The 88,824-nt window shown below is 63.7% G+C and carries 77 protein-coding genes, 1 tRNA gene and 2 pseudogenes; 44 read left to right on the top strand and 36 right to left on the bottom strand.

Features of this window, described 5'->3' with window-relative positions:
* Nucleotides 1-349: 349 nt before the first annotated feature.
* A complete protein-coding gene (locus tag QZ149_RS01780) occupies nt 350-1,258 on the bottom strand; it encodes a cytochrome C oxidase subunit IV (protein ID WP_291449222.1) in 909 nt (302 codons plus the stop codon).
* A gap of 99 nt (nt 1,259-1,357) precedes the next feature.
* Between QZ149_RS01780 and QZ149_RS01775 the strand changes: the two genes are divergently transcribed.
* Nucleotides 1,358-1,726: a sterol carrier family protein gene (locus QZ149_RS01775; protein ID WP_291449220.1), complete on the top strand. Its 369-nt coding sequence runs from the start codon at nt 1,358-1,360 to the stop codon at nt 1,724-1,726.
* Between the two features lie 45 nt (nt 1,727-1,771).
* Here QZ149_RS01775 and QZ149_RS01770 read toward each other — a convergent pair whose 3' ends face one another.
* The gene (locus tag QZ149_RS01770) at nt 1,772-2,050 is read right to left on the bottom strand and encodes a DUF4235 domain-containing protein (protein WP_291449217.1); all 279 of its coding nucleotides are present in this window, start codon (nt 2,048-2,050) and stop codon (nt 1,772-1,774) included.
* 139 nt (nt 2,051-2,189) lie between these two features.
* Here QZ149_RS01770 and QZ149_RS01765 point away from each other — a divergent pair, with 139 nt between their 5' ends.
* Complete coding sequence (locus QZ149_RS01765; protein WP_291449215.1) at nt 2,190-3,602, top strand: hypothetical protein; 1,413 nt, start codon at nt 2,190-2,192, stop codon at nt 3,600-3,602.
* Nucleotides 3,603-3,746: 144 nt separating this feature from the next.
* Here the strand turns inward: QZ149_RS01765 and QZ149_RS01760 are convergent, their stop codons facing one another.
* Both QZ149_RS01760 and QZ149_RS01755 read right to left on the bottom strand, forming a co-directional pair.
* Entirely contained in the window at nt 3,747-5,066 is a 1,320-nt protein-coding gene (locus tag QZ149_RS01760) for a DUF4921 family protein (protein WP_291449213.1), read from the bottom strand.
* 19 nt (nt 5,067-5,085) lie between these two features.
* Nucleotides 5,086-5,964, bottom strand: a complete 879-nt coding sequence (locus tag QZ149_RS01755) for an aldo/keto reductase (protein WP_291449210.1) — start codon at nt 5,962-5,964, stop codon at nt 5,086-5,088.
* A gap of 146 nt (nt 5,965-6,110) precedes the next feature.
* Between QZ149_RS01755 and QZ149_RS01750 the strand changes: the two genes are divergently transcribed.
* From QZ149_RS01750 to QZ149_RS01730, 5 genes are all read left to right on the top strand, one after another.
* Entirely contained in the window at nt 6,111-6,935 is an 825-nt protein-coding gene (locus QZ149_RS01750; RefSeq protein WP_291449208.1) for a hypothetical protein, read from the top strand.
* Nucleotides 6,936-7,326: 391 nt separating this feature from the next.
* Entirely contained in the window at nt 7,327-7,935 is a 609-nt protein-coding gene (locus tag QZ149_RS01745) for a PadR family transcriptional regulator (RefSeq protein ID WP_009649000.1), read from the top strand.
* Nucleotides 7,932-8,669, top strand: coding sequence for an ABC transporter ATP-binding protein (locus QZ149_RS01740; RefSeq protein ID WP_291449204.1), 738 nt, complete (start codon nt 7,932-7,934; stop codon nt 8,667-8,669). Before QZ149_RS01745 ends, QZ149_RS01740 begins: the two co-directional genes overlap by 4 nt.
* A 20-nt stretch (nt 8,670-8,689) precedes the next feature.
* Nucleotides 8,690-11,389, top strand: a complete 2,700-nt coding sequence (locus tag QZ149_RS01735; RefSeq protein ID WP_291449228.1) for an ABC transporter permease — start codon at nt 8,690-8,692, stop codon at nt 11,387-11,389.
* Nucleotides 11,390-11,397: 8 nt separating this feature from the next.
* A complete protein-coding gene (locus tag QZ149_RS01730) occupies nt 11,398-11,820 on the top strand; it encodes a S4 domain-containing protein (RefSeq protein WP_291449202.1) in 423 nt (140 codons plus the stop codon).
* Nucleotides 11,821-11,919: 99 nt separating this feature from the next.
* On the opposite strand, the gene QZ149_RS01725 is transcribed toward QZ149_RS01730, so the two are convergent.
* From QZ149_RS01725 to QZ149_RS01700, 6 genes are all read right to left on the bottom strand, one after another.
* Nucleotides 11,920-12,594, bottom strand: a complete 675-nt coding sequence (locus tag QZ149_RS01725) for a hypothetical protein (RefSeq protein ID WP_291449200.1) — start codon at nt 12,592-12,594, stop codon at nt 11,920-11,922.
* Nucleotides 12,591-13,205, bottom strand: coding sequence for a DUF2510 domain-containing protein (locus QZ149_RS01720; protein WP_291449198.1), 615 nt, complete (start codon nt 13,203-13,205; stop codon nt 12,591-12,593). The genes QZ149_RS01725 and QZ149_RS01720 overlap by 4 nt, the downstream gene beginning before the upstream one ends.
* 82 nt (nt 13,206-13,287) lie before the next feature.
* Entirely contained in the window at nt 13,288-13,983 is a 696-nt protein-coding gene (locus tag QZ149_RS01715) for a hypothetical protein (protein ID WP_291449197.1), read from the bottom strand.
* A complete protein-coding gene (locus tag QZ149_RS01710; RefSeq protein WP_291449194.1) occupies nt 13,980-14,597 on the bottom strand; it encodes a DUF2510 domain-containing protein in 618 nt (205 codons plus the stop codon). The genes QZ149_RS01715 and QZ149_RS01710 overlap by 4 nt, the downstream gene beginning before the upstream one ends.
* A gap of 83 nt (nt 14,598-14,680) precedes the next feature.
* Nucleotides 14,681-15,397, bottom strand: a complete 717-nt coding sequence (locus QZ149_RS01705; protein ID WP_291449192.1) for a hypothetical protein — start codon at nt 15,395-15,397, stop codon at nt 14,681-14,683.
* Nucleotides 15,394-15,984, bottom strand: a complete 591-nt coding sequence (locus QZ149_RS01700; protein ID WP_291449189.1) for a DUF2510 domain-containing protein — start codon at nt 15,982-15,984, stop codon at nt 15,394-15,396. The genes QZ149_RS01705 and QZ149_RS01700 overlap by 4 nt, the downstream gene beginning before the upstream one ends.
* Before the next feature lie 113 nt (nt 15,985-16,097).
* Here QZ149_RS01700 and QZ149_RS01695 point away from each other — a divergent pair, with 113 nt between their 5' ends.
* From QZ149_RS01695 to QZ149_RS01685, 3 genes are all read left to right on the top strand, one after another.
* Nucleotides 16,098-17,672 (top strand): TrkA C-terminal domain-containing protein, encoded by a 1,575-nt coding sequence (locus QZ149_RS01695; protein WP_291449187.1) that lies wholly within the window; start codon nt 16,098-16,100, stop codon nt 17,670-17,672.
* A gap of 18 nt (nt 17,673-17,690) precedes the next feature.
* The gene (locus QZ149_RS01690; protein WP_291449185.1) at nt 17,691-18,212 is read left to right on the top strand and encodes an NUDIX domain-containing protein; all 522 of its coding nucleotides are present in this window, start codon (nt 17,691-17,693) and stop codon (nt 18,210-18,212) included.
* 109 nt (nt 18,213-18,321) lie between these two features.
* Nucleotides 18,322-18,753 carry an Ohr family peroxiredoxin gene (locus QZ149_RS01685; RefSeq protein WP_291449183.1) on the top strand — a complete coding sequence of 144 codons (432 nt, stop codon included), beginning with the start codon at nt 18,322-18,324 and terminating at the stop codon, nt 18,751-18,753.
* A 232-nt stretch (nt 18,754-18,985) separates the two neighbouring features.
* On the opposite strand, the gene QZ149_RS01680 is transcribed toward QZ149_RS01685, so the two are convergent.
* Nucleotides 18,986-20,290, bottom strand: a complete 1,305-nt coding sequence (locus QZ149_RS01680) for a M18 family aminopeptidase (RefSeq protein WP_291449181.1) — start codon at nt 20,288-20,290, stop codon at nt 18,986-18,988.
* Nucleotides 20,291-20,337: 47 nt separating this feature from the next.
* On the opposite strand from QZ149_RS01680, the gene QZ149_RS01675 reads away from it, so the two are divergent.
* Nucleotides 20,338-21,177 carry an aldo/keto reductase gene (locus QZ149_RS01675; RefSeq protein WP_291449179.1) on the top strand — a complete coding sequence of 280 codons (840 nt, stop codon included), beginning with the start codon at nt 20,338-20,340 and terminating at the stop codon, nt 21,175-21,177.
* A 499-nt stretch (nt 21,178-21,676) separates the two neighbouring features.
* Here QZ149_RS01675 and QZ149_RS01670 read toward each other — a convergent pair whose 3' ends face one another.
* Nucleotides 21,677-22,132, bottom strand: a complete 456-nt coding sequence (locus tag QZ149_RS01670; RefSeq protein ID WP_291449177.1) for a GNAT family N-acetyltransferase — start codon at nt 22,130-22,132, stop codon at nt 21,677-21,679.
* A gap of 116 nt (nt 22,133-22,248) precedes the next feature.
* Between QZ149_RS01670 and QZ149_RS01665 the strand changes: the two genes are divergently transcribed.
* Entirely contained in the window at nt 22,249-23,250 is a 1,002-nt protein-coding gene (locus QZ149_RS01665; protein ID WP_291449174.1) for a zinc-binding dehydrogenase, read from the top strand.
* A 322-nt stretch (nt 23,251-23,572) separates the two neighbouring features.
* Here the strand turns inward: QZ149_RS01665 and QZ149_RS01660 are convergent, their stop codons facing one another.
* Nucleotides 23,573-24,166, bottom strand: a complete 594-nt coding sequence (locus tag QZ149_RS01660) for a TMEM175 family protein (RefSeq protein WP_291449172.1) — start codon at nt 24,164-24,166, stop codon at nt 23,573-23,575.
* Nucleotides 24,163-24,309, bottom strand: a complete 147-nt coding sequence (locus QZ149_RS01655) for a hypothetical protein (RefSeq protein ID WP_291449170.1) — start codon at nt 24,307-24,309, stop codon at nt 24,163-24,165. The genes QZ149_RS01660 and QZ149_RS01655 overlap by 4 nt, the downstream gene beginning before the upstream one ends.
* 1,063 nt (nt 24,310-25,372) lie before the next feature.
* Here QZ149_RS01655 and QZ149_RS01650 point away from each other — a divergent pair.
* From QZ149_RS01650 to QZ149_RS01635, 4 genes and pseudogenes are all read left to right on the top strand, one after another.
* Complete coding sequence (locus tag QZ149_RS01650; protein WP_291449167.1) at nt 25,373-26,089, top strand: flavodoxin; 717 nt, start codon at nt 25,373-25,375, stop codon at nt 26,087-26,089.
* Between the two features lie 145 nt (nt 26,090-26,234).
* Nucleotides 26,235-26,390, top strand: a pseudogene (locus tag QZ149_RS01645) (helix-turn-helix domain-containing protein); the annotation flags it as partial.
* A gap of 231 nt (nt 26,391-26,621) precedes the next feature.
* Nucleotides 26,622-27,494: an alpha/beta hydrolase gene (locus tag QZ149_RS01640; RefSeq protein ID WP_291449230.1), complete on the top strand. Its 873-nt coding sequence runs from the start codon at nt 26,622-26,624 to the stop codon at nt 27,492-27,494.
* Nucleotides 27,495-27,825: 331 nt separating this feature from the next.
* Nucleotides 27,826-28,185, top strand: coding sequence for a MerR family transcriptional regulator (locus tag QZ149_RS01635; RefSeq protein WP_366488062.1), 360 nt, complete (start codon nt 27,826-27,828; stop codon nt 28,183-28,185).
* A 369-nt stretch (nt 28,186-28,554) separates the two neighbouring features.
* Here the strand turns inward: QZ149_RS01635 and QZ149_RS01630 are convergent, their stop codons facing one another.
* From QZ149_RS01630 to QZ149_RS01590, 9 genes and pseudogenes are all read right to left on the bottom strand, one after another.
* Complete coding sequence (locus QZ149_RS01630) at nt 28,555-29,001, bottom strand: NAD(P)H-dependent oxidoreductase (protein ID WP_291449164.1); 447 nt, start codon at nt 28,999-29,001, stop codon at nt 28,555-28,557.
* Nucleotides 29,002-29,013: 12 nt separating this feature from the next.
* Nucleotides 29,014-30,036 carry an alpha/beta hydrolase gene (locus QZ149_RS01625; RefSeq protein WP_291449161.1) on the bottom strand — a complete coding sequence of 341 codons (1,023 nt, stop codon included), beginning with the start codon at nt 30,034-30,036 and terminating at the stop codon, nt 29,014-29,016.
* Nucleotides 30,037-30,130: 94 nt separating this feature from the next.
* A complete protein-coding gene (locus QZ149_RS01620) occupies nt 30,131-30,475 on the bottom strand; it encodes a hypothetical protein (protein WP_291449158.1) in 345 nt (114 codons plus the stop codon).
* A 206-nt stretch (nt 30,476-30,681) separates the two neighbouring features.
* A complete protein-coding gene (locus tag QZ149_RS01615) occupies nt 30,682-31,563 on the bottom strand; it encodes an alpha/beta hydrolase (protein WP_291449155.1) in 882 nt (293 codons plus the stop codon).
* Between the two features lie 271 nt (nt 31,564-31,834).
* On the bottom strand, nt 31,835-33,163 hold the full coding sequence (locus QZ149_RS01610) for an MFS transporter (RefSeq protein WP_291449153.1): 1,329 nt from the start codon (nt 33,161-33,163) through the stop codon (nt 31,835-31,837).
* 110 nt (nt 33,164-33,273) lie between these two features.
* On the bottom strand, nt 33,274-33,693 hold the full coding sequence (locus tag QZ149_RS01605; protein WP_291449150.1) for a MerR family transcriptional regulator: 420 nt from the start codon (nt 33,691-33,693) through the stop codon (nt 33,274-33,276).
* 7 nt (nt 33,694-33,700) lie between these two features.
* Entirely contained in the window at nt 33,701-34,564 is an 864-nt protein-coding gene (locus QZ149_RS01600) for an aldo/keto reductase (RefSeq protein WP_291449147.1), read from the bottom strand.
* Between the two features lie 400 nt (nt 34,565-34,964).
* Nucleotides 34,965-36,128 carry an SAM-dependent methyltransferase gene (locus QZ149_RS01595; RefSeq protein ID WP_291449144.1) on the bottom strand — a complete coding sequence of 388 codons (1,164 nt, stop codon included), beginning with the start codon at nt 36,126-36,128 and terminating at the stop codon, nt 34,965-34,967.
* Nucleotides 36,129-36,207: 79 nt separating this feature from the next.
* A pseudogene (locus QZ149_RS01590) lies at nt 36,208-38,629 on the bottom strand (alpha-L-fucosidase).
* Between the two features lie 473 nt (nt 38,630-39,102).
* Between QZ149_RS01590 and dnaK the strand changes: the two are divergent.
* From dnaK to QZ149_RS01525, 13 genes are all read left to right on the top strand, one after another.
* Nucleotides 39,103-40,938, top strand: a complete 1,836-nt coding sequence (gene dnaK / locus QZ149_RS01585) for a molecular chaperone DnaK (RefSeq protein ID WP_291449142.1) — start codon at nt 39,103-39,105, stop codon at nt 40,936-40,938.
* Entirely contained in the window at nt 40,935-41,600 is a 666-nt protein-coding gene (gene grpE, locus QZ149_RS01580; RefSeq protein ID WP_291449140.1) for a nucleotide exchange factor GrpE, read from the top strand. Before dnaK ends, grpE begins: the two co-directional genes overlap by 4 nt.
* Before the next feature lie 42 nt (nt 41,601-41,642).
* Entirely contained in the window at nt 41,643-42,692 is a 1,050-nt protein-coding gene (locus QZ149_RS01575; protein WP_291449138.1) for a DnaJ C-terminal domain-containing protein, read from the top strand.
* A gap of 3 nt (nt 42,693-42,695) precedes the next feature.
* Entirely contained in the window at nt 42,696-43,244 is a 549-nt protein-coding gene (locus QZ149_RS01570) for a helix-turn-helix transcriptional regulator (protein WP_291449135.1), read from the top strand.
* 875 nt (nt 43,245-44,119) lie between these two features.
* The gene (locus QZ149_RS01565; RefSeq protein WP_291449132.1) at nt 44,120-45,430 is read left to right on the top strand and encodes a MurT ligase domain-containing protein; all 1,311 of its coding nucleotides are present in this window, start codon (nt 44,120-44,122) and stop codon (nt 45,428-45,430) included.
* On the top strand, nt 45,427-46,167 hold the full coding sequence (locus tag QZ149_RS01560) for a glutamine amidotransferase (RefSeq protein WP_291449129.1): 741 nt from the start codon (nt 45,427-45,429) through the stop codon (nt 46,165-46,167). Before QZ149_RS01565 ends, QZ149_RS01560 begins: the two co-directional genes overlap by 4 nt.
* A 149-nt stretch (nt 46,168-46,316) precedes the next feature.
* On the top strand, nt 46,317-46,946 hold the full coding sequence (locus QZ149_RS01555) for a hypothetical protein (protein ID WP_291449126.1): 630 nt from the start codon (nt 46,317-46,319) through the stop codon (nt 46,944-46,946).
* A 188-nt stretch (nt 46,947-47,134) separates the two neighbouring features.
* Nucleotides 47,135-47,830 (top strand): hypothetical protein, encoded by a 696-nt coding sequence (locus QZ149_RS01550; RefSeq protein WP_291449124.1) that lies wholly within the window; start codon nt 47,135-47,137, stop codon nt 47,828-47,830.
* A 93-nt stretch (nt 47,831-47,923) separates the two neighbouring features.
* Complete coding sequence (locus QZ149_RS01545; RefSeq protein ID WP_291449121.1) at nt 47,924-49,390, top strand: DUF418 domain-containing protein; 1,467 nt, start codon at nt 47,924-47,926, stop codon at nt 49,388-49,390.
* Nucleotides 49,391-49,734: 344 nt separating this feature from the next.
* Complete coding sequence (locus QZ149_RS01540; protein WP_291449119.1) at nt 49,735-50,397, top strand: YbjN domain-containing protein; 663 nt, start codon at nt 49,735-49,737, stop codon at nt 50,395-50,397.
* Nucleotides 50,398-50,533: 136 nt separating this feature from the next.
* Nucleotides 50,534-53,146 carry an ATP-dependent chaperone ClpB gene (clpB, locus tag QZ149_RS01535; protein WP_291449116.1) on the top strand — a complete coding sequence of 871 codons (2,613 nt, stop codon included), beginning with the start codon at nt 50,534-50,536 and terminating at the stop codon, nt 53,144-53,146.
* Nucleotides 53,147-53,221: 75 nt separating this feature from the next.
* The gene (locus QZ149_RS01530; protein ID WP_291449113.1) at nt 53,222-54,016 is read left to right on the top strand and encodes a TetR/AcrR family transcriptional regulator; all 795 of its coding nucleotides are present in this window, start codon (nt 53,222-53,224) and stop codon (nt 54,014-54,016) included.
* Nucleotides 54,013-54,816 carry a serine hydrolase domain-containing protein gene (locus QZ149_RS01525; RefSeq protein ID WP_291449110.1) on the top strand — a complete coding sequence of 268 codons (804 nt, stop codon included), beginning with the start codon at nt 54,013-54,015 and terminating at the stop codon, nt 54,814-54,816. Before QZ149_RS01530 ends, QZ149_RS01525 begins: the two co-directional genes overlap by 4 nt.
* Before the next feature lie 80 nt (nt 54,817-54,896).
* Here QZ149_RS01525 and QZ149_RS01520 read toward each other — a convergent pair whose 3' ends face one another.
* Nucleotides 54,897-55,712 (bottom strand): exodeoxyribonuclease III, encoded by an 816-nt coding sequence (locus QZ149_RS01520; protein ID WP_291449107.1) that lies wholly within the window; start codon nt 55,710-55,712, stop codon nt 54,897-54,899.
* 147 nt (nt 55,713-55,859) lie between these two features.
* Between QZ149_RS01520 and QZ149_RS01515 the strand changes: the two genes are divergently transcribed.
* The gene (locus QZ149_RS01515) at nt 55,860-58,898 is read left to right on the top strand and encodes a choice-of-anchor M domain-containing protein (protein ID WP_291449104.1); all 3,039 of its coding nucleotides are present in this window, start codon (nt 55,860-55,862) and stop codon (nt 58,896-58,898) included.
* A gap of 86 nt (nt 58,899-58,984) precedes the next feature.
* Complete coding sequence (locus QZ149_RS01510; protein WP_291449101.1) at nt 58,985-59,773, top strand: SDR family oxidoreductase; 789 nt, start codon at nt 58,985-58,987, stop codon at nt 59,771-59,773.
* A gap of 77 nt (nt 59,774-59,850) precedes the next feature.
* On the opposite strand, the gene pyrE is transcribed toward QZ149_RS01510, so the two are convergent.
* Entirely contained in the window at nt 59,851-60,420 is a 570-nt protein-coding gene (gene pyrE / locus QZ149_RS01505; RefSeq protein WP_291449100.1) for an orotate phosphoribosyltransferase, read from the bottom strand.
* Between the two features lie 24 nt (nt 60,421-60,444).
* Nucleotides 60,445-61,266, bottom strand: coding sequence for an HAD-IIA family hydrolase (locus QZ149_RS01500; protein WP_291449097.1), 822 nt, complete (start codon nt 61,264-61,266; stop codon nt 60,445-60,447).
* Here QZ149_RS01500 and QZ149_RS01495 point away from each other — a divergent pair.
* From QZ149_RS01495 to QZ149_RS01480, 4 genes are all read left to right on the top strand, one after another.
* Complete coding sequence (locus QZ149_RS01495) at nt 61,265-62,008, top strand: TrmH family RNA methyltransferase (RefSeq protein ID WP_291449094.1); 744 nt, start codon at nt 61,265-61,267, stop codon at nt 62,006-62,008. The genes QZ149_RS01500 and QZ149_RS01495 overlap by 2 nt on opposite strands.
* Before the next feature lie 283 nt (nt 62,009-62,291).
* Nucleotides 62,292-65,231 carry a family 20 glycosylhydrolase gene (locus QZ149_RS01490; protein ID WP_291449092.1) on the top strand — a complete coding sequence of 980 codons (2,940 nt, stop codon included), beginning with the start codon at nt 62,292-62,294 and terminating at the stop codon, nt 65,229-65,231.
* A 147-nt stretch (nt 65,232-65,378) separates the two neighbouring features.
* Nucleotides 65,379-66,404 (top strand): class II fructose-bisphosphate aldolase, encoded by a 1,026-nt coding sequence (fbaA, locus tag QZ149_RS01485; RefSeq protein WP_291449088.1) that lies wholly within the window; start codon nt 65,379-65,381, stop codon nt 66,402-66,404.
* Nucleotides 66,405-67,073: 669 nt separating this feature from the next.
* Entirely contained in the window at nt 67,074-67,283 is a 210-nt protein-coding gene (locus QZ149_RS01480) for a transposase (RefSeq protein WP_291449085.1), read from the top strand.
* A gap of 432 nt (nt 67,284-67,715) precedes the next feature.
* Here QZ149_RS01480 and QZ149_RS01475 read toward each other — a convergent pair whose 3' ends face one another.
* Together QZ149_RS01475 and QZ149_RS01470 are read right to left on the bottom strand one after the other, a co-directional pair.
* Entirely contained in the window at nt 67,716-68,138 is a 423-nt protein-coding gene (locus tag QZ149_RS01475) for a hypothetical protein (RefSeq protein WP_291449083.1), read from the bottom strand.
* A 452-nt stretch (nt 68,139-68,590) separates the two neighbouring features.
* Nucleotides 68,591-70,057, bottom strand: a complete 1,467-nt coding sequence (locus QZ149_RS01470) for a flotillin family protein (protein ID WP_291449080.1) — start codon at nt 70,055-70,057, stop codon at nt 68,591-68,593.
* 251 nt (nt 70,058-70,308) lie between these two features.
* On the opposite strand from QZ149_RS01470, the gene QZ149_RS01465 reads away from it, so the two are divergent.
* Nucleotides 70,309-71,079: a hypothetical protein gene (locus QZ149_RS01465; protein ID WP_291449077.1), complete on the top strand. Its 771-nt coding sequence runs from the start codon at nt 70,309-70,311 to the stop codon at nt 71,077-71,079.
* Nucleotides 71,080-71,181: 102 nt separating this feature from the next.
* Nucleotides 71,182-72,387 carry a hypothetical protein gene (locus QZ149_RS01460; protein WP_291449074.1) on the top strand — a complete coding sequence of 402 codons (1,206 nt, stop codon included), beginning with the start codon at nt 71,182-71,184 and terminating at the stop codon, nt 72,385-72,387.
* 86 nt (nt 72,388-72,473) lie between these two features.
* On the opposite strand, the gene QZ149_RS01455 is transcribed toward QZ149_RS01460, so the two are convergent.
* The 3 genes from QZ149_RS01455 to ugpC form a co-directional block, all read right to left on the bottom strand.
* Nucleotides 72,474-73,217 (bottom strand): glycerophosphoryl diester phosphodiesterase, encoded by a 744-nt coding sequence (locus QZ149_RS01455; protein ID WP_291449072.1) that lies wholly within the window; start codon nt 73,215-73,217, stop codon nt 72,474-72,476.
* Between the two features lie 36 nt (nt 73,218-73,253).
* Nucleotides 73,254-74,516 carry a DUF4032 domain-containing protein gene (locus QZ149_RS01450; RefSeq protein WP_291449069.1) on the bottom strand — a complete coding sequence of 421 codons (1,263 nt, stop codon included), beginning with the start codon at nt 74,514-74,516 and terminating at the stop codon, nt 73,254-73,256.
* A 159-nt stretch (nt 74,517-74,675) separates the two neighbouring features.
* A complete protein-coding gene (ugpC, locus tag QZ149_RS01445; RefSeq protein WP_291449066.1) occupies nt 74,676-75,806 on the bottom strand; it encodes a sn-glycerol-3-phosphate ABC transporter ATP-binding protein UgpC in 1,131 nt (376 codons plus the stop codon).
* Nucleotides 75,807-76,076: 270 nt separating this feature from the next.
* Between ugpC and QZ149_RS01440 the strand changes: the two genes are divergently transcribed.
* The 3 genes from QZ149_RS01440 to QZ149_RS01430 all read left to right on the top strand — a co-directional run bounded on the left by QZ149_RS01440 (nt 76,077) and on the right by QZ149_RS01430 (nt 79,490).
* The gene (locus QZ149_RS01440) at nt 76,077-78,236 is read left to right on the top strand and encodes a protein kinase (protein WP_291449063.1); all 2,160 of its coding nucleotides are present in this window, start codon (nt 76,077-76,079) and stop codon (nt 78,234-78,236) included.
* A gap of 60 nt (nt 78,237-78,296) precedes the next feature.
* Nucleotides 78,297-79,232: a thioredoxin gene (locus tag QZ149_RS01435; RefSeq protein WP_291449060.1), complete on the top strand. Its 936-nt coding sequence runs from the start codon at nt 78,297-78,299 to the stop codon at nt 79,230-79,232.
* Nucleotides 79,233-79,414: 182 nt separating this feature from the next.
* A tRNA-Thr gene (locus tag QZ149_RS01430) sits at nt 79,415-79,490 on the top strand.
* A gap of 130 nt (nt 79,491-79,620) precedes the next feature.
* On the opposite strand, the gene QZ149_RS01425 is transcribed toward QZ149_RS01430, so the two are convergent.
* Complete coding sequence (locus QZ149_RS01425) at nt 79,621-80,322, bottom strand: uracil-DNA glycosylase (RefSeq protein ID WP_291449057.1); 702 nt, start codon at nt 80,320-80,322, stop codon at nt 79,621-79,623.
* A gap of 134 nt (nt 80,323-80,456) precedes the next feature.
* Between QZ149_RS01425 and QZ149_RS01420 the strand changes: the two genes are divergently transcribed.
* Together QZ149_RS01420 and groL are read left to right on the top strand one after the other, a co-directional pair.
* On the top strand, nt 80,457-81,008 hold the full coding sequence (locus QZ149_RS01420; RefSeq protein WP_291449224.1) for a LytR C-terminal domain-containing protein: 552 nt from the start codon (nt 80,457-80,459) through the stop codon (nt 81,006-81,008).
* 274 nt (nt 81,009-81,282) lie between these two features.
* Complete coding sequence (gene groL / locus QZ149_RS01415; RefSeq protein ID WP_291449054.1) at nt 81,283-82,911, top strand: chaperonin GroEL; 1,629 nt, start codon at nt 81,283-81,285, stop codon at nt 82,909-82,911.
* Between the two features lie 138 nt (nt 82,912-83,049).
* Here groL and QZ149_RS01410 read toward each other — a convergent pair whose 3' ends face one another.
* From QZ149_RS01410 to QZ149_RS01395, 4 genes are all read right to left on the bottom strand, one after another.
* The gene (locus QZ149_RS01410; RefSeq protein WP_009648554.1) at nt 83,050-83,337 is read right to left on the bottom strand and encodes a WXG100 family type VII secretion target; all 288 of its coding nucleotides are present in this window, start codon (nt 83,335-83,337) and stop codon (nt 83,050-83,052) included.
* 214 nt (nt 83,338-83,551) lie between these two features.
* Nucleotides 83,552-84,514, bottom strand: coding sequence for a hypothetical protein (locus QZ149_RS01405; protein ID WP_291449049.1), 963 nt, complete (start codon nt 84,512-84,514; stop codon nt 83,552-83,554).
* 175 nt (nt 84,515-84,689) lie between these two features.
* Complete coding sequence (locus QZ149_RS01400; RefSeq protein WP_291449046.1) at nt 84,690-86,156, bottom strand: HAMP domain-containing sensor histidine kinase; 1,467 nt, start codon at nt 86,154-86,156, stop codon at nt 84,690-84,692.
* 1 nt (nt 86,157) lies between these two features.
* The gene (locus tag QZ149_RS01395; protein WP_009648563.1) at nt 86,158-86,862 is read right to left on the bottom strand and encodes a response regulator transcription factor; all 705 of its coding nucleotides are present in this window, start codon (nt 86,860-86,862) and stop codon (nt 86,158-86,160) included.
* Between the two features lie 140 nt (nt 86,863-87,002).
* Between QZ149_RS01395 and QZ149_RS01390 the strand changes: the two genes are divergently transcribed.
* Together QZ149_RS01390 and QZ149_RS01385 are read left to right on the top strand one after the other, a co-directional pair.
* Complete coding sequence (locus tag QZ149_RS01390; RefSeq protein WP_291449039.1) at nt 87,003-87,503, top strand: PH domain-containing protein; 501 nt, start codon at nt 87,003-87,005, stop codon at nt 87,501-87,503.
* Nucleotides 87,500-88,824 (top strand): PH domain-containing protein (locus tag QZ149_RS01385; protein ID WP_291449036.1); only part of this gene is annotated, 1,325 nt, incomplete at its 3' end. The genes QZ149_RS01390 and QZ149_RS01385, both read left to right, overlap by 4 nt.

Genomic DNA, 88,824 nt, shown 5'->3' with positions numbered 1-88,824 from the left:
CAACGGACGCCTCGAACACCTACGCGGCATCGCCCAAGGATTCGTCAACCACCGAAACTACCGCCTACGCTGCCTCCTCCACTCCGGCGGATTCCAACACCTCCTACACCCTTAAATGCGAAGAGCCGGTTTAGTGGTGACTGTGCAGAGGTAGTGCCCGAGGGCGGCGGCAGGGCCTGGCCGGGCTTCGAGACGACGCGCCGAGCCGAAGGCTCGCGGCGCGGACGGCGAGCGGGCGGGCCGCCGCCCTCGGGCACGGAGAGTAGTTATGTGCGCGCGCTACGCAACCGCGACCGTTTCGCCGCTGCCCTCGGGCACGGAAAGCAGTCGGGGAGCGGGGGCGGTGTGGCTACAGGAGTCCCGCGAGGCCCTTCTTAACGGCACGGTCGCGCTGGTAGCGGAATACTTCGAGGAAGATGCCGCCGAAGAAAATGCAGGCGATTGCGACCCAGATGCTCGCGGGAGCGTGACGCCCGTACACGAGGAAATACACGTAGGGTGCCAGGAAGGTGACGGCGGCGGTGGCGGCACCGACGACGCGGTGCCAGAGCTTTTGCCCGGCGACCATCTCGATGAGGCCCCACGTGTAGGGGATGGCGGTGATGACATCGATGAGCCAGAGGACACGCCAGTCGCCCCGGAAGTGGGGGACGAACATGACGGGCACGGCGCGCGCCATGGAGTAGACGAAGACGACGACGTAGGCGATGAACTTAGGGTTGCGGCACAGCTTGAGGAAGGCCGTGCGCTCGATGATGGAGGCACCGACTGCTCGCGCGGCGCGGGTGGCGCGTGACGCGGTTGAGAGCGTATCGAGTCCGGCCATGGAAACGCGCATGAACTCGCGTTGTTCGTCTGTGCCGGCCGCCCAAGCTTCCAGCAGCGCCAGGGGGGAGAGCGCGATGGGCGTGCGTCCGCCGGAGGGTGCCCCGGCCTCGTGAATGAGATCGGCCCCCAGGGCGTCGCGTAGGCGTGGCAGTTGGTCGCTGGGGATGACGGCGAGCCATAGGCGCACCCGTCGTTGGATGGCGTCGTGGAGTTCGTGGGAGAGTGCGTGTCCGGCGGCCGAGTGGGGTGAGAAGCCTTCGGCGGCGATGTCGACGAGTGCCCCGGGGTGTTCGACGATGCGGGTTGTCAGGTCGCCGGCGCGATCAACGCCGGAGACGGTGATGATCGTCGCGGCATCCCACTGGTAGGTGCGTGCGATCTCGATGTCGAGGATCGAGCGCAGCGTCACGAGGGATGCGATGTCACTCACGGGTGGCCTCTCGGTAGGGGTTTATCCACTCAATTGTGCCTGACTGAGCGGTTGGAATGCACGCCCACGTGGGAAGCGTGCCGCACGTAGAATCGACGTATGGTGAAACGACGCATTGATCCGGCTTCGGGAATGGAGGCGCTGCGCGCTTGGCGTGGCTCGTGTGAGCGCGGCGAGGACGCGTCCCGCGCTGTCGTGCTGACGGCTGTGCGTTTCACCCTTGAGGAGTTGGGTGCCCTGCATCCGGGTCGTTCTGTCGAGGTGCGCGTGCCTCCTGCGGGTGCGGTGCAGATTCTTCCGGGGACCACGCATCGGCGTGGTACACCGCCCGCCGTCGTGGAGACGGACGCGCGCACGTGGCTGTCGCTGGCGTGCGGTCTGCTCACGTGGGACGAGGCCGTGGACGCTTCCCTGGTGAGCGCGTCGGGGGAGCGCACGGACCTGGGTCCCTTCCTGCCGCTCGTGTGAGAGGCAGGGGAGGGTGTTCCGGGTGGGGCGGAGTGTCGCCGGGTTTTAGGCCTCGATCTGCGGAGCGCCGAAGCGTGCGATGATCTTGGGGGCCAGGTATTTCTGGGAGCCCTTGTAGGCGTAGCGCTGGGCGACGGCGGCGACGGCCGCGGTGCTTGCGGCGAAGAGCACCAGCGAGGCTAGGGTGACATCATCTGAGTCTTCGGCGGGGATCGGGCGCTTCGTGACGGTCTTCCAGCCGAATTCGAAAATCTTGGAGGCCGCGAAGGCGGCTCCGGCGATGACGGCGGTCGTGGCGAGCTTGTTGATCGTGGCGGAATCCATGTGTGTCTCCTGGCGTGGGTTGGTTGTCCCTGCGCGGCAGCGCGTGCTTCCATGATGCCCCACACTGCGGTCTCGTGCGAGATTCAGGCGCTTACTGTTTTATGCTTATGGGCAAATGTTCTCGTCCGAAGGATTCCCTATGGCCCGCGCCCGTTCTGTATTCGCGTTGGTAACCCTTGTGGTTGCTGCTACGACCTTGGCTGCGTGTACGCCATCAGTGTCGTCGCGTGCACCCCAAGATCCTTTCGGTGCCCCCGTTGTTCCGGGGCAGGGGATCGAAGAAGAAGGGATTGCGGGCACGCTCGATGCTCCCAGCCCGAGGACGGGCACGGACACGGTGACGGTTGCCCTCGTGGGCGGTGCGCAGCTGCCCACTGAGATGGCGCAGGCCTTCACGGAGGAGACGGGCTTCTCGGTCGCGGTCGTTCCCATTGATGGGGTGGATTCGCTCCCCAGGGCGGGGGCGGATGTTGTGCTGGGCCTGGATGGTGCTGACGCACAGCAGGCGAGCCAGGCGGGCACGATTGCTCCGTCTGGCCCGCAGGACACTGTGACCTTGTCGGGTACTTCTATTTCGGGTGTGCCTGCGGCGGTGGCGTACGGTCGCGACGATGTGTGCGTGATCGCGGATAAGTCGTGGATGAGTGCGAATAAGCGCACGCTGCCCACGTCGTTTCAGGAGCTGAGTACTCCTCGTGTGCGCACACTCCTCGCGATTCCGGATCCTGTCTCGTCGTCGGTGGGGCGTGCCTTCCTGCAGGAGGCTGCCGCACAGACGGGTGAGGGCCTGGGTCCGTTCGTCCAGACGCTGAGTCCGCGTGTCGATCCCTCGCTGGGTGCGGCTATTGGCGCGTGGACGGCTGGAGGGCACGTGTCTGACGGCTACCTGTCCGAGATCGTGGGGTCCGCGTCGGGCAAGTCCGGCTCTTACCCGCTCGTGGTTGCGCCGCGTTCGCTGGCTGCGGCTGCCGCGACGAACACGGGTGCCGATTCGTACGGGACGGCGTTGCCGTCGACGTGTATCGCGCGCACCATGTACGTAGCGGCGACGAAGACACCCGCTTCGGACGGCGCTGAGTCCTTGATCGCTTGGTTGCAGAGCGCTGTTGCGCAGCATTCTCTGGCGACCACGGGGGCGGCCTATCCGATCGATGGTGTTCTCGCGTCAAACACGAAGGCCGAGTGGTTCTCGGGCATCACGGGCAGCCCCGTCGTGTCGGACGAAACCATGGGGTCGTTTAACGCGAAGAGCGCGTGGTTGGCGACGTGGACCGCGGCGCTCGATGAACCTGCTCCGGCTCAGACGCCCACGCAGCAGCCTTCGGGAAAGCCTTCGGGGAAGCCTTCGGGTCAGCCTTCGGGTCAGCCTTCGGGTCAGCCTTCGGGTCAGCCTTCGGGTCAGCCTTCGGGTCAGCCGAGTGTGAACCCGGGCGCGCCCGGGATCAGTAACAGCGACCTGGCTGACGATCCCGATGAGGATGAGGATGAGGATGAGGATGACGAACCTCGCACGAGGACCCATCACCCGATCGATGAGGACGACGAGGAGTAGTCAGTTCTCCCGTGAGTGAAGGGGGGATGCGGCGTACCGCGTCCCCCCTTCACTGTGTGCGGTGAGGATGAGTGGTCGCGCGGTGGCGAGGCCGTGGTGGGGCACGAACGTGGCACCGTTGGGGATGCGAGGGGTAGACGTTCCCTAGTCGCGCAGCATGGAGGGGCTGACGCGGCACTCGTCACCGATGCGCATGGGGGCGATGAGGCCCTTGTCGCGCAGCTCGCGCAGGCGTGGCACGGTTCGTTCGACGACCTTCCAGGGATCGATCGTGTTGAGGTAGATGCGGGTGCCGCCCTCGAATCCGGCCAGAGTGGAGATGCGCCACTTGAGCAGGATCCTCCAGCGCATGGGGGTCGAGACGGTGGGCGGGCGGTGGTACCACTCTTCGTTGGCGGGCACGTCTGCGCCGGTCGCCGCGTGCGCGGCGTGCAAGATGTCGGAGATCCCAGCCATTGCCTCGTCGCTGACCTCCCACGGGTTGCGCGGGGAGTGTAGCGGCCAGATCGCGATGCCGGGGAAGCGATGACCGAAGCCTGCCAGGGCGACGGCGTGCTCGTTTTGAGCGATGAGGAGTTTGCGGGTGGCGGCGACCGTGAAGATCTGGTCGTAGATGTCGGGCTGTGCGCGCAGGCGCTCGAGTTCTGCTTCTGTTTGAACGGCGAGGTCGTCGATGGCGACCAGCTGCTTGTGCAGGTGGTCGAATGAGGCGCCGGCAGGGCGCAGCCAGTTCTGGAAGGTGGCGACGTAGCGCACGGCGGGGTTGAGGCCGTACAGCTCGTGCATTGAGCGGGCCGTGTAGGCGGTGTACTGGGTGTGCTCTTCCGGGGTGAGGGTGCCCGACCCGGCAAGCTGGTGGGCTTCGGTTGCCCCGTCGATGAAGTGGCGCCTGCCAATAATCAGGTCGTGGCCGCCGGAGAAAAAGCCGTTGGCGGCCTGCAGGCGCGCGGTCTCGCTGGTGGCCGCGAACTCGCCCTCGCTCATGCCCGAGGCCAGCATCCGCGCGCGCACGACGTTCATGACGTGGTCGTAGCCCACGTCCGAGGCCAGGTATCGGGCCATGCGGTGGTGGTCGGCCTCGGAGGGCATGTGCCCGTGGTTGAGGTGCCAGTAGTTGTAGGAGACGATTTCGAACAGGTTAGGGATACGCCGAAATTCGGCGACCGTGTCGCTGAGCTTGTCGGCGGGCAGGGCGTCGAGCTGTTCCCACGTGCCGTCGTCTCGGCGTACGAGGCGCGACTTTTCGGGCGGCGTCTCCAGGTAGCGCTTGGAACAGAACGCGCAATAGTGCCCGTCAGCCTCGTGGTCGATGGGGGTGCAGTCGGTACGCGGGGCGGCGAGCGGCCGGTTTCCGCGGCCGGGGACGGTCCACACCTCTGTGCCGGTGAGCAGGTTCTGCTGTTTGACGGTGCCGTCGGCGAGTCGCACGATGGCGCGGTCGGCGCGGGTAAGCTTCGATGCCATGTCTTAATCGTACCTGTTGTCAGAGTCGGTTCATGGTGGCGGGGTGCGATCCGGTGCGCCCGGCCTCGCCTTCGTCGAGCGCGTCGATGCGGGCGCGCTGGTCGGGACTCAGGCTGAAGGAAAAGGTGTCAATGTTGGTGGCCATGCGCGCCGGACTCAGGGTCTTGGGGAAGACGACGTGGCCGCGGTCGATGGCCCAGCGCAGGGCGACTTGCGCGGCGCTGACTCCGAGTTCGTCGCCGATGGCGACGAGGGTTGGGTCGGTGATGGCGCGCCCGCGTGCCAGGGGTGACCATGCTTCGAAGACCATGCCGAGTTCGTGCGCGTAGGAGCGCAGCGCCTCGTTGGGGAGGAATGGGTGCGCCTCGACCTGGAGGACGTGGGGTGGTACGGAAGCGATGGAGCGGACGGCTTCGATGTGGTCGCGCTCGTAGTTCGACAGGCCGATGGCACGCGCGTTGCCCGCAGCGAAGGCGTCCTCGAGGGCTGGCCACGGCAGGGTGACGTCTCCGCCGTAGAGGGTGGGCAGCGGCCAGTGTACGAGGAGGAGGTCGACGTAGTCGGTGCGCAGATCTTCGAGTGATCGTGCGATGGATGCGGCAGCGCGCTCGGGTGCGTGGTTGGAGTTGTCGACCTTGGTGGTGAGGAAGATCTGCTCGCGTTCGATGCCAGACGCTTCGAGCGCGGCGCCGACCTCGGCCTCGTTGCCGTACATCTGCGCGGTATCGATGTGGCGGTAACCAATCTCGAGTGCGCGGCTCACGGCGTCGTAGGCGTCCTCGGGCGCGACCTTGTAGGTGCCGAAGCCTAGCACGGGGATGGGTGCGCCCGTCGGGAGCGTGAGCGTGGGAATGGGGGACGAGGCCGTGGCCGCGTCGCTCGGGAATGGGGCGTTCATCAGTGAATCCTCCTGGTTGCTTTCAGTGTAGCGTCCCGGGGAGGGGAGGGTCGCGTGCGTCCGCGCGCGAGCTCGATGCGTGCAGCGTAGTGTTGTCTTCGCTTCGGAGCCGCGCGTGGTGCCGGTTTGAGGGGACAGGAGGGCTCATGATCAGTGCATGCGAGACGGAGGATGGTGTCGTCTTCGATATGAGCGAGCTGGAGGCCGACGCGCTGCGCTCATATGCCGATGGGCTTGTTGCCGACCCCAAGCATCCTTTCGTTGAGCTGCTGCGCAGCCAGGGCCTCGTCGTCGGTGACACTCCCGTCCCACACCTTGCTGTGCTCCTTGAGGCGTTCTCGCAGGCGACGAAGGTGCTCACCGCCTGGGTCGTTGCCCCGGCTGGATGTCGCCGCGTCACCTTCTTTGTGGGTCCGCGCTCCGCCGTGGTGTCGCGGTGTGATGAGGGTGGACTGTACGCGGGCGAGGATGACCTGTTGTCGGTGTGGGCTATCGACTCCGCGCAGCTGCGCGAGACCTTTTTCGAACTTAGCGCCTTGGGGGAACCCTCCGGCGACGGGATTGTGTCGACGGCGGTACCGGAGGTGCTCTTTGATGTCCTCGAGCGGGGTGATGCCACGGAGATTCTTGTGGAGGTACCGAAAGTTGCCCGCGAGATTGCCGACGTGATTGATACTGATGTCGATGAGGTGACAGGGGCTTTCTGGGCGGATGTCGCGGATGATTCGTGGGTGGGACTCGCCGTACGGGTCATCGATGTGGTGTCGTACCCGGATCTGTCGGGTGACAGTTGGCGTTTGATTGGTACCAGCGAGGAGGTATGCGAGGTGCTGGCGGGCGTGGAGTTTACTGAGCTGTACCCCGATGAGGTGCCTCTGCTGGCGGATGAGGACGGTGAATTCTGGGCGGCAGTTGCTTCATCGTCGCCGGAGGTGCTCTGGGAAGATATCGAGGACGTACTCGCTGAATAGTCCACCTGTCGATCCGCAGGTCTCACAGTCTGAGATTGAAAGGTGTCAATTATTTACTACATCTCTGGTCAAATGATGCCCATGGGTCGGTTTTTCGCGTTTTACGTGTGTCGCTGCGCGGTTCGCCGAGTGTCTGACCGAATGACTTATAAAACATTGCAATACGGCTGAAAAACAGTCAGATGCTGTCTGCAACATGGTTGACACTTTTATTGGCATGTTGGTTAATTTCCCCTGTCTTCCCTGAAATGTCAAAGGCTTACATCTAACCAAACGGTAGGGTTTGTGTTAGGTAATCCACCGTTATTTGTCCTCACTAAGTAACGATTTGGCGTACGATAGATACTGTTCAACTACGAAGCCAACACGTCACGACAACGAACGGAGAGTTATGTCGGTTCGCAATGCACTGCTTGCACTCGTCGCGCAGCAGCCCGCGGGTGTCTATCGCCTCAAGCAGATGTTCGAGGAGCAGACGTGTGGGGCATGGCCGCTGAACATCGGCCAGGTCTACCAGACCATGCAGCGTCTTGAGCGTGACGGCCAGGTTGTGTCTCACGCTGAAACCAATGCCGGTCGAGACTCTGAGGTTTTCGAGCTGACCGACGCAGGTCGCGATGTCCTCACCGCCTGGTGGTCCACCCCTGTTCCGCGTGAGCACCCTGAGCGCGACGAGCTTGTGATGAAGCTCGCCGTGGCCGCCGCCGACCCGACGGTCGATGTCGAAGCCATGATCCAGACGCAGCGTCGTTCGACCCTGGGTTCCCTGCGTGACGTCACCCGCCTCAAGGCCTCGGCCGATGAGGGGGAACTCGCGTGGAAGCTCATTCTTGAGCGCCACATCTTCGACCTTGAGGCCGAGCTCAACTGGCTCGACCACATCGAGTCCGGTGCGGTCTCCGAGGCCGCGCGTCGCGCCGCCTTCGCTGCTGCGAAGGGGCGTTCGATGAACTGGGCTCAGGCCGAGGCCGGTATTTCGGAGCGTGCCGGGGTGCGATGAGTCAGCCTGCGCCGCTACCGATCAGGATGGCCGGCGTCGGACATGAGTTCGGCGCAAACGGCGTCCGAGTGAGAGCGCTCGACGGGATCGACCTTGAGGTTGGGCCCGGCGAGCTTCTCGCTGTTATGGGACCGTCTGGATCCGGCAAGTCGACGCTGCTGTCAATCGCTGGCGGCCTTGAGCGGCCGACACGCGGAAGCGTCTACGTCAACGGGATCGATTTGGCCTCGTTGGATAGCGTTCACCGCGCTGAAGTGCGTCGACGCTCGATTGGCTACGTCTTCCAAGATTACAATCTGATTCCGTCGCTGTCAGCCCTCGAAAACGTTGAGATGCCGCTGCAGCTGGACGGGGTGAGTCCTTCGAAGGTACGTGCGGCCGCGATGGCCGCTCTCGCCGAGGTTGGTGTCGCAGAACTCGCGGATCGCTTCCCCGAGAGGCTCTCCGGTGGCCAACGTCAACGTGTCGCCATCGCTCGCGGCCTCGTTGGTAACCGGTCGGTCATTCTTGCCGACGAGCCAACCGGCGCGTTAGATTCTCACACTGGCGAACAGATCATGTTGGTGTTGCGTGACCACATAGATGCTGGTGCAGCGGGTATTCTCGTGACTCATGAGGCCAGAATGGCCGCATGGGCAGACCGAACAGTGTTCCTGCGAGACGGTCGTATCGTTGATCGTTCGCGCGGGGATTCTCTGAGGGACCTGCTCGCCGACGCAGCACCAAGGACCTGATGAGCCGACTCAACACACGGATGAGGCGATGGGGAGTAGTACTCCGCATCGCCTCTCGTGATGCACGCCAAAGTCTTGGGCGCACCTTCACTGCCGTGATCCTTATCTCCCTGCCGATTATCATCGCGATCGGATCGCTGACGTTCTGGGATGTGACGACGTCCCAGCGCTACCAGGCCTCCTCCTGGCTGGGACACAACTCCGACTCCCAGGCCGTGACGCTGCGCCGTTCGACAACGGCTCTCGACCAGGACTTCACCGCGGACCGCCTCGCAAAGACGGCGTCGGATGACGATGTTGACGTCACTATGGAGACCCTCAGCGACTGGGCGCCGACCGGAGACCAGTTGGTCGCGGTTGACACGCTCTATCAGCTCCATATGACGGCACCGGATGGAACCGGGTACACGGTAGACAATGGCACGCAGACCGCCTCCTTGGACGCGCCGCGCGTCGAGGCAGGTAACAAGCACGGGTCTCTCCCCGCTCAGCATGCCGTGGTTTCCGACGACGTCGCCCGTGCCCTCGGCGTCGAGGCCGGAGACACGGTCGCGCTCTCCGTGACGGTGTCGAAACAACGCGCGGCGCAGTCCATCGAAGGCAGCGCTGTTATCGACGCGATCATCAAGGGTGAGGGGCGCGCAATCGTCGGCGACGGCACGCTCGACATTGATCGTTTAGCTGTCGCTGGACGCACGCAGACGGCCTGGTATGTGACGGGGCCTGTGCCCGTGACATGGGAGAAGATTCGCGAGCTCAATGCGTCCGGCTTCTCGGTCGTCTCGCGCCACGTACTCGCCAACCCGCCCGATGCCTCGGCGCTTCCTTCACAGATCGCCCAGTACGAGGTCCCTGAGGCCTTGCGCAACGCGAACCCGTGGCAATACCTGCTCCTGGTCGCGGGTGTTCTCCTGATCCTCACCGAGATGATCCTGCTCATCTCGCCGCTCTACACGGTCGCGCAACGCTCCGTGATGCGCACAGCTGCGATGATCGTTGCTAACGGCGGCGACCGCTCCGACGGGCGACGCCTCACAATCGCGCACGGTCTCATCATCGGCGCGTACTCAGCAGCCTTCTCAGTCGTGTTGTCTGCCTGCGCCATGCTGGGGATCGGACTGTGCTCCGGCCTTGGCCTCGGCATTGTGCCGCTGTGGCCGCTGGGCCTGTCCGCTCTCCTGCCCATTCTGCTGTCGCTGATGGCCTCGGTATCACCGGCGCATACCTCCTCCCACATCGACACCTCCGCGGTCATCGGCGGACGCTTCTGGGAGCCATCGCGTCTGGTGCGTCGCCGCATGATCTACCCGATTGCGCTGTTGACTGGCCTGCCGGTGCTGGGCGTCGCCGCATGGTACGGGTCGGTCCTTGCCCTCGTTGTCGGTATTGCTCTCCTCGAAATCGGCCTCATCGGCTCGATCCCCTACATCTTTACGTGTTGGCGGGTGCCCAAACGCCGCGCATCCATGAGTATGCGCCTGGCCCTGCGCGATGCTGTCCGCAACGGACACCGTACGTTCCCGGCCATGGCCTCGATCCTGACGACCGTGTTCGTCGCTTGTGCCCTCCTCATCACGCTTTCCTCGTCGAACGAGGCCGGCTGGAATTCGCGTCCGCACGTGGGCAAGCGTGGGCAGATCTTTGTGTCCACGGTCGACAAGACGGATTCGAATACCCGCTCGCGTGCGCTCATGAAGGCAGCGACGGAGGCCGTGAAGAACCAGCGCACCGTCACCTCATCCGCAGAACTCAGCGGCATGGCGTGGAACTCTGGTCCCGGTGGGCCGGTCACCATGGTTGAAGCGATTTCCCCGGACGGAAAGTCCACCTTCACGATGGCAGCCGACATGGGTACCATGGCGGAGCTGGACGTCGCCTACATCGTCGACGACGGTACCTACCTGCGCCAGGCCGGCTACCTGAACGAGAACGACATGGTGCGCGCGGTCGCGACGCTGAACTCGGGTGGCGTTCTCATTCCCGACAGGAAATACATTGACGGCGCGGGCCAGGTGAAGCTGCGCAGCCTCGATATGCAGGCGATTGCGGACGCAAAAGCCGCCGGCTTTTCTGACAACGAACTGCCGGACGCGCGCGTGATGGGCACGCAGATCTTCCCTGCATCACCGCTGACGCGCGTCAACGTCATGGTGCTCTCCCCGAGCGCCGCAGCATCCTTGGGCCTCAAGGCGGTGCCGCTCGGACAGCTCCTCTCGGTGGATGCGCCCGTGAGTACGGTGGATGCGCCCGCGTTCCAGGCGACCATCGCGCGTCAGGTTCCGGGCGCATCCGCCCAGGTCATCACGCCGACCATGCGTTCGCAGATCCTGCCCTACATTGCTGCCCTCATCGCTGTTGTCGCCGCGGCAGCGACGGTCGCCCTCGTCGTGGCTCTCTCGGCCTCGGACATGCGCCCTGACCTCGATACTCTCGATGCGATTGGCGCTGCCCCCGCGATGCGCCGTCACGTCACGACCTGGCAGGGCGTGGTCCTCGCGCTGAACGCGATTCCCACGGCGGTCCTCTCGGGTCTCGTCGTCGGTGTCCTCGCCGTCATCACGTTCGCCCGATCGGGCATCTTCCCGACTCTCACCACGCTGTGGCCGGTCGTGCCGTGGAGAGCACTGCTTGGCATGCTGATCGGCATGCCCTTGCTGTGTGCGCTCGTCGCCATCGTGCTCACGCCGCGCCACCAGAAGCGCATCCGCCGTATCAACTAGGCTCCGCGATGACTGACGCCCCCGAGACGGTTGTGATCCCGCCAGGTGCCTTGGCCTCGTCCTCCGTGCGCGTGGACACGTGGCTGTGGGCAACCCGCCAGCTCAAGTCGCGCTCCCAGGCCACGGCCGCCGTACGCGCCGGGCACGTGCGCGTTAACGGCGACCCCGTCAAGGCCGCCTACAAGCTGCACGTGGGCGACGAGGTGCGTCTGCGCATCGAGGGCTTTGATCGCGTCCTCGGCGTCGTGCTGCTGCTGGCCAAGCGCGTCTCCTACCCGCAGGCGCGCACCGCCTACGATGATCGCACGCCCGAGCGTCCGCGCGTTCACGTCCCCGTCGCCATGCGCGAGAAGGGCAGTGGGCGTCCGACGAAGAAGGAACGACGCGAACTCGACCGCCTGCGGGGCTACGACTCTCACGAGCACTACTGACCCTCTTTGACGAGGCCGTGGCTGAGCTGCGCGCGGTGGTTATGCATGAGGTCCCGCCGCCTGAGAGAGGCGACGGGACCGGGAACCAGTCGTATGAGTTCACTCGTCCGGGTAGAACGCGTCGGGGTACAGCTTGTAGTACGATCCCCATTTTTCGTCGTACGCGGTATCAAACTCGAAATCCGCCTTGCCTTCGCGGGGGACTGTGAACGTGTAGGCGTTAGGTTCGGTGTGGCCCACCTGAGTTGCGGCCGTGTCGTAGGTGACTGTGAAAACGAGGGTAACAGAGACGCTCGGATAGACGCTCAGGGCAGGCTTCTTATCTGCCAGAACCTCGATGGATCCGGTGCAGTGCGCCGCAGTCTTGTTGTCGTTCAGTGAGCACGTCTGATCGAATTTGAAGACATCTTCCGCGGTGTAGGTGGAGATCAGGTTCGCGATGGTGACCTTATTTGGGCACTCTGCGTCGATCGCTTGCCTGTACTCATCGGTGGCGGTGCGGTACTCGTTGTAGATCTCGCCCATGTCCGCGCGATTGTCAGCTCTCACGCTTGAACACCAGTTTGTGGTCTGCGTTGCCTTGGTCTGCGCTGCGATCTGCTTCGTCTGAGCTGTGAGGTCGCGTGCCTGATTGAGGCGAACACCTGACACAACACCGAGCGTGATTGTCGCACCCATGAGTGGGACGAGAAGGATGGCCATAGCGGCGTTGTAGATGGATAGCTTCTTGTTCTTGGGGGGTGTGCCCGAGGAGGTGGGCTGATTGTGACTCACTTCGCTGCCTCCTTCGCCTTCTCAAGATCACTGTTCGCATTGTCGAAGCTTTGTTGAGCCTGTTTGTACTCGCTGGTCGCGGACATGTACATCCGGCCCGTCAGGGCCAGGCCAGCGCTGAATCCGATGACGAGGAGCGTTGTGATGATCGCCGTGATGATCTGGTTCTTTGGGATCTGAATGGTTGGCCCGTCGGAGTACCTGGGCGACTTCTTGGGCGGCTGCACGGGCGCAACGGCGGGGTGAGTGGGGACATCGGGAGCAGGATGAAGTCCGTCGGGTTCTTCTCCCGGGCGTACGATACGACCGGTGACCGGATCGACAGTACCGGTGATGGACTGGGCGGCGGTGAAGGGATGGGCAGTGGTCCCCGTGACGGGGCGGGCAATAGAGCCTGTGAAGCGGTCAATGTGGCCGGTTGTAGCGTGTGCGATGGTGCCGGTAATGGGGTCGATGGGACCCGTGGTAGGCGGAGGTACCGAGCCGGTGACGGGACCGTTGCTGGCCCGCTCGTCTGCGATGTAGTTCTCTGTCCAGTCCGAACCGTTCCACCAGCGCAGCCGTGGGGTTCCGTCTGGGTCTGGGTACCAGCCTTCGATGGGGTTGTTCACAGGAGGCTCCTTTCGTGGTATCCCGCCATCGGTGAGGATGGCTGGAATGAGTCGGCGAGGCCGACGTCCGGACTCATCAGTGTTACATGTCCGAGGGCCACCATGCTGTCATCGTGGCCCCGCACTCTGTATTGCCTGTCATGTTGGGATCGTAGGGGACTGTCACGGAAAAGGTGAGCGGCGTTCCGGGTGTCAGCGTCGCTGTCGTGGTCCCCTGGTAGGGGGACGTTGGGTTGAAGCTCTTGTTTTTCTCCGTGGTGTAACCGATGATGGCCACGTTCAGGGGACCAAACATCGTAATGGTACTCGACTGCTTGACAGCGAGGGTGCCTTTGATCGTCGTGGTGACCTTATTGGCTGTGCACTCAGTCATGGTGATCGTAAAGTCGGCGTTGGACAGGGTGCGCTGCGCGTTTGCCAGTGCTTCTTTGTTTGAGCATTGAGAATGGATCGAGTCTTTGACGGCTTGTGTCGAGGAGTCGTACGTCTTGATGATGTCGCGCATCGATGAGACGTTTCCGCGCGTGACCGAATCGCACCAGGCGGCGGCGCTGGCGTCTACGTTCACGGAATCAAGGCGCGTTTTGGCGTCTTTGATGGCCCGGTTGATGGACGCCTTATCGGACTGGGCCTGTTCGGCCTGGGATGTGAAGGTCTCTGCCGCGTGTGTGCGCCACACGTTGATTCCGCCGACGGCGGCGGACAGGGCGATGAAGATGACGGCCAGGATGGCGCCTGCGACGGTTGTGGCGCGCAGGGGAGCGGGGGCGGTGCTCACTGCTGGGCCTCCTCGATCTGGCGGTTGATGTCGTCGAGCGTGGATTGAGCCCGGTCGCGTTCCTCTTGTGCGTGCCGTGCTTTCTCCTTGGCATCCTCGTAGATCGCGTTGGAGTCGCCCAGGTGGGACCACGTGAACACGAGGACGCCGATGAAAGCGATGACCAAGATCCAGGAGGCGGCGCAGGCCAGCGCCCAGTGAGCGGTGGTGTGCTTCTTGGGGGCGTCCTGGGTGCTGGTCGCGCTGGTGCTCTCCATCGACGAGGCCGGGGTGGCCTCGGCAGTTAGGGTGGGCCTGGGGGAGGGTGCTGAGTCAGTTTCCGTCGTGGGGGAGGGGGTGGCCCCTCGTTTGGCGGTGAGCGGGGGGTGAGCCTTGGTGTCCCGAGGAGCCGAGGCCTCGGCCCTGAGCGCGGGGGCGGCGGCGGTCCGCGCGCCCAGGCGTTGCCTGCCTCGGGGCGCTACGGCCTCGTTGTGGGCGGGAAAGCGAGGTTTACTGACCGACTGGTTCTGTATCGCGTAGGGCATGACGTAGTTGGTCCACGAATGGCCGTTCCACCAGCGCAAATGGGGGGTGCCGCTCGGGTCTGGATACCAGCCTTGCGCGGGCTCGCTCATCGTTGTTGCCTTCCCGTTACGAATAAAACTATTCCCTTGGTCAGGAAGTTTAGCCGTAGGAGGGATGGCGGGCAACTATCCGGTTAGATTCCCGTCGGCCAGAAACCTGTCGCAGCCGTGTAACAGTCAGCGCCCTCCAGGCCTGGGTTGGGGATGGTCACGCTGTAGGTGGTAGTTCCGCCCGACGGAATCGTGACGGTCGTCTGACCGAGTGCCTTATCTCTAATGGTAGGTTTGCCATTCTTCTTCATATAGACACTGACTGTCAGATCAATATCGCCCACGTCAGACAGGGGCTGATAGTCGAACCACACATCACCCGAAAACGTCACAGTGTCGTCGGAGATTTCGCAGGTATCCGTCGAGCCGACAAACTGGCGAGGAGCCGACGCGAGAGCGTCGACGAATTCCTTCTTCTTGGGGCAGTACTCGGTGATCGCGTCGAGCTGAGCCGTCGGCTTCATACTGAGTTCGCTTGCCTTCTCCTGCAGCAGAGAAACGCTCGAGTAGGCGGGGGTGAACTCGTCGCACCAAATCTGAGCCGCCTTGTCGGATTTCGCGTTGTTGATCTCGTTGCGTACGTTCGCGGTCTCGGTCTCGGCATCCTTCTTCTGCGTCCGCAGGTTATTGGCGTCGGTGCGTGTTTGCTCCGCCTTGGCACTCTGAGAGTAGCTGGCGTAGCCCAGGGCAGCGGTCGTCACGAGTAGACATGCGGCGAGGAATGCGCCGACGAGCGTCAGGATCCTGTAGGTGCCCGGCGAGGACTCTGCGGGCTTGTTCGTTGCGGCGGGCGTGGTCACTTCTGCGTCTCCTCAAGGTCCTTCTTCGCCTTGTCGAGGCCTGACTGCGCCTCGTTGTACTCACTTTGTGCACTGGCGTGCTCGGATTCCGCGTCGGCAAGCTCCTTGCTTGCGCGTGTGAAGGCCATGCCGGCGTACACGGCGGACGCGGCGAAGAGAACGACCGCGATCCATGCAGCGACCAAGCCGATGAACCAGCCACTCCCGGTTCGGGGATTGTTTTCCTGCTCGTCGTCTGCCTCGTTCGCTGAGTCCTCGGAGTTTGAGAAGACCGGCGTGATGCCGGTGTTCTGATAGGGATTGGAGTGAACCTTCGGTGCTTGCTGGGAGGAAGGAAAGCGGGGCGAACTCATGCCTTGCTGGGTGGGCGTTGCCTGGGGGCAGGATGCGCCCTGGGCCTGGGGGGCACCCTGCTGCATGGCGGCGTTGTACGGCAGAGGTACCCCACGCATGGGCGCGGGCGTGCCCTGCTGAGGCTGAGTGCCGGGCATGGGAAGGTACTGATCGGTCCAGATGCCGCCGTTCCACCAGCGCAGACGCGGGCTACCAGCGGGGTCTGGGTACCATCCGGGAACTGGTTGAGACATGACCATCCTTTCGGTTACTGAGTGCAGTCTATACCTAACGCGTGAGCCTTATAACGCGCGTATCGCACAGGTCGTGACGCCTGGTATTGCGCGTGACAGGTACCCTGAAAGGTATGGCTGCTCTCTTCTCGTCCTCACCCTTGCTCGCGCTTTTTCTCGTTGTCGCGTTGGGTGCGGCGATCGGAGCGATACGTATCGGCCCCCTGCGTTTTGGTGCGGCGGGAGCGCTCTTTGTTGGCCTCGCAGTCTCGGCTCTGCATCCCGAGGTTGTCAGTAACCACATGTCGATCGTCCAGCCGATGGGTCTGGCGTTCTTTGTCTATTGCGTCGGTATTTCCGCGGGCGCGACATTCTTCCAGAATTTGCGTAAGCAGACGAACCTCCTCGCCCTCACGACGATCGTGTGTGTCGTGGGCGTGCTCATTGCCCTCGTTGGTGGTCGCCTCCTCGGCCTGTCTTCGGGCCTGACCTCGGGCCTCTTCACGGGTGCGCTGACGGCCGCTCCCGCCCTCGATACGGCCACCCGCCTCACGGGGGACCCGAACGCGGCGGTCGGATACGCCTTCGGCTATCCGGTGGGTGTCATCGGCGGCATCCTCATCGTGACGATCACCGTGACGAGGAAGTGGGTCGGCCCCAAGGACACGCCTTCCCTCGCGGGGTCCTCCCTGGAGGCCGTGAGTATTCGCGTGTCCAAGCACATCAACACGCGCGACATCGACGCGTGGCGCGACCAGCGCGTGCGCCTGTCCTACCTGCGTCGTGACGGGCGCACCCGCGTCACCGCTCCCGGCGAGGACCTGTTGCCGGGCGATCACGTCGTCATGGTCGGGGACCCCGAGTCCATCAAGGAGACGGCGCCACTCGTCGGCGAGATCCTCGACCACAACCTCGAGGACGACCGTTCCGACCTCGCCTTCGAGCGCATCGTCGTGTCCAACCCCGACGTCGCCGGCCGCAGCGTCTGCGAACTCAATGTCACCAAGCGCTTCGGTGCCGTCATCACGCGCGTGCGCCGAGGCGACCTGGACCTCCTGGCCCGCGACGACCTCGACCTGCAGCTCGGCGACCACGTCGCCGTCGTCGTCCCCACGGACGAACTCGACGACATCGCCGAGTGGCTCGGTGACTCCGAGCGTCGCGTCGCCGAGGTCGACGGCATGGCATTCGGCATCGGCCTCGTTCTCGGTCTGCTCCTGGGCATTGTGTCCTTCCCCCTGCCGGGCGGCCAGGGGTTCCAACTCGGTGCCGCCGCGGGTCCGCTGATCGTCGGCATGCTCCTCGGTGCCCTGCGTCGCACCGGACCGCTCGTATGGACCCTGCCCGCCGCCGCGAACCTGACGATCCGCCAGATCGGCCTCATGCTCTTCCTCGCGGCTCTCGGACTGAATGCCGGCCCTCAGTTCGCGAGCCTGCTCGGTAGTCCCGACGGTTGGCGCGCCGCCCTTCTCGCCGCCGTCATGGTCGTTGTGTGCTGCGGTATCCAGGCCATCGGCGCGAAGTTCATCGGCCTGTCCTCCGCGCGCGCCGCCGGCGGCATCGCGGGCTTCCTCGGCCAGCCGGCAGTCCTGCAGGCCGCCGAGGCCCGCGTCACCGACGAGCGCATCGAGGCCGCCTACGCGACCCTCTTCGCGTTCGCGATTATCGTCAAGATCCTGCTCCTGCCGCTCATCACCTCCTTCCTGTGAGCGCCGTAGACTAGGGCCATGGCTACCCCCGACTTCGTCCTCGAGCTGCGCCGACACGTCGGCCATGCACCCCTGTGGATGCCCGGCACGACCGTCGTTATCGCACGCCCCGCTCCGGGATGTGCACCCATCGATTGGGAGCGACCCATCGCGCCCGAGGCCGTCGAAATCCTATGCGTGCGTCGCTCCGATAACGGCACTTGGACGCCGGTGACGGGTATCGTTGATCCGGGCGAGGAACCCGCCGTCGCAGCCGCCCGCGAGGCGTTGGAGGAAGCCGACGTGCGCATCGAGGTGCGCCGCCTCCTTTCCGTCGAAGTCGTCGGCCCCGTCACCTACGACAATGGCGACGTCACCACCTACCTGGACGTCGCCTTCGCCGCGCAGTGGGTGAGCGGCGAGCCCACCCCCGCCGACGGCGAAAATAGCGAGACCGCGTTCTTCCGCGGCGACCAGCTCCCGCCCATGAACGACCGCTTCCGCCGCGCCGTCGCCAAGGCGTTGAGCGCCCGCCCCGAGGCCGACTTTCTCACCGTTTGAGGCCGCGTGACCTGCGGGCGTGCCCCGGCCTCGTTCCTGCAGCCGCAAAACTTCTTGTCTTTGTGTCAAACCCCTTGCGGGACTGAAGTCCTAGTGGTGGAATGGGGGTATGGATACTCCTAGCAAGATTGCATACTCCGTCACCGCCGACTCCACGGGCGGCCGCGCCGGCACCTCCTCCGTCCCCGCGCTCGGCATCACCCACATCATGCGCGCCCCCAAGGAACTGGGCGGCCCCGGCGACGGAGCCAACCCCGAAGCCCTCTTCGCCATGGGCTACGGTGCCTGCTTCCAAGGCGCCATGGGCCTGGCCGCCAAGGAACTGGGCATCGACACCAAGGACTCTGTCGTGCGCACCACCATCGGCCTGGGCCCCGAGGGTGACTCCTTCGCCCTGACCGCCGACATCAAGGTCTTTATCCCCGGCGTCGAACTCGACCGTGCCCAGGCCCTCGTCGACCGCGCCCACCAGCTGTGCCCCTACTCCAAGGCCACGCGCGGCAACGTGCCCGTCACCGCCACCGCCGTCGCCACCCTCTGAGGACATCCGATAGACAAAAGAACCCCAGCCTCGCCAATTGATGGACGAGGCTGGGGTTTCTTCATGCGCTCAGGCGTGCCCGTGCGTCAGACACGACCGGGGCTTGCCGCGCGCACGGCGTCGCCCTTCGGGTTTGCCGAGCGCGGGCGATCCCGGGCGCTCAGGCACCGCTGGGGGTGCCGCGCGCACGGCGTCGCCCTTCGGGTTTGCCGGGCGCGGGCGATCCGGGCGCTCAGGCGCCGCGCCAGTACGCCTCCAGCGCCTTCGACAGCGTCAGCAGGTCATCGATGTGGCTCATCTCGCGCGCCGAGTGCATCGACAGCAGGCCCACGCCCACATCCACCGTCAGGATCCCCAGACGCGTCGCCGTGATCGGGCCGATCGTCGTGCCGCACGGCATCGCGTTGTTGCCCACGAAACTCTGCGAAGGCACACCCGCCGCCGCGCACGCCCGATTCCACAAGGCAATGCCCTCGCCATCCGTCGCGTAACGCTGCTTCGAATTGATCTTAATGACCGGGCCACGCCCCATCACCGGGCGGTTATCCGGATCATGATGGCCCGCGTAGTTCGGATGCACCGAATGCGCCGCGTCTGCACTCACGCACGACGAAGCCGCCAGCATCCGCTCGAAGCCATCCTCATCGCGGCCCAGTGCTGTCGCCGTGCGGCGCAACACCGTCTCCAAGATCGGGCCGGCCGCACCCGTGCGCGAACCCGACCCCACCTCCTCGTGATCGAAGCACATAAACACCGTGACGTCGCCGCCCGCGGGCACATCCTCCGCGGCGAGGTGCTCCAGGGCCACCAGGCCCGGGTGCACGCTCGACAGATTATCCTGGCGCGAGGCCGCGATGAACTGGCCCTTGTCGCCGAAGAAACCCGGCCCCTGGCTGGGGGTCAGGATCAGGTCGAAGGCCGCGATCTGCGAGGCGTTGTCCAGGCCCGCCGTGCGCGCCACGTACTCCAGCACGTTGCCGTACGGGTTATCCACCGTCCACACCGGATGCAGGTGCTTCTGCGGATCAAGCTTCAGGCCGAGCGGGTTCACGTCGCGATCCAGGTGAATAGCCAGCTGCGGGATACGCGCAATCGGGCCAGTACGCGCCAGAACAACCTCGCCGCTGGTCAGAATTAGGCGGCCCGCCAGCGTCAGCTCGCGATCCAGCCACGAGTTCCACATCATGCCGCCGTACACCTCGACGTCAATCTGGCCCCAGCCGTCCGGCGTCGTCGACTGCACCGACGGCTTCACCGAAAACGCCGGCGAATCCGTGTGCGCGCCCACAATGCGGAAGCCCGCGTCCTCGGCGACTGTTTCGGGCACGAACCACGCGGCCACCGCGCCACCGCGCACCATCACGTGGCCGCCCGGGGACGCGTCCCACGCGCCCTTCTCGTCGACGCGCGTAAACCCAGCGTCGACCAGGCGCTGAGCCACGACCTCGGCCGCGTGATAGGGGGTGGGAGAATCAAGAAGGAAATGCTGATAGTCCACCGCGTTCGCATGGACCTCATCCAATTCAAGCTGTGCCATGCCTCCCATGGTAGAACTCTCGGCGGGGCGCGGCCTACGATTGACACATGAGTGAGATCCCCGCATACACCCTGAACGATGGCCTGGATGTTCCCGTGATCGCGCTGGGAACCTACAACCTGCGCGGCGCCTCGGGCGTGGCCTCCATGGTGTCCGGCATCGAGGCCGGGTATCGCATGCTGGACAGCGCCTTCAACTACGAAAACGAGGGCGCCCTCGGTGCCGCCGTCCGCCGCTGCGGCGTTCCCCGCGAGGACCTGCGCCTCGTCTCCAAGCTCCCCGGGCGCCACCAGCGCTACGACGAGGCCGTCTACACCGTCGAAGAATCCCTCATGCGCGCCGGCCTGGACTACTGGGACATGTACCTCATCCACTGGCCCAACCCCAAGCGAGGCCTCTACGTCGAAGCATTCCAGGCCCTGCTGGACGCGCGCGACCGCGGCCTGATCCGCTCCGTCGGCGTGTGCAACTTCCTGCCCGAACACCTCGACCGCGTGCACGCCGAGACCGGCGAGTACCCCAGCGTCAACCAGATCGAACTGCACCCCTACTTCCCGCAGGCCTCGGCGCTGGCCTACCACGAGCAGATCGGCGTGCGCACCGAGTCGTGGAGCCCGCTGGGGCGCAAGTGGCGCATCGTCGAAGACCCCGCGATCATTGCCTTGGCCGCCGAGGCGGGCGTGTCCCCTTCGCGCCTCATCCTGCGCTGGCACTACCAGCTCGGCACCCTGCCCCTGCCCAAGTCCGGTAACCCTGAGCGCCAGCGCGAGAGCCTCGACATCTTTTCCTTCTCACTGTCTTCTGAACAAATGGCGGCGATCAGCGCGCTCGGGCGCCCCGGCGGCCGCCAGGCCGACCAGAACCCGGAGTACTACGAGGAGTTCTGACTTCTGGGCGGCGCTTGCGGTGCCGCTGGTGTTCCGGGCACCGTCGGGCCCGGCCACCGCCCACGGGCACCGTGGCCTGCCCGCAGGCCCCGCGGTGGCCTCCAACCGGGCACGGACATCGGGATCCGCGAATGAGCTTGTTGCTCGGGGTATTGTGCCGCACGGGGAGGCATTGCGCCGTCTAGCTGCTAGTGCATTGCTTCCTGAACTAGTAGTGGGGTTAAGAGCTGCTGCGTACGTGGATAGGTTGTTGCTTCATGGATAGGTTATGACCGCGCGGATAGCTTATTAGCCTATCCGCATCGTCATAACCTATCCGCATCGTCGGCTGCCAGGTCATGCCGCCGCCCACGGGCGTGAGGAATAGGGCGTGGGTCTACGGGTTGCGCGCTCATCGCCTCAAACAAAGCGCCCGCCCTCACGTCATGCGGGGCGGGCGACGACAGTGACGGCAAGCATTGCTAGCGTCACATGTGAGGCAAACAGTGAAAGCGCGAGCTTACTTCTGCTTGAGGGTCACGCGGTATACGTTGGTCTCGCGCAGCTGGAAGCCGGCACGCTGGTAGAGGCGGTTCGCGGCCTCACGCGAGGGACGCGACGTCAGATCGACGGTGCGCGCACCAACATTCTTCGCGTGCTCGACGGCTGCCTCCACGAGGGCGAAACCGGCACCCTGACCGCGTGCGGCCTCGTCGACGACGACGTCCTCCACCCACGCGCGCACGCCGGTGGGGATCTCGAAGGCCACCAGGGACAGCATGCCGAGAATCGGGCGGTTGCCCTGGGCATCCGCCTCGTCCGGGCGGAATACGAACAGGTGCACGCTGTCCTGGGAGAGGAAGCGCTGCACGTCGGCCTCGCTCATGGGGGCGGCGGAGCGGGACAGCTGGGGGATCAGACGCCCCATGGCCTCGTGGATTTCGGGCGTGGCGGCGGTGATGAGTTCGACGGTCATGTTTCTCCTAACGGTTGGTCCAATTGTAGCGGTAAGGGGCGGTGAACCCGAGCGCTTGGGTGGTGCGTGGGATGAGTAATTGCGGACGCGTGACGTATAGTCCACACTTATGTTCTATGGAAACTAATGCTGCCCTGATGGACGTCATCCGCCTCGAAGGTCCCTGCGAGATCGGCGAGATGACGGTCTCGCAGCTCCCCGTCCCGCAGGTGAGGGACGGCTGGATGCGCGTGCGCGTCGAAGCTTTTGGCATCAACGAGTCTGAGTCCCACTCGCGCCGGGGCCTCTCCGATCCGGATTTCACGTATCCGCGGGTCCTTGGGATCGAGGGTGTCGGAGTCGTTGATGAGGTTGCGCCCGGCAGTGTCTTCCAGCCCGGCCAGCAGGCCGCCTTCATGATGGGCGGTCTTGGACGCGAGTATGACGGCTCCTACGCGCACTACACCCTGATTCCCGAGCGTATCGCGATTCCCTTCACGTCCGACCTTGACTGGGCGACGATCGGTGCGATCCCCGAGATGACGCAGACTGCGTACGGCTCGCTCGTCCATGCGATGCGCGCCCGGAGTGGCGACACGATTCTTGTGCGCGGTGGAACCTCGACGGTCGGCCTGATGGCAGTGCGATTGGGTGTGCGCATGGGGATGACGGTGATTGCGACGACGCGCCGCGAGTCTGCCCGTCCGGTCCTGAACGAGGCCGGGGCCGCCCACGTGGTCATCGACGACGGGCGGATTGAGGAGAAGGTGCGCGCTCTCGCTCCGGGTGGTGTGGATGCGGCGCTGGAGCTTGTGGGTATCCCGGTGCTCGGCGATACTCTGCGCTGCGTGCGCCCCGGCGGCATGGTGTCGTTCACGGGGTCGCTGACGGACGTGTGGTCGATGAAGGACTTCTCGCCTTTCGGCCTGATCCCCTCGACCGTGGGCCTCACGGTCTATCACGGCCAGGCCTGGGATCTGCCGGCGTCCGTCTTGCAGGAGGTGCTCGACGCGGTGAAGGCTGGTGAGATGAGTGTGCCGATTGCGAGGGTTTTCCACGGCCTGGAGCAGGTGCCTGACGCGCACCGCGCGCTCGACTCCCATGCGCTGCCCGGCAAGAACGTCGTGGTGTTGGGCTGAGGCCTTCGGGTGGTACTCGACCTACGCGCGTTCGAGGAGGAGGGCGACCTCGGCGTGCCTTGAGGCAATGGCATTGATGTCATCGGTTCAGCCGAAAATATCGTGGGCGAAAACCGTATGACCGAAAAAGCCATACTTTTCTGCTTTTGAAACCACAAAACAGGAATTTGCATGAGAGTCGACACGCCGATGAGACGCTTCGGCTCTCTTTGCTATATCACCACTTCAATTCGCCATCCACGCCCATCGGTCTGGTCAAGAGGTAAAGCCGCACAGGTATCCGGGTATTCCGTTCACCTGCAGGAATAAATCCAGATGTGGATCATGCGGCATCGATCTCACGTGGTTTCTTGTTTTTTCGATTCACAATATGTGGTAGGAAGGTCACCTCGCACCCTGCCAGAATAACTGCAAACATGTTAATCGGCGGATAAATAAAGATCGCCAGAACAATGCCAATCGTCTTAATGCTCAGGTCAGCCGCAACGATTTTCCGGTTACTATAGTCCAACGCGCTCGTCGAACCATTAGCCCTTGCGACCGCTCGCGCAAGCTCCATGTTGGATAGTGAAACACAAATCACCACCGCGCTGTAAAACATCTGTGCAAAAAGGCTTGTGAAGTGATTGCTCACAAAGTCTGTCACATACGGGAAGAAAGAGGCAAAAAACAGCATGATGATGCTCCACCAGATCACCTTGTTGTCTATCTTCTCGATCCTGTGCCAATGGTTATGCATATTCACCCACATAGCGCCAAGCCAGAAGAAGGAAATCGTATAGGAGAAGAAATGCGACCTGAGTGCCCAAAGCGATGCCCAGTCAGCTGTCTCCGGCTTCTCAAGTTCCAGCACCAATATTGTCATGATGATCGCCAATATCGCATCCGTAAATGCAGTGAGTCTTTCTTTGCTCATTTTTCAGGAGCCCCTTTCTTCTTCGCATATGCAAGCTGGATGTCGTAGCCCAGCTTATCGAGCATATCAACAAAGACCTTATTGATGATGCCCTCTTTCTTGTTTATCGGCCTACTAATATACGGTGTGGAGGTGCCAACCATCTGCGCCAGCTGTGTCTGTGTGACATCTTCTTCCAGACATTTTACTGGCTTTTCAGTGTTGAGTGTGGGTGGAGGCGTCTAGGCTTCCTGCGATGAGGAGCATTCGAAGTAGGCGTCGAGTACGCTGGTCGCGTCTTGGAGTTGATCGTCGATGGCGTTCTTGCTGTCCCTGGAGGGGATCCAGCGTCGCGATCTGGATACCGGAGCGAAACTGTTCGCCGCGGTCGGCCAGCCAGTTCTCATGCACGGTGCCAGACCTGCCTGGGACCAGGTCCACTCAAGCAGGCCGTGGGGTGATCCTCCCCTCGTGTCAGGTCTACGATGCCGGTGAGCTCACGGGCCCCGTCGGTGTCGGTCCTGGTGGTACCGCACGCCTCTCATTGATCCCCAGCACCCGAACCTCCGCAAAACGGGCGGGGTCATCAGATGCGGCTTGCAGGCACGGCTTGATGTGGGGCCACACGGTCTTCCGCGTAGTTGCGAGTTGTCGGGCCAGGCCAGCGATGGTGGCTCCTTCGAAGCGCAACTGTCGGATCGTCCGGGTCCCCAGACGCGCCCGGGGTGCGCACATTCGCTCGTCATGTTCCAGGAATGTCACTGTCTGGCAGGTGTGTTCTCGGCACATCCAGCGTCGCTTAAACCACCGGAACCTTGCCGGGGCCTCGGCTCAGGGCGCTTCGATCACCTCCACCACCATACGACCGTGGCCTTGTGCGATTCAGCCCGCAACCCGGGTACCCGCCAGCGGGTTGCACGACTCAACATCGAGTACCAGAGCATCTGGGGTGCGAACCGCGCTCATCGCCCTCCAAAACGACGAGCAGATCGCACCGATCACAACGATCAAGCGACACACAGCAGCAGGTAGGGTGAGACACCACCCGAGGTCCTGTGAAGATCACGGGGGTTGAAGTCCGCTCATCATCAAGGACCTCAACCTCTACCCGCAACCCCTGCACAACACCCGCTCACCCACACTCAACTCGGAAGAGCCCCTTGACCGCCTCCCGGAGGGTCGTGCGGTCTTGCATAGGAGTCGCTCCCAACCTCTACTGTCGACAGTATGAAGATAGACATTTTCAAAAGTCGGTTGCGTGTTGCCATCACAGCAACAGCTCTATGCGCGCTGACCGCATGTAGTGCGATTTCGGGACAAAGCAGCGGCTCGGCTGGTGCCGTAAACGCAACGACGCCGTCTGTGGGCTCGAATACAAACGTGAATAAATCGTTGGTTGTCTATTTTTCCCGAGCGGGAGAGAATTACTGGGACGGGGATCGGAAGAACCTAAAGAAGGGCAATACTGCCGTACTTGCTGAGGAAATAGCAAAGCAGACTGGCGCTGATGTGTATGAGATTGTCGCTGCTGATCCCTACTCAGATGACTATGGCGCAACAGTTGCCCGGAATGTGCGCGAGGAAGACGACGATTCTCGCCCCGCAATTGCTCATACCCTGCCGGATCTGTCTCGATATCAGGTGGTCTACCTTGGCTCTCCGGTGTGGAACTCGACCATGCCGATGATCATGAAGACATTCGTTGAGCAAGCCAAGTGGCAAGGTCAGCAAGTTCGCCCCTTTGTTACCTACGCGGTCAGCGGCATGGCAGGTATCGATGAAGAGTATCAGCGTCTCCTGCCTGACCTTAGCGTCACTCAGGGGCTTGCGGTGCGTGGCGAAGATGTAGCGATCGACCCGGACGCGGCCGAACCTGAAGTAACCCCCGAAACAAGCCAAATTGTTAACCAGTGGGTGAATACCTTGAGTGTTCAACCTAGGTGAATGCGGCGTCACATCTTACGAAGCAGGCAATAATAGTGGCTCTGCAGAGTTGAGTGAGGGGGGAGGCATCTAGGCCTCCTGTGATGGGGAGCATTCGGGTTTGGCAATTGGTGGGGGGCAGTGTTAGAGGGTGTCAGCAATTTGAGTGGTAGCAGTGCTGTTGGAGGGGCTGGTTGTCAGTTGTTGTCCGATCTTGAGTGTTGAGGATCGTGCGGCGATTATGGTGGGGTTGGAGGCTGGCTTGTTCCAGGTGTGTATCGCTCGCTCGATTGGGCGTAGTCCCTCGGTGGTGTGCCGTGAGATCGCCCGCCACCGGGGTCCTGGCGGAGTGTACCGCCAGGCCCAGGACGCCGGGAGAGCGGCGCAGGCGGCCAGGCGCCGCCCTAAGAAGCGGCTCCTGGACCGCGATGGGGTTCTTCGCCGCTGCGTGGTCTCCGATTTGTCCCAGAGGCGCACGCCCCGCCAGATCAGCGGGCGCCTGAGCGAAGCGTCCCTTATACCTGACACAGAGAAGGAAACAGAGGAACAATCTATGACAGAACACTATACAACGAATACAAAAATCGAAGATGTGATAAACGATCCCGTTTTTGGTGATTACGGCAGACTGATTTTTCCGGTGCACTCCGGCTATTATGACGGTAGCACACTCGGCAATCTGTCGCTTACCTGGTACAACTACATAGATTCCGATAAGACAGTGGAGATCTGCAATTACATCAGAAATCAGGCGGAAAACGGGTACACCATCTTTTATGACATTTATACGGAAGAGGAAAAGGCTGCAGATCCGGCGAAAAGAGATACGGGTTTGTTCTTCTTTAAGGGAAATCCTGGCACAAAGTTCGCTATCGTAAACGCCGGCGGCGGTTTTGCCTACGTTGGTGCGATGCATGACAGCTTTCCCCATGCGTTGGAACTTTCCAAGATGGGATACAATGCCTTTGCGCTGATTTATCGTCCCGGCGCACAGACGGCCTGCGAGGATCTTTCGAGAGCGATCGACTTTATCTCCCGGCATACAGATGAACTTCAGGTTGATGCGGATGGCTACTCTCTTTGGGGAGGATCAGCAGGCGGAAGAATGGCAGACTGGGTAGGAACATACGGTACGGAGTATTTTGGAGAGAAAGCCTATCCGCATCCTGCGGCTGTCATCGTAAATTACACCGGACTTTCGGAAGTGACAGGCTACGAGCCACCGACTTACAGCGCCGTAGGGACAAGCGACGGTATCGCAAGCTGGCGGACAATGAAATCAAGACTGGATACCATGTCTGAGATGGGCATTCCCACGGAGTTCCATTCCTACGACGGGCTGCCACATGGATTCGGACTTGGAACAGGAACTGTTGCCGAGGGATGGATCGATGATGCTGTGGCATTTTGGGAAGACCAGATGTGACACAGAAGAAAGCGAGGAATTCTAAATATGAAAAAGCAAACAGCAGGCAGAGAACATTTGGGAGAACTGGCTCCTAAATTCGCCGAATTAAATGACGGCGTCCTTTTGGAGAGTTATGGTAGCGGGAATCACAGCTGTCGCTCCGTGACCGCAGTATGATCACGATTGCGGCACTCTTTTCCGCAGGGCTGTACCCGTAGCTGAAAAGCCATCTGATCCTTTGAAGGACCATATTCCTGCAAATGTGAAGCATTAGCACGGTGCGGCAAAGGACAGCTGGTTCCAGCATATCGCACAGGAAATTTGGCTCTTCCGAGTTGAGTGTGGGTGACTGGGTATTGAGCGGGCGTCCGGCATTCGCCGATTCGGCGATACGGAACTCGAGGCGCTTCGGGTCATCGAATGCCTAAAGAAGGTGGGGATGGAGATCAAGGACATCCGACTGTTCATGGAATGGTGCGCCGAGGGCCCATCAATATACCCCAAGCGCAAGGCAATGTTCGAGGAGCGGAAGGCCCACATGGAGTCGGAGATCGCCAACATGAACCGCGCGCTGGACATGTTGAAGTTCAAATGCTGGTACTACGAGCAAGCGATTCAAGATGGCAGTGAGGATAGGCTGGATGCGCTGTTTCCCGATGATTTGCCAGAAGAAATCAAAGACGCCTACGAAAACGCACACGCTCGATAAAGCCGTTCGCTACCCATGGTACTCAGGCAAGGAGCTCTTTCCGGGCAGAACAAAAAAGAAAGCCTCCGAACCAGAAGTTCCGGAGGCTTTCTTTTTCGTTATTTCGCTGGTGGCTTTGCTCTATAGCGATGGCGAAACAGCGACAGGTGGTACTCGGCGGCACCAAAACGCGAGTTCAGAAGCGAGTTCCCGCTATTCCCACTCCTGCTATTCACATGATTTATGGTGTTGACATCACAAGCCCTAGCATTGAGGTCGAAACGACCTTCGCAATCAACTGTGACAAATTGTCACAGTAGCTCTGAGATGGGAACACTTTTCAAAAAATGAGAAATTATCACGTGCATGCCGAGTACGAAGACACTCTGACTATATCTTACTAGCCAGATCGGCAGCCTCTCTCGCATTGGTTGCCATGCCCATGTACTCCATGCCGTAGAGCCCGGCGAAGCGGCTCACGGTGGACTCGGCGCGTTCCAGCATCGCGGGTGTTGGAGCTGATCCCTGGAAGGTGAAGAAGAGCCGTTTCCCCGCCATGCTGCCTGCGTCCACGGGGCCGTAGAAGCGGTCGAGCAGGTTGCGGATCATGCCCGAGAGGTCATGCCAGTAGACGGGCGAGCCGAGCACGATGGTGTCGGCCTGCTTGAAGCGGGCCAGCACCTGATCGAACTCGTCGTCGTCGAAGTGCTGCCCGTGGTCGTAGACCTTGTGGTCTGCGAGATCTATCTGGTCGAAATCATGACCGGCGAGGAGCCTTTGCCCAAGGGCGGAGGTGTTCCCGCCCTTCTCGCCGCCGTTGATGAAAAGGATGCTCATATCACTCACTCCTTAGAGGTTGCTTCCGAAGAACTCGATGAGCTTGCCCACAGCCTGGGAAACATAATCCGGCTTCCAATAGGTCTGGATGTGGGTCGCGCCCGGGATCTCGAAGATCTCGCGCACGGGAGCGTTCACGGCCGCCTCGTAGCAGTCGATGGTCATGTACCCCGTATCGGCATGGCTTCCCATCATCATGAGCAGCGGTACATTGATGAGCTCGGCCCCTTGGCGCGCATCCCATGCGGCGAGTTTCATGAGGCTCGACAGCGTGTAGCTGAAGGTGCTGCCCTCATGCGCCGCGTCGCGACCGTAATAGTAGTAGCCCTCGCGGTAGAGGTCGTAGGGCATGGCGTCTGCCTGCTCGGGTGTTGCGGTCTCGCACATGTTGGGAGTGAGCGCGGCGTCCTTACCGTCGGCCTCGTCCTGGCGAGCCTTGCATGCGGAGGCCAGACGCTCCTGGATGGAGTCGACCTGGCTTCCACGAAAGCCCTCGCGGCGCACCTCGCCGGAATTGAACAGCGACAACGTCGCCACGGCCTTGAGGCGCTTGTCGGTCTGCGCTGCCTTGAAGGTGTATCCGCCGCCTCCGCAGATGCCGAGCGCCGCCACGCGCTCGCGGTCGACTCCCGGGAACTGCATGATGATGTCGGTGGCGCGGAAGATGTCCTCCACGCGGTTCTCGGGCCAGTCGGTGCTCCTCGGCTCGCCTCCGCTCTCGCCCTGGTAGGCCGCGTCGAATGCGAGCGCGATATAACCGTTCTCGGCCAGCTTCTGGGCGTAGTTGCCCGCCACCTGGTCCTTCATGCCGCCGTTGGGATGCGCCACTACCACTGCCGGATAGCTCCCGTTCGGGTCGTAGCCAGCCGGGGTGTAGACGTTGGCCACCGCGAAGAAGTCGCGGTAGGGGTACTTGATGGCGTGGACGTTAACCTCGCCCTCGACGTTCTCGGTGATGGCGCCGCTGTAGACGAGCCCGAAGGGGTTGCCCATCACGGGAATGAACTCGCGCTCCGTGAATGCCTTGTCTGACATGATTCGTCCTTTCACTCGAATGGGTTCACTTAGGATGATAGATCTGCTTGCCCTGGCGCGGAATTGTCGACGTAGACGTGCCGTTGGCAAGAAGTCATGAGTTGTGCCAGAGGAGCGCCATCGCGTTGTACATGTAGCGGCTCGCCGCATGCCCGTCGTGGCCCTCGCTCTCTCCTATGCGGAAGATGAGGTTAGTGCCGTATTCACCAAAGCCCTCGCGGAACATGGGGTCTCTCGCCATGTCCTCCATTAGCGCCGTGAACGCGCGTCCGTTGAAGTCTTCGGTCCCGGTGGCGGCGATGATGAGGAAGTCGTCTGAACCGAATCCCTGCCGCTCTACGGCGCCGGCCCAGTACGATCCGCTTCCGGCATTTCCGCTGGCGGGGGCGAAATAGCGGAAATATGCGAGGCATTGCTCGAACACGTGCCATGTGGTCACAGACCCCTGGAAGGACGTGCACCCGCTGCTCACCTGCAAGCCGGTGCAGTGGGACTACCGCGGGCCCTTCGGGATTATGCACTCGCCCGAGCCGTCAGACAAGGTGAGGGCCCTCCTCGATGTCGTAGGCGCGATGACTTCGCTCGACAGTTGATCGGCTCGAACAGGGCCGGGGCGCGCCTCACCGCTTGCCCCAGCCGCATGCCTCAGCTCGATGAGAGGTTCTTCGCGAAGAACGGCGCGATGAACTTGAACGCCTCGTCGACGTAGGGATACAGGTCGTACATGTCGAAGTGCCCCGCCTCCGGGATGACGTGCATCTCCTTGTCGACTCCGGGTACGGCATCGAACACCTCGGTGGACGCCTCGCGGCTCCATGCGTTCTCTCCCGTGATGACAAGATAGGGCTTCTTCATGTCCTTCATGATGTCGACGACGTTGTACTTCACGAGCTCCAGCTGGCTCCAGGCGACAACCTGGTTCGTCCAGCCGCGCCTGTTCCCGCGGGAAGTGTAATAGTACGCCGCGCCCTCGTCGAACGCGCGGGGCATGAAGTTCAGAAATTCGATGGGACCGGTCCCGGCCTCATAGGCGGCCTTGGCCGCCTCTACCTCGTCCGCGGGCTTGAAGAATCCCGCCATGGCGGACTTGGAGATGTCTGCGATGGCAGGCACGATCGCCGCGACGGCCTTGAGGCGGGGAGCCCTCACTCCCGCCACGGACATGTAAGAGCCGGATCCGCAGATGCCGAGGCCGCCGATGCGGCTCTCGTCGACATAGGGAATGGAGGCCAGGAAGTCCGCGGCCCCCTCGATGTCCGTCTCCTTCACGTCGGGAAGCTCCTGGTAGCGCGGCGTCCCCGCGCTCTCGCCGAAGTAAGACCCGTCGAACACGAGCGTCACGTACCCGAGCTCGGCGAGGCGCTTCGCGTACACGCTTTGAGCCTGCTCCTTGATCGACAGCATTGGGCCGGTCACCACGACGGCCGGGTACGACTTCGACACGTTGAGGTCGTCGGGGGTATAGAGGATGCCTGCCAGATTGAGGTCCAGCTCCTTGTTCTTGAAAGATACCTTCTGAAAGTCCATGCTCTCATTCCTTTCCTTGAGTGATGCAAAGATCGATGGCTTACTTCTGTGAGTCGTAGTCGAGCTTGGTGGCAGCGTAGGACTCGAGCTTCTCCCGGGAAGGCTCGTAGTAGCACTTTGTGCCGTCGAGCTTGGCGATGCGATCCATCTCCTCGTCCGTGAGGACGAAGTCGAAGATGGCGGCGTTGTCGGTGATGTGCGCCGGATTCGTGCTCTACCCGCAACCCCCGCTCAACACCCGGTCACCCACACTCAAATCGGAAGAGCCATATTAGTTCTCGAGCTTGCGTGTTGCGGCGAGCATGACGAGCAGTGCTACGACCATGAGGATGGCCGAAACAGTCAATGGTGTCGAATAGTGCGGACTAAACACGAGAAGACCGGTAAGTCCGGCAACTCCCGTGGTAGCACCCATTTGGTGGCCGGTGTTGACGATGCCGGAAGCAGCTCCCGCCTCGCTGGGGCTGCTGTGCCAGATCCCCACGGAGGTGATTGGGCCAAAGGATGCACCCTGCCCAAATCCAGTGAGGACCATGCCAAGTAGGAGAATTGGGAGGTTGCCGTGCATGCCCCAGGCGATCAAGCCGAGCCCCGCGGCAGTGCTCGCAAGTCCAGTTAGGAGCAGGCGCCGGAGCCCGAAACGAGTGACAAGGGAACTGACCATCATCCCGGTGGCACCTTGCGGGATGCAATTGACGAGCATGAGCAAACCGGCGGTCAGGGCAGAGTATCCCAGGGTGAGCTCAAAGTATTGTGTGGTCATGAAGTACATGCCGAAAAGGGACGCGGCAAACAGGACTCGGGCAATTAGTGTCAGGCCACGAACCCGGTGGCGCCACAGGTGCTCGGGAAGAATTGGCGCAGAAGCTTTACGCTCCCATGCGACTGCCATGACAAGAATGATCGCCCCAATTATTCCTGGCAGAACACTGCGTTCCACTAGGGCTAGGGTGATCAGAAACATGGAACTGGTCAGCAGGACCGCACCTAGCAGGTCGAACCGGCCCGGCCGCGAAGGTAAAGCAGGTAAATACCGCACGGCAAGCACGAGTACTACCACCGCGATGGGGACATTAATCCAGAACCCGAACCGCCAAGATAAGAAAGTAGTGATCAACCCGCCGATCAGCATGCCGCCAGAGGATCCTAGACCGGCCATTGTGCCGTAGGCAGCTGTGGCTCGGGTCCGTTTGACCGTGTCATGAAAGACGGCCGTAATGAGCGTCAGGGACGTGGGCGCAACTACAGCAGCGCCAAGGCCCTGCAGGGCACGTGCAGCGATCAGGGTATGAGCGGTTGAGGCCGCTCCCACGATCAGGGAAGCCACCGCGAAGACGATCAAACCGCCCAAGAAAACACGGGTACGGCCCCACACTTCACCCAATTGTGCGCCCAGTAAGAGTGCCCCGCCAAAGGCCAGAGTGTAAGCATCTTGCACCCAGGACATTTCGGCAGCACTAAGACCAAGATCTGCCTTCATCACCGGTACGGAAGTAAAGACAATGGAAGAATCCAGCAGGATCATGAAATACGTTAATAGAATCAGAATGAGGACCGGCTTTTCCTGGGGCGTGAACCGGACACTGTCGTTTCCTGACATAAGAACGTCCTTCCTTTGAGTAGAATGTGGGGTCGTTTTTGGGAGCACGAAATCCAGGTAGGCTGGGAATCGTCCTGCCTACCTGCGGTTAGTGTTCTGAAGAAGGCTAATCAGGCAGTCTCAGATGACACTGGGGCCAACAGACTCGATTGGTATTCAATCTCGCCGGAACGCACTCCGGCATAGAACTCCATCTTCGAATCAATAAACCCCAGCATCTCCTTAAGTAGTGCGATTTTGTCCTCAACAACCTGGCGTTGCGCAATCAGCATGACTTCGCGCTCCGGGATGCTCTCTTCTCCCTGGAGACAAAGTTCCATGTAATGGCGCATTTGCTCGATACCCATGCCGCATTCGCGCAGGCAGTGCAGGCCCTTGAGCCAGGCGATGTCGTGGTCGTCAAAGACACGGTAGTTGTTCTCATCTCGCATTACTCGGGGGACTAGATTGATTTTGCAGTAGTAGCGCACGGTTTCAACCGCGACACCACTGACCTCAGCTGCCTCCTTCGTTGAATACAACCTGCTCATGAGTGCCCTAGCTGTTGTTACGTCGCTGAGCAATCAGATCGGTGAAGAAATCCACCGTGCCGATTGTCTCGTGATCAAAGAACAATGACGCCCCGGCGTCCAAACCTGCGATAGCGGCCATATCCGCCTCAGTCAGAGCGAAATCATCAATCGCGAAGTTCTGCTGCATACGCTCCGTGTGTACTGACTTGGCCAGTGCCACAATCCCACGCTGATACAGCCAGCGCAACACCACTTGCGCCACTGACTTACCGTACTGCTGGCCAATACCAGCCAACACTGGATTGTTGAACAAGCCTGAGCGGCCTTCACCAAAGGGCGCCCACGCTTCAACGGTAACTCCGAGCTTTTGCAGCTCAGCAACCCGCTCTACCTGCTGATGGAAGGGGTTAATCTCAATCTGGTTAACCACCGGATAGACGGTGTTGAACGAACCCAGATCGTGCAGGCGAGCTGGAGTGAAGTTAGAGACCCCGATGGAGTGAATCAGCCCATCCGCCTGGGCTTGCTCCAGGGCCCGCCAGGAACCGTAAACATCATTGAACGGCTGATGCAGCAGCATCAAATCCACATATTCAAGCCCCAGCTTCTCCAGAGAAGCCTTCACACTGGCATAGGTGGCATCCTCACCATAGTTGTCCAACCAGACCTTCGTGGTGACGAACAGTTCGCTGCGGTCGATCCCGCTGCGACGGATACCCGCACCTACGGCCTCCTCGTTGAAGTAAGACTGTGCGGTATCGATATGGCGGTAGCCGACTTCAATAGCCTGAGCCACCGCGTCAGCAGTCTGCTCGGCTGGAATCTGGAAAACTCCGAAACCCTGAGCGGGGATGGAATGACCGTCAGACATGGTCAACGCGTCAAGCATGACACTCTCCTTCTTCAGTCAATGAATGGAACATAATCATCTAACAACTTGGGAGCAACTCCCAAGCAAATCCAGTGAGAGTCTGCTCCGCCCCGTGTCCGGTTTCGCCCTGCCCCAAGGACGCATGGGTGAGCGGAACACTCAAGGGGTTAACACTTCTTGCCTCGTCGGCAGTGCAGTGAGCACCTCTCGGGGTCCAACAATGGCAGTACCAGGCTGCCACCCCAGGCCGCTCAGAAAGGCACATACACCAAGAGCAAAAAGTATTTCTCTTGTTGCACACCCTCAAAAATCAGTGGTGGCAACTATTGTCAGAGGATATAAAGAAGGGACTCCGGCAACGCTGCCGTTCCCGGCAATATTATCGGAATCCCTTGTTTTCAAGGCGTTTTATGCACTTTTAATCCTTGACCCTTGACATCAATACGACTGTCTCGACATGGGTCGTGTGCGGGAACATGTCGAAGAGGCGGCCCTCGACGGGACGCAGGGAGGGCATGGCCGCCAGGTCCTTGGCGAGCGTCACAGGGTTACACGAGGAGTAGATGACGCGCGGCGCGTCGCACTCGTTCAGGTAGGTTGCCAGGTCGGCCCCGATGCCTCGCCGCGGCGGGTTGACGACGATCACGTCGGGCATGTCCTCGGGCGACTGGGCGCGCGCCCACGTGGTCGCATCCTCCGCGATGAAGGTGGCAGCAGCGCGCGACAGGCCCGCGTGGCGCGCGGCGCTGATCGCCGAGGAGATCGCCCCGGAGGACACCTCGACGCCGGTGACGCGCGGGAATCCGGCGCGAGCACAGGCGAGGGCGAAGCCGCCGACGCCGCAGTACAGGTCCCACAGGCTTTCGGGCAGCCGCCCATCGGCGAAGGGACGCGACGCCCACAGCGCGGCCTGCTCGTACAGGGCGGAGGCAACGTGTGCGTTCGTCTGCGTGAAGGAGCGAGGCCCCAGCTCGAGGCCCTCCACGGACAGTGGCAGCGTGCGTGCGCGCGTCAGGATGATCTCGTCGGGGCCTTCGACGATGGCCTCGTGCGTGGGGTGGATGTTCGCGGTGACGACGTGGGCGCTGGGCACGAGGTCGCGCAGCAGCGGCAGCGCCGAGCGGATGTCGGAGACGCGCTCGCGCGTGCGTAGCACGAAGCGGATCATGAGCCGCTGGTCCGCGCCCACGGTGATGAGGATGTTTTTGAGCTCCCCGTGCTTGGTGGGGACGTCGTAGGGCGTCAGGTCCAGGGAGCGGATGAAGCGCTTGAGGCCAGGCGTTGCGCGGTTGATTGCCGGGTGTTGGATGGGGCAGCCGGGCAGGTCGATGCCGCGCCGGTCGGGTCCGAGAATCCCCAGTGTGGGTCGACGACGGGTTCCTCCGACGACGAGCTTTGCGCTCGTGCGAAATCCCTTCTGCGGGGACGAGGCCGGGGCCAGCCAGACGATCTCGCCCGCTCCCGGGACGGGGGAGAGGGTGGCTGCGATGGTCTCCGCCTTGCCGGCGAGCTGGCGCTCGTAGGGCTGGGGGAGGAGGGAGCAGGACCGACAGGTCCCGGCGTCAAAGTGGTCGCAGCGCATTCCTCAAGTGTAAGTGGGGGCGGGGCGTACCGTCAGGTACGCCCCGCCCCCACCTGTGGTGGTTATGCCCACGCGGCGCTTAGGCCTCGTGGCGGCGCGAGCGGCGGATGAACGCCGTGCCCACTCCGGCAACCGCCAGGGCGCACGCCCCGACGATCAGCGCGTTGGAACCTGTGCGGGCCAGGCCGCTCTTGCTTCGCTTGCCGCCCTTGCGTCTCTGGTCGGCGCTCGGCGAGGGGACAGCCGAGGGATGGGTGCTCGGCTCAGCGCTCGGTTGGTCGCTCGGCTCAGTACTCGGATCGGCGGAGGGAGCGGGCGCGGGGGTCGCGGTGACCGTCAGAGGGGCCGAGGCCTCGGCGGCGGGAGACTCCGCGGCGGCGACAACCGTGTGGTCCCCGGCCTCGGTGGCGGCGGGAACCGTTACCTCGGCGGTGAAGGAACCAGTGTCATCCGTGGTGGCCGTGCCGATCTCGACGGGGTCGGAGTGCAGAGTGAGGCTCACCGGAGAGGAGGGGGCGAAGCCCGTGCCCGTCACGGTGACGGTCTTGCCAGCCTCGACGGCCTGGGGGGGCGACGGTGATGGTGGGGGTCGAGAGTTTCTCGGACTTGACGGTCACGGAGGCGACGGTCGCGTCCTTACCGAAGCCCTTGAGCGCGTACGCCGGGTTGGCGTAGGACAGGGTGACGCGCGCCGTGGCGTGCTGGCCGAGGGTGAAGGGACCGACGCCCGCCTTGAGGTCGGCAACGGTCAAGCCCTTCACCTCCTGGTCGCCCACGGTTACCTTGTATTTCGCGTAGTCGTCCGTGAAGCCCTCGGTGTCGAAGGAGATGCGCACGCCCGAGGCGACCTTGTCACCGGAGGTGATGGAGGCCGTGAAACTGGTTTCGCCGGTCTTAGGGGTGGGGGCCTTGAACTTTTCGAGGCCGGTGGCGGGGATTGTGGTCGCCTGCTCGCCGATGGTGGTCAGGCCGGTGGGCACGTAGGTGGGAGCGCCCTTCGTGGTGACCGTGACGACGGGGAGGATCTCGTCGGGCTGCGCGGGCAGTGTGATGACGAGGTCGTTGCCCTCGACCGTGTAGCTGAGGGGTGTGTCGGAGCCGTCCAGCTTCACCGAGGTGATGTCGTTGGTGCCGGCACCGCGCAGCGTGACCATGCCGTCGGTCGGCCACTTCTCGATGCCCAGATAGATGTGGGAGTCATCGACCATGGTCTTGCCCCAGGATTCGATGGGGAAGTAGGTTGGGCGCGAGTTGCCCAGGATGCCGGGGTGTGCGCGGTTCCAGTCGCCGATGCCCGTCAGGACCGAGGCGTCCCACGGATCGTAGGAGCCGTCGAACTTCGGGCCGACGTTGAAGAGGAACTGACCGCCCAGGGCCACGGTTGAGAACATGTTGCCCACGATCTCGGTGGTCTTCGTGTGGGCGCTGCCCGGGGCCTTACGCAGGGCCGTCGTGTTGTCGACCTGCTGGATGTGATCCCAGTCTTCCTCGGTGTAGTCCGGGTAGCCGGTGTCCTTGTAGGTGGGGGCAGCGTCGTCCCAGTTGGCGTAGCCCCAGGTCTTGTGGAAGATCGAGACAGCCGACTCCCAGGGACCCTGGGTCTGCTCGGACTGCATCTCGTTGTCCCATCCGACCTCGAAGTCCGCGCGGTCGTTGCCCACGCGCGAGTTGATCATGATGTTTGGCTGGAGTTCGTGCGCCCACGCGCGCAACTGGTCGGACTGGGCGGGGTTGGGCTTGCCCATGTCGTACCACAGCTCGGTGATCTCGCCGTACTTGCCGCCGAGGAGTTCCTTGAGCTGCTCATGGATGTAGTCCATGTAGCCCTCTTCATCGAGCGTGTTGGCGTTCGTCCACGGGTCCTCCGGCTGCTTCTCCCAGTCGATGTTGGAGAAGTAGAGACCGAACTTGATGCCGACCTTCTGGCAGGCCTGCGACAGCTCGAGGATCGGGTCGCGGTGGGAGGGGGATTGCTTGGTGAAGTTGTAATCGGTCGTGGCCGTGTCCCACATGGCGAAGCCGTCGTGGTGCTTGGACGTGATGAGCAGCATCTTCATGCCGGTGTCCTTGGCCTGCTGACACCATGCAGTCGCATCGAAGTTGGGGGCTTCGAAGGTTTGGGCGGTGGCCAGGTACTCCTCGCGAGGGATGCCTTGCAGGGGGATTCTCTGGTCCCAGGTCTGTTGGTGACCCCACGCCTTAATCTGCTCGGGATAGCCCACTTCCTGCTTCTGGCCCTTGTACCAGCCTGCGTAGGAGGAGTAGACGCCCCAGTGGATGAACATGGCGTACTTCATATCCTGCCACTGCGCCACCTTCGCTTCGCTGGACGCTGGCACGGCTGCAGGGATCGCGTAGCGTGCGTCGTAGGTGGTCTGGGCGGCGGGCGTGGTGGGCTGTGCGTCGTCGGTCGCAGGCGTGTCTGCCAAGGCGGGACCTGCCATTCCTAATGTCAGTAGGCTGGCGAGGAGGCTGCCAGCCAGTCGGTTTGTGATGCGCATCAAGTCTCCATTGATTGACGGGATCTCTCGAACGGTGAGAGTGCCTCTAGTCTGCCAGAGCATTGATGCGCTGTGCCACTGTTTAACTTTGCGTTTCCTTACGTAGGGCTTTCGCGTTACTTACTAAGTGGCTTCATGTGCTTGTTTTAGTGCGTGAGGGAGCGGGGGGTTGGTGTGAGCTTGCCGATAGGGGAATAAATCTGCGAAATGAAAGTTGAGTACATCAGACTCATGTTTTGAGTGACTCGCACTGAGGGGGCCTTGGGCGGGGAATAAAATCCAAGCCCTCAAAGTTGAGTACACCAGACTCAGGTTTGGGAGCTAGGGGTTGCGGAATAAAAACCCGGCTCCTAAAGTTGAGTACATCAGACTCAAGGATGTGTCGGGAGCTTCCCGGCACCACATAGACCACACAGACCAACGCGAGGCACTCCGGAAGCGGAGAGGGCCTAGCGAATGAAAGGACAACAACCATGGCACGTGCAGTCGGTATCGACCTCGGCACCACCAACTCCGCTATCGCCGTCCTCGAAGGCGGAGAGCCCACCATCATCCCGAACGCTGAAGGTGCTCGTACGACCCCCTCGGTCGTCGCCTTCTCCAAGACCGGCGAGGTCCTGGTTGGCGAGATCGCCAAGCGTCAGGCGGTCACCAACGTTGACCGCACCATCTCCTCCGTCAAGCGCCACATGGGCACCGACTGGACCACGGAGATCGACGGCAAGAAGTACACCGCGCAGGAAATCTCCGCGCGTATCCTCCAGAAGCTGAAGAGGGACGCCGAGGCCTACCTGGGTGAGCCCGTCACCGAAGCCGTCATTACGGTTCCCGCCTACTTCAACGACGCGCAGCGTCAGGCCACCAAGGACGCCGGACAGATCGCCGGCCTCAAGGTCGAGCGCATCGTCAACGAGCCCACCGCCGCGGCCCTGGCCTACGGCCTCGAAAAGGGCAAGGAAGACGAGCTCATCCTGGTCTTCGACCTCGGTGGCGGCACGTTCGACGTGTCCCTCCTCGAGGTGGGCAAGGATGACGACGGCTTCTCCACCATTCAGGTGCGCGCCACCTCCGGTGACAACCACCTGGGTGGCGACGACTGGGATCAGCGCATCGTCAACTGGCTGATCGACCAGGTCAAGGCCAAGACCGGCGCCGACCTGTCCAAGGACGCGGTCGCCCTCCAGCGCCTGAAGGAAGCTGCCGAGCAGGCGAAGAAGGAGCTGTCCTCCGCGACCTCCACGAACATCTCGCTGCAGTACCTGTCCATGACCGCCGATGGCCCCATCCACCTGGATGAGACCCTCACGCGCGCCAAGTTCGAGGAACTGACCGAGGATCTGCTCGAGCGCACCAAGAAGCCCTTCCGTGACGTCATGGCCGAGGCCGACGTGACCGTCTCCGAGATCGACCACGTCGTTCTCGTCGGTGGCTCCACCCGTATGCCCGCCGTCACCGAGGTCGTCAAGGAGCTGACCGGCGGTCGCGAGCCCAACAAGGGCGTCAACCCCGATGAGGTCGTCGCCGTGGGCGCCGCCCTGCAGGCCGGCGTCATCCAGGGTGACCGCAAGGACGTCCTGCTCATCGACGTGACCCCCCTGTCGCTCGGCATCGAGACCAAGGGAGGCGTCATGACCAAGCTCATCGACCGCAACACCGCGATCCCGACCAAGGCCTCGGAGATCTTCTCCACCGCCGAGGACGGCCAGCCCTCCGTGCTCATCCAGGTCTACCAGGGTGAGCGTGAGTTCGCCCGTGACAACAAGCTGCTCGGCACCTTCGAGCTGTCCGGCATTGCCCCGGCTCCCCGTGGCGTGCCGCAGATTGAGGTCACCTTCGACATCGACGCGAACGGCATCGTTCACGTCTCCGCGAAGGACCGCGGCACCGGCAAGGAGCAGTCGGTGACTATCACCGGCGGTTCCTCCCTGCCCAAGGAGGACATCGATCGCATGGTGCGCGAGGCCGAAGAGCACGCCGCCGAGGATAAGAAGCGTCGCGAGGAGGCTGACACCCGCAACCAGGCTGAGCAGGCCGTCTACTCGACGGAGAAGCTGCTCAAGGACGAGGCCGACAAGATCTCTGAGGCGACCCGCGAGGCCGTTCAGAAGGATGTCGACGCCGTCAAGGAAGCCCTCAAGGGTGATGACATCGAGGCCGTGAAGACCGCGATGGCGACCCTGTCCGAGTCCGGCATGAAGATCGGCCAGGAGATCTACGCCAAGCAGCAGGCCGACGAGGCCGCCGCGCAGGCAGCTCCTGCCCAGGACGACGTCGTGGACGCCGAAATCGTTGACGAGGACGACAAGTGAGCATCGAGGAAACCAACGGTTTCTCGGTGCCTAACGAAGACGCCAACGTCGCCGGGGCCGACTCCAACGAGTCGGCCCCGGCCGACCAGACGGCCCACACACCCGAGAACAACGAGACCACGCCCGGTTCGGAAAACGCCGCCCAGGCCTCGTCCGAGGCCTCTGCCGACGACATGAGCGCCTTCGAGGAGCAGGTCGGGGACTCCGACCTCGCCAAGGCTCTCGAGCGCATCGCGAGCGTTGAGGACCAGCTGGCCCGCGTCAACGCCGAGCTGTACAACCAGGGCCAGGAGTACGCCAACTACGTACGTCGCTCCAAGGAAGCCATTCCCGGCCATAAGACCGCGGGCCAGGATGAGGTCATCGACGCGCTTATCAGCGTCCTCGACGACATCGCCGCCGCCCGCGCACACGGTGACCTGGAGGACGGTCCCTTTGCGTCCATCGCCACGAAGCTCGAGGACACCCTCAAGACACGCTTCGAACTGGAACGCTACGGTGCCGCAGGTGAGGACTTCGACCCGAACCTGCACGACGCCCTCATGGCCACCACCAGCGCCGACGTCGACCGCCCCGTCATCGGGCAGGTCCTCACCAGCGGCTACCGCCGCGGCGAACGCGTCGTGCGCGCCGCGAAGGTGCTGGTGAATAACCCTGAATAACAGCAACAACACGCTCGTGACTGAAAGTGAGGTGAAACGCGCGTGAGTGAACAGGATTGGTTCTCGAAGGATTTCTACAAGGTCCTGGGAGTTGATAAGACAGCGGACAAGAAGGCCATTACGAAGGCCTACCGCAAGCTGGCGCGCAAGTGGCACCCGGATCAGAACCCGGGCGACAAAACAGTCGAAGCCAAGTTCAAGGAAATTGGTGAGGCATACGCGGTCCTGTCCAACGACGAGGATCGCAAGCGTTACGACGCGATTCGCGCGATGGCCGGCGGCGGAGCGCGCTTCTCCGCCGGATCGGGCGGCACGGGAGGCTTCGAGGACCTCTTCGGTGGCTTCAACGGCGGCGGTTTTGGCGGCGGCGGCCATAACGTACGCTTCCAGACCTCCGGCATGCCCGGCGGCGGCGCTGGTTTCGAGGACATCCTCTCCGGCCTCTTCGGAGGGGGTGGCAGCGCGAGCACGCGATTTGGGGGCGACCCTTACGGCTCGCCCTTCGGTGCCGGTAGCCATGCCCAGCAGGCGGCACCCACGCCCGAAAAGGGCGGGACGGTGCGCGCGAAGCTGTCCATCTCCTTCCGACAGGCCCTCAACGGTGCGACCTTGACCATCAAGGTCGGCGGCTCCCCGATCAAGGTCCGCATCCCTGCGGGCATCAAGGACGGTCAGAAGGTCCGCGTCAAGGGGCATGGCAAGCCGGGTATGCACGGCGGTTCCGCCGGCGACCTCGAGGTTGCCGTGACAGTCAAGCCCCACCCCGTGTACTCGCGCGAGGGTAACGACCTGGTCATGACACTGCCGGTGACAGTCTCCGAGGCCATCCTCGGTGCCACCATCGACGTGCCCATGATCGACGGCAACACGGCCACGGTCAAGGTGCCTGCGGGTTCCTCCTCGGGCGCGGAAATCCGCGTGCGCGGCGAGGGAGTGAAGACCTCGAAGACGACGGGTGACCTTATCGCTCGTCTGTCCATCCAGGTTCCCGCGAAGCCCAGCCGCGAACTCAAGAAGCTCGCGAAAGACATGGCGAAGGCTGAGGGCGACCTCGACGTGCGAGCCTCGCTGGCGAAGGCTGCTGAGGAGTAACCCATGGCGACGACCGGCCCGGACGAGCCGATCACCTTCGTTATCTCGGTCGCGGCCGAGCTGGCGGGGATGCACCCCCAAACCCTGCGGCAATACGACCGCCTGGGCCTGGTCATCCCCGCCCGCACGAAGGGACGAGGGCGGCGCTACACGAAACGCGACGTGCAACGCCTGCGTGACGTGCAGCGCATGAGTCAGGAAGAGGGCATCAACCTCGCTGGCATCCGTCGCATCCTCGAACTCGAGCGACGCGTCGAAGCTCTCGAAGCCGAACGTGACGCCCTGCGCGACGCCGTCGCTGCCTCCGAGGCGCGCCGCAACCGAGTGTTCGCGGCCTCCGCAGATGGCCAAGTCATGCCGATACGACGAGGCCAGCGTCCCTGGGATCACTCCTCGAAGCCCGCGGCCGCTTCCGGCGGCTCGCTCACCGTGTGGGATCCGATGCGCGCGCTCGCGTCCCTGGGTTCCTCCGGGACTCCGACACGCCATGCACTGCCGGGACCATCTTCGAGCGTGCGATCTGTCATCGAGGGAACGATCATCTCCCGCTGATACGGTCGCGCACCTGCTGGTCGACTTACCTGCGCGCCCCGACGCTCCCGCGTCGGGGCGGCACAGCGTATCGGAGAGTTCTGTCCGTGTTCTGGGTGCCTCCGGCTTCTCCCGCACGCTAACCCGCTATTCCGAGTGTGGGCGGCCATGCCCACGTGCGGGACAGGAGGCCCACGTGCGGGATACAGGACTCGGACTCGCACGAGCAGGCCCGCGTGTATGCTGTGGGTCCCTCCGCTCGAACTGCGTCGGTTGGGGTGCGTGGCCCGGTTGTTATGGCGGCCCGATAGCGTCCAGGATGGGTCAGCGCGTCGCCGGGAGACAAAAAGGAGCTGCGGGACCCATCCAACGGATGAGTCCCGCAGCCTAATTCGATCAAGGATCCGGGGGCACACAGGATCCCTGACCGAAGCCTGGAACAGGCGACAGGCTCTCGCCTGCTGAGAATAGTTTTACCAGGTCACGGCTGGTTTGGGTACTCGATCAGCGGTGATGTGCGCACTTCGCACGAACGTGCAGGCCGTCCGAAATGAGCGTGCGTCTCATCGGCAACATTTTTTCGAAATGGGCGCTGACCTGCGAGTTTGTATTTGGGTCGTGCTTTTCATTGAAAATACGCAGATTGTAAAGCGAGAGTGTCGCAGAAGCGGCGGGGTGGACTCCCCGTATTAACCGTTGAGTTGTATTGACGCGATCACATCGACATGTTGTGGGTAACGTCGGTATGGTATGCAGCACTTTTGATGCTGGTGATGTGTTCTCGGCGTGTCGCGTGGGGTGGTGTGCAGCCCAACTCGGCCCCGGCCTCGTCCATGAGGAGACCGCGGAGCGCTCCACCGACGCGAGTATGGCCCCGCAGGCGTTAACCTTGGGCCATGACGAATTCACCGCATCACCTGTCGGTGCGCTCGCGCGTGGCCAACGTGGCCGGCGCTGCCGCCCGCTTCACCTCCCGGGCCCTCGGCCGAGGATCCGGAGGCATGATTGGCGGAGAGGTCGCTCTGCGCATCTCCCCAAAGTTCCTGGCCGAACTGGCCGCCCCCTTCTCCTCGGTCATCGTTACCGGCACGAACGGCAAATCCACGACGACGCGCATGGTGCGCGCCGCCCTGGAGAGCGCCGGGCCCGTCGCCTCCAATATCAACGGTGACAACATGACCTCCGGCGTCATCACCGCCCTCATGCAGGGAAAGAACGCGACTCGCGCTGCCCTCGAGGTCGATGAAATGCATGTGCCCGCAGTTGCCGCGGACGTTCACCCCGACGTCTTCGTGTACCTCAACCTCTCGCGCGACCAGCTCGACCGCGTCGGCGAGATCGGTTCAGTCGAAAAGCGCCTGCGTGAGGGTGCGTCCGCTCACCCGAATGCCGTCGTTGTTGCCAACTGTGACGATCCACTGATCGTCTCCGCCGCCGCCGACAACCCGAACGTCGTGTGGGTCGCCGCCGGTGCCGGATGGGGCGGAGACTCTGCGGCCTACCCGCGTGGCGGCCGCGTCGTGCGCAGTGGCGATGACTGGCACCTGATCCCTGCCTTCGAGGGCGAGGAACTCCCCGCACTACAGAGTCGCCCACAGCCCCACTGGTGGCTGACAGACGTCGACCTGACCCCCGAGGGTCCGCGTGCCCTCCTGCACGGCCCCGGCGACGTCGCCGTGCGACTCGAACTCAAGCTGCCCGGCCGCGCCAACCTCGGCAACGCCGCGCAGGCCGTTGCCGCGGCCGTCGCCATGGGCATGACGCCCGAGGCCGCGGCGACAGCCGTCAGCTCCGTCACCGAGGTCGCGGGGCGCTACTCCGTCCACGACGTCAACGGGCGCCGCGCCCGCATGATGCTCGCGAAGAACCCCGCCGGCTGGCAGGAAACCATGACGATGGTTGACCCGCGTGTCGACCAGGTCGTCATCGGCGTCAACGGGCAGGTTCCCGACGGGCAAGACCTCTCGTGGCTGTGGGACGTCGACTTCTCTCGCGTCAACCAGCCCGGCAGGCGCGTCATCGCCTGCGGCGAGCGAGGTGCCGACCTGGCCGTGCGCCTCGAATACGCTGGCATCCACTGCGACCTCGCACCCCTGCCCATGGATGCCCTGGCCGCGTGCGAGCCGGGGCGTGTCGAGGTCCTCCTCAACTACACGGCAATGCGCGACTTCAAGGTCCTGCTCGACCGAAAGGAAGGCAAGCGGTGAGCGCTTCCACACTGCGAATCGGTGTCCTCATGCCCGAGGTTTTGGGCACCTACGGGGACACGGGCAACGCCCTGATCCTGGCCGAACGCGCCCGCAGGCGCGGCATCGACGCCGAGGTCGTCCATGTCGGTCTGACCGAGGAAATCCCCGATAGCCTCGATATCTACACCCTGGGCGGGGGAGAAGACACTGCTCAGGCGCTCGCGGCCGACAAGTTCCGTGGCACGTCGGGCCTGGCGCGCGCCCTCGACGCCGACCGCCCGCTCCTGGCGATCTGTGCCTCCCTGCAGGTTCTCGGTCACTGGTATGAGGATGCGCGCGGCGCGCGCGTGCCCGGCATGGGCGTTCTGGATATCACGACGCTGCCGCAGGGGCATCGCGCTATCGGCGAGCTGGTGACAGTGCCCCTCGTTGAGGGACTGACTCAGCCGCTCAGCGGTTTTGAAAACCACGGCGGTGGAACCATCCTGGGCGAAGATGCAACACCCCTCGGCCGGGTCATCTCCGGCGTCGGCAACGGTACCCCGCAGGGCCAGGAACCCGCCGAGGTCGCCTACGACGGTGCCGTCCAGGGATCCATCATCGCCACCTACATGCACGGCCCGGCCCTGGCTCGTAACCCCGAGTTGGCGGACCTGCTACTCCAGCGCGCGACCGGCATGTCGCTGCCGCCCCTCGAGGTTCCCGGCGTTGCACAGCTGCGCGCGGAGCGCCTGAGCGGCGTTCAGCTGTCCTGACGCGCGCCGACACCCGCGATTCCGGACGTAGCCACGGCCTCGTCCATCCGTCGCCGATCCCACTCGGGGTCGGCGACGCGCCTTTTGTCGACAAAGTGAGTGCAGAGTCTTGTATGCTTGGCGACAAATCCCATCAGAAAGGCGACACCATGTCGAATCCCTCCGTTGGAAATCCGAACTCGCAGAACGCGCCGCAGGCATACCCGGGAGGTGCGTACGGTGCGCCTGCCCCGATGGCAATGCCGAAGCTGCCCGGTCGCGCGCCCGGCATTACGACGCTTGTCATTGGCATCCTGTTAATGGTTGTGGTCGCCCCGATTGTATTCTTCGGAATAATGATCGCGGGTGTCACCAAGACCGAGGGCAATGCCGTCAAGGGCGGTACGACGGCCAACGGCAGCATTGTGACCGTGACTGCGGATGGCAAATTCACGGTTACCACCGACGGCGCTGACCCCGCATGTTTCCTCATGGATGCGGGTGGCACGCTGTACCAACTCACCCCCTATAAGGATAACGAGGGCGTCTACACTGCCTCAGGTATTCCTGCAGGCCAGTACAAGCTGCAGTGTGAACGCATCGCCAGCAGCGCGACAGTCGTTGCCTTTAATGCCTCGCCGGAGGTCATGACGCAGGCCTTTGTCATGCCGTTCGTGTGGGGAACAGTCGTTGGTGTCGCCGGTCTTGTCGTCACGATCATCGGCGTCGTGCTCCTCGTGAAGGTGAACGGCAAGCGTCGCCGCATCATGCAGGAAGCCATGATGGCGGCTGTGCGCTGACGCGAATCCTGTCAGGGGCGAGGCTGGAGTAGTTCCGGCCTCGCCCCTTTTCTGCGCCTTCTCTCGGTATACGGTCCGGGGCGGTGCGCTGTAGGAGCGCGTGCGCCGTCCCATTCGCGTGAAACGCTATTCAGCGCGCGTGCAGCGTTGTTATGCTTAAGCAAAATTCCCACCAGGAAGGCACGCACATGTCACATCCCCCCTACGGTTCTTCGGGCGGCCAGAACACGCCCTGGCCTCAGTATGGTGAAAACGCGGGTGGAGTCCCGCAAGGCTACCCGGGTGGAGGTCCGCAGGGCTATGCAGGCGGCGGGTACGTCGCCCCTGCTCCGGTGGTCATGCCTCCGATGCCCAGTCGTGCGTCGGGCATTGTTGCCCTCGTTCTCGGCATTGTGATGATGGTCTTGATCGCGCCCATCGTGTTCTTCGCGACGATGGCTATTGGTTTGACGTCGAGCGTGGAGGACTTGTCGAACGGTAGAGCGCTGGGGAACGGCGTGAGCGTCACTGTGACGGATAAGGGCAGTTATTCGGTGATGATCGGTGACGGGAGCGCCTCCTCGTGCGCGCTCGTCGACTCCAACAATAAGAGTTATACGCTCGATCCCTACGAGGGGAGCAACACCCTGTTCTCGGCGTCGGATCTGCCGACGGGCACCTACAAGATTCAGTGCCAGGGCCTGACCTCCGGCGCGGAAGTCGCCGGTTTTAATGGTTCTGCGGAGCAGCTGGCGAACAAGGCGATCATCATGCCCCTCATCTGGGGAACCGTCGTCGGCGTCGGCGGTCTCGTCCTCATGATTGTTGGCATCGTGCTCCTCGTGAAGGTGAACGGCAAGCGTCGCCGTCTTGCGCAGGAAGCCATGATGGCGGCCATGCGCTGACCCGCCACCCTGAGAGGGGCGAGTCCCGGAGGCGTCTCCGGCCTCGCCCCTCTCTGTCTGTCTGGCTACGCATCTCCCACGAAAGGAACTCTCGTGTCCACCCTGTCTTTCACCGGCGAGCGCCGAGTGCGTTTTCCCGCCCCTGACGTCGCCCGCGGCTTTATGCTGGCCCTGATTGCTCTGGCGAATGTGCCATTCTGGGTTCGCTTCTTCCCGGACTATCCCGCGCCGGGGCAGGCGGCGCTCGATGCAATGAGCGGGGTGGATCAGTGGTGGTTCCTGCTGCGAGCGCTGTTCGTCGACCGCCGCGCCTATCCGCTTTTTTCGATTCTCTTCGGTTTTGGGATGGCGATCATGGCCAAGCGCATGATCGAGCGTGAGCGTCGCGTCGCTCGTGAGGCTCTGCCCGCCGAACTCAGCGCCGGGTGGATTCCCCTGCAGTGGCAGTTTTATGACGAGGACGTGGAGCGTCGCGCTCGTCGTGCGGCGTCGCGTTTGATCCGGCGCCGTGGCTGGTGGATGCTGGCGTTTGGCGCTGTGCATAGTGTCATTTTCCAGGGGGACATTATTGGGGCCTATGGCCTGGTGGCGGTGATCTTCGCGGAGGTTATTGTGATGAGGCGCGTGTGGCTGCGCGTGGTCATCGGGGTGACGGGTGCGTCGCTGAGTCTCCTTCTTCTGTCGTCGGGCGCGGCGGAGATGGGTGCCCGTCCGATGACGCTGGAGTATCACGCGCAGTCGACGCTGGAGGCGACGACGCCTCTGTGGAATCTGGCCGGGTGGCTTGTGGCTACGCCCTTCACGGTGCTGACTACCCTTGTCGTGCCCTGTGTGATGCTCGGCGTGGGGGTCGAGCGTTGGGGAGCGCTGCAGGATCCGAGCGGCCATCGCGGAGCGCTCGTCGCGATTGCTGGTGGTGGCCTCCTGGCGGGGACGCTGGGGGCGCTGCCCTACGCGCTCGACCAGTTGGACTGGGCGCACATTGGTGGCTCGGGTTGGACGTTCCCTCTTTTTCACGCGTCGGGTGTCGCTGGGGCGTGCGGCTGGTTGGCGCTCCTTGCTCTCCTGGGCGGGGGGCCGCGCGAGGCCTCGGCGGAGTTCGCGCAGAGCGCGGCGTCGTTCGAGGAGTTGGGTGCGTTCCGCTCGTTCTTGAGCGCGATTGGCCGCCGGTCGATGACTGCGTACCTGGCTCAGACGCTTGTCTTTGCCGTGCTGTTCCTGGTGCTCGGAGCTGTGGGCGTACGCTCCGTGGGCGTGGGGGTCTCCGCCCTCATTGCGCTCGCTGTGTGGGCACTCATCGGAGTCGGGTGCGTTATCTCCGACGCGATGGGACGTACACGCGGTCCCGCTGAGCGTCTCCTACGCTGGTTGGTTGCGCGTACCGCGTGGACCCTGCCGCTGCCCAAGCTGCCGATGTCGATTTACGGTGCGCCGACGCCGGGGGCAGCGCAGAACCTCGGGGTGCAGGGTGCCTCCGAGGTGATGATGCCGGCCTCTCCGGACGTTGAGGGAGTGCCGCTGGATTCCTCGGACGGCATACAGAATGATGCAAATAGCTGAAAACTCTGCATCGTGCAAGAGATGGGAGTGAATGTGACGCGATAGACAAAGCGTCTCCCTACTGTCGCCGCCTCCCGGATGAGCTGCGGTGATGGCTGTACGGTGTTCATTCGCGCCGTGGCCGCAGTGGCCTTTAGGCCCTGCGGCCATTGGTATTTCGCCGATTCTGCGCTACTGTGAAGGTGTAGTGATACACACGCTGATGGCACGATGTAGTGAGCGGAGGAGGCGGCCGGTGGTTGTGCACATGTCAAACGCACAGAGGGGTGGTCGACGCGCTCACACCCCTGGGGTACCGACGCAGTGGCGCGTCACGAACGACGGATACGAGTAGGGGAGTCATCATGGGCTGGCTATGGTGGGCGGATGCCGACGGCGGAACCGACGGCGAGGAAACGCCTCGCCGCGCCGAATCGGCGGACGATAACCGCTCTGATATGGGACAATGGGAGGGTAGTAAAGCAACGTCGGCGGAAGGAATCGCCACGGGTAACTCGGAGTTTGAGGCCAATCGTTTCGATATGGTCCGTCCTATTACGCAGGAGCGCCTGGGGCTCCTCTTTGATTCTGAGGGATGGGCCTGGCGTATCGACAATGATGGAGACCTGTGCGGCCTGTGGGAGGGACACCTGTTCTGCTTCCGCTTTCTCGGCGACTCGCGCGAGGTGCTTTCGATTGTTGCGTTTATGAAGCAGTTGGTCCCCCTTGAATATGGGGAGGATCTGCGTGATTTCCTGCAGGCGTGGCATGGGGAGTTCCTGTGGCCCAAGGCTTACGTCGCGGAGCAGCTCGAGGGGGATCGTGTCGTCGCCGAGGTGAATGGTGACTACGAGTACGGCGCAACGGATGCGCAGCTGATTCAGCAGGTCATGTGCGCGCTGGCGACGACGCTGCAGCTCTTCCGCGCGCTCGCGGATCGTTACAGTATTGAGGATGCTGAGGGACCTGGTCCCTCGGGTGGTCATCAGCGCGGATTCGGCGGTCCTACCTGGCTTCCGGAGAACTGAACTCCGGCCTCGCCTGTACCTTGTGTTCCCATTTTGAAGTTGAGTGGAATAGACTCAACTTCGGGTTCGTTATGTCTATCAGATGCGTCGACAACCGTCGATGCGAGACGAATGAACCATTTGGAGGAACGATCTCATGGCACGTGAGATGACAACGAAGGCGCAGGAGGCCATCGCCTCCGCGCTCCAGGCCGCGTCGGCGGCCGGAAACCCGCAGGTCGAACCCATTCACCTGCTGCAGTCCCTTATTGAGCAGCGTGACGGTATTGCCCTGTCCCTGCTCGGTGCAGTGGGGGCGGACACACGCGCAATCGGCGCACGCACCCGTAATGCACTGGTGGCGCTACCCAGTACTCAAGGGGCATCCGCGGGTTCCGCTCAGGCCTCGCGCACGCTGCTCGCCGCCGTTCAGGATGCGGGGGAGCGCGCCGAGAGCGCGGGAGACCAGTACATTTCGACCGAGCATCTGCTCATCGCTCTGGCAGCGTCCGATACCGAGGCGGGGCGTATTCTCACCGCCGGTGGTGCGACGGCTGAGGCTCTGACGCAGGCGCTCGCCCAGCTGCGTCCTGACCCGATCACCTCGCCTGACCCCGAAGGGTCGTTCGAGGCTCTGTCCAAGTACGGTCGCGACCTGACCGAGGTGGCGCGCGAAGGCAAGCTCGATCCTGTCATTGGGCGTGACAACGAGATTCGTCGCGTCGTCCAGGTCCTGTCCCGGCGTACGAAGAACAACCCCGTCCTGATCGGTGAACCCGGCGTCGGTAAGACCGCCGTCGTCGAAGGCCTCGCCCAGCGCATCGTCGCGGGCGACGTCCCGGAGTCCCTGCGCGACAAGCGCCTGGTGTCCCTCGACGTGTCGTCGATGGTTGCCGGTGCGAAGTATCGCGGCGAGTTCGAGGAACGCCTCAAGGCGGTCCTGGCCGAGATCTCCCGCTCGGACGGGCAGATCATCACCTTCATTGACGAGCTGCACACGGTCGTGGGCGCGGGCGGCGGTTCCGAGGGCGCGATGGACGCGGGCAACATGCTCAAGCCCATGCTCGCCCGCGGCGAGCTGCGCATGGTCGGTGCGACGACCCTCGACGAGTACCGCGAGAACATCGAAAAGGACCCGGCGCTTGAACGCCGCTTCCAGCAGGTGTTCGTCGGCGAACCCTCGGTTGAGGATACCGTCGCCATTCTGCGCGGCATCGCCCCGAAGTACGAGGCTCATCACAAGGTGACCATCTCCGACGGTGCGCTCGTTGCTGCGGCGACCCTGTCGAACCGCTACATCACGGGACGTCAGCTTCCTGACAAGGCGATCGACTTGATTGACGAGGCCGCGTCTCGCCTGCGCATGGAGCTGGACTCCTCGCCGGTCGAGATCGATGAGCTGCGCCGTAGCGTGGATCGCCTCCGCATGGAGGAGTCCTATCTGACCGAGTCCGACCCGGAGGGCCTCGACGAGGCCACCCAGGACCGCCTCAGCAAGCTGCGTGCTGACTTGGCGGACCGTGAGGAGAACCTGCGTGCCCTCACTGCGCGCTGGGAGGCTGAAAAGGCTGGGCACAACCGTGTCGGCGACCTGCGCGTCCAGCTGGATACGCTGCGTACCCAGCTCGACCTGGCGGTTCGCGAGGGGCGCTGGGAGGAAGCTGGTCGTCTGCAGAACGGCGAGATCCCCTCCGTTGAGCGTCAGATTGCCGAGGCCGAGGCGCAGGCTGAGGATCAGGAAGCTCAGGGCGATGAGGAACCGATGATTGCGGAGAAGGTCGGTCCCGCGGAGATCGCAGAGGTGATCGAGGCGTGGACCGGAATTCCCACGGGTAAGCTCCTTCAAACTGAGACAGACAAACTCCTGCACATGGAAACCGAGTTGGGTAAACAGCTCATTGGGCAGAAGGATGCTGTGCGTGCGGTGTCCGACGCTGTTCGGCGCTCGCGTGCGGGGCTGTCGGATCCGAATCGTCCGACTGGTTCCTTCCTGTTCCTGGGACCCACGGGTGTGGGTAAGACTGAGCTGGCTAAGTCGCTCGCGGAGTTTCTCTTCGACGATGAGCGCGCAATCGTGCGCATCGACATGTCGGAGTACTCCGAGAAGCACTCGGTTGCCCGCTTGGTCGGCGCCCCTCCGGGGTACGTCGGCTACGAGCAGGGTGGTCAGCTGACTGAAGCAGTGCGTCGTCGGCCATATTCTGTGGTCTTGCTCGATGAAGTTGAGAAAGCTGACCCTGAGATTTTCGACATCCTTTTGCAGGTTTTGGATGACGGGCGTCTCACTGATGGCCAGGGTCGGACTGTTGACTTCCGCAATACCATTTTAATTCTCACGTCTAACTTGGGATCACAGTTCCTGGTGAACCAAGACTTGACGACCGAGGAAAAACGGGATGCAGTCATGTCTGTCGTCCGGTCGAGTTTCCGGCCAGAGTTCCTCAATAGGTTGGACGAAACTGTCATGTTTGACGCTCTGACCCGCGAAAATCTGGGTGAGATCGTTGACCTGCTGGTTGCTGCACTTCAGTCCCGCCTGCGTGATAGGCGTATCAACTTGACAGTTAGCGAAGCGGCGCGCGGTTGGCTCACGCGCGTGGGGTATGATCCTGTCTTCGGGGCACGCCCGCTACGCCGCTTAATTCAGCGCGAAATCGGCGATCGATTGGCTGTTCTCCTGCTTGCAGGGGGTGTGCAGGACGGGCAGAACGTGACAGTTGACATTAATGCAACCTTTGACGGGCTTGTCATGAATGTTGATAAACCCTGAGATTGCGCGCTACACTGAATACCAGTGTGTATTTCGGACTAACGGTATGTGATGTCCGCAACAGCAGGAGATGATATGACAACGCAGAGGAAGGCCCGTGGAGCCTATTCCGTAGGACAGGCGACGCGTGAATCCATCCTCTCGGCAGCGATGGTTCTGATCGCGGAGCGAGGCTACAACGGCTTCTCTCTGCGCGACCTCGGTCGTCGAGTCGGTATTTCCCACCCCGCCGTCGTCTATCACTTCCCTTCCAAGGAAGCGATCCTGCGCAGCGCGATCCAGCGTCACGAGGAGATGAACGCCCTCTTCGACGTCTCCATTAACGAGGAGGCGGAAGGCGGATTCGACGAGGGTGGCATCACCGCCAGTTCGTTCGTTGACTGGGCCGTCGGGGAGATGCGTTTCGCTATGAAGCCCGGCGCGGATGCGGCCATCGCCCTGGACTGCGTCCTGTGGGCGGAGTCCTCGTCGGAGACTCATCCTGCGCACGCGCACTACAAGTACCGTACGCAGCAGATGGAGGAAGCTCTCACCTCGATGATCACCGCTTTCGTCGAGGACGAGGGTGCCGACATCGGTACGATTCCTCGCACCCTGGCAAAGATTCTGATCCGCTACTGGTATGGCTCCGTCGTGTCGGCTCGTTACAACGACGAACCCATCGACGCTCGCGAGTTCGTCGCTGACTTCCTGGCCGTGTGCGTGCAGCTCCTGCACCTGCCGGCGCACTACGTCCTCCAGCTCGGTGCCTCCGTGCCCGAGGAAGTCGCGGAAGTCTATGCCCGCACGCTGCGCAAGATCAGCGAGAAGACCACGGCAGCAGCAGAAGCCGCCGCCGTAGCCGCGGCTCCGGAAGCCACCACCGCGTGATCGGCCCGCTACCTTCTTTCGATGTCGCTCTCGTCCTTTGCGTCGGGGGCGACGTCGTCTACTCGTGCGGCAATGTTGATCGCGCGTTCCCGCTCGCGTCTGTCACCAAGCCGATCGTCGCGTGGTCGGTGCTGGTCGCGGTCGAACGAGGCCTGATCTCCCTCGACGATCCTGCAGGTCCCGAAGGGGCCACGGTTCGCCACCTGCTCGCCCATGCCTCGGGCCTGCCCTTCGAGGGGAGGCGTCCTGCCGCCGCTCCCGGGAAGCGCCGCATCTACTCCAACGAGGGCTTCGATATCCTCGGCGAGGTCGTGGCTGAGGCGAGCGGAATGGGGGTCGCTCAGTGGGTACGCCAGACGGTGTTTGACCCGCTTGGAATGGGCTCCGCGGACATCCTGGGTAGTCCCGCTCATGCGGGTGTTGCGAGCGCCGCCGACGTGAGCCTTTTCGGTGCTGAGCTCGCCCGTCCGACCCTGGTGAGCGCGCCGCTGGCCGCCCTCGCGGGACTTTCGCAGTTTCCGGCGCTCGCCGGCGTCGTGCCCGGCTATGGGCGTTTTACGCCCTGTCCGTGGGGCCTCGGCCTGGAAATTCGTGGCGAGAAGGCTCCGCACTGGACCGCGCCCGACGCCTCGGCGCGCACGATTGGGCACTTCGGGCAGTCGGGTTCTTTCGTGTGGGCGGACCGCGACCTCGGGGCCAGCGCCGCCTTCGTGGGTGCTGAGCCTTTCGGACAGTGGCATCACGACAACTGGTCGGCCCTCAACGCGTCGTTGTTGTCCCTTGCGCGCGAGCGCGCCTAATTGGCACGGATCGAGGTTTGGGTGCGTGTCCAGACCTCGATCCGTACCGGAGGCGTCGCCCCGGCCTCGACCCTGATCTGTTAGTCGACGTCGACGATGACGGGCACGTGGTCGGACGCGCCCTTTCCCTTGCGCTCGTCGCGGTCTATCTGCGCGCCGCTCACGCGGGCCGCGAGTGCGGGCGAGCAGTAGGCGAAGTCGATGCGCATGCCTTGGTTTTTGGGGAAGTGTAGCTTCTGGTAGTCCCAGTAGGTGTAGTTGGTGACGCGCTCTCGCGTGACTTCGACCCAGCCGTCGGAGGCGAAGGCAGCAAAAGCCTTGCGTTCGGGTGCGGAGACGTGCGTGGCACCCTCGAAGACGCTCATGTCCCACACGTCTTCGTCGAGGGGTGCGACGTTCCAGTCGCCCACGAGGGCGATGCGCGCCTCGGGGTCGGATAGCCATCTGCGCCCTTGCTCGGCGAGGTTGGCGAGCCACTGGAGCTTGTATGTGTAGTGCGCGTGCGTGAGTTCGCGGCCGTTGGGCACGTACAGGCTCCAGATTGTCATCGACGAGGCCTGCCCGTCCCCCGAGGGGAGGGTGTCGGTTGTGTCAATGGTGACGCCAAGCGCGCGGGCTTCGACGACGGGCGGTTCGCCGAACGCGGGCTGGGTGGGGAAGTGATCCTGAATATCGAGGATGGGCAGGCGTGAGGCGACGGCGACGCCGTTCCACTGGTTGAGGCCGTGGATGGCGACGTGGTAGCCGGCCTTTTCGAAGGGGGCGATGGGGAACTGGTCGGGGCGGCACTTGATTTCCTGCATGGCGAGCACGTCCGTGTCGGAGCGCTGCAGGAAGGCGATGACTCGGTCGACGCGCGTGCGGATGGAGTTGACGTTCCAGGTCGCAAATCTCATGGGGTCGAGCCTAGCTGTGAGTGGGGGAGTGGGCGCGTGAAACACGCGTGAAACAGGTGTGAAACGCGCGGAGTTGTGCAGTTGTCGGACAGGCGTAATAGAATGATAATGATTCTCATCTATAACATAGCTAGAAAAGGCACTCTTATGTCATACCTGCGACGCGTGAGCACAGCGGCGCTGGCCCTCTTCCTGGCGCTCACCCCGGCCACCGCGTGGGCTGGACCCGACCAGGACAAGGATTGGATCGTCACCAGGCAGCACGTCGATGCACCCATCCCCATCTGGCACGACGACACGAACAGCTTCTCCCTGAATACCATCAACCTACCGATGGAGAAGACCGCCCTGTGGATCCCCAAGGCGTGGACCGGAACCAGTGAGAAGGACGAGGCGAAGTCGCAGCTGGTCATACCCGCCAAGCGCCCCGATCTGGCGTTCCTCGGCTCCGAGGGGGCCGTCCTGAACGCGGCCCCCCAGAACCCCGGACCGGGCAATACCCCCATCTGGGCGGGCCTGGGTGCCGGCGAGGTCGGCGACGCCGACAAGTTCGAGGGCGAGACCTACACGCTCGACCTCATCAGCGTTGACGGCCCGGGTCGAATGGAGATGTTCATCGACAATGGCGACAGCGTCAACCGTTTCCTCTCCAGCCACGACACGGCCTACCGCAGCGTCTACAACCCGCGTCACTCGCACATGTATACGACCTTCACGCAGCCCGGTCGATACGTCGCGAACTACAAGATGACCGCGCGCAGCGCCGACGGGACCGCCATCTACTCCTCGCCGATTACGCCGCTGGTCTGGCAGGTCGGCGGTGAGAACCCCGCCGATGGCACCATCAAGGACATCGAGGCCGCCTACAACGCCGCGCGCGCCGAGCGCGGTGACGGCAACGAGGCCCAGCCCACGCTGACCCTGTCCCACCACGCCGAGCGCGCCCACCCCGGCGACAACTTCCTCACCGACATCACGATCGACACGGGCGTTCCCACCGACACCGGGCGTGCGTGGATCACCGTCAACGGCTACTTCCTCACTGAGGTCGCCGTCGAGGGCGGTCGAGCAACCGTCTCCGAGCTGCTCGGAGAGGACGCTGCCGCCGTCCAGGCGATCTACATTCCCGGCGATTCCGGCTCGTCGCGCTGGATCTCGCAGGTCGTGCAGTACTCCCAGAAGGACACCGAACCAGTCACCGTCGGCACCACCGACACGATCCTCGTCGACTCCAACCCGGACCCAGCGCCCGTGTGGAACCCCGACCACCTGCCGCTTTCCTCGCGCCGCGTCGACGTCTCCTACGACCTCAAGCCCGGCACGACCGACCAGTACACGGCCACGGTGCGTGCGAACGACCCAACCCTGCGCGCCACCTACAAGATCGAGTTCCTCGAATCCAAGTGGGATTTCAGCCCCTGGTGTTCCATGGAAGGCACCCTGGGTGCGGGAGGCATGGACACGAAGACCCAGGACCTCGGCGTGTGCCAGTCCGACCCCATGTACATGCGCGTCATCCTGCGCCCCCACCCCCTCTCCGACGCGGTCATGACCGTCGCTGACGCCTCCGACGTCACCGTCGGCGACCACGTCGGACTTACCGCCATGCTGACAATGCGTGACGGCGTCGCCGCCCCCGAGGAACCGGAACCCGCGCCCGCGCCGGAACCGACCCCCGACCCCGCGCCCACTCCCGAGCCGGATAACGGCGGCAACCACGAGAACCCGACCCCGGCCTCGTCCCTCCTGAGCGACCCAGTCGAGATCGCGCGCGGACACCTCGACGTGCGCCTGACCCAGGCGAACGGAGAAAACGGCATCACCTACGGGCTGGCCGTCAAAGACGACTCGCTCACCAACGCGCGCACCTCCGTGATGCGCACCGTCGGCTCCACGACTCTCACGGTTGCCCCCAACGCGCGCTTCGTGCGCCCGGCCTCCCTGTCTGACCCAAGCTACGACGTGCTCGGACCCGTCGGCACCGCCACCTACGTGCTGCCCGAGACGCAAAACAGCGACATCGTGTGGCCCGGACTGTCCACCGAAGGGGTCGACTACGCGGCGCTGCCCGACGGTGCCGACATGACACTGCACTTGGCCGAGGCCCCCGCGGGCGCGCGCGTCGCCTTCTTCCAGGGTGGCACCTTCGGAAGCGGTGCGAAGATCCATTTTGACTCGACCACGGGCGACGGCGTCGTCCACACGACCGAGTCCACCCACATGCACGGCAACTGGGTATTCAGCGCTCCCGGCACCTACCGCATCGAGGTCGGTGCTCGCAGCGGCGAGCGTGTCCTGGCCGAACCGCAGGCATTCACCGTGATCGTGCGCGGAAGCCACCACGAGCAGCCCGGTCCCACCCCGGGCGGAGAGCCGGTGCCCACACCCTCGCCGGATCCTGCGCTCAGCCCGGAACCCGCGCCTTCGCCGGAACCGAGTGCGGATCCCGAGCCTGCGCCTGCTCCCGAGCCGAGCGTTGATCCGGAACCTGCGCCTGCTCCCGAGCCGAGTGTTGACCCGGAGCCTGCGCCCGCTCCCGCCCCCAGTGTTGACCCCGCGCCTGCACCTGCGCCCAGCGCGAATCCGGCACCTGTTCCCACTGAGAATCCGGTGCCCGCGCCCGAGCCTGCTCCGAGCGTTGACCCCGCGCCTGCACCTGCGCCCAGCGCGAATCCGGCCCCGGCCCCGAGTGTCGCTCCCGCCCCTGCGCCGAGTCTCCGCCCCAGCGGCTCAACGGCACCGGTCTCGCCTCGTGGGACCAAGGAGGTCATGAGGAACCTGCTCTCGAGCGGAAGTCGTTCGTCTGCGGGTACGTCGGGCGGATCCGCGAGCGGTTCGGGCGCGGTGACCACCAGCTCTGGCACGATCTCTCGGGGTGGTTCGGGCGCGGCAAGCACCTCGGGTTCCGGCACTCCGGTGACCGCGCCCAAGACTGCACCCGCCGTCACACCGAGTGCTAGCCCCCAGAGCGGTGCCCAAAGCGGTGCGCAGAGCGGCGAGAACGCCCAGAGCGGCGCATCAGGCACCTCAACGGACGGATCGGATGACGCGGTATCCGCGCTGCCGATTGCTTCTGCGACCGACAGCGGACGCTCGGGAGGCTGGAGCCCCTACTGGCTGCTCCTCCTCGTCATCCCGGTGGCCCTCGCCGGTGGCGGAGCCATCTTCCTGATCCGCACCCGATAAAACACCTGGCCGGGGTCCCTCACGACACACGAGTGTGAGGGACCCCGGCCTCGTGCTACCCCACACGTGCACGCTAGACTTCCCACATGGGAACCGCGCTTGTGACCGGAGCGACCTCCGGAATTGGTGAAGAATTCTGCTGGCAGCTGGCCGCCGCCGGACACGACCTGGTGCTCGTCGCACGCCGTGAGGACGCGCTGCGCGCGCTCGCGGCCTCGCTGACAAACGTCGCGGGCGTGAACGCCGAGTACATCGCTGCCGACCTGTCCACCGAGGACGGGTGCGCGCGGGTCACAGCCCGCCTCGACGTGGGAGGCCCGGCCGATGCTCAGAAGCCGGACCTGCGACCCGTCGACCTCCTTGTCAACAATGCCGGATTTGGGTTGGGAAGCCCCTTCCTGGACAACAGCCTGGAACGCGAAATCAACGGCCTGAACGTCATGGTTCGCGCCGTCATGACGCTCGCCCACCACGCCGGCATCTCCATGCGTTCGCGCGGACGAGGCGCGATCCTCAACGTCGGCTCCGTCGCCTCGCGCACGGGCGCGGGTACCTATTCCGCGCACAAGGCCTGGGTCGTCGCCTTCACCGAGGGCCTTGCCGCCGAACTGAAAGGCTCCGGCATCACGGCGACCGTCGTGTGCCCCGGCCCCGTCGACACGCCCTTCTTCGAGCGGGCGGGCGTCGACATGCGCGCGACCCCCTCCTGGCTCATGGCCAGCCCCGACCAGGTCGTCACGGCAGCCCTCGACGCCGTGCGTGTGGGCCGCGTCCAGGTCACCCCGACTGTTCCCTACAAGGTCGCCATGGGTGCCATGAAGCTCGCCCCGCGCTGGGTGACCGCGTGCGCCATGCGCTCCGTTCCCCACATGTGAGGGCGCGCAGACGAAGACGAGGCCGGGGCCAGGTTCGCGCAGAACCCAGCCCCGGCCTCGTGCATGCGGGAGGAAAATCAGGCCAGGCCGATGTCCTCCAGGCCCAGCGCGTAGAAGTACGGGAAGCCTTCGGCTTCGATGCGCTCCTTTGCGCCCGTCGCACGGTCGACGATCACCGCGACGGCGACGACGTGCGCGCCGGCCTCACGCAGGGCGAGCGCAGCCTCCAGTGGGGAACCGCCCGTCGTGGACGTGTCTTCCAAGACGACGACGTTCTTGCCCACGACGTCCGGACCCTCGATGCGGCGCTTCATGCCGTGATCCTTCGCGGCCTTACGCACGACGAATGCGTCCAGATCCAGGCCGCGCGAGGCAGCAGCGTGCAGCATCGCGGTCGCGACGGGGTCGGCACCCATTGTCAGTCCGCCGACGGCCACGTACTCCTCGCCCACCGCGAAGCCAGCCTCCTCCAGGAGGTCGAGCATGACGTGGCCGATGAGCGGGGCCGCCTCGTGGTGCAGCGTCGAGCGGCGCATGTCGACGTAGAAGTCGGACTCGCGACCGGACGCCAGGGTGACCTTCTCGTGGATAACGGAGAGCTCCTGGACGAGGGCCGCCAGGCGCGCCTTGTGGGAATCGTTGGTCATGGTGTTTCCTTTACGTGTCGGGGGTCAGTGGGCCGCCTCGACGAGCTCAATGAGATCGCCGATACCCTCGTGGATGCCGAAGGGACGGAACGGGTAGTTGCAGACGTCCTCGCGGGCCGTGGAACCCGACAGAACCAGGTGCGTGCGCAGGCCCGCCTCGACGCCGGCGCGCACGTCGGTGTCCATGCGGTCGCCGACCATCGCGGCCCGCTCCGAGTGAGCCCCGATCTTGTTCAGGCCGGCGCGGATCATGACCGGGTTCGGCTTGCCCACGAAGTAGGGCTGCTTGCCGGTGGCCGCCGTGATCATCGCGGCGATCGCGCCGCACGCGGGCAGGGTGCCCTCGTCGGAAGGGCCGGACACGTCGGGGTTCGTCGCAATGAACTTCGCGCCGCCCTCAATGAGGCGGATCGCGTGGGTCAGGGCATGAAAATCGTAGTAGCGAACCTCGCCGAGCACCACGAACTCAGGATCCGTTTCCGTCATGACGTAGCCGGCGGCGTGAATCGCGGTCGTCAGGCCAGCTTCGCCAATCACGTAGGCCGTCGAGCCGGGGGACTGCTGCTGGAGGAACGCGGCCGTGGCGTTCGCGGACGTCCAAATGTTCTCTTCGGGGATGTCCAGGCCCGAGTTCGCCAGGCGGGCTGACAGGTCGCGGTTGGTGAACACCGAGTTGTTGGTGAGGACCAGGAAGGGAGTGTCGGTGGCGCGCAGCGCCGCCAGGAATTCGTTCGCGCCCGGCAGTGCGCGGTTCTCCTTGACCAGGACACCGTCCATGTCGGAGAGCCACGCGCTCACGGGCGGCATATCACTGAGTGCTGTTTCTTCGTTCATCAGCGGATTCATGCCCCTATTCTACGTTCCCGCTAGGGTGGGACCCGTGAACGAGTTCGAAAACGGATGTGACATCGCGCGGCAGGGCGCGGTTTCTGGGAACACTGAGGCGTACGAGGCTGGGGCTGGTTCGCGCGCGCAGGTGGGGGTCGGTCCGTGGCCGGGTGGGCAGGCCGCCTGGCCGGTCGGCGAGCACTATGATCGTGAGCTGCTGGCTCACGGGGATCGGCGCAACGTCGAGGACCGCTACCGGTATTGGACGATGGAGGCGATCCGCGCGGACGTGGCAGCGCGCTCCCTGCCTTTCGAAGTCGCCGTCGAAAACCTCGATCACGACTTCAACATTGGGTCGATCGTGCGCACCGCGAACGCGCTTGGCGCGCGCCGCGTCCACGTCGTGGGCCGCAAGCGCTGGAACCGCCGCGGGGCCATGGTCACCGACCGCTACCTGCCCGTTGATCACCGCGCCGAGGTGCGCGAACTCGTCGAGCACTGCGAGCGTGAGGGCCTGGCCCTCGTCGGCGTCGACAACGTCGACGGCTCCGTCGCCCTTGAAGGGGCCGTATTGCCCGAGCGCGCCTGCCTGGTCTTCGGGTCCGAGGCGTCTGGCCTTAGTGAGGAGATGCTGGCCGCCTGCGAGGTCGTCGTCGCCATCACTCAACGCGGTTCCACGCGCTCCATGAATGTCGGCCACGCCGCCGCCATTGTCATGTGGGCGCACGCCTCACGTTTAGGAGCGATCAAGCAGGCCTGACAATGTCACGTTTTCAGCATTTTCTATGGGCTTTTTCCGAGTTTCGTAGTAAGTGTAATCTGACCATTGATATTGTATTTGAGCAGTAAGTGTCGGTAGTATTGGTGCTCCAAAGGCTCGATGGAATGGGTATCTGTTACCCATTTTTATTTGCACTTTGGATAGTTTGCGTGGAAGCAAATCGCTGAACAGGAGAATTAATGCTTCAGTCATTACCAAGCCACGTGCGGGTACCACGGCTCGCACGCACCCGAGCGAAAGTCGCGCTCATCCTCACGTCCGTGTGCGCCCTCGTCGCCGCGGTTCTCGTCCCCTGACATCCCATCTGAATGCGCAGGCGGCTACCCAGGTTCCCGGAACCATCCCGTCCCTCGAAGGTTGGACCCCGGCCTCGGGCGCGTGGACCCCCGCCGGCGGTCTGCAGATCGTTCACACGGACTCCGCCGAAGCCGCCGGAGTCAGCGCCCTGCTGAGCCGCGCCCTCGCCGACTCCGGCATTAACGGCATCACCGACGGTACCAGCGATGCCCCCTCAACCAACGCTGTCAGTCTGACAATCGACCCGTCTCAATCACCCCTCGGCGATGAGGGCTACCAGCTGACCGTCACCGGAAACGGTGCCCAGGTCGTGGCCGCCACCCGCGCCGGCCTCCTGTGGGGTGCCCGCACCCTCGAGCAGGCAGTTCGCTCGGGTAAGGGAACCGTGCCCACCGGTAGCATCACCGACATCCCGCGCTTCCCCGATCGCGGCGTCACCCTGTGTGCGTGCGGCACCCACATCACGCCGGACTGGATCAACCGACAGATCGACCGCATGTCCGACCTGAAGATGAACTACCTGTCCCTCGAGCTGCGCATTAAGTCCGACAAGTACCCGGCCACGACCTCCTTCTCCTACTACACGAAGGATGAAGTCAAGGCCATCGTCGAACACGGCCGCGAGGTCGGCGTCCGCGTCGTCCCGCTCCTCAACGCTCCCGGCCACACTGGCACCATCCTCGGCAACTTCCCGCAGTTCCAGGTCGCCGACGACTCTGGCACGAAGAGCGCCAACCACCTCAACTTCATCGACCCCGCCGCCCAGCAGTTCTACTTCGACCTCATCGACGAATACATGGACGCGTTCGGCTCCACCGAATGGCACATGGGTGCCGACGAGTTCTTCTTCAAGCAGGGGCCCGGAGAGTTCACCAATTTTCTCGGCCAGGTCCGCGCCTCCTACGGTGACCAGTCGATGACTTTCGACGCTGCATTCAACGACTTCATCAACAAGGTCAACGCGCACGTCAAGTCCCGCGGCGGCACGCTGCGCCTGTGGAACGACGGTATCGCCGACATCTCGCGCACCCCCATCGACAAGGACGTCATCATCGAATACTGGGGCAAGGGCGAGTCCAGCCAGAAGGACGCCAACCGAGGCCTGCCCGCTAAGGACCTCGTCGACGCCGGCTACACCCTCGTGAACGCGTCCTCCGCCCTGTACTACTACCGCGATCAGCCCTCCTCCTACGTCATGCAGGTGCAGGGCCTCGACGGCGTGTACGGAAAGTGGATGATGAACTCGTTCTACCAGAACGAAGACTACACGGTGCCCGACGCCTCCATCCGCGGTGGTAAGGTCTCCATCTGGCAGGGAGGCCACGGCAAGGTGACCGACCATGAGACCGAGGCGTGGATCGCCGACGGCCTGCGCTACGGCGCTCAGATGTTCTGGAATGGCAAGACCCCGAAGGCTGACCCTGATGCGAAGGCCTTCAAGGCGCGCATTGACGCGCTCGGCGAACCTTCCACCTACACCGACCCCACCCGTGACACCCTCACTCCCGGCCAGTACACGATCACACTGGCCGACGGACAAGGCCTCAGCGTGACGGGCGGCACCCCGACCGTGGGCGCATCCTCCGACAACTGGGAGTTGGCCGCCACCCCCGACGGCTACTACCAGATCCGCTCGGTCAACTCGAACCGCTGCCTCGCCGTCTACTCCGAAGGCACCCCCAACTCTGAGACACACGTGTCCACCACCCCCGGCCACCCGGTGGTCGCCTACGCGTGCGCCGATGCGAGCCAGAAGTTCACCCCCACGGCTCAGGGCGACTACGCGACGCGTAACCCCCAGAAATGGGTCGCAGAACCAGCTGGCGACGGCTTCCGCCTGCGCAACGCCATGACCAACCAGTACCTGAGCGTCATCGACTCCGGCTACCTGTCTCGCCGTCCCAACGGCGGTGAAAAGACCGCCGAAGGCACCGTCGCGCAGCTGCCCCTCGACGTTACTGTCGACAGTGGCTCGGTCTTCACCCCCACCTCCCAGGCCTCCTCGACCTTCGACGTGAGCATCGCGCGCGAGGGCGACGAGGCGTACCCGAAGAACGCCCTGTCCGGCATGGACCGCGCCTCCCTGCCCATCATCGGCGACGACAACTGGGGCGAAAGCGTCCTCAATGTCTCCGTCACCAACAAGGGCACGGCAGAGGTCACCGGCATCCACCTGACCCCCTCCGTCTCCAACTCCTGGGCCCTCGCCAACGGCCCCCAGCCCATCGACCGCCTCGCCCCCGGCGAGACCCGCGTCGTGAAGTTCTGGGCGCGCCCCACCACCGAATTCGGTGAAGCGACCTTCACAGTCGACGTCTCTTACGCCGGCCAGAAGACCGTGGCCAGCGAAGGCCTCGTCGGCGTGTGCGGTTCCCGCATTAAGGCCGAGGCCGTGGCCGCCGACTCCGTCGAAACCCGCTGGGAGTACGGCGAGGAATACAAGGCCACCGACGGTGACCCCTCGACCTACTGGCACTCCCAGTACATCGACGCCAACAACGCCAAGCTGCCCGAGACCGACACCGCCCGCAAGTGGCCGCACTGGATCGACCTGAAGATCGGCGACGGCAGCACCGGATACGACATCTGTGCGCTCAGCTACACGCCTCGCGCCGGTGACGGCCCCAAGGCCTCGGGTCGCGCCAAGGACGTCCAGAGCTACCTCGCCGGCAGCCTCGACCGCCTCAAGGGTCAGGGTGACAACAAGAGCAAACCGGATGCACAGGGCAACCCCGCCCTCGCCACCTCGCTGGCGAACGTCCCCGGCACCGTCGACATCCCCGTCGCCGGCAACGGCTCCTACCTCCGATTCCGTGGCACGAATGCGCAGGGTGACGTCGCGGAGACTCTTACCGACGTCATGTCCGTCGCCGAACTCGGAGTCCGCGTCGGTCACGCCAACTGACACATAACAGAGGCGTCAACCGACGCATAACGACAGGGGAGGGGTTCGAAGAAAACCGTCCAAACGGGACTTCCTGCCCCTCCCCACACGTACAAAATGTGAGAGAATCGATCTCGACAAAACTGTCACTCGATTAGGAGGCTCCAAGTGCCTATCGCAACCCCTGAGGTCTACGCAGAGATGCTGAATCGCGCACGGGATGGCAAGTTCGCCTACCCCGCGATTAACGTGACCTCGTCCCAGACCATCACCGCTGCCCTCCAGGGCTTCGTCGAGGCAGAGTCCGACGGCATCATCCAGGTGTCCGTCGGCGGTGCCGAATACGGCTCCGGCTCCACCATCAAGAACCGCGTCACCGGCTCGCTGGCCCTCGCCGCCTACGCCTACGAGGTTGCCAAGAACTACGGCATCACCGTCGCCCTGCACACCGACCACTGCGCCAAGCAGAACATCGACTCCTGGGTCCGCCCCCTCCTCGAGATCGAGGCCGGCCAGGTTGCCGACGGCAAGCTCCCCACCTTCCAGTCCCACATGTGGGACGGTTCCGCGATCCCGCTCGATGAGAACCTCGAGATCGCGAAGGAACTGCTCGCCATGTCCGTCAAGGCCAACACCATCCTCGAGATCGAGGTCGGCGCTGTTGGCGGCGAGGAAGACGGCGTCGTTGGCGAGATCAACGAGAAGCTCTACACCTCCACCGCAGACGGCATCAAGACCGTCGAGGCCCTGGGCCTCGGCGAGAACGGCCGCTACATCACCGCCCTGACCTTCGGCAACGTGCACGGCGCCTACAAGCCCGGCCACGTGAAGCTGCGTCCCGAGCTGCTCGGCACCATCCAGAAGGAGGTCGCGGAGCACTTCGGCCTCGACCACCGTCCCTTCGACCTGGTCATGCACGGCGGCTCCGGCTCCACCGCCGAGGAGATCGCCACCGCTGTCGCCAACGGCGTCATCAAGATGAACGTCGACACCGATACCCAGTACGCGTTCACCCGCCCGGTCGTTGACCACATGCTGCGCAACTACGACGGCGTCCTCAAGATCGACGGCGAGGTCGGCGTCAAGAAGCAGTACGACCCGCGCACGTGGGGCAAGTCGGCCGAGGCCGGCATGGCCGCCCGCGTCGTCGAGGCCTGCCAGCGCCTGGGCTCCGACGGCACCCAGATGCGCTGAAACAATCGCTGAGAGCCGCCTAGCGGCCTGACGCGTGAGCCGCCCAGCCCCTGTGGGGCCGGGCGGCTTCGTCTTGCTTGTTGTCCCGCTGGTGTTCCGGGCGCCGTCGGGCCCAGCCGCCCGCGAGATCGCCACACGCGAGCCTGCGGCTCGGAGTGGTCGATCTCGAAGCCCGCCCTGGCCCTCCGGACCCTCCGGCGCCCTCCACACCGGCGGTGCCTGCGGTGCTGTGTGTGGTGGCGCACCGGCTCGTTGTCCGGCCAGGCTCTGCCGCCGCCCGCCGGCACCGCGGCCTGGCTCTCCTCTGGTCCCTGCGACACTACGCCAATCCCAGCAACGATGAGCGGCCTGGACCACAGCAGCATAAACAAACCCTCAACAACGTGCGCGCATGCCCAGTGGTGCAATGCCTGCCCATGGGGAGGTGTTCGTATCCGCGGTTGGGCTTGTTGGTGTGGGCGGTGCACCCGATCCGTAGGCATTGCACCCGTTCTGAACGGGTGCAGCGCCACGTAAGAGGTGCAGGGCCACGTAACGGGTGTAGTGCCCCGTGTGTGGTTGAAGCCCTGGATGTGGTTGGGCTTATCGCTCAGCGGTGTTACGCCACTTAGATGGGTGTTACACCTGGAGGGGTCTGAGTTTTCGGACCGTTTGTTGCGAGGTGAGGGCATGAGCATGAGTACAGCTCAGGCCTGCCGCGTGCTGGGTATCAGCGAGGCGACGTTGTGCCGATGGCGTCAGCGTTACGGGTCGATGAATCGTCGTGAGGCTAAGGAGCTGCGTGAGTTGCGCGAGCAAAACGCGCGCCTCAAACAGTTGCTGGGCCAAGCCGAGCTAGAGAAGGCAGCGCTGCGAGAGTTGGCAGAGGGAAACTTCTAAGCCTGGCGCGCAGGCACAAAGCTGTGAACCACCTTGTTGCCCAGGGGTTTTCTCAGCGTCTTGCGCGGGCGCGTTGCCGGGTTGTCCCGGTCAGCGTATTGCCGAGCCCGCGCGGCGGGTGGGTCAAAAACGCTGCGTGATCATGCGCCTGGGCGCCACCGGCACCCAGATGCGCTGAACCCTTCGCTGATGGTCGCCTAGCGGCCTGACGCGTGAGCCGCCCGGCCCCACAGGGGCCGGGCGGCTTCATGTTGTTTGTTGTCCCGACAGATCTTCGGCCGCCGCGGGGCCTGCGGTGCTGTGTGTGGTGGCGTGTCGTCTCGAAGCCCGGCCAGGCCCTGCCGCCGCCCGCCGGCACCGCGGCCAGGCCCCGCAGGCCTCGCGGTGCCCTCCCATCGGTGGCTTGTCGTTTGTGTGTTGCCCGGCCAAGCCCTATGCGGGCTTTGCGGTGCGTGCGCCGAGCATGAGGAGGCGCGCGATTGTTGCCGACAGTATGAGCGTGCCGACGCACACGTACATAAAGGGGCCGGGTGCCTCTCCGATAAGGAACCCTTCAAGCAACCAGGTGAGCAGGAAGAGACCGAAGAAGCCCCACATACATCTCGCTGCGCATGTCATCAGCCGGTGTGGCGATAGCGTGTGGATGCGCACCGTGATGAGACCGAAGAAGAATGCGAGCGGCAGTGGGATGAGTACGCCGAGGACAGTAAAAACAGCGCGGTAACCGAGGTACGGATACGTGTCGTATGCGTCGGTGACAAACAGGTAGGCCAGTCCTGACACACCAAGAAGAACGAGGCTGCTCAGGGCGGCGCCAACCCTCACGAGGAGGGAGCCTTTCGCTATGTGCGCCATGCTTTAGTATAAGCAGATGGTTACGTAGTGTAAAGGGTGTCGGTGGCTTTTTTGCTCTAGGTTCTAGCTAGGTTCTGCTAGATTCTAGTGGTTCTTGTAACGCCGGGAAGCTAGGCCGCGACACATTATGGTTTCCCTCCAATGTCGCACGTAATTCCCCCGTGGCTACTTAAAGGTATGAAATAGCATCGTTGGAATTACAGTGCTTTTGGGCTGTCTCAAAAAGTTACCAAATTAAATTACGTGCGACTTTTGTTGGGGAGGCGGGGTGTGACAGTGGGGTGGAGCGTCGTTAGTGGTGTGAGGTACCGACGGCGGGAAAGCTGGGCAGAGCAGCGGGGCGGGACCCCGAAGGATCCCGCCCCGTGTCGCTAGCGACCCGCCTCACGAGCGGTTTGCCTCGTGCGCTCGCATCACAGATGGCTACTGCCCGCGTTGAGCACGAGCCGCGCTCACTGCTGCGGAGGCTTCGGGATGGAGGCGTCGCGCACGCCCTCCTCAACGGCCTCGGAGATGGTGGGGGAGACGACCTTGGCACCTACGAGCGCCGTGAACATCTGCTGCAGGTCCAGGCCCAGCGAATCGCCCAGGCCCGCGTTGATCTGGCTGATCGACTTCGTGATGTCGCCGACCATCTGGGCGTTGTTGCCTTCGCCGTACATGGTGATCGTGTCGACCTTGGACAGCGGCTCGGCCACGGCGCGAGCGACCTCAGGCAGGGCGCGGAAGTACATCTCCAGGACGGCCGCCTGGTTCATCTTCGTCATGGCCTCAGCCTTCTTTTCGAGGCCCTCGGCCTCGGCCGTCAGCTTCGCGCCAATCGCGGACGCCTCGGCGCGGCCACGCGCCTCAATACCCTGGGCCTCGGCGAGCATGGCCTGCTTGTCGGCGTCGGCCTTCTTGGTGCGCTCGAAGGCCTCGGCCTCGGCCTGACGCTGACGCGCGTACAGGGCCGCGTCGGCCTTCTTCTCGGCGGCGTAGCGCTCGGCGTCGGCCTTCGCGTTCACTTCGGCCTGCAGGGCCTGCTTGGTGACGACGACTTCCTTCTCTTTGATGACCGCCCGCTGCTCCTGCTTGACAATGTCAGCCTGCGCGGTCTCGCGCTCAATGTCGCGGCGCTGAATCTGCGACTGGATCTCGTAGGCGGCGTCCGCCTTCGCCTTCTCGGTGTCGGCCTCGACCTTCAGAGCCGCCTGGCGCTTAGCGAGGTCCGTCTGCTTCTGGGCGATTTCCAGCTGCGAGGCGACCTGCGCGTCGTTCGCTTCCTTCTGGGCGATGGCGGTTGCCTGCGCGACCTCCTTCTGTGCGTTCGCCTTGGCGATGGCGGCGGTCTTGCGGATCTGCTCGGTGTTGTCGATACCGAGATTGTCGATGACGCCGTTCTGATCGGTGACGTTCTGGATGTTGAACGCGACGATCAGGAGACCCATCTCCTCCAGGTCCTGCTTCGCGTTCTCCTGGACGCGCTCGGAGAAGGCGGCGCGGTCGGTGATGATGTCGGTGAGCTTCATCTGGCCGATGATGGCGCGCAGGTGCCCCTCAAGGGTGTCGCGTACCTCCTCGGAGATCTCGGAGGTCGTCTTGTAGAGGAAGTTACGCGTCGCTGCCTTGAACAGCGTGTCATCATCGGTCGCGATGCGGACCTTGACGGCCGCGTCGACGCGCACGTTGATGTAGTCGTTGGTGGGAACGAAGTCCGTGGTCTGAGCGTCGACGGAGATCATCGAGGCGGTCATGGTGTCCACGCGCTCGAGGAGGGGAATCTTCCACCCTGTCTTGCCGTGGAGGACGCGCTGGCCACGCGGGCCGGAAATGACCTTGACTTCGCCCGGGGAAGCGGACACGAAGCTTGCCCACAGGAAGAGGGAGATGAGGACGAATGCAGCGACGATGAGTGCCGCGATGGTTACGAAAGGCATGATTGGTGCTTTCAGGTGAGGGGTGCGACGCGCTCGTGGGTGGCGCCGCGCAACTGGTCAGAATAGCAGCGTCGGGCGTGTGACTCAATGCATCGTCTCATTCTCGGGTGACGAGGCCGTGGCTGGGTGCCGGTGGAAGGTAGGAGCGTTGAAAGTGCCGGAAGGGGTTGCTTATGATGGGGGCACGCGGGTCGGCTGCCGCGAGTGAGTGAGCGCCCACCGTTGGGCCGCACGGGAAGGACACGGGTGTCATGAGGAAAACGCTGATCATCATTGTGTCGGTCATCGTCGGAGCGATTATTGGCACTGTTGTTCTCGTGTTCGGGGTGCTTCCCGCGTTTGAAGATGAGTGCGCGGGGGACGAGTGCACACAGACGGACGGCCCCACTCTCGTTCCTGTTCCGCTTCCGACGAGGACGCCCACACGGGAAATGGCTTATAAGCCGGTCCTGTACCTGTATCCGCAGGAGGAGCGGCAGCTGGCGGTGACACTGGACGTTGAGGGTGAGCTGGGGACGGTGTATCCCGCCCCGGAGCGTCAGGTGCAGAGGGAGGAGGGGACCCGGGCCTCGTGGACCATCAGTGCCGCGCCCGATGGCACGCTGACCGACGCGAGTGGGCGCAGCTACCCGTATTTGTTCTGGGACGGGCCGGTCTCCTTGACGTCTCCCGAGCAGGGCTTCGTCGTTGCGCGTGAGGATGCGGTGACGTTCCTGGAGGAGAAGCTGGGACAGCTGGGTCTGAGCGACAAGGAGGCAGCTGACTTCATCACCTACTGGGCACCGCGCATCCGCGCGAACGAGTACACGTTCGTGTCCTTCGACGCCTCCTCCTACGCTCAGCAGGTGACCTATTCGTTCGCGGACGAGGCCGGTAACCAGGTCGTGCCCGACACCTTCATTCGGGTGTTCATGACGATGCGCAAGGCGGACGCCTCCACGGTTGTCACGCCGCAGAATTTCGCTCCGACACCGACGCGCAGCGGCTTCACGGTCGTCGAGTGGGGCGGCGCGGAACAATAACTTTCTCGGAACTGACCACGCGGCGAGCGAAAACGCATGCCACGCGACACAATGGAACAATGTGTGGTGAGATGACCTCGCCACGAACAGGAAGGTAGTGACATGGCCCAGGACTGGACCCGCATTGAAGGCATGATCATCGGTCACGAGCTGGACCCCAGCGCCGTCGCCGGCGAACTGAAGAAACGCGCGATCCTCGCTCAGATCGAATGGTTCCCCTCCTCGCCGCAGCTGCTCGGCCTCAACGTCGCGGTTGCCGATGAGTGCGTCGCTACCGTCCCCGCGGGCGCGACGACAGTCGTTCCCGGCCCGACCCCCGCGGAGCTGGCCGACGAACTCGCCATTCTCTTCAAGGCTGAAGTCCGTATCGGCAACGCCAGCGCCGACCACCTGCCCGAGGGAGATTCGCCACTGGGTAAGGTGTGGCCCTCGGAGGAGGAAACGACCGAGGCCACAGAGGCAAAGCCCACACGCGTCGTTGAGATCGGCCGCACCCCCGCGTCGTCCGTGCCGCTCCTGGCGGCGCTTGAGGGCGTTGACCTGGGGGACCTGGAGCTGTCCGACGATCACCGCGCGCTCCTCGCGGAGCTACCCGCCGAGAAGGAAGGCTGGAACTTCGGTGACCTGCCGCTCGTCACCCTATCCGTCACAGACGGCGAGTTCCAGGTGTTCCTTGTGACCGACGACCACCTCGAGCACATCGTGTCCCACAACTGGGGCATGGACGCGGCCATCGTGCCCGGCGGCCACGACAAGGCCCAGGACCTGCCCGGCGAGGTCATCGACCTGGTGGGCGATCGCCTCGACCTGCTGGCCATCGCCCGAGCCGTGCCCGGTGCCGACGCTGACGCCCTGTGGGCCTCCGTGGCAACCACGGGCGAAGAATCCGTGTGGAAGGTCGTGCGCGCCCTCGGCCTGCCCGGCTCCGTCGCGGGTTTCCTCCTGGGTACTACCGATGCTGAGGACGTCGAAGGCGTCACCGTGCACCTCGCGCGTGGCATTTCCAACGCGATCGGCCGCAGCGTGGACATCATGATGGGGCAGCCCCAGTCGATGGTCAAGCCCCTGTGGAACTCCTACGAGTCGGTCGCCGTCGAACGCCCGTGGATCATCCACGCCGCCGTCGCAGCCGAGGCAATCGTCGGCGTCAGCATGCTGGTAGCCGCCGTGCGCGCCCCCGCGCCTCGCTCCGGCTGGCTGCGCTTCGCCGGCATCGTCGGCGGCCTCATGGTCGTCGACTCAATTGCGGAGCTGTCGCTCGCCAAGCACGTCTCCAAGCGTTTCGCGCGCCGCGCGGGCGAGGCGTAAACCCTCAAAGCCTGATGTAGGACGGCTGGGGTCGCTCACGCGACCCCAGCCGTTGTGTCTGCCGCGAGCGAGCGCGCCCGCTCCCCTTACCGAGCCAAGGCCTCGGCGGGGAAATCCTGCGGGCGGTCGGTGAAGATGCCGGTGACGCCCCACGAGGCCAGCTCGCGCGCCTGGTCCACGTCGTTGACGGTCCACACGTTGACCTCAAAGCCTGCGTCGCGCATCGCGCGCACGTCGGAGGCCGTCAGCCCCTTGACGCCGGGATGGATGGCACTCGCGCTCAGCGCGGCCGCGCCTTCACGCCACTCGTCGGACGCGCGCTCGATGAGCCAGCCGAGCGCGACGGTGGGGCAGGCCTCGTGGAAAGCGGCGAGCAGCTCGTGATCGAAGGAAGAGACGATGAGGCGGGAGGGGACCTTCTCCCCGCGCAGTGTGACAGCCAACGACTCGATGAGGCGCTCGCGCAGGCGCGCGCCGCCCGCGCAGGGCTTGATCTCCAGATTGACACCCATCTGCTGAGCGTGGGCGAAGGCGAGGGCGTCAGCCGCCTCGGGGATACGCTCAAAACGATAGGTGTCGGAGAACCAGCGGCCCGCGTCTAGGCGGCGAATATCCGAGAACCCGAGCTGGTAGTAGGATCCGGATCCGCTCGTCGTACGGTCCAGGGTGTCGTCGTGAATGACGATCAGCGAGCCGTCTCCGATGATATCCACATCGAACTCGAACCAGCGAGCACCGACCTCCATGGCCTTGGAAAACGCGGCGATCGTGTTTTCCGGCGCGAGCGAGGACGCGCCACGGTGGGCGAAAATACGGGGAAAATCGGACATGGATGCTCCTAGGGTGATCGGTGCGGGGCTACCCCGTCACCAGAGGTCGGGGTGCGTCGCCGCACTAAACATGGAGGAACGGCCGGGTCCGGGTTCGATGAGGACGGCCTCGTCTCGCTTGGACGGCAAAATGTTATGCACGTACGAGGCCAGAGCCTCGTCACGCGACACATCGTGGCCGACCTGCTGGGCCATGTACCAGCGGTGCTCCAGGTACTCGTGGTAGAGCTGGGCGGGTTCGAGCTTGCCGGCCAATTCTCGGGGAATCGCGCGCACGACGGGCGCAAAAACGTCGGTGAGCCACTCGTGCGCAGCCTGCTCGAGGGGCACGTCCTGCATACCGTGTGTGGCACGCCACGCGTCAATGTCACCGAGGAGCCGACGCGCCTGGTGCTCGCCGACATCCATGCCGGTCAGGCGCATGAACTTACGGTTGTGATGGCCGGCGTCGACCACCTTCGGTTGAATGACCAGGTGTTCGCCCGCATCATCCGACGCCATGTGTAGCTCGGCGACGTCAAAACCCAGGTCGTTGAGGCGACGGATACGCTCACTGACCAGATACTGGCGCTGGTCATTGGGCAAGTATTCTTCGGCGGTGACCTCGTTCCACAGCAGGTCGTACTGGGTGCGGATGCGGTCGCCGACGTCAATCGGGTCGGCGTCCATGGGGAAATAGCCGCCAGCCTGAAGGTCCATAAGTTCGCCGATGATGTTCGTACGCGCCAGGTCCACGTCGTATTCGCGCTGGCCGGGGGTCAGCTTGGGGTGCAGCTCGCCGGTTTCGGCGTCCACCAGGTAGGCCGCGAACTCTCCCGCGTCGCGACGGAAGAGCGTGTTCGACAGGGAGACGTCGCCCCAGTAGAAGCCGATGAGGTGCAGACGCACGAGCAGCAGGGCGAGGGCGTCGATGAGGCGTGTTGCCGTGTCCTCGCGCATCGACAGGGAGAACAGGGCGCGGTAGGGGAGCGAGAACTGCAGGTGCTCGGTGATCAGGACCGCGTTGAGTTCCTCGCCGTCGCGCCCGATGCGTCCCGTGATGACCGCGACCGGGTCGACGGAGGGTGCGTCCAAGCGCGAGAGGGCACGCAGGATATCGTACTCGTGGTGTGCGACCGTCTCACCGATCTCCTTGACCGCCAGGACGCGGCCGGACAGGTTCACGAACCGCACGATGTGGCGGGAAATGCCGCGGGGGAGCGCCGCGAGCAGGGACGACGGCCACTCCTCCAGTGGAATATCCCAGGGGAGGTCGAGGAGCGCGGGGTCGACCGCGGCAGCCGTAATGTCCAGAGCCATATACCTATTGTCTCATTTTCTGACCGTCATGACTAACTCGCAGCTCAGCGGCCATCACTTCGCGGTGTAGAACACGTATGTACGAACGTGCCCCGGCCTCGTCTGGGAGATGAACAGACGAGGCCGGGGCAAGTCAGCAGGGCAGCGCGAGCTTGCGTGTCACTCGGGCAGACGAACGCCCGTGGCAGCCGAGAAGTTGTGCTGCTGGCCTTCGCGGATGCGCACGTACAGGACGCCGCCGCGACCGGGGGCAGTGCGCGGGGGAACACGCACGATCAGCTGCTTGTTGGTGCCCTCGGCACCGGAACCCAGACCCTCACCACGCTCGTCGCCGACCAGGTGGCCGTAGACGTAGGCGTCAGAGCCGAGTTCCTCAACGAAGTCAACCTCGACGGGGATGGTGCCCTCGACGCTCTCGTCGACGACGTCCAAGCCCTCGGGGCGGAAGCCGATCTTGATCTTTCCGCCATCCTCGGGAGTCAGTGCCGCGCGGGTGGCCTCCGACAGGGGCACGCGTGCCGGTCCGATCTTCGCCCACTCGCCGTCCACCGTGAAGGTGCCCAGGTTCATGGCGGGGGAGCCGATGAAGCCGGCAACGAACTCGTTGGCGGGACGCTCGTACATTTCCTGCGGGGTGCCGATCTGCTGGAGGAGGCCACCGGCGAGGACCGCGATGCGGTCGCCCATCGTCAGGGCCTCGGTCTGGTCGTGGGTGACGTACACGGTGGTGACGCCGAGCTCACGCTGCAGGGAGGCGATCTGCGTACGGGTCTGCACACGCAGCTTCGCATCCAGGTTCGACAGCGGCTCGTCCATGAGGAACACCTGGGGCTTACGAACGATCGCGCGGCCCATGGCGACGCGCTGACGCTGGCCACCGGAGAGGGCCTTGGGCTTGCGGTCCAGGTAGGGCTCCAGGTCGAGGATCTTCGCGGCTTCTTCAACGCGCTTGTTGATCTCCTCCTTGGATACACCTGCGATCTTCAGGGCGAAGCCCATGTTTTCGCGCACGGACATGTGCGGGTAGAGCGCGTAGTTCTGGAAGACCATCGCGATGTCGCGGTTCTTCGGGGGAACGTCCGTGACGTCCTTGTCGCCGATGAGGATGCGACCGCCGTTGACGTCCTCCAGGCCTGCGAGCATGCGCAGGGAGGTGGACTTACCGCAGCCGGAGGGGCCGACGAGGACGAGGAACTCACCGTCCGCAATGTCGAGGCACAGCTGGTCGACAGCAGGCTTATCGGCACCGGGGTACACGCGGGACGCGTGATCGAAGGTTACGCTTGCCATGTTCAATTCCTTCCCACCGGCAGGTACGTGCCGGACGATCCGTTGTGGGGCGACCGTGGAGCGTCTTCGCCCACGGGGTACGAACGCGGATCGTTCCGCGCGCGACCAAGATTGAACGTATCATGTCAGCGCGTTTCTGTATAGTTCCGGCCATCAGGTGGATTCCCCGGCCTCGACTCGGGTGTGGGGGCCGCCTCGTTTTTGTGTTCGAGGTCGTGGTTTCCTCCGCCGGTGGGCGCAGATGTGGGATGAGACCGGTAGGCTGGGAGCGTGGATGAAGGAAACGAACTGGGAGGCTACCGCCTGATTCGCCGGCTCGGTACGGGTGGCGCGGGCACTGTGTGGCTTGCTGAAGATGGGGGTGGCACGCGTGTCGCTCTGAAGGTCATGCACCCCGCGCTTGCGACGTCGGAGGAATCTCGGGCCCGCCTCGAGCGCGAGGTGCGTACCGTTAATTCCGTACGTTCCCCCTTCGTCGCGCACATCATCGATGCGGAGATCGACGCGAGCCAGCCTTTCGTGGTCTCCGAGTACGTCGAGGGGCCGACTCTGGCGGAGATCCTCTCCTCCGGCCCGATCCCGCTGCGCGGCGTCGCTGCGCTGTCCTACCACCTCGCGTCGACGATCGCTGCCGTCCACCACGCCAACATCATTCACCGAGACATCAAACCCTCGAACATTATCTGTTCGTCGCGCGGTCCCGTCCTCCTCGACTTCGGTATCGCCATGGCGGTCGACGATCAGCACCTGACGCGCACCGGCCTCGTCTCGGGTTCTGCCGGCTATACGGCACCCGAGCTCCTGCGCGGCAAGCCCGCCACAAAGGAGTCCGACTGGTGGGCCTGGTGCGCCACCCTGCTGTCCTGCGCGACTGGGCGTGCCCCCTTCGGTAAAGGCGACGTCATGGCGACCATGATGCGCGTCATCGAGGGCGAACCCGACCTGGCAGGTCTGCACCCGATGGTCTCCGATGCGCTCGGTGGCGGCCTGTCGCCCAATCCCAGCGTGCGTCCCTCGCCGTCGCTGATCGTCGCGCACCTCATGAGCGCGGTTGGCTGGGCACCCGGCGAACTCGACTACGTCACCGTGAACTGGGCGCAGCTGCTCGACACCGGCGAGCGTACCCAGATGGTCAACTCCGACCCGCAGGAAATCGCGGCACCCCCGGAATGGGACGAGATCACGTCGCGCCCCGACGCGGCCGGTGCGCGCCCCGTCACCTACCCCGTCCACCCGCGTCGCGACCCCTCAGAATTCACGGCCGCCAATGACCATACCGAACAGGTCGATACCGAATCGGTCTCCTGGGGAGACGACGAGTGGGACGAGGACGCCGAGGAAGAGACCTGGGACGATGAGGCCTCGGAGGGTAGCGACGAGGACTGGGATGAGTCTGGCGATGAGCCCTGGGAAGAGTCCGGCGAGGGCGACCAGGAGTGGGAAGAGTCCGACGAGGATGATCAGGGCGACGAAGACTGGGACGAAGCTGACGACGAGGATCAGAGCTGGACTGGTGCAGAACCCGCGGACTCGACCGGCTCGGTGCAGCCCTACGGTCAGGGAGGTTACCCCGGGCAGCAGGGCGGATACAGTGCTTCTCAGGCCCCGTTCGCCGGTGCCCAGAACGCCTACGGTTACCCGCGCGGCGCTTACGGTTCCGCGGGAATGGCACCGTCGGGCAGGCCCGTCCCCATGGGCGCTCCGCAACCCGGCCTGGCGGCCCCGACGGGTGATCCACGCGCAGGCGTGCAGGTCCGCGCCAGCAACGCGGGACAGCCACCAGCGTGGCAGGCTCGTGGGCAGCAGTACCCGAATCGGACTGATGCCTCGTCTGCTTCAGGCAGTGCTTGGGTCTCCGGCGGTGTCCTGCTGCTCACGCTTGCCGCGCTCCCTCTCATCTTCGGCCTCAGCGGTACGCTCATCGTCGGTGTCGCACTGACTGCCTGCGGGCTTGTCGGTGCCATGGACAGGTGGCTGGAGCGTCGGCGCGAGCAGTACGGCCCCCGCGCCAGCGACGATGCCGCCGCCATCGCCATGGCTCCGATCCTTCTTGCCCGCTCACTCGGCACGACAGTCCTTGCGCTCGCGGTCGGGTCCGTCCTTCCCTACCTGGTGTGGATCGTTCTCTCCTTCGCGCACGACGGATCTGTGCAGTGGGGGTGGCCTACGGAGGTCGCGACGTCTCTACGTCTGTCGCGTCGTAACTTCTGGTTGAGCGATCCTGCAGGAGTCATCATCGTCTGGGCGCTTGGTGCGTCGATGCTCGTGACCGCGTGGCTCGTACCTTTTGCAGCCGACTTGCGCGTTGGACTCGCCAAAACAGTGCGTTCTAGCATTCGTCCGATCTGGGGGCGTGCCCTGTTGTCAATCGGTTGTGTTGGCTTCCTGCTGATCTCCTGGCTCATTGGGACGGGTGGTGCGTCTAACTAGGCGCGGGTCAGCCTTACTCGATAATATTGCAATATTCAACTAAGTTTGGAAGGTACCTTCATGGCTCAGAAGCAGCAGCGCAGCGTCGATCCCCTGCGCGCCAAAGCATCCGAGATGCGGCTCGCACAGCAGCGCGCTGAGCGTCGCACCCGCATCATCGTCATCTCTGCTGTTGGCCTCATCGTGCTGGCCATCATTGCCGCCGTTGGCGGTGTGATTTGGCAGCAGCAGAGTGAAGTTAGCGCCGCACGCAACGTCGAGCCCTCCGATGTTCTCGGCGTATACGCCGACGGGCGACCCATTGTTGTCAACGGGAACGGCGTGTCCGCCGAGCCGGATCCCAACCTGCCGACGCTCACGGAGTACTTCGACTACTCATGCCATGCCTGTGCTGACGTCGATGCTGCCCTGGGTGAAGATCTGACGACCTGGGCGTCCGAGGGGCACTACAACCTCGAGCTTCAGCCCGTCATCACAGTGAATATGAACTACCTCAAGCCTGCCACGGGTGCCTCGCTCGTCGTCGCCCAGAAGGCGCCCGACAAGTGGATCGAATTCCACCACGCACTCCTGGCCTACTTCCGCACCCAGTTCCAGGCCGGCAACGGCACGGTCGTGCAGAACCTTGACCCCTCGTGGAAGCAGGTCAAGCAGATCGCGACCGAGGTTGGCGTTCCCTCTGACGTGGTCGCGACCTTCCCGGTCAACGCCGTTGAGTCCTACCTCGAAGCCTCCTCGAATGCATGGAAGGACGCACAGTACAGCGGTCGTCAGCCCAACCAGCTCGGCACCCCCGAGTTCGTCAAGGATCACTCGAGCGTCGTGACCCTGGGGAAGACCATCGAAAGCACGCGTGAGTCGCTCAAGGAACTCTTCGGTTTCGCTGACTCCGCCACGCAGGCACCCAGTGATCTGCCCCAGTCCGAGGCTGCCGTGCCTTCCCGGGGTGACGAGGAAGAGGCGCAGAGTACCGCGACGACGACAGGTTCTGACTGAGTCTCGCACTGAGGTGGGGTGGGTCCGACGCATCGGACCCACCCCACCGTCGTATCTGGAGTCGCTATCCCACGGAGTGGTCGAGGGTGCGCGAGTTCGTCACTGTCACGCGTCACGTGTCGGGTTCAAATGAGCCTCGCCCGTGCGCGCTTACCCCAACCTGTGGCACACTAGTGTGCGCCGCCGGCTTAGCTCAGTTGGTAGAGCAGCTGTCTTGTAAACAGCAGGTCATCGGTTCGAGTCCGATAGCCGGCTCCATGGAGTCCATAACGCGGCACTGACGCCACGCGCCCCTCAGGCTCCATCACAGATGCGCGAGGCCGGGGCGTGCCCCCGGAAGTGCTCCGCGGAACCAGCCACGGCCTCGTTCATCAACCATCCGCCCCGCTCAGTTGAGTGACCAGTCGACGCCGCGCGCCCCCTGCTCAGCCAACAGCGCGTTCGCGCGCGAAAACGGTCGCGACCCGAAGAAACCGCGATACGCCGACAGCGGGGAGGGGTGCGGGGACGCGATGATCGGTGTCTCGCCGAGCCGAGGTGCCAGTGACTGCGCATCCTTGCCCCACAGAATCGCCACGAGCGGAGCGCGTGAGCCGTCCGGGCGTCGGCGAGCCACCAGCGCGTCAATCGCACACTGCGTGACCTCCTCCCAGCCGCGTCCCCGATGCGAGGCGGGCGCACCCGGACGGACCGTCAGCACTCGATTGAGCAGACACACACCCTGCTCGCTCCACGCCGTCAAATCGCCCGAGGAAGGGGCTGGGCAGCCGATGTCATCTCCGAGTTCGCGGAAAATGTTAATGAGCGATTTGGGCAGTGCCACCCCCGGACGCACGGAAAACGACAACCCCATCGCGTGACCCGGCGTCGGGTATGGGTCCTGCCCCACGATCAAGACCTTTACCTCATCGAAGGGGTACGTGAACGCGCGTAGCACGTCCGTCCCAGCGGGCAGATAGCCGAGGCCCTCCTCGACGTCCTGTGCGAGCATGGCGCCCAATTCGTGGACGCGTTCCTCCACCGGAGCCAGTGCGCGGGCCCAGCCCGGATCGATCAAGTCAGCCAAGGGGCGCGGATTGTAATCATTCATAGCACCAGACTAATACTGCACATGGTGCCACACACTTCCCGCGTGCCACACGAGCTAGCCCAGCGCTTTTCCGATAGTCTGAGGACGTGAGTTCTCAGTACCCAAGGGATGAATTTGATCGCGCTGGCGAAGACATGCCCGTCGGCATGCACCGCCCCAAGCCGTCGAAGTGGAAGAACGTGTGGCCGTTTCTGGCCATTCTCGTGATCGTTCCCGCGCTCGGCTGGGTGGCAGCGACCGCCCTGTACCGCCAGCAGGCCACAAATGTCAGCGTGCAGCCCGTCCCGGCAACGTCGAGCAGCGCCCAAGCGCCCGCCACCCGGGGTGCGTCACCGGGCGCTGCAGCGCCGAGCGCCGCTCCTTCAGTCGAACCCATCCCCTCGCCGAGTTCCTCGTCCTCCGCTGCCTCCGCTGAACCGGATCATGGTGCCGTGATTTCTGTCCTCAATGGCACCGAAACGCCGGGCTACGCTGCCGGGAAGGTGACCATCCTCAACGATGCGGGCTATGCCGGCACCTCCGCTGCCAACGCGGATGCCAATTGGACGAACACGACGTCTACCGTCTTCTATGAGGACCCGAAAATGGAGGCCACTGCGAAGGATATCGCATCCAAGCTGGGCATTGACACCGTTCGTCAGCAGACTGGGCTCGGCGATCCTGACGTGGTGATCGTCCTGCGCTGATCGTTCGCTCTATCGCATCTGAGTCGCCCGTCTCCCGTGTGGGGGACGGGCGATGAGCGTCTGTCGAGGTCGCGTGGGTGCGTTACGCCCTGAGCGCATCCGACTCAAGCTCAGTGACCTCGCCTTGCACTCTGGGGTGGTGAGTGCCAGAATCATAGTTAGCACTCCGACATGGAGAGTGATAAGAGCATCGGTTCGATGAGGTCGTCTCACACAAGCGACCGTCCGTCGCGGGCATCGAACCTGATCCGCATCGCGGAAGGACACATTTTCAATGAGCAAGATCATCAAGTTTGATGAAGATGCCCGTCGTGGCATGGAGAGCGGCCTCAACCTGCTGGCCGACACCGTCAAGGTGACGCTTGGCCCCAAGGGTCGCAACGTCGTGCTCGACAAGAAGTGGGGCGCCCCCACGATCACCAAGGATGGCGTTTCCGTCGCCAAGGAAATCGACCTGGACGATCCGTTCGAGCGCATCGGCGCCGAGCTGGTGAAGGAAGTTGCCAAGAAGACCGACGACGTCGCGGGTGACGGCACGACCACCGCGACCGTTCTGGCACAGGCGCTGGTCCACGAGGGCCTGCGTAATGTTGCCGCCGGTTCCAACCCGATCGCCCTCAAGCGTGGCATCGACCAGGCCGTCGAGGCCATCGTCGCCCAGCTGCACGCCGACGCCAAGCCCGTCGAGACCACCGAGCAGATCGCCGCCACGGCATCCATCTCCGCCAACGACCCCGCCATCGGCAAGCTCATTGCCGAGGCCTTCGAGAAGGTCGGTGCCGAGGGCGTCGTCACCGTCGAGGAGACCAACTCCTTCGACACTACCCTGGAGACCACTGAGGGCATGCGCTTCGACAAGGGCTACCTGTCGGCCTACTTTGTGACCGACCAGGAGCGCCAGGAAGCCGTCCTCGAGGACGCCTACGTCCTCCTCATGGACTCCAAGATCTCCAACGTCAAGGACATCGTCCCCGTCCTGGAGAAGGTCATGCAGACCGGCAAGCCCCTGGCGATCATCGCCGAGGACGTCGAGGGCGAAGCCCTCGCTACGCTGGTTGTCAACAAGATCCGCGGCACCTTCAAGTCCGTGGCCGTCAAGGCCCCCGGCTTCGGCGAGCGCCGCAAGGCGATGCTGCAGGACATGGCCATCCTGACGGGCGGCCAGGTCATCTCCGAGACCGTCGGCCTCTCCCTCGAGAACGCTGACCTCGAGCTGCTGGGCCGCGCCCGCAAGATTGTCGTCTCCAAGGACGAGACCACCATCGTCGAGGGCGCTGGCGACAAGGACATGCTGGACGCCCGCGTGCGCCAGATCCGCCAGGAGATCGAGAACACCGACTCCGACTACGACCGCGAGAAGCTGCAGGAGCGCCTCGCCAAGCTCGCTGGCGGCGTCGCCGTCATCAAGTCCGGCGCGGCCACCGAGGTCGAGCTCAAGGAGCGCAAGCACCGCATCGAGGATGCCGTTCGTAATGCTCGCGCGGCTTCCGAAGAGGGTCTGGTCGCTGGCGGCGGCGTTGCCCTGATTCAGGCTGCCGCCGTGGCGCTGCCCAAGCTCGACGCTCTCACCGGCGACGAGGCGACTGGCGTGAACATCGTGCGTCTGTCCGTCTCCGCTCCGCTCAAGCAGATCGCTGAGAACGCGGGCGTCGAGGGCGGCGTGGTCGCCGACCGCGTTGCCAACATGGAACCCGGCCACGGCCTGAACGCTGCGACCGGCGAGTACACCGACCTCATGGCCGCTGGTATCTCCGACCCGGTCAAGGTCACCCGTTCCGCGCTGCAGAACGCCGCGTCGATCGCGGGCATGTTCCTGACGACCGAGGCCGTCGTCGCCGACAAGCCGGAGCCCCCGGCTGCCGGTGGCGACGACGCGGGCGCTGGCATGGGTGGCATGTACTGAGCCGCGCAGCGCTGAGCTGATACGCCTGGGGGCGGGACCTGTGAGGGGTCCCGCCCCCGACGCATCTGCGGATTCGCATCGGCTGGTGAGGCCGACGCATGGGGGCGGTCGGACCGGCGCGCGGACTCAGGCGTGCTGCTACACGAACAATCCCATCGAGTGGGTCTCCGCATCCGAGTAGGTGGTAGCCGCATCCTGCAACTGCGACGAGATCTGGTCGAGGGTGTCGTGCGTCTGCGTCTGAATGGCCTCCCACTGACTGATCGTCGTCTCGAAGTTGATCTGTGCGCCGCCGGTCCAGGAGTCCTGGAGTCCTAGCAGCTGTGTCATGAGGGTGTCGACTTCGGTGCGGATCGTGGCTGCGGTTGCGCAGGCCTGAGCGGATGCTGTCGAAATTTCCTCGGCGTCAACGGCGTAAGCGGTCATGATGTCACTCCTTCGTGGGGCCCTGGGTGGGTCCGTCGCGCTCAACGCTAGACGCAGGCTGGTAGGGGAGTCGAGGCATAATCGTGGGCCTGTGGATAGCGGGACGACACGACGCACCCCTGTGGATAATCGAGGTGTGGGCGTGTCCCTGTGGATCCACGACGCCCGGCGCACCGCAGGGTACGCCGGGCCGTGAAACGCGCGTGAAACGAACTCAGTCGGCGTTGGGGAGATCCAGGGACTCCACGGCTGATTCAAGGGAGGACGTAGTCTCCACGTCCTCGCCCGAGTACAGTGGCTCCTCGATTTTGCGCGGCAACACGCCGGTCGATGTCACTTCATTGTCGGCGGAGTGGACCGGAATGCGCTTCTTGATGGAACGGCGCTTGATGATGAGCGTGCCGGTCGAGGTGACCGCCCCCTCCTGGGCCTCGTCCGTGTCATCAGAATCATCCGGATCGTCGGTGTCGTCGGCCTGGGCGGCCTCGCACAGCTGCGCCTTATCGCGCTCGAGACGCGTCAGCTCGACCTCGAGGTTCGCGCGGGCGGTGTCCTCCCATGCGGAACCGAGGGGGGACTGGTAGATGGTCTCGTAGCTGAGCAGCTTCTTGACCAGGGCGATACGGGCCTTGATGAATTGCAGGTCGTCCAGCTCGACGAGTTCGGCACGCAGCGCAGTGCGGAGCTTCTTATACTCCTGCGGGCTACAGGACAGGCCCGCCAGGTCAGCATCCACGAGGACCTGCGCGTCGAAATCCGTCCGCGGTGCGCGGTGGCGCGTCACGAAGGCGATGAGTTCGTCGACGCGCGCCACGACCTCGTCAGCGACACCGAGGCTGGTGAGGCGACTATGTGCGTGCTCGATACATCGGGTCGCGGCGAAGTTCGCCTGAAAGCCGCCGAGCTTGATCTCAAGGGCCTTGTTGAGGAAGGCACCGTGGTACCACGCTGCGACGCGCAGGATGTCAGGGTCGTGCGCGGAGGAAGCGATTTCGTCGATATGGGTCAGCGTGTTCATGAGCCGACGCAGATTGTGCAGCTGACGGTTGGGTGCGTTCCAACGCTGCATGAGGTCTGCGCCCTCATGTTCAAGGTCTGTTTCGGCAGCAGTCGCGCCGATTTGCTGCATGGCGTCGACGAACGACGTCAGCAGCCACTGAGGTGCTTGTGCACCCATGGGCCACTCTCCTAGTTGAGGAATACCCGAGCCATGCTAGTGCGCTTTTTCCTCGCGGTCACGTTCGCGAGTAAGGAACCGAGCACAATTCGTGCGGTTCTTTCGAAACTGTCAGCTGGTGAACGGTAGAGATTGAGGGGAAAAGTAGCTGTCGCTCCATTCATCGTTATGTCGTTCACGCCATCGGCAGTTCGATGCGGACGGTGAGGCCCCCGCCTTTGGTTTTCGTCAGGGAGGCGTTTCCTCGGTGCGCGGCTAGGATTCCGGAGACGATGGCCAGTCCCAGGCCGGATCCGCCCGAGCGCCGGTTGCGCGAGGAGTCAGCCCGGTAGAAGCGTTCGAAGACGCGTCCGCGATCGGTTTCATCGATGCCGGGGCCGTGGTCGCGCAGTTCCACGATGGCGGTGTCGCCGCTGCGACCGAGCGCGATTTCGACGGGTGAACCGTCCGGCGTGTAGCGCACGATGTTCCCGATGAGGTTGGTGAAGACTTGGGAGATGCGGTCGCGGTCGGCGGGAACGATCAGGGTCATCGGGGGAGTGCGACCGTTGATGCCGGTGAGTCCGACGGTGCGCGTGGGGTCGAGCGCCTGCAGGTCGAAGACCGCGTTGTCAGCTAGCTTGACCAGATCAATGTCGGAAATGTCGAGTGGGCGTCCCTCGTCGAGCCGGGCGAGAGTGAGGAGGTCTTCGACCAGGGTGGCCATGCGGGCAGACTCTGAGCCGATGCGGCCCATGACTTCGTCGATGCGTTCGGCAGGCACGCCGCCCATTGAGTACAGCTCGCAGTATCCGGAGATCGCTGCTAGAGGGGTGCGCAGCTCGTGGGAGGCGTCGGAGACGAAGCGTTTGATCTTTCGTTCCGAGGCCTGACGTGCCTCGAAGGATTGCTCGACCTGGGTGAGCATAGAGTTGAGTGAGAGAGACAGGGAGCCGACTTCGGTTGTGGGCGGGTGGGGGGTGAGGCGCTTGGTGAGGTCGCCGGCGGCGATCTTGCCGGCGGTGGATTCGATGGAGCGCAGCGGTAGGAGCGCGCGTCGTACGAGTACGTGCCCCGCCCAACCGCCGATGATGACGATAATGAGGCCGGCGACGGTGAAGTACGAGGCCGTGGTGCGCAGGGTGTGCTGGACGTCGGACAGGGGGAGGGCGATCGTCATGTATCCGGAGAATAATCCGGTGTCTTGGTCGTAGACGGGGACGACGAGTGCGCGCCAGCCGAGTCCGGTCTTTGAGGAGGGGACTGTGACGGGCAGCGTGCGGAAGGAGGAGATGGGCGCGGAGGACGTATCGATCAGCTCGGGCAGGATGGGTGTGCCCGACGCTTTGAGTGTGTCCTCCGAGTAGAGGTAGCGATCCTGGCCATCCGCGTCGTGAATATGGACGTAGTAGAGAGTGGGGATGGCACCCTGGCCGTCGGCGGCGAAAGTGGCTGATGAGGCGGAGATCTGGATCGTGTGCGCGGTCGCGATGAGCTGGTCGTCGATCTGCGAGGTCAGGTGGCGCTGCAAGAGGCCAATCATGACGGTGCCGGACAGTGAGAGTCCGACGGCAAGCAGGAACGTGATGAGCGTAACGAGCTGTGAGGCGAGGGGTTTGGTGTCCCACCAGGCCTCGACACGTTGAGCCAGACTGGGGTGCACGTTACTCCTCGGCGCGCAGGATGTAGCCGACGCCTCGCTTGGTGTGGATGAGTTCACCGGAGGCGCCCTCGACGGCGAGCTTGCGTCGCAGGTAGGAGATGTAGGACTCGACGATGGCGACCTCGCCGTCCCAGTCGTATTCCCACACGTGGTCGAGGATCTGCATCTTGGACACGACGCGCCCGGCGTTGATAACGAGGTAGCGCAGGAGCTTGAACTCGGTGGGGGACAGGTCGATCTGGACTCCGGCGCGTGTCACTTCGTGGGCGTCCTCGTCAATAACGAGGTCACCGACACGCAGGAAGGCGTCGTCCTCCTCGGCACCCATGGTGCGGCGCAGGATGGCGCGGATGCGGGCGACGACCTCTTCGAGGCCGAAGGGCTTGGTGACGTAGTCGTCGCCGCCGACCGTTAGGCCCTGGATCTTGTCGCGCATGTCGTCGCGGGCGGTGAGGAAAAGGACGGGGGTCGTGATGCCGGCGTCGCGCAGGCGGCGGGTGACGGTGAAGCCGTCCATGTCGGGGAGCATGACGTCGAGGACGATGAGGTCGGGGCGCGAGGCCTGGGCTTCGTGAAATGCGCCGCTGCCGTCTTCGGCGGTGACGACGTCGAAGCCTGCGAAGCGCAGGGAGGAGGCGAGGAGGTCGCGGATGTTGGGTTCGTCGTCAACGACGAGCAGTTTTGCCTCTGTTCCGGTGGTGGTCATGGGTGTAGTGTCCTGCACGATGCTGAATGTTTCCTGATAGTTGGGTGGGAGAATCGATTGTTTATTTGGTCACTGATTCTGTTGCGGTAATGGTATTTGCAACAAGGAGGAGCGCGGATGAATCGTGCAAGAATTGAAGCATGTCATCCCGAAGTACAGTGGACATCCTGTCTCCCGCAGGTGTCGAATTCCAGCACGTATCTCCCACACTCGCCGCCCTGCGCCTGGGCAATGCCCTTGCCCTGTGCGGTGCCCTGTGCGGCATGATCTCGGCGCTCGTCCTCATCGTTGACATCGCCGCACTGTGGTGGCTCATGCTCGTCCCCGCGGTCATCGCCCTGCTGTGCCTATGGCTGATCCCCGCCCAGGTGCGTGCCCTTCGCTACGCCCTGGCCGAAACCGACTTTGTGATCCGCCGCGGTGTCATTAATCGCTCGCTCACGATGGTCCCTTACGGTCGCATCCAGTACGTTGACATCCACCAGGGTCCCGTCCTGCGCTTCATGGGCATCGCCACGATCAAGCTCTCGACTGCCAGCGCCCAGACCGACGCGACTCTCAGCGGCGTTTCCGTCGCCGATGCGGTAGGCCTGCGTGACGTCCTGGCCGAGCGCGGTTCCGCAGAGCTGATGGGCCTATGAGCAAGGATCTGTCAGCTGACGGGGTCGCCCCCGAGGAATGGAAGCCGCTTCACCCGCTGACCTACCTGCCCCGCGTTCTCGGATCAGTGACGGGCATTATCGGTGCAGTGACCCTGGCGAACGCGTCGGCGCTCGCGGCGTGGCTGTCGGGTGAGACGCCGACGGGCATCGAGAGTGGGCTCATTTTCCTCGGCCTCGCCGCTATCACTGTGGTGATTCTGGCTGTCTCTGGCCTCTACAGCTATCTGGCCTGGAGAATGACGCGCTACGCGGTGACCTCGACGGCTGTGTGGTACCGCGCGGGTATCTTCATGCGCACCCAGCGCCACGCGCGCCTGTCGCGCATCCAGACGGTGAACGTCTCCTATTCGCTCCTCGGCCGCATCGTTGGCCTGGGGTACCTCGACATCGAGGTCGCCGGCGGCCAGGACTCGAGCATCAAGCTCGGCCTGCTCACGAGCCGCCGCCTCGACGAGCTGCGTGCCCTCTTGCTCGCCCTGGCCTCGGGCGTGATTGACGAGGCCGTGGATCCCAACGCTGATGCCGTGGCCTCGACCGTGGGTCGCCGCTCCGGCACATCCCCGCTCGAGGCCTCCGAGCGCCGCGTCTTCACGGTTGGTGGCGTCAAGCTTCTGGCTTCCATGCTGGCGACCGTCGACAACGCCGTGGCGCTGTTCTTCGGTGTCTTCCTGCTCGGCTTGAACGGCTTCCTGGTCGGAGTCGTGGGCGTGACCTCGCTCATGAGCTTCTTCGGTATTCTCGCGGGTGCGCTCAGTCTCCTAGCGGGCGTCTGGGCGCGCTTCGACCGCGAGTTCGGTTTCACGGCGTCCATCGCGGCCGACGGCGTGCACATCAGCCGAGGCCTGACGGCCCAACGCCAGGTGACGATTCCCCCGGGGCGTATCCATGCCATCGAAGTGACCCAGCCCCTGATCTGGCGGATCTTCGACTGGTACCGCGTGGAGATCACGCAGGCAGGTAACGCCGCCCACACCAAGGATGAGAAAAACAAAGGCATGCGGGTCGACGTAGCCTCCGACGTGCTGCTGCCCGTCGGCAGTCGCACCGAGGTCCTTCAGGCGATCGCTATTGCTATCCCCGACCTGGGGGTCGATGACGCGACGGGCTTCATCGAATCCCTGCGTGCCGGCATGCGCGAGGACCGTTGGATGACCCCGATCCCGCGCAGCGCGCGCATCCTGGACCCCCTGGAGTACAACCGCCGCGCCTTCGGCCTGACCGACGCGGTGTTCGCGATCCGCGACGGGTTCTTCAACCTGCGCTTCTCGATCATCCCGCTCACGCGCATCCAGTCCGTGTC

The sequence above is a fragment of the Actinomyces sp. ICM47 genome (assembly GCF_905369875.1).
Taxonomy (GTDB): Bacteria; Actinomycetota; Actinomycetes; order Actinomycetales; family Actinomycetaceae; genus Pauljensenia.
The sequence above is the reverse complement of the archived record's forward strand: the minus strand, read 5'-3'. Positions and strand labels throughout refer to the sequence as shown.

Excerpts from the sequence above, each read along its gene's own strand:
- QZ149_RS01775 (WP_291449220.1), top strand. The coding sequence starts at position 1,358 with ATGGTGAAACGACGCATTGATCCGGCTTCGGGAATGGAGGCGCTGCGC.
- QZ149_RS01770 (WP_291449217.1), bottom strand. The coding sequence starts at position 2,050 with ATGGATTCCGCCACGATCAACAAGCTCGCCACGACCGCCGTCATCGCC.
- QZ149_RS01765 (WP_291449215.1), top strand. The coding sequence starts at position 2,190 with ATGGCCCGCGCCCGTTCTGTATTCGCGTTGGTAACCCTTGTGGTTGCT.
- QZ149_RS01760 (WP_291449213.1), bottom strand. The coding sequence starts at position 5,066 with ATGGCATCGAAGCTTACCCGCGCCGACCGCGCCATCGTGCGACTCGCC.
- QZ149_RS01755 (WP_291449210.1), bottom strand. The coding sequence starts at position 5,964 with ATGAACGCCCCATTCCCGAGCGACGCGGCCACGGCCTCGTCCCCCATT.
- QZ149_RS01750 (WP_291449208.1), top strand. The coding sequence starts at position 6,111 with ATGATCAGTGCATGCGAGACGGAGGATGGTGTCGTCTTCGATATGAGC.
- QZ149_RS01745 (WP_009649000.1), top strand. The coding sequence starts at position 7,327 with ATGTCGGTTCGCAATGCACTGCTTGCACTCGTCGCGCAGCAGCCCGCG.
- QZ149_RS01740 (WP_291449204.1), top strand. The coding sequence starts at position 7,932 with ATGAGTCAGCCTGCGCCGCTACCGATCAGGATGGCCGGCGTCGGACAT.
- QZ149_RS01735 (WP_291449228.1), top strand. The coding sequence starts at position 8,690 with ATGAGGCGATGGGGAGTAGTACTCCGCATCGCCTCTCGTGATGCACGC.
- QZ149_RS01730 (WP_291449202.1), top strand. The coding sequence starts at position 11,398 with ATGACTGACGCCCCCGAGACGGTTGTGATCCCGCCAGGTGCCTTGGCC.
- QZ149_RS01710 (WP_291449194.1), bottom strand. The coding sequence starts at position 14,597 with ATGAGCGAGCCCGCGCAAGGCTGGTATCCAGACCCGAGCGGCACCCCC.
- QZ149_RS01700 (WP_291449189.1), bottom strand. The coding sequence starts at position 15,984 with ATGTCTCAACCAGTTCCCGGATGGTACCCAGACCCCGCTGGTAGCCCG.
- QZ149_RS01695 (WP_291449187.1), top strand. The coding sequence starts at position 16,098 with ATGGCTGCTCTCTTCTCGTCCTCACCCTTGCTCGCGCTTTTTCTCGTT.
- QZ149_RS01690 (WP_291449185.1), top strand. The coding sequence starts at position 17,691 with ATGGCTACCCCCGACTTCGTCCTCGAGCTGCGCCGACACGTCGGCCAT.
- QZ149_RS01685 (WP_291449183.1), top strand. The coding sequence starts at position 18,322 with ATGGATACTCCTAGCAAGATTGCATACTCCGTCACCGCCGACTCCACG.
- QZ149_RS01680 (WP_291449181.1), bottom strand. The coding sequence starts at position 20,290 with ATGGCACAGCTTGAATTGGATGAGGTCCATGCGAACGCGGTGGACTAT.
- QZ149_RS01675 (WP_291449179.1), top strand. The coding sequence starts at position 20,338 with ATGAGTGAGATCCCCGCATACACCCTGAACGATGGCCTGGATGTTCCC.
- QZ149_RS01670 (WP_291449177.1), bottom strand. The coding sequence starts at position 22,132 with ATGACCGTCGAACTCATCACCGCCGCCACGCCCGAAATCCACGAGGCC.
- QZ149_RS01665 (WP_291449174.1), top strand. The coding sequence starts at position 22,249 with ATGGAAACTAATGCTGCCCTGATGGACGTCATCCGCCTCGAAGGTCCC.
- QZ149_RS01660 (WP_291449172.1), bottom strand. The coding sequence starts at position 24,166 with ATGAGCAAAGAAAGACTCACTGCATTTACGGATGCGATATTGGCGATC.
- QZ149_RS01655 (WP_291449170.1), bottom strand. The coding sequence starts at position 24,309 with ATGGTTGGCACCTCCACACCGTATATTAGTAGGCCGATAAACAAGAAA.
- QZ149_RS01650 (WP_291449167.1), top strand. The coding sequence starts at position 25,373 with ATGAAGATAGACATTTTCAAAAGTCGGTTGCGTGTTGCCATCACAGCA.
- QZ149_RS01640 (WP_291449230.1), top strand. The coding sequence starts at position 26,622 with ATGACAGAACACTATACAACGAATACAAAAATCGAAGATGTGATAAAC.
- QZ149_RS01630 (WP_291449164.1), bottom strand. The coding sequence starts at position 29,001 with ATGAGCATCCTTTTCATCAACGGCGGCGAGAAGGGCGGGAACACCTCC.
- QZ149_RS01625 (WP_291449161.1), bottom strand. The coding sequence starts at position 30,036 with ATGTCAGACAAGGCATTCACGGAGCGCGAGTTCATTCCCGTGATGGGC.
- QZ149_RS01615 (WP_291449155.1), bottom strand. The coding sequence starts at position 31,563 with ATGGACTTTCAGAAGGTATCTTTCAAGAACAAGGAGCTGGACCTCAAT.
- QZ149_RS01610 (WP_291449153.1), bottom strand. The coding sequence starts at position 33,163 with ATGTCAGGAAACGACAGTGTCCGGTTCACGCCCCAGGAAAAGCCGGTC.
- QZ149_RS01605 (WP_291449150.1), bottom strand. The coding sequence starts at position 33,693 with ATGAGCAGGTTGTATTCAACGAAGGAGGCAGCTGAGGTCAGTGGTGTC.
- QZ149_RS01600 (WP_291449147.1), bottom strand. The coding sequence starts at position 34,564 with ATGCTTGACGCGTTGACCATGTCTGACGGTCATTCCATCCCCGCTCAG.
- QZ149_RS01595 (WP_291449144.1), bottom strand. The coding sequence starts at position 36,128 with ATGCGCTGCGACCACTTTGACGCCGGGACCTGTCGGTCCTGCTCCCTC.
- dnaK (WP_291449142.1), top strand. The coding sequence starts at position 39,103 with ATGGCACGTGCAGTCGGTATCGACCTCGGCACCACCAACTCCGCTATC.
- QZ149_RS01570 (WP_291449135.1), top strand. The coding sequence starts at position 42,696 with ATGGCGACGACCGGCCCGGACGAGCCGATCACCTTCGTTATCTCGGTC.
- QZ149_RS01565 (WP_291449132.1), top strand. The coding sequence starts at position 44,120 with ATGACGAATTCACCGCATCACCTGTCGGTGCGCTCGCGCGTGGCCAAC.
- QZ149_RS01555 (WP_291449126.1), top strand. The coding sequence starts at position 46,317 with ATGTCGAATCCCTCCGTTGGAAATCCGAACTCGCAGAACGCGCCGCAG.
- QZ149_RS01550 (WP_291449124.1), top strand. The coding sequence starts at position 47,135 with ATGTCACATCCCCCCTACGGTTCTTCGGGCGGCCAGAACACGCCCTGG.
- QZ149_RS01540 (WP_291449119.1), top strand. The coding sequence starts at position 49,735 with ATGGGCTGGCTATGGTGGGCGGATGCCGACGGCGGAACCGACGGCGAG.
- clpB (WP_291449116.1), top strand. The coding sequence starts at position 50,534 with ATGGCACGTGAGATGACAACGAAGGCGCAGGAGGCCATCGCCTCCGCG.
- QZ149_RS01530 (WP_291449113.1), top strand. The coding sequence starts at position 53,222 with ATGACAACGCAGAGGAAGGCCCGTGGAGCCTATTCCGTAGGACAGGCG.
- QZ149_RS01520 (WP_291449107.1), bottom strand. The coding sequence starts at position 55,712 with ATGAGATTTGCGACCTGGAACGTCAACTCCATCCGCACGCGCGTCGAC.
- QZ149_RS01515 (WP_291449104.1), top strand. The coding sequence starts at position 55,860 with ATGTCATACCTGCGACGCGTGAGCACAGCGGCGCTGGCCCTCTTCCTG.
- QZ149_RS01510 (WP_291449101.1), top strand. The coding sequence starts at position 58,985 with ATGGGAACCGCGCTTGTGACCGGAGCGACCTCCGGAATTGGTGAAGAA.
- pyrE (WP_291449100.1), bottom strand. The coding sequence starts at position 60,420 with ATGACCAACGATTCCCACAAGGCGCGCCTGGCGGCCCTCGTCCAGGAG.
- QZ149_RS01495 (WP_291449094.1), top strand. The coding sequence starts at position 61,265 with ATGCCCCTATTCTACGTTCCCGCTAGGGTGGGACCCGTGAACGAGTTC.
- QZ149_RS01500 (WP_291449097.1), bottom strand. The coding sequence starts at position 61,266 with ATGAATCCGCTGATGAACGAAGAAACAGCACTCAGTGATATGCCGCCC.
- QZ149_RS01480 (WP_291449085.1), top strand. The coding sequence starts at position 67,074 with ATGAGCATGAGTACAGCTCAGGCCTGCCGCGTGCTGGGTATCAGCGAG.
- QZ149_RS01475 (WP_291449083.1), bottom strand. The coding sequence starts at position 68,138 with ATGGCGCACATAGCGAAAGGCTCCCTCCTCGTGAGGGTTGGCGCCGCC.
- QZ149_RS01470 (WP_291449080.1), bottom strand. The coding sequence starts at position 70,057 with ATGCCTTTCGTAACCATCGCGGCACTCATCGTCGCTGCATTCGTCCTC.
- QZ149_RS01465 (WP_291449077.1), top strand. The coding sequence starts at position 70,309 with ATGAGGAAAACGCTGATCATCATTGTGTCGGTCATCGTCGGAGCGATT.
- QZ149_RS01460 (WP_291449074.1), top strand. The coding sequence starts at position 71,182 with ATGGCCCAGGACTGGACCCGCATTGAAGGCATGATCATCGGTCACGAG.
- QZ149_RS01455 (WP_291449072.1), bottom strand. The coding sequence starts at position 73,217 with ATGTCCGATTTTCCCCGTATTTTCGCCCACCGTGGCGCGTCCTCGCTC.
- QZ149_RS01450 (WP_291449069.1), bottom strand. The coding sequence starts at position 74,516 with ATGGCTCTGGACATTACGGCTGCCGCGGTCGACCCCGCGCTCCTCGAC.
- ugpC (WP_291449066.1), bottom strand. The coding sequence starts at position 75,806 with ATGGCAAGCGTAACCTTCGATCACGCGTCCCGCGTGTACCCCGGTGCC.
- QZ149_RS01435 (WP_291449060.1), top strand. The coding sequence starts at position 78,297 with ATGGCTCAGAAGCAGCAGCGCAGCGTCGATCCCCTGCGCGCCAAAGCA.
- QZ149_RS01425 (WP_291449057.1), bottom strand. The coding sequence starts at position 80,322 with ATGAATGATTACAATCCGCGCCCCTTGGCTGACTTGATCGATCCGGGC.
- QZ149_RS01420 (WP_291449224.1), top strand. The coding sequence starts at position 80,457 with ATGCCCGTCGGCATGCACCGCCCCAAGCCGTCGAAGTGGAAGAACGTG.
- groL (WP_291449054.1), top strand. The coding sequence starts at position 81,283 with ATGAGCAAGATCATCAAGTTTGATGAAGATGCCCGTCGTGGCATGGAG.
- QZ149_RS01410 (WP_009648554.1), bottom strand. The coding sequence starts at position 83,337 with ATGACCGCTTACGCCGTTGACGCCGAGGAAATTTCGACAGCATCCGCT.
- QZ149_RS01405 (WP_291449049.1), bottom strand. The coding sequence starts at position 84,514 with ATGGGTGCACAAGCACCTCAGTGGCTGCTGACGTCGTTCGTCGACGCC.
- QZ149_RS01395 (WP_009648563.1), bottom strand. The coding sequence starts at position 86,862 with ATGACCACCACCGGAACAGAGGCAAAACTGCTCGTCGTTGACGACGAA.
- QZ149_RS01390 (WP_291449039.1), top strand. The coding sequence starts at position 87,003 with ATGTCATCCCGAAGTACAGTGGACATCCTGTCTCCCGCAGGTGTCGAA.